Below are 114,862 nucleotides of genomic sequence, written 5' to 3' on the forward strand. Positions count from 1 at the left end.
TCTTCCGACGCGCCGAAGCGCGCCGAGCCGTCGGGCATGACGAGCAGCGATTTGCACGAAAGCTCGAGCGCGTGCTCCGGGTAGTGCGTGCTGAAGAGCGCGCTCATTCCGCGTTCGCGGCATAGCGATGCGACGGTGCCGAGCAGCCGCGCCTGGTTGCGGAAGTCGAGGTTGGACTCCGGCTCGTCGAGGATGAGCAGCTCGGGCTCGGATGCGAGAGCGCGCGCGAGGACGACGAGCTGATATTCGCCGCCGCTGATGCGGCTGCAAAGCCTGCCCGCAAGCTGCGGAATCCCCGCTAGCTCGAGCGCCGCGCGCGCCTTACGCTCGTCCTCCGCGGAGGGCGAGGCGAAGGCTCCCATGCAGGGCAGCCGCCCGAGCAGAACCATTTCCATAACCGTGTAGACGAAGGCCGAGGGCCGCGCCTGCGGCACGTAGCCTACGCGGCGGCGGAACTCGCGCGGCGGCAGGCTGCGAACGTCCGCGCCGTCGAGGCAGGTCGCCCCCTCGCTCCACGCGCGCAGCCCCGCGGCGCAGCGGATGAGCGTCGTCTTCCCCGCGCCGTTCGCGCCGAGTATCGAGAGCCGCTCGCCGCTTTCGAGGCTGAAATTCACGCCGCGCAGCACATAACCGCCCGCGCCGTAGCGGAAAGCGCCGCCGCGCGTCTCGAACCTCATTCCCTTATGCCTCCGCTGCGCCGCAGCAGGAAGATGAAGAAGGGCGCGCCTATTATCGAGGTCAGTATAGAGGCGGGAATCTCCGAGGCCGCCGCGCTGCGCGCCGCGGTGTCTATCGCGAGCATGAAGAGCGCGCCGAGTACGAGGCTCGCTGGGACGACGCGTCTGTTGTCCGCGCCGAAGAGCATCCGCGAGCCGTGCGGCACGAGCAGGCCGACCCAGCCGATGAGGCCGCACATCGAGACGACGGCCCCCGTTATCAGCGCCGCGCCCGCTATCACCGCGAGGCGCAGGCGGCGCAGGTTCACGCCGAGCGAGACGGCCTCGTCGTCGGAGAGCGAAGCGGCGTTGAGCTGCCAGCGCGCGAGCCAGATTATCAGAACGCCCGCGATTATCGCGGGCGAGCCGAGCGCGAGGCTCTCGCGCGTCGCGCCCGACAAGCTGCCCATGAGCCAGAAGGTTATCGCGGGAAGCACGTCCTGCGGGTCGGCGGCGAATTTTACGAGCGAGACGAGCGCCGAGAAGAGCGCGCTCACGACCATTCCGGCGAGTATCATCATAATGACGGGCGACGAGCCGCGCACGCGGCTGACTGCGAGGACGAGCGCGACGGCGGCGAGCCCCGCGGCGAAGGCCGAGAGCTGGACGAAGACGGGGGAAAATCCCGCGAGTATGCCCAGCGCCGCGCCGAACGACGCGCCCGTCGCCACGCCTAATGTGTCGGGCGTAGCGAGCGGATTGGAGAAAAGCGACTGGAACGCCGCGCCGGAGACCGCGAGCCCCGCGCCGGAGAGCATGGCGAGCGCGACGCGCGGCAGCCGTATGTTGAGCAGAACGCCGCGCGTCAGCTCCGCGTTCTCAATTTCTCCGAAAAAGGCGGGAAAGAGCGCGGAAAGCGCCTCGCCAGCCGAAATCGGGAAACGGCCGAAGCAGAGCGCTGCGAAGGGCGCGAGCGCAAGCGCCGCTGCGCAGAGCAGAATCAGCGCGGCGCGCCTGCTCAACGGCCCGCGCCTCCGCTTTGCGGCGCGGCGAAGATTTCACGCGCGCGCTCCGCGCTCACGTCGAGGCCGAAAATTTCCTTATAATACTTCGCGGCCTGCTTCGGCAGGTCTATGTCGCCGAAGCTCTCGGGATATACGGCGCGCGCGAGCCAGAGCAGCGTCAGCGGCGCGTCGGGCCCCGGCGTGTAGGTTCGGTAGAGCGCGAGCGGCATCTTGAAGACCGCGCCGCGCCGCACGGCCTCGACGGGCTTCCACTCGGGCGCGGAGAGCAGATCGCGCGGCGCGAGCTTCGTGAAGTTCGTAATGAATATAACGTCGGGGTTCCATTTATAAATCTGCTCCATCGTGACGACGGCGTTCGAGCGCTCCGCCGTTATCTCAGCCGCAGCGTTCTCCGCGCCTATCGACTCGCACCAGTACTGCCCGAAGAAATTCCTGCCCGAGGTGACGATGCGCCCGTTTTCGTCGCGCACGATGAAAAGAACCTTCTTGCGCTCGTCTTGCGGGATGAGCGCCGCACGCGCCTTCGTCAGCTCGAGCGCGCGCCGCCCGTAAGCGACGGCCTTCTCCCCCGCCTCGGCGCGCTCGGGGAAAATCGCGGCGAGCGTCTTAATCCACTCCTCGTAGGTGCGCAGAACGTCGTAGCCGTATTTCGACGGCGAGACGGGAACGCCCGCGAGCCCCGCGTTTTCGAGCGCGCGGCCCGTGACCTTGTCGGCTTCGAGATAAAAGACGACGTCGGGGCGCAGCGTGAGCAGCTCCTCGATATTCGCGCCCGTCCCCGAGGCGAACGAGGTCTCGGCCTTCAATATCTCGGGGAACAATTCCCCGAGCAGCCCTTCGCGCGCCGCGCTCATCGACGCGGGCGGGATCGCGATTATTTTTTCGGCGGAGCCGAGATAGAGGCAGAGGACGGAAGGAAAGGGCAGAACGCCCGCGACGGCGGCGCGCTCGATTTTTTCGGGAAGAGCGCGCGCGGAGCACGGGGCAGGGACGCACGAAAGAGCGGCGAAGGCCGCCGCGAGCAGAAAAATAAAAAATCTCATTTCCACGCCTCCCGCGCAAAAATTTCGGCGATTCTCCGCGCATATTAGCACAAGGCGCGGAACGCGGCAACACGGCCCGCCGCGGCGCGAGATTCATTATTTTATTTTTCGCCCTTATAGGCTATCATTTATTGTACGGAAAAAGGCGCGCGGAATCTCAGCGGCGCGCCGCCGAATTACGCGACGAGGGGGAAAGCGGATGGCGGAAGAAAAAAATATTAAGACGAACGGCGAAGACGAAAAAACGAAAAAAACCAACGAACTCGGACGAAAACTCAAAGAGCTTCGCGAAGCGCAGGGCATAACGCTCGAGCACGCCTCCGACGCCACGAAGATACAGAAAAAATATATTTCCGCAATAGAGGAAGGGCGGCTGGACGAGCTGCCGAAGGGGCCGTACTGCCGCAGCTTCCTGCGCCAGTACTGCGCGTTCCTCACCGCGCCGGACATGTGGGCGAAGTACGACCCGCTCACGCGCGGCGGCAACGTCACGCTCGAGGACTTCAAGGCTTCGAACGAAGAGCCGGACATGGCGGTGACGCCCGGCGTATTCCGCCGCTCGCCGCGCTTCTGGATATACCTGCTCGTCGTCGTGTCGCTCGCGGCGGCCTTCTGGGTGACGCTGCGCTACCGCGGCGAGATATCTACCTCCGCGACGACGCCGCTCGAGGGCGGCACCGCGCCGATAGTCCGCGAGCAGCAGGAAAAGCGCGCCGCCTCGGCGGACGTTTCGCCCGACGCCGCGCAGCCGCTCTCGGCCGACGCAGCCGCGCCCGCATCCGTGGATTTAAGCTGGATGGACGGAAAGCAGCCCGCGCCTAAACCCGCGCAGCCCGCGGCGGCTAGCGCGCCCGCGCAGCAGAAGCCCGCGGCTCCGGCGCAGGCGAAGCCCGCCGCCAAAGCTCCGCTGCTCACGCTCACGGCGCGCGCCGACAGCTGGCTGCGCATCAGCGAGGGCGGCAAGGTGCTCTACCAGGGGATAATGAAGCCCGGCGAGAAAAAGGAATTCCGCGTGAACGCCTCCGCCCCGCTGCGCGTCAGGTGCGGCAACCCGGCGGCGACCGACGCGGCGTGGTTCGGCGCGGCGGCGAAAGCCCTCGGCGGCGGCAAAAACCCCGTGACGAAATACTACTGGAGCGACGGCGCGGTAACGGATACGGACAAGCGGTAAACGAGCGGAAAAGCGCGAAACCTCGGCGCGCGGCGCGAATTTGCCGCTGCGCACTTGTCTGTACGCGCGGTTATAAAGTAATATAATAGTTTGAACGGCGCGGCCTCCGTGCGCGCGCCGCGGCTTTTTGGGAAAATATTCCGGCGGGAGAGATTTCCCGCCCTTTCAAAATTACAGGGAGGCGGTTGTGATGGAAGCAGTAAAGGCTCCGCGCGGCACGAGGGACATACTCGGCGACGAATCGTGGAAATGGGCCTACGTGACTCAGATGTGCCGCGACGTCGCGGACGATTACGGATATAAGGAAGTTTATCTCCCCATCTTCGAGCATACGGAGCTCTTCTGCCGCGGGGTCGGCGAGACGACCGATGTCGTCGAAAAGGAAATGTACACCTTCACGGACAAGGGCGGCCGCAGCATCACGCTCCGTCCGGAGCTCACCGCCTCGATGGTCCGCTCCTACCTCGAGAACGAGATGAACAAGGGCGCGCAGCCCGCGAAGCTCTGGAGCATCGGCCCGATGTTCCGCTACGAGCGCCCGCAGAAGGGACGCTACCGCCAGTTCGTGCAGCTCGACATCGAGGCGCTCGGCGCGCAGGACGCCTTCGTAGACCTCGAGGTCATAGACTTCTCTATGGAGCTCTACCGCAGGCTCGGACTTTCCAACCTTCAGGTAATCCTCAACTCGGTCGGCTGCCCCAAGTGCCGCCCCGTCTACCGCAAGGCGCTCCAGGACTACCTGCACTCGCGCTACGACGAGCTCTGCGACACCTGCAAGAGCCGCTTCGACAGAAACCCGCTGCGCATCCTCGACTGCAAGAGCCCGATATGCAAGGAAATCACCGAGGGCGCGCCAGCGGTCATGGAATACCTCTGCGACGAATGCAAGGATCACTTCGCGCAGCTCCGCCGCGGCCTCGACAAGATAGGCGCGTCGGTCGTCCTCGACAAGCGCCTCGTGCGCGGCCTCGACTACTACACGAAGACCGCCTATGAAATCCAGTCGGGCGACCTCGGCTCGCAGAACGCAGTCTGCGGCGGCGGACGCTACGACAACCTCGCGGAGTCCATCGGCGGCCCGCACGTCCCGGGCGTCGGCTTCGCCTCGGGCATCGAGCGCGTAATCATCACGATGGAGGCCCAGGGCTGCACCTTCGGCAGAAAGCCGGAGACGAAGGCCTACGTAGTCGCCGCGGACGCGGAGGCGCGCCTCGAAGCCGCGGCGCTCGCGCGCGAGCTGCGCACGCACCGCATATCGGCCGACCTCGACTACATGGGGCGCGGCATGAAGGGACAGATGAAGAGCGCGGGCAACACGGCGCGCTTCGCCTGCATCCTCGGCGCGAGCGAGCTCGAAAAGGGCGTCGTCACGCTCAAGGACATGGGCGCGGGAACGCAGGAAGAGCTGACCCGCGAGCAGCTTATAAATAAACTTAAGGCATAGCGTATATAGCCGTTCAGCTTCCAAGAGAAACGGCGGTTCGTCATGCCGGGCTTGACCCGGCATCCAGTGTCGTTAAATACCGTAAAGCATCGGAGTTTGAAGCCGCTGGATTCCGCGTCAAGCGCGGAATGATGTCGAAGGCGTTTCCCCCGTATAGGTTGGACTGGCATAAAATTTATAATCGGAGAGGATTTTCTAAATGGAAAGATATTTTGACGCATCGTGGCGCAGGACGATGTACTGCGGAACGCCGCGCGCCGAAGACGCGGGCAAGAAGGCCGTCCTCAACGGCTGGCTCAGATGCCGCCGCGACCTCGGAGGGATAATCTTCATAGAGCTCTGGGACAAGACCGGAGTGACGCAGATAGTCTTCAACCCAGAGCTCAACGCCGACGCGCACGACCGCGCGGGCGCGCTGCGCAGCGAGTACGTGCTCGCGGTCAAGGGCACGCTCCGCAAGCGCCCCGAGGGGACGGAGAACCCCGAGCTCGCGACCGGCGAAGTGGAGCTTCTCGTCGAGGACTTCATCGTCCTCGCGCCGTCGAAGCTGCCGCCCTTCGAGCTTGACAACGCCGACGAGGTCAACGAAGACCTGCGCATGAAATACCGCTACCTCGACATCCGCCGCGATTCGATGCAGCGCAACCTGCGCATCCGCCACGACATCACGCGCTACACGCGCAACTACTTCGCCGACAACGGCTTCATCGACATCGAAACGCCGATGCTCACGAAGTCCACGCCCGAGGGCGCGCGCGACTACCTCGTGCCGAGCCGCGTCAACCCCGGCTGCTTCTACGCGCTGCCGCAGTCGCCGCAGCTCTTCAAGCAGCTCCTCATGGTCGCCGGCTGCGACCGCTACATGCAGATAGTCAAGTGCTTCCGCGACGAAGACCTCCGCGCCGACCGCCAGCCCGAGTTCACCCAGCTCGACCTCGAGATGAGCTTCATCACCGAAGAGGACATAATGACGCTCGTAGAGAACTACCTCGCGGGACTCTTCAAGGAAGTCAACGGCGTAGATGTCAAGACGCCGTTCCTCCGCATGACCTGGGACGAAGCGATGAACAAATACGGCATCGACAAGCCCGACATGCGCATCCCGATGGAGATGGTCAGCCTCGAAGAAGTCTTCCGTGACGGCGAGAACCCCTTCGCGCAGCTCGTAGCGAACGGCGGCACGATAAAGGGGCTCCGTCTGCCCGGCGGCGCGACGCTCTCGCGCAAGGAGCTCTCCGAGCTCGAAGGCCGCGCGAAGTCGCTCGGCGCGAAGGGCATGGCGAACTTCCTCGCGAAAGACGGCGAGCTCAAAGGCCCGCTCGTCAAATTCCTCAGCGAAGATCAGCTCGCGAAGCTGCGCGAGCTCTCCGCGATAGAGAACGGCGACGCGCTCTTCATCATGGCCGACGAAAGCTGGCGCAAGGCCTGCGAGATACTCGGGCAGATACGCCTCGAGCTCGGCCGCGCGCGCGGCATGGTCGAGGAAGGCTTCCGCTTCCTCTGGGTCACGGAGTTCCCGCTCTTTGAATGGGACGATGAAAGCGGACGCTACACCGCCGTCCACCATCCCTTCACCGCGCCGATGGACGAGGACGTGCAGTACATGCTCACCGAGCCCGGCAAGGTCCGCTCCCGCGCCTACGACGTCGTGCTCAACGGCACGGAGCTCGGCGGCGGCTCGATAAGAATCCACAACCCCGAAATGCAGCAGCTCGCCTTCCGCGCGCTCAACTTCACGCCCGAGGCGGCGAAGGAGCGCTTCGGCTTCCTGCTCGAGGGGCTCAGCTACGGCACGCCACCGCACGGCGGACTCGCCATCGGCCTCGACCGCCTCGTCATGCTCATGACCGGCAGCAAGTCGATACGCGACGTCATGGCCTTCCCGAAGAACCAGAAGGCCCAGTGCCCGATGACCGAAGCACCCGCCGAGGTCGAGCCGAAACAGCTCGAAGAACTTTCGATAAAGGTAGTCGAGCCGCTCGCCTAAGCGCGAAACGCGGGACAAACGGCAGCGCCCTATGTCGCCCCGTGAATTTTCTGCACGGGGCCTCCTTCATAAAACCATTACCCTATGCAACGAAAGACGGCAGGCTCTTACGCCCGCCGTCTTTTTTCATGCCCGCGCCGCCGCGGCGCGGAGCGGCAAAGCGCGCCGCCTCACGGCAAAGCGAAACCGCCGCGGCAGAACCGCAGCGGGCGCGCGCTTGTTCGCGCGGCGCGGTATAATTTATAATAGCTTTGAGGAAAGCACGAAACAAATACAAGGGTATGGAGGTAAAATCAAAATGCCGAAACTTCGTTATCTTGGACACAGCGCCTTCTACGTCGAGGGGACGGGGCTCAAAGCCCTCATCGACCCGTTCCTTACGGGCAACCCGCTCGCAGCCGCCAAAGCCGCGGACTTCACCGACGTCAACGCGATATTCCTCACCCACTGCCACGGCGACCACATCGGCGACACAGTCGAAATAGCCAAACGCACCGGCGCTACCGTCTTCACCTGCAACGAGACGGCGGGCTGGCTCGCCTCGCAGGGCATCAAAGTCGAGGGCATGCACATCGGCGGACGCGCGCGCTTCGGCTTCGGCCGCGTCAAGCTCACGCCGGCGTGGCACGGCGACCCGATAATCACCGAAGGAAACGTCCGATACGGCGGCGTAGCCTGCGGCTTCGTCATCGAAGTCGACGGACGCAAAGTATACCACGCGGGAGACACCGGCCTAACGATGGAAATGAAGCTCCTCGAAGCCGAAAAAATAGACGTCGCGTGCCTGCCCATCGGCGGATACTTCACGATGGACTACGAAGACGCCGCGCGCGCCGCGGGATTCATCCGCCCGCTCAAAGTCGTGCCGATGCACTACAACACCTTCCCCGCAATCAAAGCCGACCCCGCGGTCTTCGAACTCCACGTCAAAGAGACCGCGCAGGGCACCGACGTAGTAATCATGCAGCCCGGCGAAACGCTGGACTTCTAAAGGGAGACGACAGAAATGGAAAACTTCCGCGAGCTTGCGCTGCGCCGGCAGAGCTGCCGCAACTTTAAAGAAGAGCCCGTAGCGCCCGAGCTCCTCCGCCGCTGCGTCGAGACCGCCGCGCTCGCGCCCTCCGGCTGCAACAGCCAGCCGTGGCGCTTCACGATAGTCACCGAAGCCGAAAAGCGCGCCGCGCTCTCGAAAATAGCGCAGGAGATAGGCCTCAACGCGTGGAGCGAAAAAGTCCCCGCCTTCATCGTCGTATCGGAAATCGAAGAGCCGAAGCTCATGGCGAAGGTCATGGACCACTACCACGACGCGAAGCGCTTCGCCGAAGGCGACGTCGGCATGGCGACCGCCTACCTCGTCCTTGAAGCCGCGGAGCTCGGCCTCGCGACCTGCATCATCGGCTGCTTCACCAACGAAGAGGTAATCAAACTCCTCGGCCTTCCCGAGGGCGACACCGTCCGCGCGCTGATAGCCGTAGGCTACGCCGCCGACGAAACCATCCGCCCCAAACAGCGCAAGCCGCTCGACGAAATCCTCAAAACACTCTAACGCAAAGGGAGAGGCCCCGGCCTCTCCCGATTTTTTTGCCGCGCGGACGAACCTGCACAAACGGCATGAAGAGCCGGACGCGCTCTCCCTATGTCGCTCCGGCGATTCTCATGGCGGAGCCTCCGGCCCAAACGATAGAGACCGCACTGAAATACAGAGCCTATATATACCGAAGCGCCCGTTAATCGTCATTCCGCGCTCCGACGGAACGGCATATCCGCGCAGCGGACATTAAAAATTTCCTTAGGCCGTTCCTAGTATCGGCAACGTTTGGCCGATGGACGCGGAATCTAGTGTCGTTAAATTCCGAGAGGTATGGGAATCTAAAGACGCTCGTATAATACAGTAACGCAAACAAAAATGAGGTGATTGTAGAAAAAGTAAGCTGTCATCACTGGTTCATTCGGGCGTCAGCCCTTATGATACAGGTGTCGGAAAGACCGGAAAGACGCTGAGTACATAGATACTGTGGTCCAGATTGGTCAACCGCCCTGCTTTACAACGAACAGGTATCCTAAGTCCGTCATATGTTGACGCGAACTTGAATATGCGAGTATGTTGAAACCAGGCGCTCTCCGACGCAGTGCATTGTGGAATCTTTTACTTTTATCTTTTCGGAGGTGACGAAATGCCGTATAACTTCTATCTTGGAATCGACGTCTCTAAGGCTTCTCTTTCCGTCGTGCTTATGAGCTCCGACAGCAAGGTGCTGTGGTCAAGCAAAAAAATAGCGAACCAACCATCGGGTTTCAAACAGATGGTTGAACACGCATCAAAGATTGCTTCAAAACATGCAGACGGGGATGACTATTCTATAGCCGCAGGAATGGAGTCCACAGGAGTATACGGGGAACAGCTCTCTTATTACCTCGCAGACAATAATATGTCCGGCAGAATATCCCTGTATGTGCTGAACCCATTTGCAGTGAAATCTTACAGAAAGGCGACGATGCATCTCAACAAGAACGACGCCGCTGACGCAAGACTCATAGCCTCGTACCTAATCTCAATGATTACGACAGGACAGATCACGCCGTGGCAGGCCCCTAGCCTGGCGGAACGTCTGCTGAGAGAACTTACACGGAGACGTGCTGAGCTTGTAACGCTGAGGGAAGCTGAATATAACAGGCTTGAAAAATTCAGAGCCGGCGGCAGCCATCCGCATCCGGTCATAGAGAGCGTACAAGAACTCATAGCCCATCTTGAACAGCAGATACGCGAGATAGACGAAGCGATAGAGAAACACATAGACGATGCCGGAATCAGAACTACCGGCTAAGCCGGTAGTTTGTGCCAGCCCTATAAGGGCATATTACCTGCAGCTCTAAACGAGCTTGAAAGTCCGCCAACCGCACCACTTTCCCGGGCGGCTCCTAAAGGAGCTTACCGGGAATCTTTTTTGCCTGAGTTGACCGGCTTACCCGTAAACGGGTCTACCGGCTCAAACAAACTCAGCTGGTCTGCTTGATAGTCCTCTTTCAGCTGGTTCCTGATATACTCCGCTATTTTCTTCTGGTTGCGCCCTACTGTGTCTACGTAATATCCTCTGCACCAGAAATGTCTGTTGCCATATTTGTATTTCATATGTGCAAAGCGGTCGAATATCATAAGCGAGCTTTTGCCCTTCATGTATCCCATAATCTGCGACACACTGTATTTGGGCGGTATGGCAATCAGCATATGAATATGGTCTGCACAGAGATTGGCTTCAAGAATTTCAATTTCTTTCCTCTCGCATAGGGTTCTTAAAATTTTTCCAATCTCAGTTTTCAACCTGCCGTAGATAATCTGTCTTCTGAATCTCGGAGCAAACACTATATGATATTTGCAATTCCATTTTGTATGTGCTAGGGTTTCTGTGTCCATGTTGGACCTCCTCTGTACGTTGTTAAGACGGTTGACGGACTTTCTTATACTACGTCAGAGGAGCTTCTGCTCATAGCTATAAGCTGAATGAACTCCCGGCATAGCCGGGAGATTTCTTTATACATTAAGAGATACGGCGGAGCTGCTCCGCAGCATAGACGGCATAGGCAAAGTAAGCTCCGCGTCGTTTATCGGCGAAGCCGGAGACATAAGCCGATATAGGAGCGTAAAACAGCTGGTCTCACGTCTTGGGATAGCACCCTGCGAAAACCAGTCGGGTACATCGATACACAAAAAGCCTGTGATGAGCCGCATGGGAAGCGCAGTGCTGAGACACGCCATGTACATGGCGGCGCTTGTAGCTACGCGAAAAAACAAGGTGATAAGCGCTTTCTACAACAGACTGCTGGCGCGAGGGAAATGCAAAAAGCTAGCTGTAATAGCAAGCATGCGTAAACTGCTTCACATAATCTGGGGAGTGCTTACACACAGGGTAAAATTCGATCCGGAGTACGCACCGGCATAAACCTAGGCTGTGGACGGCAGGCGAAAAACAGTACAAGGCACAACAAAAAGCGGCACGTACACATACAAGAGACAATACATGCCGCAGAGTTATGATGATGCTGTCGAAAGACAGCGAGATGCCTTACATTTATGTTTGACTTTCAAGACGGTATCTGGGCCCCGCGTCAAGCGCGGGGTGACGTGAGGGCCGTCTCTCGTATAAACATATAAATGCGAGTAAGTACAGCAGCTCCGCCACCGCTGACGTTTGCCGACGCCGCGCTCTCCGCGCTTCCGCGAGTTTTCGTTTTTGTAAAATCTTCGCCGCTTCCCCACCATTGGAGGCAATTTCATCCAAATGAGTGGACTGTCATGTCCTTTACGGAAAATCCGCGGAGCGCGCTCTGCTCCGCGGGCGTGTGCTGCGGGACGTGCGGCGTGGAGGCGGAGCTTGAAGCATACGCGCCGCTCGTGCGTTCGGTCGCGTGGCGACACGCGGGGCGCTCCCCAAGCCATCCACCGCCGCCGTCCCCCGACGGCGCGCAAAAACATAAGCCGGAGCGGTGATGTGCCGCCCCGGCTTTATGTTTTCCGTTTCTTCGCCGTTTTTGTCCTTTCGCCTTAGACCTGCGGCGCTTTGCGTGGTTTTGCTTGCTTTTCTTTATTCTTGAGAACATTGTAATTTTTGCGGAAACCGCTATTATCTGAAGAGTGTTTTTTATCTTCCGACGAAGGGAGGACGGCGCGGTGAATATGGGCCTGTGAGAACCCGATACAGTGCATGGGATGCATTCGTATAGAGCGAAATGCCTGACGCCGCCGCCGCTCTCGTCCAGATAAATTTTCCCATTTTATGAAAATTTGCCGTGGACGCGGCGTTGCGGCGCGCGCGGCGCGTTTCGGCGTGTCCCGCTCTCACGGGCGCGGCGCGGGCTTTTGCCGCGCCGTGTGGTTGTTTCTGCTTTGCAAAAAATCTAAAACAGGAGTGGTAGTTATGATGAAAAGCTGCATAGCGGCATTTTTCGGCCTCGCGCTCTTCTGCGGCGCGGCGTTCGCCGCGGAGGACAAAATTACGGTCTGGTTCGACGCGGGCGGCAGCCCCGGCGAGTCTTACGCGACGGTGCTCCAGAACGGAGCGCAGCAGGCCGCGGACGACCTCGGCATTGAGATTAAGTTCGTCTATTCGGACTGGAACGCGGAGAAGATGATTACGAACTTCCGCCAGGGCATGGCGACGAACCCGGACGGCATGGTGGTCATCGGAGCGCCGGGCGACGACGCCTATATGCCGCTGATCGGCGAGGCTATCGGCAAGGGCATCCAGGTTATGTGTGTCGATACGCCTCTGCCCAAGACCTTCGAGAGATATCAGTCGAAGGGCTACAGCTATATCGGCGTGGACAACTACGGCCAGGGCAAGATGCTCGCCGAGCGCAGCCTTGCGCATTTCGGCCTCAAGAAGGGCGACAAGGTGCTCGTCTGGGGGCTTAAGAGCGTTCCCGGACGCGGCCTCCGCGCGCAGGCTCTCGTAGACGTTTACACGAACGCGGGGCTCGACGTCGATTATCTCGAAATTTCGCCCGAGGCGAACAAGGAAGCTACGCTCGGCGCACCGATTCTCACGGGATATATCGCGGCGCACAAGGACTGCAAGCTTATCGTCATCGACCACGGCGCGCTGACGGCGCAGGCCGGCACGGCGCTGCGCTCCGCGGGCATCAAGCCCGGCACGGTCGGGATAGCGGGCTTCAGCCTCTCGCCGGCGACCGCCGAGGCTATCAAGAGCGGCTATGTCGGCCTCGTCTCCGAGGGGCAGCCGTATATGATGGCCTATCTCGCGGTCAATCAGATAGTGCTCAACAAGCGCGGCAGCTTCGGCGGAATTTATGTCGACACGGCGGGCGGCTTCGTGACGAAGGACAATATCGACCAGATCGCGCCGCTCGCGGAGAAGGCCATACGTTAGCGAATATGACTAAAATCCTGGAGATGCGGGATATCCGCAAATCTTTCGGGAGCGTCCACGCCCTTCGGGGCGTGGACTTTTCCCTTGAGCGCGGGGAGATTACGGCGCTGCTCGGCGACAACGGCGCTGGCAAGTCTACGCTGATTAAGATAATCTCGGGCCTCTACGCGCCGACCTCGGGCACTGTCGAGATCAACGGCGCGCGCGTGACGAGGTTCAGCGTCGCGCACGCGCGCAGCCTCGGCGTCGAGGCGGTCTATCAGGACAGGGCGCTCGGCGTCTCGCAGCCGCTCTGGCGCAATCTCTTCGCTGGGCGGCATATCAAGACGCGCTTCGGCCTCATCGACGCGAAGCGCGAACGCGAGGCGGCGGCGGAGATTATTTCGCGTCTCGGCCTCTCGGGCGCGGGGATATCGCCAGACACTCCGGCGGCGTCCCTCTCGGGCGGCGAGCGTCAGGGGCTCGCGATCGGGCGCGCGATGTATTTCAAGGCGAGCGCGGTCATCCTAGACGAGCCGACGACGGCGCTTGCGGTCAGCGAGGCTGAGAAGGTGCTCGACTTCATGCGGCTGCTGAAGTCCGAGGGGCGCTCCGTCGTCGTCATCACGCACACGATAGAGCACGCGCACCGCGTCGCAGACAGGTTCGTAATCCTCTCACACGGCAAGGTTTTCGGCGAATGGCGCAAGGACGAGCTTTCGGAGCACGATCTCTTCGCGCGGCTGATGGAGGCGGAGAGATGAATTTATCGAATTTCGCAAGGAACAGCAAGAACCAGCTGATAATCACCGCGGTGCTTTTCGCGCTGTGGGCCTTCTTCGCGCTGCGCGCGCCGGGGGCCTTCCTCTCGGGCAGCATCTACATGACCTTCCTTTCAACAATTCCGTTCATCATGATAGTCGCGACGGCGATGACGCTGGTCGTCGTAACGGGCGAGATGGATTTGTCCTTCGCCTCGAACATGGCGATGTCGGGCTTCGTCTTCGCGCTCGTGTCGAAGTCTACCGGCTCCGTGCTCGCCGGCGCGGCGGCGGGCGTGGCGACCGGGCTCGCGATAGGATTAGTAAACGGCTTTATGATTACGCGCACGGGCGTGCCCGCCATCGTCGCGACGATAGGCTTCGACTTTTTCTGGCGCGGCTGCGTCATGCTGCTCTCGGGCGGCACGGCGATACCGCTCGGCATCGAGCTCAAGCTGGACAACCCGGAGATAGCCGTGCTCGTCGGCAGGCTCGGCGGTTTTCTGCCGATGCAGTCGGTATGGGCGCTGCTCTTCGCCGCCGCGACGGCGCTCATCTACCACCGCACCTCGTGGGGCGACGACCTGCGCTTCATCGGCGACGACATAAACGTCGCGAAGATGCTCGGAATGCCGGTCGGCGCGGCGCGCACGGGCGTGTTCGCCTACCTCGGCTTCGCGGCGGGGCTCGCGGGCGTCCTCGCGACCGCGGAGATGGGCAACTGGTGGCCGACGCAGGGCGAGGGCTATCTGCTGCTCGTATTCGCCTCGGTCTTCATCGGCGGCACGTCGGTCTACGGCGGCAGCGGCACGGTCTGGGGCACGGTCATCGGCTCGATAATGATGGGCACGATAGAGGCCGGGATAGTGAGCTCCGGCTGGTCCGGCTTCTGGACGCGCTTCGTCGACGGCCTCGTGCTCCTGCTCTCTGTCTCGTTCTACGCGCTCGTGTCGAAGAGGAAGAGGGAAAGCGGCGCGAACGGGTAGGGACGCTGGGGATTTTTATAGAGATGAGCCGAGCGCGCCGCATTCACCGCGGCGCGCTTGTTTTAATGTGTTGTTTTGCTTTTTATTTTACCTTCCGCACCGACATTTTTATCAGCGCGAGGCGCGCGTAGTGGGCGAGCCATGCCCAGAGCGCCATTATTGCGGCGTAGTCGAGGAAGAAGAGAGAGAGCGGGCGCTCTGTGTCGAAGAAGACGAACTGATTTCGCAGGAACATGTAGTCGAGCAGGCTGTGGCGCATGAGCGCATGCGCGCCGAGCAGGGCGGCGGCGGCTCCCGCGGTCCGAAGAAGCGGCGTAATCCATCTGGGCGCGTTCTGCGGCGCGGCGGCGTTCTTCATCATGCCGAGCATCATGCTCCAGTGCAGGCCGAGGTGCAGCGAGATGAAGCAGTAGCCCCAGTAGGCGGCGAGCATGTGGACGGTGCGCGCGAGCGACGCGCCGCCGCTGAGGAACGGTATGTCGTAGAGATAGCGCGACATCGCGGCTCCGCTGACCGCGGCTGCGGCCATCGAGACGAGGCAGAGCAGGTTGACGGCGGTCTGGAAGGCGCGCAGCGGCGTGTATCGCCCCGTGAGGAGCGCGGCGTACCATTTGCGGTTCAGCGCGTTGTGCAGGATGAAGAGCAGCGCGAGGCCGCTTCCTATCCATTCGTGCGCCTCTTCGCCGACGAGCATGTAGGCCATGCAGGCGTAGAGCGCGGCTGTCATCATGATGTCCACGCAGATTTTGAATTTCACGGAGGCTTTCACTGGGCGGCGCTCCTTTCACGAGATTGGCGGAGGTTTCGCGCGCCTCCGAAGTTTCCGGCGCGCTTCCGCGGCGCGGCGTCCGTCACGTACATTTTACTATCCGCCGCGCTTTGCGCGTCTTTTCGGATTTTCCGGGAACCAGCCGCGCGCGACGCGGCGTTCTTGCTCTTTAAGCTCGATTATGCACCAGAGGCACGTGCAGCCGAGCGAGCCGAGCGCGACGGAGAGCAGCGGCGATTCGGCGAAGAGCGACGCGGCGCAGCAGAGCGCGCCCGCGGCGAGGAATGCGGGCCAGCAGCGCGACGAGAAGTAATATTCGGCCTTTATCACGACGGGATGAAATATCCCGATGCAGACGAACGATATGACTGCGGCCTCGATTCCGAGCAGGTTCACTCGCTCCGCTCTCCTTTCGCCGCGCGATGGCGCGCGGATGTTTTCACGGATTCTATTCTACTATCGCGGAGGCGGCGCGCGCCAATGCTTTCGGTGCACCGCCGTGCCATGCCCGGCGCGTATGGGCGCGCGGGTATGAAAAAGGCCGCGGGACGAAGCCGCGGCCTTTTCGCATATTTTACACCGGCGCCGTTATTCGAGCGACGCGCGCATTTTTCTTATCACTTCGGCGGGGTTCGGCTGGCCGAATACCGCGTTGCCCGCGACGGCTGCGTCGCAGCCCGCCTCGCAGACTGCGGCGGCGTTCAGCAGGTTCACGCCCCCGTCTATCTCGATGAGGTATCCGAGGCCGAGTTCGGCGCGGCGCATCCGCAGCTCGCGGACCTTGTCGAGCGTCTCGGCGATGAAGGACTGCCCGCCGTAGCCGGGGTTGACGGACATGACGAGCACGAGGTCCGCCATGTGGAGCACCGGCTCGGCCATCACGACCGGCGTTCCCGGGTTTATCGAGACTCCGGCGAGAACGCCCGCGTCCTTTATCTTTTGCAGCACGCGGTGGATGTGCTTCGCCGCCTCGGCGTGTACCGTGAGCAGCGACGGGCCCGCCGCGAGGAACATGTCCACGAAGTCCTCGGCGGGCTCGGCCATCACGTGGACGTCGAGGAATGCCTCGGGCCAGCGTTTTCGCAGCGCCTTGACGAGCGCGGGGCCATAGGAGAGGTTCGGGACGAAGTGGCCGTCCATTATGTCGACGTGGAGCCAGTCGGCCTCGCCCTCAAGCCGTTCGATGTGTCCTCCGATGTCGAGCGCGTCGGCGGAGAGCAGCGACGGCGCTATGAGCATACGGCGTCCCTTTTTGAGTTCGGTTAGTTGTAGCGGTCCTGCCATACGAATTCGCCTCCGAGATAGATCGTCACTCTCGCCTCGCCCGAGTAGGGGACGTTGAGCGAGATGTATTCGCCGCTCTTCGCCGTGCCGTCCTTCAGCACGCGCGTGCCGTAGTCGTCCATGAGCTCAATCTTGAGTGAGAGCGGCTTGGACAGCGGCGGCACCTGGTAGCGCACCTTCGCGGTCTTCTGCGGGCCCGTCGGGCGCGCGGCCTGCTGCGGCTGCTCCTGCGGCTGGATCTGCGCGGGCTGCGCAGCGGCCTCAGGCTGCGTCTCGGTCTGAGCGGGCTGCACCGGAGCTTCGACTACCTGCGTTTCGTCGCGCGCCGGCAGCTTCGTCGGTATCGTCACTGGCTTGGTCTCTTTTATCACGACCTTGCGCACGGCCTCGGCCCGCGCGGGGTCCTGGTCGTTCGCGGGCGGCGCTTCGACGGGCGGCGCGTCCGTCGGCAGAGGCGCGCGCGCAAAGGTCAGGCTGACGAGCGAGCCCGCGGGGACGCGGCTGCCGGCCTTGGGACGCGACGAGAGCACGCTGCCCTCGGGCACGGCGTCGGAGGGCGACTCGGATGTCTGTCCGAGGCGCAGGCCGAGCTGCTCTATCATGTCTATCGCGGCCTGCTGGCCGTAGCCGCGCAGGTCGGGGACGGCGACGAAGGAATTCTCGCCTTTCGCGCCGCTGCTGACGAGCAGCGTCACCATGCAGTTAGACGAGACGCGCTGCGGCGCGGCGGGGTTCTGCGCGATTACTGTGCCGGAGGGAGTGAGCTTGTCCGTGACGCGCACGACGCGGTCGACCTTGAAGCCGGCGTCGCCGAGCATCTTGACGCCCTCCTCGAACTTGAGGCCGCGCACGTCGGGTATCGCCTGCGCTGCTCCGCCCTTGCTGACACGGAGCAGGACGACCTTGCCCTTCGAGACCTTCTCTCCGGCGCTGAGGTTCTGCGCCACGACGGTGTCCTCGGGCGCGGACGAGTCTACCTTGTCCACCTTCGCGAGCAGCCCGCGCGTCTGGAGCGCGTTGAGCGCGTCTACGAGCTGCATTCCCGTGACGCCGGGCACGGCGACGTCCTTGTCCTCGACGAAGACCATCTTAACGCCGAGATAGGCGCAGCCTATGATGACGAGGAAGGCTACGAGCATGCCCCAGCGGTGTATTCTGCCCATCTATTCCACCTCCGCGGAGCCGTGGCGGCGCTTCGCGAGCATCGCCATGTAAAATCCGTCGACCCACGGCAGCGCGGGCATTATGACGGTCCCATAGGGTTTGCCGCGGCGCATGAACTCCGCCCTGCGTTCGACCGGGAGCTCGACGAGCTCCGGATGGCGGCTCATCACGTCGGCGACTATTTTTTCGTTTTCGGTGCGGAAGAGGCTGCATGTACTGTACATCAGCACGCCGCCGGGCGCGAGCAGCGTCGCGGCGCGTTCGAGCAGTTTGCGCTGGAGCTTGCCGTTTTCCTCGACCTGCTCCGGCGAGCAGCGCCATTTCGCTTCGGGATGCCTGCCCCACGTCCCGCTGCCCGAGCAGGGCGCGTCGAGCAGTATAGTGTCGGGAGCTTCGTCGGGCTCGAGCGTCAGAGAATCGCCGCATTTGAATTTCACGCGCTCTTCGGCGCGCATGCGCATCATCTCAAACTGCGCTGACTTGAGCTTCGGCTCAGAAACGTCCCACGCCTCGATGCGCGCGCCGCGCATTATGTCCGCGAGCTGGCCCGTCTTGACGCCGCGCCCGCAGCACATGTCGAGCACGTATTTCCCCTCGGCGCGCTTCGCGAGCGTCTCGGCGGCTAGCATCGACGACTCGCTCTGCGGCATTATCTTGCCCTCGCCGAAGCCCGGAAGCTCTAGCGGGAATGGATTCGCCGCGGTGCGCACGGAGCGTTCGAAGAGCGGCGACGGCCACGCATGGCGGCCCGAACCGTTGTACTCCGCTATATACTCGTCGCGGTCCACGCCCTGCGAGAGGCGCAGTGAGAGATACGTCTTCATCCCGCTCGCCCTGACGAGCTTTTTGGCCTCCTGTATGGAGAGCTCCTTCGACCACTGCGCGGCGGCCCAACCGGGAACGCCCCAGTAGAGCGCCTGGTCGCGCAGCGCGCCGCTTTTTTTCAGGCTTTCGAGAAATCTCGGATATTCGTCGGATACGGTGTGGAGCACGGCGTTGACGAGGGCGACGTCTTTTTGCCCGCCGCCCGCCTTGACCGCCTGCACGAGGCCGTTTATCAGCACCGGCAGAGCGAAGTGGCGCAGCTCGACGATGCCGGCTATCCCTATCATCAGCGCGTTCCATGTAAGCGGCGGCAGCTCGCGCGGGCCGCGCTTGCAGTATTTTATAAGCATCGTCTTCCAAAGGCTCTGCCTGCGCAGCGTGCAGTAGAGCAGCGTAGCGGCGAGCTTCCTGTCGCCCGGCGCGATCTCCTGGTACACCTTGCGCAGCGCCTCGGAGGCGAAAGCGCCGCCGCGCACCTCGCCGTAGACGGCGAGAGCGGCTTCAAGTCCTCTCATGATCTCAACCCCTTGCCGCGCGACGCGCGCACGGTTTTTTCATCTGTTTATTGTATATCATACAGGCGTAAAATCGCCGGTCTTCGGCGACCGGCGACGAAAAAACGATATTTTTCTGCGTTTCGGGAGTCCGCGCTATTCGTCGCGGCTCATTCCGCGCAGCGCTATCAGCCTCACGAGCTGGAGCACCGTCATGACGAGCGCCGCTACGTAGGTCAGGGCCGCGGCGTCGAGCACGGCCTTCGCCCCGCCTATCTCCTGCTGCGACAGGATGTTCGTCTCGCGCAGCATGCGCAGCGCGCGCGCGCTCGCGTCGAACTCGAGCGGCAGCGTCACGAGGTGGAATACGAGGACGCTGCAGAAGAGCAGGATGCCGAGGTTCAGAAGGTTCAGCGAGCCGATGACGAGCCCTATGAGGAAGAGCGGAATCGACGCCGTCGAGCAGAGCTGCACCGCGGGCGCTATCGCGTTGCGGAACTTCAGGAAGCCGTAGTTCTCCTTGTCCTGCACCGCGTGGCCGACCTCGTGCGCCGCGACGCCTATCGCGGCTATGCTGCGGCTCGCGTTGACGCTGTCGGAGAGGCGCAGCACCTTGTCCCTCGGGTCGTAATGGTCCGAAAGCTCGCCGGGCACGCGCTCGACGCGCACGCCGGAAAGGCCGTTCCTGTCGAGCAGCCTGCGCGAGACCTCCTCGGCGGAAAGGCCGCTCATGGCCCGGACCTCGCTGTATTTCGCAAAAGCGCCCTTCACCTTGAACTGCGCCCAGAGCGAGAGCAGTATGGCGGGAATGAGCACGATTACTGTCGGGTCAAAAAACGGATATATCATCCGCACACCTCCACGTTATCTAAAATTACTCCTATTATACGATATTTACCGCCGTTTATGCGTGCTTCGCGTAAAAACCGGCAATTTCGCTCACTATGCGTTCCTGCTCCTCGGGCAGCAGCTCGGGGAACATCGGCAACGCGAGCACGTCGTCCGCGAGAGCCTCGGCGACGGGGAAATCGCCCTTCTTGTAGCCGAGGTTCGCGAAGCAGCGCTGCAGGTGCAGCGGCAGCGGGTAGTAGACGCGCGTCGTAATCCCGCGCTCCGCGAGATACTTCATAAGCTCGTCGCGGTGCTTAGCGCGCACGACGTACTGGTGGTAGACGTGGCGCCCGCCCGGGAGCTCAGCGGGCGGCGTGATGAAGTCGAGCAGCCCCTTCTCGCCGAAGAGCATCATATAGCGGCCCGCGACGATGCGGCGCTCCTCGTTCCAGCCCTCAAGGTGGCGCAGGCGCACGCGCAGAATCGCGGCCTGCAGCGCGTCGAGGCGGCTGTTGATGCCGACCTCGTCGTGGAAGTAGGTCGTCCCCGCGCCGTGGACGCGCAGGCGGCGGATCCTCGCGGCGAGCTCCTCGTCGTCCGCTATCGCGACCATGCCGCCGTCGCCGTAGCAGCCGAGGTTCTTCGTCGGGAAGAAGGAGAAGCAGCCCATCTTTCCGACCGAGCCGCTGCGCGCGACGCGGCCGCCTATCATGCGATGCGCGCCTATCGCCTGCGCGCAGTCCTCGACGAGCGCGATATTGCGCGAGGCGAGCTCGTCCTTAATCTCCTCGAGCGGGCACATCTGCCCGAAGAGGTGGACCGGCAGCACGGCCTTCGTGCGCGGCGTGATCTTCGCGAGAATATCTTCGGATTTGATGTTGTAGGTGACGGGGTCGACGTCGGCGAAGACCGGCGTGCCGCCGCAGCGCGTGATGCAGCTCACCGTGGCGAAGAAGGTGAAGGGCGTCGTAATGACCTCGTCGCCCGGCTTCAGGTCGAGCGCCATCATCGCGAGCACGAGCGCATCCGTGCCGGAGGCGCAGCCGACTGCGTTCTTCACCTCGAGGTATGCGGCTATCTCGCGCTCGAGCGCCTCAACCTCGGGGCCGAGGATGAAATGCTGCGTCTCGAGCACGCGAAGCACCGCGACGTTGATTTCCTCCTTGACGCGGGCGTAGTTCCTTGTAAGGTCGAACGACGGTATATTTGTCATATTGGGCATGATTTCTGCGGTCCCCCTCTACTCCTTTTCTTTTTCCTTCGCCTTCGCGGCGGCCTCCGAGAACATCGCGTGCACGCGCTCCAGGTGCTGCTTCATGAGCTCCTGCGCGCCTATCCTGTCGCGCTGCGCTATCGCGCGCAGAATCGCGCGGTGCTCGCCCGACGACTTGTTCTCGGACTCGACGAATTTGCTGTAGAAATAAATATAGACGTTGGTGCGCTGGATTATATTGTCCACGTACTCGCTGAGCACGTAGTTCTTCCCCGCCTCGGCGATAATGCGGTGGAAGTCGTTGTTCGCGGCGAGGAAGGCGTCCACGTCGCCCGCGTCGTAGGCGGCGTCGCCGTCGCGCACGAGGCCGTCGAGCCTTTCGAGCGTGCGCTTGTCCATGCCGGTGCGGCAGGCGAGCTCGACGCTCATATTCTCAAGATACTCGCGGACGGAATAGGAATTGTCCATCTCGTGCGAGGACGGCGAAGCGACGCGCGCCCCGCTGTTCGGGACGATCTTCACAAGCCCTTCGTTCGCGAGCCTGCGCAGCGCCTCGCGCACAGGCGTGCGGCTGACTCCCATTTCGTTCGCTATTTTAACCTCGAGGAGCCTCTGCGCGGGCTTCAGCTCGCGGCTCAGGATTTTTCCGCGCAGCTCCATGTACACGGAATCCGACGAGGTGTTATACATCCGATGCAGCATTATTAAAACATCCCCCTAAAAACTGACGCGCGCGCTTCCCGCGCACACGGTGTAGAACAAACACAACTAACAATCTTAGCATAAAAACGCGCGCGCGCAACAAAATAGAACATAAATCCGCGCCGCCGGAAAATTTTTGACAGCCCAGCCCGCGGGCCGTAAAATAATCGCCATGAACAAAAGGCTTATCGTGCTCATCCTTTCAATATCGACCATCGTCGCCTACGGCTACGCGCTCGGCGGCCTCGGCAGCTACGCTATGGGCGTGCCGAAGCCCGTGCCCATCGCGGCGGGGCTTTCGTGCGGCACGGTCTTCGCCGTCGCGGCGCTGAGGCTCTGGAAGAGCTACCTCGAAGAGCTCGAACGCGAGAGAAAAGCCCTTGAGGCGGAAGAAGAGCAAAGCGAAGAAAAACCCGGCGAGCCTGAGGCGGAGGAGTAAACGCGCCGGCAGCTCCGCCGGTTCGCGCCGCGCGCCTAAAACCGACGCCGCAGGCGTCGAACGCAGACGCGCGCCGTGAATTTACGAAAACTACCAAACGCATAGGAAAGAGCCGCGGCTTGAGGCCGGCGGCTTTTTTCGTTTTTCGTCGAGCCGCGGAACTTTCGCAGACTCGCCGCCGCGGCGCAAAATTGATGAAAAGTCCGCCGCGCCGCGCCGCATTACGCTAATCAACCTTACTTAAGCCCTCGCCTCACACATTGAACACGGAGGCCCCTGACAGAAGCATTCAGGGGCGACATCGGTTTTATAAATCCAGCGCCGCGCGCATGAAAAAGCCGCCGCATCCTCGACGGAGCGGCGGCTTCGTGTGTGTTCGTTTCTTTTACGCGGCGCTTACGGCTTCACCAGCGGAAGGTCGGGGTTGCCGGCCCAGGCCTGGAAGCCCGCGTCGTAGCTCTGGCTCTTCGTGAAGCCCGCGTAGCGCAGGAGCATCGTGACGAAGGCCGAGCGGACGCCCGCCGTATCGTAGACGACTATCTCGGTGTCGGTCGTGATTCCGTAGGGGGCGAGCAGCGCGGCGACTTCCTCGGCGCTCTTGAAGTGTCCCTGCTCCGTCACGAAGTTCTCGCGCGAGATGTTGACCGCGCCGGGGAGGTGTCCCGCGCGCTTCTCCTGGAACGGGCGGATTTTTCCGTTGAATTCGGGCTGCGTGCGCACGTCGATGATCGCGAGGCCCGGCTTGCCGAGGTTGTCGTTTATCCACTGCGTCGTCGCGGTGTAGTTCGGCGCGTACTTGCTTATCGTGAAGGCGACGGTCTTGGCCTTGACCTTGTTCTTCGCGAGCTGTCCGCCTGCGGCCTTCCACGCGCCTATGCCGCCCTCGAGTATCTTCGCGTTCTTTATTCCGGCCTGACGGAGTATCCAGAGCGTCCAGCCGCTCTGTCCCCAGCCGCCCGCGTCGCAGTAGGCGACTACGGTCTTTTTGCCGTTGATGCCGAGCGCGCCTATGCGCTTCGCCATCGTAGCCTCGGGCCATATAGTCCCCCACTTGTCGGTGCCCTGCTTCGCGTTCATGTTCGCGAAGTAGGTCCACGGCGCGTTGACCGCCCCGGGGATGTGGCCGCCGAGGTAGAGGCTCTCGGGGCGCGCGTCCACGAGCACGACGTTCTTGATGTTGGCCTTGAGCCAGTCGGCGCTGACGAGGATGCTCTCTCTCGTCTCGGGCGTTCCGGCCTGCATCGGCGACGGGTTCAGCGGGCGTCCAGCGGGAACCTCGGCAGAGGCGGGAGCGGCAGGGGCGGCGGTCGCCGCGGGCTGCGCCGGTATCTCTACGGCCGCGGGCTTCGCGGGCGTTTCAGGAGCGGGCTGCGCTTCGGGCGCGGAGGGCTGAGGCTCGGGCGCGGACTCCTCCGCCGGCTCCGCGGCGTCCTGCGCCGGGACCGCGACTACTCCGCGGTTGTTGCCGGCGTCTCCGGCTTCCTGCGCGGCCTGCTGCGCCGCTTCGCGCACTATCTGGTCGACCGCGGCGGCGGCGGGGTTGGGCGTCTCTGGCGTCTCGGCCTGCTGCGCGGGCTGCGCCTGCGCGGGCGCTTCGCTCTCTTCGGCGGCGGCGGGGGCCTGAGCTTCGGCCTTGTCCTCGGCGGCTTCTCCGCCGGTCTTCTCCTGGTTCGTCGCCTTGAAGGAGTTGATCTGCGCCATTATCGAGCTTGCGCCGTCGTCTTCCGCCGCGAGCGCGAACTGCGCGGCTCCCGCCATCATCGCGGCGGCGAGCGCCAGCGTTAGGAGTTTCTTCATATTACCAGTCCTTTCTTGATTCCCGGCATTCGCCGGTTTTGTCGTTTTCCGCGAGCTTGCGCGGATTATAGCACAGCTTTTTGTGAGTTTTATGAGAGCTTCCAGTTGTCGTAAATCCAGCGCGCGGCGCGGCGCGCTTCGTTGAAGTCCTCGGCTTCGTCCGCCCCGCCTTCCGCGCCCTCGCGGCGCAGCCGCAGCCAGTCGCCGTACTCGACGAGGACGCCTCCGTGCGCGAAGTGGTCGAATACGAGGTCGAACTTCGGTATGCCCCAGAGCAGGTTCGGCTGTATCGCGCCCGCGTTTACGAGCGCCGCCGTGAGCCGCTGGAGCAGGCTCTTGACGCCTTTTTTGTGGCCGACGCGCAGAAACACTGCGCGGTGTCCGCCCGTTATCGTCTCGGAGACCATGTTGACGGAATCTTCCGTGCAGAATACTTCCGTGGAGAATCCGAGCATCGCGGGTATCGGGTTGAAAGCGTCCTCCGCGGCGATGAGCAGATATTTTACGCAGGGCGAGTGCGAGGCGAGCGTCTTTACCATTTTCGACGCGGCGTCGCTCGTGCGGCGCGAGGTCGTGATGAAGACGTCCGCGCCCGCGTGCTGCGCGAGGTTGAGTATCTGCCCGATTTGCTTCTTAACCCAATCGGCGCTTATCTCGTAGTTCGCGTCGTCGCCGCCTATGAGTATCGACCATTTTTCGGCGGCATCGGATGGATGGGCCGCGAGCAGGGCTTCGGCCTCTTTCTCTAAATTTTCTTTTACGACGTAGTTCGGCGAGCCGAGCGTGACGAAGACGTTCGGCTTGCGCTCGGGGTAGTCGTGCTCGGGCACTATCGCGTAGTCGAAGGGCTCCGTGCCGAGGACGCTCGGCGTCATTATCGTCGCGCAGGCGCAGCGCCAGATGTAGCCGAGCGCTATGTTATAGGGCGCTGGCGTGCTTCCGGCGGAGAGTATCAGCGCCGCGCCCGAGCCCTCCTGCACTCCGCGCTCCGCGAACCACTGGCCTACGCGGCGGATGAGCTGCTCGCCGCCGTTCGCGGCGAGCCAGTCGCGCGCGTCGCGCCTCGTGCCTCCGAGCAGGGCCTTGGACGACGATTTGGCGCGCGCCTTAGCCGCGCCCGTAAGCTGCGGCACCTCGGCCTCGAGCACCTCCGCGCCCGTGAGCCGCGAGAGCCAGTAGGCTACGCCGCGGCTCTGGTTGACGTGGCCGCGGATTCCCTCGCTCAGTATGACGATCACCTTGAGCGCGTCGCCGGGCGTCATTTTTCTTCGTTCTTCCTCTGCGCGAATATCCTGCGCACCTCTTCAAGGTCTTCGATCGTGTTGACGTTCGGACCTTCGGAGGGGTATTTCGTCGGGATGACCGCCATCGAGTAGCCGTGCTCGAGTATGCGGAGCTGTTCGAGGCTCTCGGTCTGCATCAGCGGCGTCGGCGGAAGCGAGACGAGCTTCAGCAGGAATTCCTTCGTGAAGGCGTATATGCCGAGGTGCTCCCATACGGGGCAGCCCGCGGAATTTCTCGGGTAGGGTATCGGCGAGCGGCTGAAGTAGAGCGCGCGGCCGTTCTGCGCGCGGACGACCTTGACAATGTTCGGGTTATGGAAGTCCTCGTCGCGCGTTATCGGCACGCAGACGGTCGCGGAGTCGGCCTCCGGGTCAGCGATAAGGCCGTGCGCGAGCTCGCCGAGCATTCTCGGGTCGAGCATAGGCTCGTCGCCCTGTATGTTGATTACGTAGTCGGTGTCGATTTTCGCCGCTATCTCGGCGGCGCGGCTCGAGCCGTCCGGATGGTCGGCGCGCGTCATCGCGACGTCGCCGCCGAATTTCTCCGCCGCGTCGTATATCCTGTGGTCGTCGGTCGCGATTATGACGCGGAAGAAGACGCCCGAGGCGCAGGCGCGGCGGTAGACGTGTTCGAGCATCGTCTTGCCGCCTATCTCGAGCAGCGGCTTTCCGGGGAGCCTCGACGAAGCGTAGCGCGCGGGGATGACCCCGAGTATCTTAGGCTGCGTCATCTTAGCGCGCGGCTTTCCACTCGCGGAACTTCCGCAGCATCTTTTCGCGGTCGAGCGGCTTCACGTTCTTCACTATCCACTCGCGCATCGCCTTGCCGTCCTCCGTCTCCTGCTTGTAGCTCATGAACTCGAGCTCTATGCCGAGCGCGTCCGCTATGCGCAGAGCGAAGACGGGCCATATCATGCCGATGTCGCCAATGACGGGCAAACTTCCCTCGTGGCGCGCGAAGGCCGACATTTCCATGCGGAACGGGATTTTTGAAATTTTCGTCTTAGGCAGCCCCTTGTCGATCGCCTCCTGTATCATCGCGCTGGACTTCTGGAGGTCCTGCGCGCGGCGGAGGTTCTCGTCGAGGTCGAAGCGCACGAGCGTCTTATCCTTGAGGCTGTAGACGCGCTGCCCCTGCCACCACGACCAGATGCCGTGGCCCGTGTAGGTCTCGAAGGGGCCGTCGTGTATCTCCTGCGTGAGCGCGACGGCGGATTCGATTATCACGTCGGCGGAGCCGAGCATGTCCGCGATGCGGCGCGAGCGCTCCGCTACTGGAATGCTGTCGCCGACCGAGAGGCCGACGTGTCCGCCGCCGACCATCTGCGGTATCGTGACGAGGACGGGGACGCCGCGCTCCGCGCCCGCGCCGAGCATCGTGCGCGCGTCGCAGCCCCAGCCCGCTACGGTCTCGAAGGGCAGGCCGCACTGACGGCAGAGCGAGAGTATCTCCTCCGCAAGCTTCTCGGTGCGCAGCCCCATCGGATAGGCCATGTTCGCCGCGGCCTTGATGACCATGTGGCCTTCGGCGGCGTGGCGCTTCGCGAGCAGCTCGCGGTCGAGCAGCATTTCTTTTCCGAGCTCGTCGAGCTCTTCGTCTGTCATGTCGGTGAACTCGAAGACGTTGCCGCGCGGCATCTTCTCCTCGTCCATGCCGAGCTGCGCCGCTCCGCACATCTTGACGCGGTCGAGCGCGCCGCCCATCTCGTGGTTGACGACTGCGGAGCTCGTCGTGACGCCGTCGACGACGCCCTTCGTTATGAGCTCCGCGATGAGCGTCGTGACGCCCTCGTGGAGGTTCGGGCCGCTGCCGGTGACGACGGCGACCTTGCCGCCCCTCTTCTTGGCTTCGACGACTTTGTTTACCGCCGCGTCGAGAGCTTCGCGCGAGCGTTCGTCGAGGCCGTTGTAAAATTCCTCTATTAGTCCGCGGTTAATTGCCATTTTCTCTTTCCTCCGCTTCCGTTCAGAGATATTTTTTTATGATTTTCCACGTGCGCGCGGATGCGCCGCGTGATTTGTCGAAGTATTCGCGGCTCAGCGCGAGCCATTTTTCGCGTCCGCCCTCGCCCTCGTCCGCCACTGCGAGCCACGCGCGGGCGAGGCCCTCTTCGTCCGCGACCTGCGAGGCCGCGCCCATCGCGAGGAAGGCGCGCGACGCGTGAGCGAAGTCCTCCATGTGCGGGCCGTACTGGACGGGGACGCCCCACGAGAAGGGCTCGAGGATGTTTTGCCCGCCCTTGTCGGCGAAGCTGCCCCCGACGAACGCGGAGCGCGACGCGCCGTATAGGTCGAAGAGCACGCCTATGCGGTCTATTATCAGCACATCCCAACCGGCGGTCAAGCCGGAGAACATAGCGGTCCTGTACTCCGCGGGCACGAGCGACGCGACCGCCGCCGCGCGCTCGGGGTGGCGCGGAGCTATGACGAGCCGCGCCTCGGGGCGACGGCCGCGCAGAATCGCGAAGGCGGCGAGAACTTTTTCGTCCTCGCCCGTGTGCGTGCTGCCGGCGATGAATATCGGACGCTCCGGCTCGCCGAGCTCCGCCGCCAGTTTGTCGCGCGCGGCTTCGTTCCTGCGCGCGAGCAGCGCGTCGATCTTGCCGTCGCCCATCACGAAAAGTTTTTTTTCTTCGACGCCGAGACGCGCCAGCCGTTCCCTGTCCTCCTCGTCGCGCAGGAAGAGCGAGGCGAAGAGCGAGTACGCGCCGCACGCGAGCGGACGGCGCAGGCCGCCCTGCACGCGCGCCCACGTCCTGTCCGATATGCGGCCGTTGATAAGAAAGGCGGGGATTCCGCGGTCTCGGCACTCTGAGAGCATATTGGGCCAGAGCTCCGTCTCCGCCGCCGCAAAGGCGACTGGGTTCAGCGCATCGAGAGCGCGGCGGACGAAGAGATTTTTGTCCCACGGGTAGTATATATGGAAGTCGTATAAATCTTTGCCGAGGCGTTCCGCCATGGCCCTGCCGGTCTGCGTCGTCGTCGAGATGACGAACGGGCCCTCCCATCCGTCCTCGCGCGCCGCCTTGATGAAGGGCACGGCCGCCTGCACCTCGCCGACGGAGACGGCGTGGACCCACACGGGCCGCCGTCCGCGCAGCGCGGCGAGCTTTTCGGGCGCGATCAGCCCCTGGCGCTCGTCGTTGCCCTCGGTGTATTTCGCCTTGAGCTTTTTATGCGAGAGCGCGAAGAATATATCTATCGCGCCCCCGTAGAGGCCGCGCAGCAGAGACAGCTACGCCACCCCCGCTTTGAGTATCTCGTGGATGTGGACCATGCCGACGGGCCTGTTCTCGTCGTCGACTACGATGAGCGCCGAGACCTCCCACTGTTCGACGATGCGCACGGCTTCGACCGCGAGGCGGTCGGGGCCGATGACGCGCGGATGCGTCGTCATCGCCTGCGAGACCGGGAGCTCGAGCCCTTCGACGCCGTTCTTCTCGATGAAGCGGCGCAGGTCTCCGTCGGTGAAGACGCCCGCGAGCCTGCCGTCGTCGCCGACGATGGCCGTCGCGCCGTAGCCCTTGCTCGTGATGTCGAATATCGCGTCGCGCACGCGCGCGTTGACGTTCGTCACAGGCAGCTTGTCGCCGCTGCCCATGAGGTCGCGCACGCGGAGCAGCAGACGCTTGCCGAGAGAGCCGCCCGGATGGAAGAGCGCGAAGTCTTCCTTCTGCAACCCGAGCAGCAGCGTCGCCATGCCCGCGACGGCGTCGCCTATCGCCATCTGGAGCGTCGTGCTGCTCGTCGGAGCGAGGCCGAGCGGGTCGGCCTCGGCGTCGACGTGGCTGTTGAGCACGACGTCGGCCTCGCGCGCGAGCGACGACTGCGGGTTGCCGGTCACCGCGATTATCGGCGCGCCGATTCTTTTGAAGTATGGAATGATGTCTATAAGTTCGTGAGTTTCTCCGCTGTTGCTGAGGAAGTAGCCGACGTCCTCGCGGCATACCATGCCGAGGTCGCCGTGCGCGCCCTCCGTCGCGTGCAGGAAGAAGGCCGGAACGCCGAGCGAGGCGAAGGTCGCCGCGCTTTTGCGTCCCACGTGGCCGGACTTGCCGAGGCCGGAGACGACGACGCGTCCGCGGCAGCGGCTCACAAGATGCGCCGCGCGCGCGATTTCGTCGCCTAAACGGCCCGCAGCCGCTTCGAGCGACGCAGCCTCCTTGAGCAGGATTTCGCGCCCCGTCGTTATAAGCTCGTCGTTGGAAATTTTCTTTTCTTCACGTTCGTATGGAAGGCTCATCGTCTACTCCTCCGCCCAGTCAAGCCGCGAGAAGCCGAGCTTCCCGCGAACAACGCCGTCTATCTCATGCACCTGCCGCAAAACCTCGCGCACCTTCGCGAGAGGTATCGAGTTCGGCCCGTCGCACTTCGCGCGCTCTGGCTCGGGGTGGACCTCCATGAAGAGCGCGTCCATGCCTATCGCTGCCGCCGCGCGTATGAGCGGCAGGACGAACGAGCGGTCGCCGCCGCTGCATGTGCCCTTGCCTCCCGGTTTCTGCACGCTGTGCGTCGCGTCGAACATGACGGGCACGCCGAGCGAGCGCATGACCGGCAGCGAGCGGAAGTCTACCGAGAGCTCATGGTAGCCGAACTCCGTGCCGCGCTCGCAGAGGATTACGTCCTCGCAGCCGCTCTCGCGGCACTTGCCGAGCACCGAGGCCATGTCCTCAGGGGCCATGAACTGCGCCTTCTTCACGTTAAGCGGCTTGCCGGTGCGGCTCGCCGCCGCGAGCAGGTCCGTCTGGCGGCAGAGAAAAGCCGGTATCTGAAGCAGGTCTACGTGCTTCGCCGCAGCCTCGGCCTGCCACGGCTCGTGAATGTCCGTGACGACGGGGACGCCTGCCTCGCGCCCGATCTCCGAGAGCCATTCGAGCCCTTTCTCGACTCCGGGGCCGCGGTAGCTCTTTATCGAAGTCCTGTTCGCTTTGTCGAAGGAAGCCTTGAATATATAGCCGAAGCCGAATTCGGCGCAGTATTCCTTCATCGTCTTCGCAATCGCCAGCGCCTCCTCGAAGGTGTCGAGCACGCACGGGCCGGCGGCCACGGCGAGCGTTCCCCCTCCGACGGAGACGTTCCCGACCTTCACCACTCTTACGTCATTTGAGGCGGACATCTTCATCAGCTCCTTCGCCTTTCGTTTTTCTATTCGCCGAGCGAATCGAGGTATTTCTTATATTTTTCATAGACGCGGCAGCGGGCCTCCCAGCCCAGCTCCGCCGCGCAGTAATCGACGACGTTGTCAAGCGCGCCCATGCGTCCGAGGTTCTTTATGCCGGCCTCCTGCATCGAGCGGCGCAGCTCAGGGTTCGTCAGTATGCGCTCCGCGGCGGCCGCGAGCTCCGCGGGCTCCGCGGGTACGAGCACCTCGGCCTCGCGCAACAGCTTCTTCTGGCGCAGCTTGCCGCGCTCTATTATCGAGACGACGGGGACGCCGAGCCCGGCGCAAAGCTGGTTCGCCGTCCCGCCGAGGCCGACGAGCAGCTCCGCGCCGTAGGCCGCCGCGGCGACCGGCGCGCGGCATATCGTCACTTCGGCGGCGGCGGAGCGCAGCGTCCCGCCGTCCTCCGAGAGCGTCCAGCCGTCGAGGTTCTCTGTCATTTTTTTCAAATCTATCGTCGGCGCGGGCACCATGACGAAGCAACATTCCATCTTCGACGCGAGCAGCGTCACGGTGTCGAGCACGAGCTTTATGTCGTCGTATGCGCGCGGACGGCTGCCGGGCAGCAGCAGGATTTTGAAGCCCTTGCCGTTCCACGCGAAGGCGGGCTCGTTCGTCTCGTCGAGCAGGTCCATGATGGGGTTGCCCTGGAAGACCGCCGGCACGCCGCGGTCGACGAGCTCGCGCGCGGTCTCCTCGTCGCGCGTCCAGACGAGAATGCAGCGGCGGCGCATCAGCCATTTTTCTATGCGCATGTGTCCCGTGAGGTGGACGGACTTCGCCGTTGCGACGAAGAGCGGCTTCATGCCCTGTCCCCAGAGCACGGAGAGCAGCAGGTAGACGTCGCCGACGCAGACGGGCGTGCGGTACTTCCCGCAAAGCTCGCGCATCTTCTTCATCTGGCTCTTTATCGCGCCGCCAAGGCCGTGGCGCATGTCGCCGACGAGGTCGCGCAGGTGGTACTTCACGACGCCGCCGCTCGGCATGTCCGCGGGCGGCGAGACGACGTTGATTCCGTTCATCTTATAGGGCTTGCCGGAGCCGACGAGCGCAAAGGCGTCGACGTTGGCGCAGGGGAAGCGCGCCTTGAGCTTCTTCGCGAGCACGACGCCTATCGCGTCCTCGCCGTTGCCGTTCGAGGCGACGAGGAACGACGGCCGCAGCTTTTCGAGGATTTTCCGGCGGAAGCCGAGCGGGTCGCGCAGCGCGACCTTGATGCAGGGAACGTAGAGCGGGAGGTTGAGGCTCAGCTTCCGCGGCATATTCGCCAAGTCCTTCTCCGTGCAGACGAAGCCGTCGGCCCCTATCTCCGCGGCGAGCTTTTCAAGCTCCGCTATTTCGTTTTCGGTGAGTATATGATGGTCGCGGTAGGTCCGCCGCTCGGCGACAGCGACGCCCAGCTCGTCTAGGAACTGATAAAATCCGCCGGGGTTGCCGATTGCGGAGAGCGCGATGTATTTTCCCTCCGGCACGAAGCCTTCGTCCTCGACCGTGCGTTCGCCGCCGCCGGCCTCGCGCGCTATCCAAGACTCGAGCTTTATGTCCGCGACGAAGATTCTGTCCTCCGTCACGTAGGGCGAGATTTTTCCCTTGATTTCCTCAATCGCGCCGGCCTTCGCCTGGTTCGCCTTCGTCAGCACGATGATGTCGGCGCGGCGGAAGGCCGACATCGGCTCGCGCATCGAGCCCGCCGGTATGACCTGCCCGTTGCCGAAGGGACAGGTCGAGTCGACGAGGACGATGTCCACGTCGCGCCCCATCTTCCTGTGCTGGAAGGTGTCGTCGGTGACGGCGACCTCCGCGCCGAGAGAGGCGAGCAGCTTGACGCCCTCTATCCTCTTGCGCGAGACGACGACCTTCGTGTCGGGCAGGCGGCGCGAGAGCATGAGCGGCTCGTCGCCAGCGAAGTCGCGGCGCGTGCTTTTTTTATCCTGCCCTATCCAAAGCGGCGGGTGCTCCTTCGTCCTGTAGCCGCGGCTCACGAGGCCCGCCTTTATCCCGGCCTCGGCGAACTGGCGCACGACGTACTCGGCCATCGGCGTCTTGTTCGTCCCGCCGAAGCAGTTGTTCCCGATGCTCACGACGGGGAGCACCGGGTCGGCGACGGAGAATATCCCGCGCTTGTAGAATCCTATCCGCAGCCGCATCCATGCGCGCGTCACGAACTGGCAGGGCCAGAGGAAGCCCCATACCGGAGAGCCTCCCTCGCCGCGCGCGTATTTAAGATAGCTGCGAAGTATCCACGACATTTTTCTATTCCGTCTCTATATGCTCGCCGGCCGTGAAGAGCCTGTAGTAGTGGCCGTGAAGCGCGAGCAGCTCGTCGTGCGTGCCCGACTCGGTTATCACTCCGTCGCGCAGCACGAATATCCTGTCGGCGTCGCGTATCGTCGAAAGGCGGTGCGCGATGATGATCGCGGTGCGCCCTTCCATAGCGTTGCGCATCGCCTCCTGCACCTGCTGTTCGACGAGCGCGTCGAGCGACGAGGTCGCCTCGTCCATTATCAGTATGCGCGGGTCGCGCACGACGGCGCGCGCAATCGCGACGCGCTGGCGCTGTCCGCCCGAGAGCGTCACGCCGCGCTCGCCGACCTCGGTGTCGAAACCTTTCGGCAGCGTCGCGATGAAATCGTAAATGCCCGCAATCTTCGCCGCGCGCACAAGGTCGTCGCGCGTCGCGCCCTTGAAGCCGTAGCTGATGTTGTAGGCGAGCGTCCCCTTCATGAGCACGGGGTCCTGCGGCACGACGCCTATCTGGCGGCGATAGGACTTCAGCTCGAGGTCGCGCAGGTCGATGCCGTCGATTTTTATCGCGCCCCACTGCGGGTCGTAGAAGCGCATGACGAGGTCCGCTATCGTGGACTTACCCGCGCCGGTCGGGCCGACGATGGCGATCTTCTCGCCGGGCTTTATCTCGAAGTTGATGTCCTTGAGCACAGGCTTCGACTCGTCGTAGCTGAAGCGCACGTCCTCGAATACGACGCGCCCCTCCATTTTCGGATGCGTTATCGGATTTTCGGCGAGCGGCACTTCGTTAGCCTCGTCGAGAATTTCAAAGACGCGGTCCGCCGAGGCGACGCCCTGCTGTATCGTGCTGACGACGCGGCTCAATACGCGCACCGGCTGCACGAGCAGGCCGACGTAGGTGCAGAAGGCTATGAGGCCGCCCGCGGTGAGCGAGCCCGCTATGACGCTGCGCCCGCCTATCCAGAGTATGAGCGCGAGCGCCGCGATGAGGATGACCTCGACGAAGCCCTCGAGGATGCCGCGCACCTGCGTGCCCTTCATGAGCGCCTTGAAGTGGAGATTGCTCTCTTCTTCGAATCTCTTATATTCCTCTTCCTCCGTCGCGAAGGAGCGCACTATCTTGATGGACGAGAGAGCCTCCTGCGCAATCGCCGCGACCATAGCGAGCCGCTCCTGTATCACGGAGCCGACACGCCGCAGCTTCGAGGCCGCCTTGTCGATGACGAGCACGGCGACGGGGATTATCGTGAAGGTCGCGAGCGTCAGCTTCCAGTTGAGGAAGAGCAGCAGCCCGATTATTCCGAAGAAGGTGACGCCCTGCACGACGAGGTCGACTATGACGTTCCCCAAAATGTTCTGGAGCGTCGCGACGTCGTTCGTGATGCGCGAGAGGAATTCGCCCGAGCGCTTCTTGTAGAGCGTGAGCAGCGAGAGCCGCTGCGTGTGATCGTAGAGCTCGAGCCTTATGTCGATGACAACCTTCTGCCCGACCCACGTCATCAGGTAGAGATTCGCGTAGGCGAAGACGGCCTTGAGTATATAGAGCACGACGACGCCGACGCAGAGGATGTTGAGCATGTAGAGCTTTTTCTGAATCAGCACGTCGTCGACTACGTTCTTGATGAGCCACGGCGGGATGATGCCGAATATCGCGGAGAGCACCATGCAGCCAATCGCGTAGGCGAGCCGCTTCTTATACGGCAGGCAGTACTTGAGCAGGCGCACGTAGGACTGCCATTCCTCTTTCTTCGCTAAGTTGAGCATTACGCCGCCTCCCCCGCTATGCGCGAGCACCAGAAGTCGTAGACGCCCTCTTCGCCGAGCGTCGCGCGCGCGCGTTCCATGACCTCGCCGGTGCGCCCGCGCAGGCCGCCGCGGTCTTCAAGCCACGCGAGCGCCGCGTCGGTCAGGTTCGCGGCGGTCGCCTTCTCCTGCAGCAGCTCCGGGAACATCTCGCAGCCCGCGAGGATGTTCGCCATCGCGTAGTATTTAGTCTTTATGACGCAGCGCGCCACGAGCGCCGAGATGGGGTTGAGCCTGTAGGTGACGACCATGTAGCGGCGGCGCAGCAGCGCTTCGACCGTTATCGTGCCGCTCGCGCCGACGGCGCAGTCCGCGGTCTCCATGAGCGCGCCGCCCGGGCCGTCGTAGTGGCGGATGCCCTTTTCGGAGAAGCGGCGTATCATTTCGGCGCGCACCGTCGGGTTGAGGCCCGGCGCTACGGAGAAGACCGGCTGCCAGCCCATCGAGCCGAGCGCCGAGGCCGCCTCCTCCATGATCGGGAGCAGGGACTTTATCTCGCTTCCGCGGCTTCCGGGAAGGAAGGCAACGAGCTTCCCCGGCTCGTAGTCGACGCCGAGGTCCGGCGTCTCCGCGCGGTGGTTGTATTCCTCGAGAAGCGGATGCCCGCGCCACGCGCTCGCGCAGCCGCGCGAAAGCAGGTAATCGTGTTCAAATTTGAATAAAGGCAGACATTCGTCGACGTCGCGGCGAAGGTCGTTCGCGCGTCCGCTGCGCCACGCCCAGACCGTCGGCGGCGAGAGATAGAAAATTTTTCCGCGGTAGCCGCGCGCGCGCAGCTTCGCAATCAGCCGCATGTGGTAGTCCGGGCTGTCGCAGACGACGACGGCCTCGGGCGCGCGCTCGATTATGCGCTCCACCATCTCGCGGCGCAGCGCGAGTATCGAGGGTATCGCGGAGAACACTTCGGTGAGGCCGAGCAGTTGCAGCCGCTCGCCGTTCCATTCGGCGCGGACGCCAGCGTTTCTCGACTCGACGCCGCCCATGCCCCAGATGTCGCCGGAGTAGCCGCGCTCGCGCAGCTTCATGGCTAGGCGCGCCGTATAGTGGTCGCCCGACGCTTCGCCGGAGCTTATAAAGATCGACAAACTTCCACTCCTATGACGGCTATGCGCTCGCGTTCGGCGACGCGCGCAAATTCCTCGGGGTTCAGTATGAGCGTCCAGCCCGCGTGCAGCGCGAGGCAGGTGAGCTTCGCCTCCGCCATGTGCATCAGTGTGTCGGGGCCGACCGTCGGGATGTCGTAGCGTTCGTCCTGGTCGAGGCGCATCATCTTCGCGACGGTGCCGCCCTTGCAGAGCGAGCCGGCGCGAAGCAGCGTCGCGTCGGTCCCCTCCATCGCCTCGACGGCGATGACGGAGCGCTTGTGTACTATGACGGTCTGGCCGAACGAAAGCGGCACGACCTTTTTGCATATATCGAAGCCGTATTCCGCGTCGTCGAGCTCCTCGCGCGACGGCGCGCGGCCCGCGATGCGTCCCTTCCTCGCGAGGAGGTCGGGAATTATATCGCGGTAGCTCAGCACGCGGAAGCCCTGCTTTTCAAGGAAGTCCACTATCGCGCCGAGGATGGAGTGGTCGTCGCGGAAAACGAGGCTCGCGAGGAAGCGCTGCGTCGTGAGGTCGAAGAGCGACGGCTTGAAGACGAGCGTCTTCGACACCGTGCCGGCCATGATGATGTCTCTCACGCCGCGCTTCTTCATGTCGTTTATCGTAAAGCCGAAGTCCGGCTTCGTTATGTTCACGACGTCGAGCGCGTACTTCGACAGCTCGCCTATCTGCTCTCTTATCGAATAGACGACAGGCGGGGTTCCCTGGTCCGTCAGCCGGCTCGCGATGGCGACGGGAAGAAGTCCTTCACCGGCGACTAGGGCTATCTGGTTTTCCACAATCATACCTCCCGGGCGGTTCTGCGAAGGAGCGTTGCTCCTTTTAATATTTTCACGCCGAAACGGCGGCTGTGGCATCCGAAGACGAAAATGCCAATCCTACAACGCCTAAGTATAGCATAAAGCGCGCCTCCGCCGCTCGCGGAAGTTTGCCTAACCGAGCGCGACGTCGAGTGCCATCATGACGGCGAAGCCGACGAGGAAGCCCGTCGTCGCGAGATCGCCGTTGCCCGATGCCTGCGACTCCGGCACCGTCTCCTCGACGACGACGAAAATCATCGCGCCCGCCGCGAACGCGAGCGCGAAGGGCAGAACGGGCCGCGCGGCCCAGACGAGCAGAGCGCCGATGAACGCAAACACCGGCTCGACGATCGCGGAGAGCTGCCCGTAGAAGAAGGCGCGGGCGCGCGACAGCCCCTCGCGGCGCAGCGGCATCGAGACGGCGAGCCCTTCGGGGAAGTTCTGCAGCCCCATGCCGAGCGCGAGAGCGGCGGCTCCCGCGAACGTAGCCTCGGGCATCGCGCCCATCGCGCCGAAGGCGACGCCGACCGCGAGCCCTTCGGGAATGTTGTGCAGAGTGATGGCGAGCACGAGCAGCGTCGTGCGCCGCAGCGACGAGGGCGGGCCGTCGGGCGTCGTCTCCGCCATCGCGGGGTGCAGGTGCGGCATCGCCATGTCGAGCAGCCGCAGCGCCGCGCCTCCCGCGAGGAAGCCCGCGACGGGCGGAAGCCAGCCCGGATAGCCGAGCTCCTCTGAAATTTCTATCGCGGGCGCGAGCAGCGACCAGAAGCTCGCGGCGACCATGACGCCGCCAGCGAAGCCGAGCATCACGTCGAGCGTCTTCTGCCCCGGCCGCTTGGCGAGAAATACGCCGGACGCGCCGAGCGCCGTGAAGCCCCACGTGAAGAGCCCGGCTATGAGCGCGCGCAGCGGCGGCGAGAGTTCCATGAAAAATTCCATCCGATACCTCCGTTCGTCGAAAACGATTTTAATTATTATACCGCGCAGCGCGCGCCGCGCGAAGCGTGCGGAAAGAGCGCGGAACCGAGCCACGCGCCGCGGAGCGCCGAGACCGCCGCGGGGATGTCGTCCGACGGTATTCCCGCGAAGAAGAGCGCGACGCCGCCCTCCCAGCGCTCGACGGCCGCGCCAGCCTCCGCCGCGAGACGCGCCGCCGCCTCGGGCTCGGCGCATGGGATTACGGCGGCGGTGTAGCTTTCGAGAATCGTGAAATCCATATCGCCGAAGGCCGCGCGCAGCTCAGCGGCGAGCAGTCGGCTCTTGCGCAGGTAGATTTTGCGACAGCGGCGCAGATGGCGTTCGAGGCCGCCGCTTACGATATATTCCGCGAGCGCGAGCTGCTCCGCCTTGCCCGCCGTCGGGTCGTAGAGGCGCGCCGCGGCGGCGCAGCGCTCGGCGATGCGCGCGGGCAGCGCCATGTAGGCAATGCGCACGGAGGGCAGCAGCATCTGCGAAAAGCTGCCGATGTAGACGGCGTTGTCGGGCGCGAGCGCCTGCGCCGCGGGTATCGGACGCGCGCGCCAGCGCAGCTCGCCGTTGTAGTCGTCCTCGACGAGCAGGCGGCCCTCGCGCGCCCACGAGGCGAGCGCCTTGCGCCTCGCGTCCGCGCGCGCGAAGGACTCTGCCGGGCGCTTCGACGAAATTTCAAGAAACAGCTCCGCGCCTCCGCGCTCCGCGGCCTCGGGGCTCTCCGCGCGCGTCACGCTCCAGCCGCAGTCGCGCAGTATCCGCTCGCCCTGCTCGAAGCCCGGCGAAGCGACCGCGGCGCGCCCGGGCGTTCCGAGGGCGCGGCACAGGAGAAACAGAAGCTGCTGCGTGCCCGAGGCGACGACGACGTTCTCCGCCTCGCTCCTCACGCCGCGCGCGCGGTAGGCGTAGGCGGCGAGCGCGCGCCGCAGCTCCGGCTCGCCGCGAGGGTCGCCGCGCGTGATTATCTCGCCCCGACGCTTGAGCGCGGCGCGCACGCAGCGGCCCCACGCCTCGGCGTCCGCGGCCTCCGCGTCTATCGAGCCGCTGCGGAAGTCGAAACGCGGCGGCGCTTCCTCCACCTCGCGGCGAGCGCGAAGATTTCCCGCCGCAGGCTCGCCGCGCGCGACGAAGCAGCCGCTCTTCGGCACGCTCTCGATTTTCCCCTCGACCGTGAGACGCGCATAGGCGTTCTCGACCGGCGAACGGCTCACGGAGAGCGCGGCGGCCAGCTCGCGCACAGACGGCAGCCTCGCGCCCGCGGCGAGCGCCCCGCTCTCCGCCGCCTCCGCGAGCGCGCGGTAGATCTGCTCCCACACGGGAGTTTTTGAATTTTTGTCGAGCTCTATAAAATCTGTGACCATCGCTCCGCTCCAATCTGTCATTCTAAAATTCTCAATATCTGGCCATTGAAGCAATGACAACTATATTCTATAACAATGGCGCACGGCCGTGGAACCTCCACGAAAGGAACATGAACGATGACGGAACAGGAAAACAGAGTGAAGCTCAACAGGGACCTCGCGCGTATGCTGCGCGGCGGCGTGATTATGGACGTGACTACGCCGGAGCAGGCGCGCATAGCCGAGAAGGCGGGAGCCTGCGCGGTCATGGCGCTCGAGCGCGTGCCGGCCGACATACGCGCCGCGGGCGGCGTCGCGCGCATGAGCGACCCGCGGATGATTAAGGAAATCCAGCGCGCCGTTAGCATCCCCGTCATGGCGAAGTGCCGCATCGGCCACATCACGGAGGCGCGCATACTCGAGGCGCTCGACATAGACTACATAGACGAGAGCGAAGTGCTCTCCCCCGCCGACGACGTTTACCACATAGACAAACGGCAGTTCCGCGTCCCGTTCGTCTGCGGCGCGCGCAATTTGTCCGAGGCGCTGCGCCGCGTCGAGGAGGGCGCCGCGATGATACGCACGAAGGGCGAGCCGGGGACGGGCGACGTGGTGCAGGCAGTGCGCCACATGCGCGCCGTGCGCGCGGAGATTGCGCGCGTGCTCTCGCTGCGCGACGACGAGGTTTTCGAGGCGGCGAAGGAGATGCAGGTCCCCGCGGCGCGGCTCTTCGAACTGCGCGAGCTCGGCGGCCTTCCCGTCGTGAACTTCGCGGCGGGCGGCGTCGCGACTCCCGCGGACGCGGCGCTGATGATGACGCTCGGAGCGGAGGGCGTCTTCGTCGGCAGCGGCATCTTCAAATCGGGCGACCCCGCGAAGCGCGCCGCCGCAATCGTCAAGGCCGTGACGAATTACCAAAATCCGGAAATCCTCGCTGAGGTCTCCGAGGACCTCGGCGAAGCGATGGTCGGGACGAACGCGGACGAAATAGCCCTGCTTATGGCGGAGCGCGGAAAATGAGCGGCGCGCTCACAGTCGGCGTGCTCGCCGTGCAGGGGGCCTTCGCGGAGCACCGCGATGCGCTTCTGCGCGCGGGCGCGAATCCGCGCGAAATCCGCGGGCCGCGCGAGCTCGACGACATCGACGCGCTGATACTGCCCGGCGGCGAGAGCACGGCGCAGGGGCGGCTCATGCGCGAGCTCGGATTATTCGAGCCGGTCGCCGCGATGATAGGCGGCGGCCTGCCGGTATTTGGAACATGCGCGGGGATGATACTGCTCGCGAAAAATATCGAGAACGACGCGCGCCGCCATTTCGCCGCGATGGATATAACGGTGCGGCGCAACGGCTACGGGCGGCAGCTCGCGAGCTTCGTGACGCGCGGGCGCTTCGCGCAGTACGAGGACATCGAGATGGTCTTCATCCGCGCGCCCTACATCACGGCGGCGGGGCCGGACGTCGAGGTTCTCGCCGAAATCGACGGGCGCGCCGTCGCAGCACGCGAGGGACGCATGCTCGCCGCGGCCTTCCACCCCGAGATGACGCCGGACCTGCGCGTGCTCGAATATTTCCTCGCTATGGCGCGCGCCTGAAACCTCCGCGCCGCGCTATAATTTAAGCGCACGGCATCAAATCAAAGGAGGAATATCCCGCATGGACGAAGTCTACAAATTTCTGAAAGAGAACCCGATTTTCTACGTCGCGACGATGGACGGAGACCAGCCGCGCGTGAGGCCCTTCGGCGTCGTCGCGCTCTTCGAGGGCAGGCTCTACCTCCAGACCGGCAACGTGAAGCCCGTCTTCAAGCAGATGACGGCGAACCCGAAGATAGAGCTCTGCACGATGGGCAAGGACGGGACCTCGTGGCTGCGCGTCGCCGCAGAAGTGGTGCTCGACCCGCGCGTCGAAGCGCGCCGCCATATGCTCGAAGAGAACCCGACGCTGCGCCGCCTCTACTCCGAGGACGACGGTGTCGGCGAGGTGCTCTGGCTCAAGAACGCGACGGCGACCTTCTATTCGTTCGAGGGCGAGCCGCGCGTCGTGAAGTTCTAGCGAAATTTTCCAGACGGCACGAAAAGAGGGCGGAAGCGCGAAGCTCCCGCCCTCTTTTTATAATTTTGCGCCGCGCGCCTAGCCCAGGATTTTTTTCAAATCTTCTTCGGGCGTCGAGACGGGCGCGATGTTGTAATGCTCGACGAGGAAGTTCAGCACGTTCGGCGATACGAAGGCCGGGAGCGTCGGGCCGAGCAGTATGTTCTTTATGCCGAGGTGCAGCAGCGTGAGCAGGATGCAGACGGCCTTCTGCTCGTACCACGAAAGCACCAGCGACAGCGGCAGCTCGTTGACCGTGCAGCCGAAGGCCTCCGCGAGCGCCGTCGCGACCTTTATCGCGCTGTAGGCGTCGTTGCACTGCCCCATGTCCATTATGCGCGGGAAGCCGCCCGCCTCGCCGAGGTCGATGTCGTTGAAGCGGTACTTGCCGCAGGCGAGCGTCAGCACAATCGTGTCCGCGGGCGTCAGCCTCACGAAGTCGGTGTAGTAGTTGCGTCCCGTCTTCGCGCCGTCGCAGCCGCCGACGAGGAAGAAATGGCGTATCGCGCCGCTCTTGACCGCCTCGACTATGCGTCCGGCCTCCGCGAGCACAGCGCCGTGGCCGAAACCTGTCGTCGCCGCCATGCCGCCGTTGATTCCTGTAAACCTGCGTCTCTCCGGCCAGCCGCCGAGTTCGAGCGCCTTTTCGATGACCGGCGTGAAATCCTTGTCCTCGCCGACGTGCGCCGCGCCGGGGAACGACACTACCTCCGTCGTGAAGACGCGGTCCGCGTACGAAGGCTTGGGCGGCATCAGGCAGTTCGTAGTGAAGAGTACCGGCGCTGGGATTGCGTCGAACTCCTTCTGCTGGTTCTGCCACGCAGTGCCGAAGTTGCCCTTGAGGTGCGGATATTTTTTCAGCTCCGGGTAGGCGTGCGCGGGGAGCATCTCGCCGTGCGTGTAGACGTTGACGCCGCGGCCCGCAGTCTGTTCGAGCAGCAGCCTGAGGTCGCGCAGGTCGTGGCCCGTCACGACGATGAAGGGCCCCGGCTCTACTGTGAAGCTGACGCGCGTGGGCTGCGGCGTGCCGAAGCTCTCGGTGTTCGCGCGGTCGAGCAGCTCCATGCAGCGCAGGTTGACTTCGCCGGTCTTGAGGACGAGCGGCAGAAGTTCGTCCATCGTGTCGGACTTCGCAAGCGCCGCGAGAGCTTCGAAGAAGAAGCCGTCCACCTCCGCGTCGCGGTAGCCGAGCACCGCGGCGTGATACGCGTAGGCCGCCATGCCGCGCAGGCCGAAGAGTATCAGCGACTTGAGCGAGCGTATGTCCTCGTCCGCCTCCCAGATTTTCCTGACGTCGTAGGCCGGCGCTTCGTCTCCGAGCTTTTTACGCGCCTCACGCACACGCGCCGCGAGCTCCGCGACGGTCGCGCTGTTGAAGTTCACGTTCGTCACCGTCGTGAAGAGCCCTTCGAGCATCAGCCGCGCGCCGCACTCCGGCGCTTTGCCGCCCGCCGCGCAGGCGAACGAAATCAGCTCGCCCGTCAGACCGTCCTGAAGCTCCGCGGTATCCGCGGGCTTCCCGCATACTCCCATATTGCCCATGCAGCCGCGGCATCCCGCCGTCTGCTCGCACTGAAAACAAAACATTTTTCTTTCCATGATATAACCCCTCCGTTGTTCCGCGCTCTCGCGCCTAGTCCAGAATTTCCCCGTCGACCGCCACGGTGACCACCTGCCACGGCAGGAACTTGCCGCTCGCCATCAACGCGCGCTTCACCGCGTCCTCTATGCCGCCGCAGCACGGGACCTCCATGCGCACGACGGTCACGTCCTTTATGTCGTTGTTCCTGATTATCTCCGTCAGCTTCTCCGCGTAGTCCACGCCGTCGAGCTTCGGGCAGCCGACGAGCGTCACGCGCCCCTTGATGAAGCGCTCGTGGAAATCGGCGCGCGCGAAAGCCGTGCAGTCCGCCGCGACGAGCAGCTTCGCCCCGTCGAAGTACGGCGCGCGCACCGGCGCGAGCTTTATCTGCACGGGCCACTGCGACAGGCGCGACGCAGCGGCGCTCCCGCGCGGCGCGGAAACCTCCGCGGCTTCGCGCTTCAGCTCGCGCGAGTATGTGCCGGGGCATCCGCACGGCAGCTTCCCCTCCGCGGCGCGCTTCGCCGCGACGTTCGCCTCCGCCGCGGCCTTGTTGTATGGCGCGGCCTCGCGCTCGACGAAGCTTATCGCTCCCGTCGGGCAGGCCGGCAGACAGTCGCCCAAGCCGTCGCAGTAGTCGTCGCGCATAAGCCGCGCCTTGCCGTCCACCATTGCGATGGCTCCCTCGTGGCAGGCGTTCGCGCACGCGCCGCAGCCGTTGCATTTTTCTTCGTCTATCTGAATTATCCTTCTTTTCAAAGCTTATTCCTCCTCCGCGGCGCTCCGCGCCGCTTTCGTCGTTTTCATCGCTCTTCCTTGATTCAACGGGTTAAGCATAATACAATGGACTGGGAAAGTATGTCGCAAATACAACGGACGGCGGATAATGATGAGAAAATATCTCGACGTGATAAAAAGCTCGCGGCTCTTCCGCGACATAGACGACGGCGAAATAGAGGCGATGCTAGCCTGCCTCTCCGTCTCCTCGCGCGAGTACGCGAAGAACGAATTCATCCTGCGCGCCGGAGAACGCTCGAGCTCCATCGGTCTCGTGCTCGCCGGCGCAGTCCACATAATCAAGGAAGATTTTCTCGGCAACCGCAACATCATCGCGGAGGCGCAGCCCGGAGAAATATTCGCTGAAAGCTACGCCTGCGTCCCCGGCGCGCCGCTCGGCGTCAGCGCCGCGGCGGCGGAGCGCAGCGAGGTGATGTTCATGGACGTGAGCCGCGTGCTCACAGTCTGCGGCTCGGCCTGCGCCTTCCACGCGCGGCTCATGCGCAACCTGCTCGCCGTGCTCGCGGAGAAAAACCTACAATTCAGCGAAAAGCTCACCTACATGACGCAGCGCTCCACGCGGCAGAAGCTTCTCGCATATTTATCGGCCGAGTCGCTGCGCCGCGGCGCGCGCGAATTCGAGATACCGTTCAACCGCCAGCAGCTAGCGGACTACCTCTCGGTGGATCGCAGCGCGCTCTCGGGCGAACTCTCGAAGCTGCGCGGCGAAGGGCTGCTCGACTACCGCAAGAACAAATTTACGCTCGCGCCGGGAACGGGCGGCGGCGAGTAAACGTCCGCACCGTTGTATAATTTCAGCGGACGGAGGTAAGGCTATGTATTCGACCGAAAAGACGGAACAATGGTTCGCGCGCTACGTCGACTCCTTCCGCGTCGGCGGCGCGCTTGAAAATATGCAGGAGCTGAAGCGGAAGCACAGCCGGCGCGTCTGCGCCATCGCCTGCGCGATAGCGGAGTCGCTTGAATGGAACGAAGAGCACGACGCGTGGCTCGCCCACGCAATAGGGCTGCTGCACGACACGGCGCGCTTCGAACAGTACCGCGACTACAAGACCTTCGCCGACGCCGCGAGCTTCGACCACGGCGACAGAGGCGCGGAAATCCTGGCGCGCGGGTTCGAATGGGAGGGCATAGAGGACGGCGACAAGGAGAAGCTGCTCGCCGCGGTGAAACACCACAACAAGATAGAGATACCGCCCTCGACGCCGCTCGCGCAGTACCGCTGGTGCGCGCTCGCGCGCGACGCCGACAAGATAGACGTATTCCGCATGGTGCAGAGCCGCATCGACAACGGCACGATATACGACATGCTGCCGCGCCACAAGAGAGTCACGGGCCTCACGCCGGCGCTCGTCGAAGAGGTGCGCGCGACGGGCCGCGGCTCGTACCTCAACGCGCGCTCGCTCCAGGACTACCGCCTCATCCAGCTCACGTGGGGGCTCGACCTAAACTTCCCCGTCTCCGCCGCGACCCTGCGCGCCGAGGGCATCTTCGACAGAATCGCCGAAGATTTGAAGGAATACGGCATCGGCGACGTGGTCGGCGCGCTCATGGAGAAGATAGAAAAAATCTGAACGGCGCGGAGCAGCGGCAGGTTATATAATTTTGTAAAAAGGAGATGAGCGCGGCGATGGCTGAAAAATTGTCGATAGAGCAGATACGCGGACGTCTGACGCCGGTCTTTGAGAAGTACGGCGTGCGCCGCGCCGTGCTCTTCGGCTCTTACGCGAAGGGGACGGCCACAGCGAAGAGCGACGTCGACCTCTTCGTCGACAGCGGCCTGCGCGGGCTGAAATTCACCGGCTTCCTCTACGACATAGAGCGCGCCGCCGGAGTGAGGACCGACGTCCTAGACGCCGCGGACGTGACGCCGCGTTCTGCGGTAGAGCGCGAGATAAGGGACACGGGCATCGTCATCTATGCGAAATAAGACAATCACGGAGAAAATAATCCGTCGCGCCGATAAGATACTTGCATACTGTCACGGTATGAGCTATGAAAAATTTGCAGCCGATTCTATGCTGACCGAGGCGTGCGTCTTCAACCTCAGCCAGATAGGCGAGCTCGCGAATCAGCTTGACGATGATTTTACGCTCACCCACGCGGAAATACCGTGGCGCAGCCTCTACGGACTGCGCAACCGCATCGTCCATGACTACGACGGCGTCAACATGAACTTGATATGGACGATAATTACAGAAGACCTTGAACCGCTGCGCCGCGAGCTTCAAAAAATTTTAGAAGAACTCTAACGCACAAAAAATCCCGCCCTTGCGGGCGGGACGTTTTTTTGTTTTCTCTCGCTTACTGCGCTTCGAACATTTCCTTGCCGACTCCGCAGACGGGGCAGACCCATCCGTCGGGGATGTCTTCAAAGGCAGTGCCGGCGGCGATGCCGGAATCGGGATCGCCTATTTCGGGGTCGTAGACGTAACCGCAGACTGTGCAGACATACTTCTTCATGCGACTTTCTCTCCTTTTCTTGGCTTCTTAGGTAATGCCAAATCCCTTGCGTCCATTATAGCACGCTGAAATTATTTTGAAACGACAAAGAGCTCCTGCGCGAGGCCGGCGGTGAGCCGCTCGGCTCCGTCCGCAGTGACAAGGTAGTCGTCCTCGAGCCTCATGCCGCGCGAGCCCTCGAAGTAAAGGCCGGGCTCTACCGTCACGACGTCGCCCGCGGCGAGAATGTCGTCGCGGCGCAGCGAAAGCACGGGGCATTCGTGGACTTCGAGGCCGAAGCTGTGGCCGAGGCTGTGCGTGAAGAACTCTTCTACACCCTCGGCGGCGAAGACGGCCGCCGCGGCTTCGTGCATCGCGCAGCCCGAGGCTCCGGCTTTCAGCCCCGCGGCCCCGGCTTCGTGCGCGCGTTTGACGAGCGCGTGAAGCGCGAGCGCTTCGTCGCCCGGCGCGCCTATCGAAAAGTTGCGCGTGATGTCGCACATATATCCGTTCCAGCGCGCGCCGAAGTCGACCGTGACGCACTCGCCGCGCTCCATCGGCTTGGCGGTCGCGCGCCCGTGGGGCATCGCGCCGCGCGCGCCCGAGGCGACGATCATATCGAAGCCCGCGCCGCCGCCCGCCGCGCTTATGCGGTAGTTGAGCAGCGACTCAAATTCCTTCTCCGTCATGCCGGGGCGGACCGCGTCGAGCGTTTCGAGGAAGGCGCGCGCGCCTATCTCCGCGGCCTTCTTTATGCAGGAGATTTCTTCCGCGTCTTTTTTGCGGCGCAGCTTCTCCATCACAGCGCCGCCGTCGCGCCAGCGTCCGAGGCCGTCCGCGAGGCGAAGCCAGTTTTCGTGCGAGGTCTTGCGCGCCTCGCACAGAATTTCCTCCGCGCCGTGAGCGCGCAGGCTTGCGCGAACGTCTTCGGCGAGGCTTTCTTCCTGCTCCGTGACTTTGTAGGGAGACTGGGCGCGCCCCGCCTCGGCGTAGCGCCCGTCGAGGATGAGCTCCGGCTCCGCGTTGTCGTATATGATTATCGCTCCCGCCGTGCCGCGGAAGCCGCTGAGGTAGAATAGGCTCTCCCAGTTGGAGTCCTCGTCGTTGAGCGCGACGTATGCCTGCGCGCCGCATTTGCGCATCTCCTCGCGCAGCCGCGCCGCGCGGCTCAAAATATATTCCGCGCTCATTCTTTGCCCATCTTCAGCAGACGCCAGAGCTCTTCCGCAGGCTCGGGAAGTTTTTCCGTGAGCGGGCCGCCCATGCGCCCCGCGACGACTGAGTCGAAGCCTGCGGCTCGGAGCGAAGCCTGCGCCTCCTCGGCCTTGTCCGCGGGAACGACGGCGAGCAGGCTGCCCGAGGCTATGAGCTTGAGCGGGTCGAAGCCGAGATGCTCCGCCGCGCGTTTCGTGAGCGGATGCACGGGCAGGGAGTCGCGCCGGAGTTCCGCGCGCCGCCCGCAGAGCTGGGAGATTTCGTCAAGTCCGCCGAGGAATCCGCCCTCGGTCGGGTCGTGCATGAATTTCGCGTAGCGGCGCACGGCGCGCGACTCGGCGAGCACTGAGGTCATGTCGGCCCACGATACGATTTCCGCGATTTCTTCCTCGCTCATAAACGGCTCAAGAAGCTCAGGCCTGTCGAGAGCCAGTATCGACATCCCCTCGATGCCGATGTGCTTCGTAACGATAAGCAGGTCGCCCTCCGAGATGTCCGTCGCGCGCATGACTTTGTCGGCCGTGCCGATGAGCGCGCCCATGATGACGGGACGGTCGTAGCGGTCGTTGAACTCCGTATGTCCGCCGGCGACTGCGATGCCCTGGGCTTTGCATTCTTCGTCTATTTCGCTCATTATGCGGCGGGCGCCCTCTTCTCCGAACCTCGGCGGCAGTATGAGCGTGACCGCGAGGTACGCGGGATCGCCGCCTTTCGACGCGATGTCGTTTGAATTTATTCTGACGAGGAGTTTTCCCGCGCCGCTGTCCGCGCCGACTATCGGGTCTGACGAGAAGACGAGATATTTTCCGTCGGGCCAGCGTATGACCGAAGCGTCCTCGCCGACACCGGGGCCGATGAGGACTTCCGGGCGGCGCGCGCCTACGTACGAGAGCACGCTACGCTTGAGCGCCTCCGGCGGCAGCTTGCCGGCGGGGAGCTTATGTTCTTCCGCCATTTTTATTTCACCTCTGTGACGGGCGCATTTCTCATTGAGAATATGCAGCCGCAGTAATTCTGTCTGTATAGTCCGAGCCGTCTGCTCTCGGCGACCGAGCGCTTGAAGCCGTCGCGCTTGCGCCAGACGCGCTCCACCCACTCGACGCCGCGGCGCGCCGCGGCCTCCGCGCCTATCGCGTTGATGAGCGCGGCGTCCTTGTGCGGGCTTATCGTGAGCGTCGTGCAGAGATGCGTGAAGCCGTTCGCCGCTGCATACTCCGCCGCGGCCTCGAGCTGCACGCGGAAGCAGACGGCGCAGCGCGCGCCGCGTTCCGGCTCGTCCTCAAGGCCGCGCGTCGCGGCGAACCATTCGTCCGTCTCGTATGCGGGGACGACGAGCTCGCCGCGCGTCTCGGACGCGAGGATACGCACCGCTTCGAGCCTGCGCTCGTACTCCTCCGCCGGGTGGATGTTCCCGCCGTAGAAGTACCCCGCCGTCTCGTATTCCTCCGAGATGAGCTCGGGCCACGGAATCGTCGCGTCGGGCGCGCAGCAGATGTGAAGCAGCAGCCGCTTCTTAGTCAACGGACTCCGGCTCTTCTTTATGTTCCGTTTCGCCGTTCTCAGGCGCTTCCGCGCTTTCCGGCTCCGCCGCGCACTCTTCGCCCGCGGGCGCGGCTTCTGGCTGCGGCTCGGCGTTTTCCTCCGGCTCTTCGAGCTCGGGGAGCGGCAGGGTTTTCACGCCGAAGATGAGGTAGCCCGTGTGGCCTATCATCATGTCCTCGGGGCGTATGCGGTTCGGCTCGGTCTTGAAGTAGCGCAGCATTATCTCGACGACCTGAACGTCGGCGAAGTTGAATTCCTGCAGCGCGCGCAGCGTCTCGGATATCTGGTTCGTCGTCGGCACGAGGATGCCGAGATGGCAGCCGGGCGCGAGCGCCTCGTACGCCTTGTCGATATACTCCCACGGCGCGGGCACGTCGAGGAAGACGGCGTCGGCGTCGCGCTCCTTGAAGCCCTCGTCGAGCGAGCGCACGTTGAATTCTATGCGGTGCGCGACGCCCCACTTCTCGGCGTTCTTTTTGGCGAGCGCGGAGAATTCCTCGCGGCGGTCGTATGTGCATACCTTGCCCGTGTCGCCGACGAAGTGCGCGAAGGTGCAGCAGAGGCTGCCCGAGCCCGTGCCGCATTCGACGACGGTGCAGCCCGGGAAGATGTTCAGGTGCTCGATGATGAAGCCCGCTTCCTTCGGGAATACTATCTGCGTCTGGCGTTTTATGCGGCGCGTGAACTCGCCGAGCGTCGGGCGCAGGAGATAGTAGACCTGCCCCTTCGGCGTGCGGATGCCCTCGCCGTAATTATGCTCCATAATTTCGGAATGCTTTATCTGTCCGAAGTGCGTCCCCTGCGACTGTCCCGGCTGGACCTTGATGAGGAAGCTGTCGCCCTTTTTCGGATTCCAGATAAAAACTAAGTCGCCCTCTTTAATCATTGAGAAGTTCCTTCGCCGCAGCCGCGATGCCCTCGGCGCAGAGGCCCATGTCGGCGAGCACTTCCTTGTTCGGGCCGGAGAAGCCGTAGCGCGTCACGCCGAGGTTCTTAATCTTGACGGCCTTGCCTGCGCGCGCGAAGGCGAGCGCTGCTATCGCGCCGATGCCGGTGTCCGCGTGATGGTCCTCGGCGGTGAGCAGCGGTGTCGAGCCGACGAGCTCGAATAATTTTTCGGCGTCCATCGTAAGCGGCGTCGCGCAGTGCAGCACCTTCGCGCTTATGCCTTCCTTCGCGAGAGCCTCGGCGGCTTCGACCGCGCGGCCAGCGAGGTGGCCCATCGTGAGTATCGTCACGTCCTTGCCGTCGCGCAGCACGTCGATCGCGCCGTCGCGAAATTCGTAATCTCCGCCGAAGAAGGGCGCGCCGTCCTCCTTGAGCACGACGGGCAGCACGCTGCGGCCCATCGCGAGGCAGACGTTGCCGGGCTGCGTCAGCATCCAGCGCGTCGCCCTGTCGGTCTGGTTCGGGTCGGCTGGCACGACGACGCGCCAGCCGAAGGTGTTGCGGAAGAGGCCGACGTAGTCGATGCACTGGTGAGTCATGCCGTCCTCGCCGACGTCGAGGCCGCTGTGCGTGAGCACCGTCTTGATTCCGGCGCGGTTGACGTCGTTGAGCCTCTGCTGGTTGTAGACCTCGTCGCTTGCGAATACGCCGAAGTCCGCCCATACGGCGACGACGCCGGCCGACGAGGCCGCGCCCGCAGCCGTGGCGGTCGTGTGCTCCTGTATGCCCGCCTCTATGAATTCGTCGGGGCAGACCTTCGCGAAGCCGTCCACCTTGACGGAGCCCGCGAGGTCGCAGTCGAAGACGATGATGGGCGTCGCGCCGGCCTTGCCGTGGTTGAGCTCGCCGACCTCCGCGAGCGCCTTGCCGAAGGCTCCGCGGTTGTCTTTCTTATCTTCCTTCGTGTAGGTGTGCGGCGTGCCGGGGTCGAGCTGCGCGGCCTCGTGCTTTACGCTGCGGCCCTTCGGCAGCAGACCTTTGCGAGCTTCGAGCACCGACTCGAAGAGCGCCATGTCGCCGCCGAGCTCTTTGAGCGCCTCTTCGAGCTTGTCGCCCGACGCGGGCTTTCCGTGGTAGTCGGGGATGTTCTCCATGAAGGAGACGCCCTTGCCCATCGTCGTATGGCAGAGGACGACCGCCGGCGTGTCGGAGGCCGCGGCTTCCTTCAGCGCCTTGTAGAGCTCCGCGTAGTCGTGGCCGCAGCACTCGATCACCTTCCAGCCGTCGGCGGCCCAGAGCGCGGGGATGTCTACCGGCATGACCTCTTCGAGCCGTCCGCTGATCTGTATGTCGTTCCAGTCGACTATCGCCGTGAGGCTCGCGAGCTTTTCCTTGACGGCTATGCGGCGCGCCTCGGCGACCTGTCCCTTGACCTGCTCGCCGTCGCCCATGACGACCCACGTGCGCGCCTTTGAGCCGCGAGCGCGCGCCGCGAGCGCAAAGCCGACGCCCGCCGAGAGCCCCTGCCCGAGGTTGCCCGTCCCCCAGTCCACGCCGGGGACGTCGCGCTCTACGTGGCCCTGGTACGGGCTGCCGGTGCGGCGGAAGTTCGCCGCCATCTCCTTCGCGTCGAAGAAGCCGTACTCCGCGAGCGCCGCGTAGAAGCCCGCGGAGGTGTGTCCGTGGCTCACGACGATGCGGTCGCGCTCCGGCGAGTCCGCAAGCTCTGGCGAAACGTTTGCGGCGCCGAGCAGCGTCATATATATATCCATCGAAGACAGCGCGCCGGCCGGATGGCCGCTCTTAGCCGCCGACGTCGCGACGACGGCCCACATGCGCGCGCGCCGCGCCGCCTCCGCAAGCTTCGCGGCTCCCTCCGCGCTTATGCCCTCGGCCCGGAAATTGCGTATCTCTTCAGCGATGTTCATTTTATAAACTCCTCTCCCCGTCGCGGGAATTGTGTGAAGACACTTGACTTTTATTCTACTACCAAACGCGCGCGGTGTGGGAAAATTTTTCTTCGCGCCGCGCGCACGCGCGTGTTGACAAAGGCGCGCGCCGGTGCTCTAATAGGCTCAGGCAAGCGGGGGAGCCCGGACGACGGGCTGAGAGGAAGCGCGAAGCTTCGACCCTTGAACCTGACGCGGGTAATGCCGCCGTAGGAAGATTTGGCTGAGACAGTCTTTTGGCGGGGAGCGTCCGTGCAGGCGCTCCCCGCTTATTTTTTGCGAAAGAGAGTGAACGCTATGGCTTACGCAACGCAGATGGAGGCGGCGAGAAATTCCGTAATCACGAAAGAGATGGAGGCCGCCGCGGCGAAGGAGGGAATCGCGCCCGCGGAGCTCATGCGCCAGATGGCGGAGGGGCGCGCGATAATCCCGTGCAACAAGCTGCACAAGAGCATATCGCCGAGCGCGGTCGGCGCGGCGCTCAAGACAAAGATAAACGTGAACCTCGGCACCTCGCGCGACATGACGGACATGGAGATGGAGTTCGCGAAGGTCAAGAGCGCCGTCGACATGGGCGCGGAGGCGATAATGGACCTCAGCTCCTTCGGCGACACGCGCAAATTCCGCCGCTACCTCACGGAGAACTGTCCCGCGATGATCGGCACGGTGCCGATATATGACGCGGTCGTCTACTACCACAAGCCGCTTGCGCAGATAACGACGGACGAATGGATAGACATCGTGCGTATGCACGCGGAGGACGGCGTCGACTTCATGACGATACACTGCGGCCTCAACCGCGACAACGCGGCGAAGTTCAAGCGCAACAAGCGCCTCACGAACATCGTCTCGCGCGGCGGCTCGATAATGTTCGCGTGGATGGAGATGACGGGGAAGGAAAATCCCTTCTTCGAGCGCTTCGACGAAATTCTTGAAATCTGCCGCGAGTACGACGTGACGCTGAGCCTCGGCGACGCCTGCCGCCCCGGCTGCATCGCCGACGCGACCGACGCGCCGCAGATAGGCGAGCTCATCACGCTCGGCGAGCTGACGAAGCGCGCGTGGGCGCGCGACGTGCAGATTATGATAGAAGGCCCCGGCCACATGCCGCTCAACCAGATAGCGGCGAACATGGAAATTGAAAAGACGCTCTGCCACGGCGCGCCCTTCTACGTGCTCGGCCCCATCGTCACCGACGTCGCGCCCGGCTACGACCACATCACCTCGGCGATAGGCGGCGCGATAGCGGCGTCGCACGGCGCGGCCTTCCTCTGCTATGTGACGCCCGCGGAGCATCTGCGGCTGCCCGACGTCGACGACGTTAAGGAAGGAATAATCGCGGCGCGCATCGCGGCGCACGCGGCGGACATCGCGAAGGGCGTCCCCGGCGCGGCCGAATGGGACTATAAAATGAGCGAAGCGCGCAAGCGCCTCGACTGGAACAAAATGTTCGAACTCGCGATGGACCAGGAGAAGGCGCGCCGCTACCGCGCCGAGTCGAAGCCCGAGAAGGAAGACACCTGCAGCATGTGCGGCAACTTCTGCGCGGTGAAGAACACGAACCGCATCCTCGACGGCGACGCGCTATCTCAGAGTCGACGAATAACGGCGCGTGCACAAAACGCGCGAAGATGAAAAAAATTGCTCCCGCCTCGCGCGGGAGCTTTTTTGTGCGTTTATGCCGGCGGCGCAAGCTCGCCGCGCTTTCGTGAGTTTCACGCGCCGCGCATAACGCGCTGGGAGTTTCGCGCGCGCCGCGAAGTTTTTGTAAATTTGCGGCGCGGCGCTCGGCGCATGGACGCGCGAATTTTTTATTTCTTCTTCGCGTTCGCCAGATACCACGGGAACTTCTCCGCCATGCCCGGGCGGCGCGGGATTCCCTTCGGCGTCGGCGCGACCTTGTCCCATACGCGACGCAGCGCTCCATGTCCTCGAGCGCGTAGCTCACGAGCCGCGGCTCGGAGAGGGCCGAGCGACTTCCATTTTCCGGCCGCGGGCGCGAGCTCCTCGGCGGCCTTCGGCCCTTGAAGGCGAGCAGACGTCCGCCGCGCTTCACGAAGGGGCGTCAGATATTCCGCGAGCACGCCCGCGGAGCAGACGGCGCGCGCCGCCGCCGCGTCGAACTTCTCCGCCTGCTTTTTCGCGTAGTCCTCGGAGCGCGAGCAGACGACGGAGACGTTGGCGAGCCCCATCGCCGCGGCTATCTTGTCGACGAGCGCGCACTTGCGCGTGATGCTGTCGAGCAGCGTCACGCGCAGCCCGGGGCGGCAGACGGCCCAGACGATTCCCGGAAGGCCGCCGCCGGTGCCGACGTCTATGACCGCACCGCGCTCGGGCAGCAGCGGCACCGCGGAGGCGCAGTCGGCGACGTGCGCGCGCCAGAGCGTCTCTTCGTCGGACGGCCCCGTGAGCCGCGCGAGCTCGTTCGCCTTGACGAGCAGCGAGACGTAGCGCCGCAGCCGCTCCTCGTTCTCCTCAAGGATTTTTTTTATCTCCGCCGCGTTTATGCTTTCGCCCATGCGCGCGCCTCCTTCGTATTTTTCAAAACGCATATTCTCTAAGAACGACGCCATTGTATAATAATAGCACGACCGGCAGCGATGGGAGGCTGATTCATGGACACTTTTTGAAAAAGGCTCGAAGACTAAGAACGGCAAGCTGAGCGTGATAGAGCTCAGCGGCACGTGCGCGAGATGGGGCGCCAGTACGGCGCGCTGATGGCGGACGAGCTGCGCGACATTACGAGCGCGGCGTCAAGCGGCTGACCGGCGCGGCCGAGAACGCGGAGGAGCTCGCGCTGACCGCGGCGAAGTTCTTCGCGAACTATCCTTATAAATTCAAGTCGCTGATGCGCGGCATGAGCGAGACGTCGGGGCTTACGCTCGACGAGCTCAAGTCGGTTGAACGCGATAGAGGTCATCGCGGCGCAGTCGCTCGCGCCGCAGCAGTGTTCGGGCATCGCGGTCTGGGGAGACTACTCCGACGGCCGCTCGTCTATGGGCGCAACTACGACTATCTGCCGTGGTTCCGCGAGCTCGACGACGACCTCGTGCTCGCCTGCTTCCACCCGGCGACGGCTCTCTCTCAGTCGCTACGCTCGGCTACGCTGGCGAGATATACGCCGTGAACGGCATGAACGAGAAGGGAATCTTCCTCGAGCTCAACAACGGCATGCCCTCTGGCGGCGCGCTCTGGTACGACAGCCGCGTGCCCGCGGTCGTCGAGCTTTTCAGCTTCCTGCTCGAAGCCTCGACGCTCGACGAAATAGAGAGCTTCTTCAAGACGACGAAGGCGAACTTCGCCTATATCGTCGGCGTCGCTGACGGACAGACGGCGAGGTGCTTCGAGTGGCCCGTCTTCGAGGTCAAGCGCCGCGAGTCGCACTCGCGCCTCGGCCTCACGGTGCTGACGAACCACTTCACGGAGTTCTCGTGGGGGCTTCCGCGCCCCGACGACAAACGCTTCTGGATGACGCGCACGCGCCGCCAGAATCTGCTGACGCTCGCGAAGCACTTCAAGGGCTCGATAAACGATAAAGTAATGAAGGACATCATGGACACGCGCATCGAGGACCTCGGCGCGACGACGGACATGACGGTCTACCAGCTCGTCGTCGTGCCCGAGCGCTACGAGCTGTGGTTCAAGCTCCCAGGCGTGCAGGACTGGAGCCTGATCGACATGCGCGCGCTGCTGAAGCCGCGCGAGGAGTAAATCATGGGACAGTATTACGTCGTCTTCGACTGCGGCACTATGGGGACGAAGACGGCGATCTATTCGCTCGACGCGACGCGCGTCGCCGAGGCCTACCGCGAGAATAAAATTTCATATCCGAAGCCCGGCTGGGCCGAGATGGACGCGAACGGCTTCGTCGAGAACGTGCGCGAGGGCGTGCGCGAGTGCATCTCGAAGTCGGGCGTCAACCCCGCCGAGATACGCGCGATAACGGCGAGCGGAATAATCTGCGGCATCGTCGGCATCGACGAGGAGTGGCGGCCCGTCACCCCGTTCGTCTCCTACCTCGACAACCGCGCCGCGGGCGAGGCGGCCTACGTTCGCGCTCACGCGAAGCCCGTGTGGGTCAAGGAAAGCGCGAACGCAATCGTCGACGAGTTCATGCCGCCGCTCATCCTTCGCTGGTTCCTCAACCACTACGAGGGCTTCCGCGAGAAGGCCGTCAAGGTCGTCAACAACGGCCCGTTCGTCCTCGGCACGCTCGCTGGGCTGCGCGCGGACGAGGCGTTCCTCGACTGGGCGACTATGTCCGGCTGGCTCATCGGCTACGACGCGCGCGAGCGCCGGTGGTCGCGACGCCAGATGGACGAGCTCGGCATACCGATGGAGATTCTGCCCGAGATCGTGAAGCCGTGGCATATCGTCGGCTTCCTCTCGCCCGACGAGGCGGCGAAGATGGGGGCTGCGCGCGGGCATTCCGATAGCGGCCGGCGCGGGCGACACGATGCAGTCGGCGCTCGCTTCGGGGCTGCTCGAAGCGGGGCTCGCGACCGACGTCGCGGGGACGGCCTCTATATTCGCCGTCGCGGTGGACGGCCCGGACGAGCGCATAACGAACGCGCCGGGCATGATGTTCGCGACGGGAACTCTCGAAGATTCGTATTTCTACTGGAGCATGATACGCGCGGGCGGCCTTTCGCTGCGCTGGTTCCGCGACCGCGTCGCGGGCCGCGCGGGCGACCCGCTCTTCTACGCCGAGATGGACGAGCTCGCGTCGAACGTCCCCGCGGGGGCGAACGGCCTGCTCTTCTATCCGTACCTGCAGGGCGCGGGGCCGGACACGCCCGGGGCCTGCGGCGTATTCGCGGGGCTCTTCGGCTCGGCGGACCGCGCTTCGATGTGGCGCGCGATACTCGAGGCGATAGCCTTCGAATACGCGCAGATGATTAAAATCTACCGCGAATGCGGAATCCCGCTCGACGAGATAATCGGCACCGAGGGCGGAAGCAAGAGCCCGCTCTGGACGCAGATCAAGGCCGACATCCTGCGCGGCGCGTACAACATCCCCGCGCGCAGCGAGGGCGGCCTGATGGCCGACGCCGCGGTCGCGGCCTACTCCGTCGGCGACATCTCCGACATCCGCGAGACGATGCGCGAGTGGATCACCTTCCGCGGACGCTTCGAGCCGGACGCGAAGAACGCCGCGAGATACGAAAAAATATTCGCCGAGCGCCAGAAGCTGCTCGCGGGGCCGATGCGCGAGCTCTTCAAAGCGATGGGAAAGATACGCGAAATATGACGCGCGCGGAGACGCCGCGAAAAAATCCGAACAGGGCGCGCCGCTCCGTCAACGACGGGACGACGCGCGTTTATTAAAGACATGACTAAAATCCTCTCAGACAAAAAATTTTCAATCCAGATACAGGGCTGCCGCACGAACCAGTACGAGGGCGAGGCGATAGCCGCGGCGCTCGAGGCCTGCGGCGCGCGGCGCGGACGACGAATCGCCCGACATAGTCGTAATCGTCACCTGCGCTATAACCGCGGTCGCCGACCGCAAATGCCGCAAGATCATACGCCGCGCGAGGCGCGAGCACCCGAACGCTGTAATCGCCGCCTGCGGGTGCAGCTCGCAGAAGATGACGGCGCGCGACGCGGAGGAGCTGGGCCTCGACATAGCGATAGGCAACAGGCGCAAATATACGCTGCCGCGGCTCGTCGCGGAACGGTTAGCGGGCGCGCCGCGCTTCCATGAAATCAACGAAAAAATCATGACCGACGAAAGCTGGGACGCGCTCTCGCTCGACAGGCCGCGGCTGCACACGCGCGCCTTCCTCAAGGTTCAGGACGGCTGCGCGCACTACTGCGCCTACTGCATAGTCCCCTTCGTGCGCGGGAAACCCGTCTCACGTCCGATGGACGAGGCCGTCGAGGAGGCGCGGCGCATAACGGAGTCGGGCTGTCCGGAAATCGTGCTGACGGGCATACATCTCGGCCTTTACGAAAATCTTCCGGAGCTCGTGCGGCGCATAGGCGGGCTGCCGAAATTAAAGCGGCTGCGCTTCGGCTCGATAGAGCCCTTCGCGGTCGACGAAGCGCTGCTCGCGGCGCTCGCGGAGACGCCCGCCTTCTGCGAGCATCTGCACATGCCGCTCCAGTCGGGCGACGCGGGCGTGCTGGCCGACATGAGACGCGGCTACGCGCCCGAGGAGTTCGCAAAGGTCGCGGAGAGAGCGCGCGCGGCGCTCGGGGACGAGCTGCATATCAGCACCGACCTCATGATAGGCTTCCCGACCGAAAGCCGCGCCGCCTTCAGAAACAGCATGGACTTCATAAAATCCGTGGGGTTCGGCAAAATCCACGTCTTCCCCTACTCGCCGCGCGGCGGCACGAAGGCCGCGGCGATGCCGCCCGTTCCAGAAGCGGAGCTCAAAGAGCGGACCGCCGAGGCGCTCGAGGCGGCGGCGGAGCTTCACGAAAAATTCTGCGTCCGCCGGCTCGGGCGCGACATCACGATACTGACCGAAGAAATCAAAAACGGCGCGGCGCGCGGCCTCACGCGCAACTACATACGCGCCGAAGCTCCCGCCCGCGGCGCGCGCGTGAACGAGGAGCTGACGCTGACGCCCCGCGCGATACGCGGACGAGACGCTCTTCGCCGCGGAGACGCCGAGCGCGGGCTTCTCGGAAGAAATTTCCGTAATATAGGCGGAAGGGGGATTTTCAATGGAAGTGTCAAAAATTCTCGCCGAGTACGACGCGATGCTCGCCGCGGGACGGCGGCGCGAGGCCGGGGAATTTTTATCCGAGGCCGCGGACGCCGCGGCGCGCGAGGACGACGCCGTATCCGAAGCTTCGCTGCGCGGCGAGCTGACTGGATACTGGCGCGTATTCGGCGAGCCGGAGAAGAGCTTCGCCTCGGCGGAACGCGCGCTCGAACTGCTTGAGGGGCTCGGCCTTTCGCAGAGCGCGGAGTACGCAACGGTCCTTCTCAACTACGCGACGGCGAAGACGGCCTTCCGCCAAATCGACGAGGCGCTCGCGCTCTACGCGCGCGTCGAGGAAATTTACGAGCAGACGATAGCTCCGGACGACTACCGCTTCGCGAGCCTTTACAACAACATGGCGCAGGCCGTGATGCGCGCGGGGCGCGCGGCGGAGGCCTACGGATATTTCGAGCGCTCTCTCGCGCGGCTCTCGCCGCGGACGACGCGGCGGAATAGCAACCTGCCGCACAAACATGGCCTTCTGCCTGCTCGCGCAGAGAAAGCTTGACGAGGCGGGCGAATGCCTGAAGCTCGCCGAAGAGATATACGCTTCGCTGCCCGACGACCCCGCACGCCGCGAGCGCGCTCTCCTGCCGCGGACAGCTCGAATACATGCGCGGCGAATTTTTCGCGCGCCGCGGAATATTTCGCGAAAAAGCGCCGCGTCCGTCAAACGTTTCTTCGGGCGCACGGCGAACTACGCGGCCGCCTGCCACAGCTGCGCGAAGTCGCTCGAAGCCGCGGGCAAGCCGGACGAAGCGGCGAAGTACCGCGCGCTAGCGGACTCCGCGGGCGGCGCGGCGCGGGGCGCGCGATGAAGGGGCTCGAGCTCTGCCGCGCGTACTACCTCCGCTGCGCGCGCGACGAGCTGCGGCGGCGCTTCGGCTCGCGTGCGGAACGCATAGCCGCGGGGCTTGCGGGCGAGGGCTCGGAGGTGTTTGGGCTTTGACGACAAAATTTCGCGCGACCACGATTTCGGTCCCGGCTTCTGCCTCTGGCTCACGGACGAAGATTTTGCCGCGTTCGGCGAAGAGCTGCGCCGCTTCTACGCGGAGCTGCCCCGCCGAGTTCATGGGCTTCCGCCGCATAATGACGCCGCAGAGCGCGGGCCGCGTCGGCGTCGCGCGCATCGGGGACTTTTACGCGCGCTTCACGGGCTGCCGCGGAATCCCCGAAAGCGAGGCCGCGTGGCTGCGCATACCGGAGCACGCGCTAGCCGCCGCGACGAGCGGCGAAGTCTTCGACGACCCTCTAGGCGAGTTCACGCGCGTGCGCGAGGCGCTGCTCCCCTGCTACCCCGAGGACGTGCGGCTCAAGAAGCTCGCCGCGCGCCTCTTCGCGATGGCACAGGCGGGACAGTACAACTATCCGCGCACGGTCAAACGCGGCGACGCCGTCGCGGCTTCGCTCGCGCTCGCGGAATTTACGAAAGCCGCGCTCTCCGCGCTCCATCTGCTGAACCGCCGCTACGGCGCCCTACTACAAGTGGCTTTGGCGCAGCGCGGCGGAGCTGCCGAAGCTTTCCGAGGCGGCGCGCGAGACGGCGGCGCTCTTCGAACCGGACGCCGAGCGCGAAAATCTGATAGAATCGATATGCGCGCGCGTGCGCGCGGAGCTCGCGGCGCAGGGGCTGTCGTCGTCGGACGACCCGTTCCTCGTCGCGCAGGCCGTCGAGACGACGCGCCGCATAAAAGCGAATACATGCGAAAACTCAGCGTAACGGCGGGATGATTATGGAAGAACTGATAAACGAGATAATAGCGCTCGAATGGGCCTTCTTCGACAAAGTTCAGAACGAGGGCGGACGCGCGCCCTGCCAGGACGATTTCAGGACGTTCTGCGCGATGCGCGCGAGCCAGTACGAAGCGTGGGACGAAGCGACGCTTTCAAGCTGGCGCGGCGATCTGACGGCGGCGCGCGCCGCAGGGCGCAACCCGCTCGCCGAGAAGTACGGCTACATGATGTGCATAGACGCGCCGGAGGAAAACCGAGCGCTCGCCGCGCAGCTCCCGCCCGTAAACGGAAGAGAAACTCGCGCTCGCGCGCGCCGTCGTAAAAAAACTCGCGCCGCAGAACGAAGCCTTCGCCCGCGCGTTACCCGCTCGTCGCCTCGCACGCGCGTCCGCTGCGCAGCGGCGAGGGAGACGGGGGCGAAACGTCGATAGAGACCTACCAGCTCGGCGAGCTGCTCACATATTCGGAGAAGACGCTGCGGCTGCTTGCCGCGCGCATAGCGGAGCTCGAGGCCGCCGGCGGCGTGAGCTACGCGGAGCTGATTATAGAGAACGGACTCAAGCGCCGCGGCTTCCGCGGACTCGACGACGCGGAAAAATTTTTAGAAGCGCGCCGCTGAGCCGAATTGTCGCGCTTGTGATTATTGACAAAACCTTGCCGTACCCCCCATAATATGCAGATGTAATATTCGCAGAGATAGACATCGGGCGGATACGCTCAAACATTTCGCTTAGGTGTTGATCCCCAGCTGAACGAAAGGGGGGAATGTTGATGACCACCGTAACTAGACGCGACAATGAGTCGATAGAAGATGCCCTCAAGCGTTTTTTAAAAGAGAGATCCGGAAGGTGGGCGTGCTTCGCGAGGCAAAGAAGCATGAACATTACGAAAAAACCCAGCGAAATCAAGAAACGTAAGAAGGCCGAGATGGCACGAAACAGAGGCAGGAGGTCCGATTATTAATGTCCGACCTTGCGGTTAAAGTACAGAGCGACTTAGTCGCCGCTATGAAGAATAAAGACGAGCTGACCCTCTCCGTCCTCCGTATGCTCAAGTCCTCGATCCAGCTCATGCAGGTCGAGAAGGGCAAGGATAAGGAGCTGACGGACGACGACGTTCTCGTCCTCGTGCGCCGCCTCATCAAGCAGCGCGTCGAAGCCGCCGAGATGTACAAGGCCGGCGGAGCGAACGACCGCGCCGAGCGCGAGCTCGCCGAGGCGAAGGTCCTCGAGGCCTATCAGCCCGCGCAGATGTCCGACGAAGATATCGCGGCGCTCGTCGCGAAAATCGCCGGAGAGCTCGGGGCCAAGGGGCCGAAGGACATGGGTAAGGTGATGGGCAAGGTCATGGCCGCGGTAAAGGGCCAGGCCGACGGCAACAGAGTCAAGGCCGCCGTACAGCAGCACCTCGCCTCGCTCGCTCAGTAAAAAATTCATAGAAAGACCAACGAACCAACGAAGTGCCGGAGAGAGCAACACTCCGGCGCTTTTTCTATATCCGCGCCCCGGAAGCTGCGGGACGCCGAAGGAGTGAAAGCAATGAAAACCTACAAAAATACCGCTCGTCCCCGGGCCGACCTCTGTGCCCGCCGAGTACCGCGAAGCCTACATGACAGACTACGGCAGCACCGACCTTGAAGAAGAATTTTTCGAGCTTCTGTCGGAGAACCAGAATCTTCTCAAAAAAATGCTCCACACTCAGAACGACGTGATAATCGGCTCGGGCGAAGGAATGCTCGCGCTATGGGGCGCGATGAAGAGCGTCATAAAGCCCGGCGATAAAGTCCTCGCCGTCTCGAACGGCATATTCGGCCACGGCTTCGGCGAGATGGCCGAGGCGATAGGCGCGCGCGCCGAATACCTCGAAGCGCCCGACGGCGCGTTCGTGAGCGCGGAGGCGCTGCGCGCGAAGCTCGCGGAGCTCCGTCCCGACGTCGTCACCGCCGTCCACTGCGAGACGCCGAGCGGCCCTGCTGAACCCCATCGCCGAAATCGCGCCCGCCGTTGCGGAGAGCGGCGCGCTCTTCATCGTCGACTTCGTCGCGAGCGCCGGCGGCGCGGACGTGCGCGTAGACGACTGGCACATAGACCTCGGCTCATGGGAAGCCAGAAGTGTCTCTCTATACTGCCCGACCTCAGCATGATAACGGTCAGCGAGCGCGCGTGGAAGCGCGCCGCTGATGTCGCCTACCCCGGCTACGACGCGATAACGCCGTGGAAGACCGCCGTCGCCGACCGCTACATGCCTACACGCACAACTGGCACGCGAACGCGGCGCTCAACCTCGCGCTCAAACATTTCTTCGCCGAAGGGCCTGAGAACGCCTTCCGCCGCCACGCGGAGGCCGCGGCCTGCTGCCGCGCGCGCGCGAAGGAACTGGGGCTCAGGCTCTACGCCGCCGACGAAGCGCTCTGCTCGCCGACGGTCACGGCGCTCATGGTCCCCGACGGATGGACGTGGAAGGAGTTCGACGCGGCGCTGCGCGCCGAAGGGCTCGCCGTCGGCGGAAGCTACGGCCCGCTCGCGGGGCGCGTCTTCCGCGTCGGCCACATGGGCAGCCAGGCCGACATCGGCCTCGTCGGCAAAGGCATGGACGTTATAGCGAAAGTGCTGAAAAAATAGCGAATCGAAAACAAGACGCAGCGGCGGCGCGCCCCAACGTTCGGGACGCGCCGCCGTTTTTTGCGCGCAGGGCGCGCGTCATCGGCGAGGCATGGCGGCGGACGGCGCGCGCCTCGTTTACGCACGTTCGGCCGTTCAGGCAAAACGCATGATATTCGTCATTCCGCGCTTGACGCGGAATCCCGCGGCTCAGAACGCCGTAGCGTTTGGGAGTTTAGAGCCGCCGGGGCCTCGCGTCAAGCGCGGGGCGACAGGGCGGCGGCCCGTTTCGCCTTTCCGCACGCCGGGGCGCGCGGCTTTTGGCGGGGCGCGCGTCCCGTCTGCGCACGTTCGGTCGTTCAGGCAAACGCATGATATTCGTCATTCCGCGCTTGACGCGGAATCCCGCGGCTCAGAACGCCGTAGCGTTTGGGAGTTTAGAGCCGCCGGGCCCCGCGTCAAGCGCGGGGCGACAGGGCGGCGGCCCGTTTCGCCTTTCCGCACGCCGGGGCGCGCGGCTTTTGGCGGGGCGCGCGTCCCGTCTGCGCACGTTCGGTCGTTCAGGCAAACGCATGATATTCGTCATTCCGCGCTTGACGCGGAATCCCGCGGCTTAATACGCCGTAGCGTTTGGGAGTTTAGAGCCACTGGGCCCCGCGTCAAGCGCGGGCGACAGGGCGGCGGCCCGTTTTCGCCTTTCCGCACGCCGGGGCGCGCGTCCTTCGGCGAAGCGCGGCGGCGCGCGTCTCGTCTGCGCACGTTCGGTCGTTCAGGCAAACGCATGATATTCGTCATTCCGCGCTTGACGCGGAATCCCGCGGCTTAATACGCCGTAGCGTTTGGGAGTTTAGAGCCACTGGGCCCCGCGTCAAGCGCGGGGCGACAGGGCGGCGGCCCGTTTCGCCTTTCCGCACGCCGGGGCGCGCGTCCTTCGGCGAAGCGCGGCGGCGCGCGTCCCGTCTGCGCACGTTCGGTCGTTCAGGCAAACGCATGATATTCGTCATTCCGCGATTGACGCGGAATCCCGCGGCTTAATACGCCGTAGCGTTTGGGAGTTTAGAGCCGCCGGGCCCCGCGTCAAGCGCGGGGCGACGGGACGGCGGCCCGTTGCGCCTTTCCGCACGCCGGGGCGCGCGTCCTTCGGCGAAGCGCGGCGGCGCGCGTCTCGTCTGCGCACGTTCGGCAGTGCAGGCAAACGCATGATAACCGTCATTCCGCGCTTGACGCGGAATCTCGCGGCTTCAAGCTCCGCCGCGTTGCGTATTCGACGGCGCCGGGGGCGGGGCGGCGCTTCCGGCGCGGGGCGCGGAAAACGCGCTATCTCAGAGTTGTCCCGCTCCGGCCCGCCGTTTTGCCTGCTCCTGCTTCCGCCGTTTTCCGCGCGCAGGTTACTTCTTCTTGCCGAGAGCCTCTTTAAGCTCTTTTATCGTTTCTTCGTTCTTCTTTATGGTTTCCTTGTTCTTCGCGTTTTCTTCCTTGAGCTCTTCGAGCATGGCCTGCATGGCGATCATCTGCTGCTGCATCCCGACCATGTCGCGCGCGAGCTCCGGCTTCTTCCTGCCGCCCTTGCCCACCGCGAGGCTGATGCCCGCGCGTCCCATCACGTCGCCGTCGGAGCATATCGACGCGCCGAGGTTGAACAGCACGTTCGAGCGGACGTAGTGGAACACGCCGACCGCTACCGCGTACTCGTCGCGGTATGTGCCGACCGCGGCGGACAGCGTCGTCGGCTCGTACGGGTTGTACTGTATCGGGTGCAGGCCGGAGAGCGCCGCGGCGTGCGCTCCGACGATGTTGATGCTTTCGTTGAGGTCGTCCATGCGCTTATAGGCGTTCCACAGCTGTCCGCCCGTCACCGCGTCGGTGCTGCCGGGGGCTATGCTGCCGTCCGCGATGTTGGTGAGTTTCACTGCGTCTCCGCTTTTGTTCAGCGTGACGGAGGTCTTGCTGTCGTCGTCGTACTGCACGGCGTTGGCGGCGGCGGTTCCTCCGCCGGTATTGACAGCGTTAAGAGCTTCCTGCACGGAGGCGTAAGCAGTTCCGCCGACCTCGATGCCAGCCGTGATTTTGCCGTCCACGAACTTCGACGAACCGCCGAGCGCGTCAATGACGCTCTCGCCGAGGCCGTAGAGCTGTCCGCCCGTCACGGCGTCGGTGCTGCCGGCCGTTATCTCGCCTTCGGCGAGGCCCGTTATCTTTTTATCGCCCATGTTGATGCCGTCGGAGCCCACCGTTATGCCGCCTATGTCCGCGCGGCCCGCGTAGACGGCGCTGAAGGTCGGGCTTTCGCTCACGTCGATTACGTATTGGCCTTTCATCTCGGAGATTTTGATATTCTTGCCTCCGGCTATGGTGACCGCGCCATTGCCCGGGTCGATGACTATCTCGTCCCCGCCGACCGCACCGCCCGTGCTTCCGGCTGTTCCGTTATAAAGCTCGTTCAGCGCCCATTCTATCGTATAGTAGTCCTTCCCGCCGATGTTGAACAGAGCTCCGGTGAAGGACTTGCCGTCATAGGTGAGTCCCTGCCCTCCGACGATGCGGGCGACCTCGGAACCGAGGCTGGCAAGCTGGCCGACCGTCGCCGCGTCAGTATCCGCCGTGCCTTCGGCTACGTTCACGATGCGGCGGGTCGTGCCGTTGCCGCCGACGGAGACGGTGTATGCCTCGGACGCAACGGAATTAGCGCCGAGCGCGACGCTGTTGGTGGCGTAAGCATTGGCCTGGTAGCCGAACGCGGAACTGTACGTCCCTTCAGCATTGGCCTGGTAGCCGAACGTGGAACTCTGCAACCCCGCCAAGGCATTGCTTCCGACAGATGTGCACATGTGCCCGGCACTTGAATCCACTCCGATCGCAAGAGCGCCGTCTTCGTCCATTGTGCCCTCCGGGATCGTCGCCCAGGCCGCCTGCGGCGGCAGCGCCAGCGCCGCGATGAGCGCGTATGATAAAAACGTTTTCGCCAAGCGCGATAAAGGCTTTTTCTTTCTTCTGCGTCCTTCCATTTTTCTTCCCCCTTTTTCCGGCGCAGGCGGCGCGCCCCTCACGCGCCGCCGCGCGCGCTATTTCTTTGTGAAGTCTATGGTCACGGTGTTGAGCCGTTTCAGTATTTCGGCGCTGACGTCCGCGCTTTTGGCGAAGCCGAGCGCAACGTTGGCCGGGACTATGACGGTCACGCCTTTTTTGTTGGATTTTATCCACTGGTCCACGACTTTGCGCAGTTCCGCCATTACGAGCGCCGTCACGCGGTCGCGTTCGCGGAAGAATTCGGCGTTCAGCTCCGCCTGTTTTTGCGCGATTTTCCGCTCGCCGTCTTTTTCTTTTTCGTTCGCCTTGCGGAAGCGCTCGAACTCTTCGTTGAGCGCTTTCTGAAGGTTGTCTACGTACTGCTGTCCCGCCTTGCCCGGCGCGCTCGCGTCTATGACGCGCGCGACGTCCACGACTGCGGTCTCAGCTTCCGCGGCGCGCGGCGCGGCGGCGGCGAGGAATATCGCGAGCGGCAGGGCCAGTATAAGGGCGATGTATTTGTTTTTCATTGTCATACCTCCATGACGGCTGTTTTTTTGTATCTTGTCTGACGACGAATGTATTGGATTATGCCTGTTCGATTTCCGCGTTTTTATTTTGTCAAAAACAGGCGTGTCCGCGTTTCATGCCGCGCCGCCTACTTTCCTTCGATGAATTTCTATTCTCCCTCAAAATATTCGCATATCTTGCGCGCTATGCGCTCCGACGCGCCGCGGCGCAGGTCGAGCGCGGCGTAGCTCTCGGCTATCTCGCGTCGGCGCTCGGGCGACTCTATGAGCTCCGAGATGTAGCGGCAGGCGCTCTCGGGCGTCATCAGCTCGCGGCGCTCGGGCAGCAGCGCGCGGCCCGCGAGCATGTTCGGCAGCGAGACGTATTCCTTTTTGGCGTTGTACCAGTGGACGAGCTTTTTCTTTACCGCGACGGCGGCGGCTCCCTCGCGCGGCAGAGCGCCGGGGATGCCGTCGAGCGGGATGTTGTGCGCCTGGTTGAGCGGCGCGATCATCAGCAGCGGCACGCCTAGCGACGCTATCTGGAGGTTGTTCGTGCCGGGGAAGGCGACGGCGAGCGACGACGCGGCTATCGCGGCGTACTGCCCTTCGCGCACGAGCGGCACGCGGCTGCCGTCGCGCAGGATTATCTCTTCGACGCGCCCTTCGCCGCGCCACGATAGGCCGGTCTTTTCGAGGCCGGCGCGCAGAATTTCTTCCGAGACGGTCGGCGCGACGGGCAGCACGGCCTGCCAGCCCGCGTAACGCTCGCGCACGAGCGCCGCACATTCGCAGTAGAAGCCGAAGCCAAGCTCGTATTCGAACGGGCGGCTGCCCGGCATGAAGGCGATGATGTGCTCGCAGCCCGCGCCATAGCGTTCACGCGCGGCGGCGAGCGCCGCGCCGTCGGGACGTTCGACGCTGTCGAGTATGAGGTTGCCGACGACGGTGTAGCGTTCGGGCGCTACGCCCGCGCGCTCAAATCTCGCGCGCGCCGTGCCGTCGGGGATGAAGTAGTGCGCGACCTTGCCGCGCCAGCGCGGGCGCGCCGTGTATATCATCCACGGGACGCGCAGCTTCGCGGAGAGCGCCCAGCCGTACATCGGGTCGCCGCCGAGCTGGAGCACGAGCGAGCGTCCGGGCTCCTTCGCCTGGCGCATCGCCTCGCGGAAGTTCATCACGCGCTCGACGCCGGGCATCGTGCCCGCGTGCGCGCCCTCGCGCCCGCTCGCGTAGGGGCACGGCAGCGTCACCGCCGCGGCGCGCTGCCCGGGACGCAGCGCCGCAACGGCGCGCGTCACCGGCCCCATCCATCCCGAGACCTCGCCGGGCGAGTTGGAAAGTATATACAAAAGCCCCACTGCATCGCCGCCCTTCGTAAGTGAGCGCGGTTACACGACCGCTTGACTGCATGATATAATTATAGCTGATTGGGGGACTATGCGAATGTTCATTCCTCTGGAGGGCGAAAACGTCCTCTGCCTCGAAAACGCCGTCGCGATATACAGGGAAGACGGCGCGACGGTCATTCTCAAACGAAACGGCGGAAAAGAACGAACCTCATTCACACCGCGAATCCTCGCAAAACGCGGGGCGCAGCTCAGCGCGCGGTGGGCGGCGGACGCCGCGCTCATGAAAGAAGATTTGCGCAAAAGGAGCAATTCATAGATGGCAGACATGGAACTTCCGGTAAACCCGCAGAACGGCGATCTCGCCTCCGACTACAACGAAAAGGACATACACGTACTCGAAGGGCTCGAAGCGGTCCGCAAACGCCCCGGCATGTACATCGGCGACCAGGGGCAGCGCGGGCTGCACCACCTGGTCTACGAGGTCGTCGACAACTCTATAGACGAATCCCTCGCCGGCTTCTGCGACACCATCGGCGTCACGATACACAAGGACGGCAGCGTCAGCGTCGTCGACAACGGACGCGGCATCCCGACGGGCATGCACGAGTCGGGCCGTCCGGCCGCCGAGGTCGTCCTAACGGTGCTGCACGCGGGCGGCAAATTCGACAAGAGCGCCTACGCAATATCGGGCGGGCTTCACGGCGTCGGCGTCTCGGTCGTCAACGCGCTCTCCGTATGGCTTGAGCTCACGATATGGCGCGACGGCAAAGAGTACCGCCAGCGCTACGAGCGCGGCAACCCCGTCACGAAGCTCGAGGTCGTAGGCGAGACCACGCTGCGCGGCACGCGCGTGCAGTTCATGCCCGACGGCGAAATTTTCTCGACGACGGAATTCCAGGCCGACATCCTGAAGCAGCGGCTGCGCGAGCTCGCCTTCCTCAACTCGCATATAACGATAAACTTCGAGGACCAGCGTCCTGAGAAGCCGGAGAAAAAGACCTACCACTACCCCGGCGGCATCGGCTCGTTCGTCGAGTACCTCAACAAGGGCAAGGAGGTGCTCTTCAAGGAGCCGGTCGTAATCCGCGGCGAGAAGGACAAAACGCAGCTCGAGGTTGCGATACAGTACAACGACACATACATCGAGCGCCTCTTCGGCTTCGTCAACCTCATCAACACAATCGAGGGCGGCACGCACGTCGCGGGCTTCCGCACCGCCGTCACGCGCGCCGTCAACGACGAGGCGCGCAAGCAGAAGCTGCTCAAGGACAAGGACGCGAACCTCACCGGCGACGACTTGAAGGAAGGGCTCACCGCCGTCATCTCCGTCAAGGTGATGGAGCCGCAGTTCGAGGGTCAGACAAAGACCAAGCTCGGCAACAACGACGTCAAGGGCATCGTCGATTCGCTCGTCTACGAAGGCTTCAAAAACGCCCTCGACGAACGCCCCGAGATACTCAAGCCGATTGTCGAGAGCGCGCTGCGCGCGCGCCAGGCCCGCGAGGCCGCGAAGAAGGCGAAGGACCTCGTGCGCCGCAAGTCGGTCATGAGCAGCCTCTCGCTGCCCGGCAAGCTCGCCGACTGCTCAAACCGCAACCCCGCCGACTGCGAAATATACATAGTCGAGGGAGACTCCGCGGGCGGCAGCGCCAAGCAGGGGCGCAACCGCGAGTTCCAGGCCATCCTTCCGCTGCGCGGAAAGATACTCAACGTCGAAAAGGCGCGCCTCGAAAAAATCCTGAGCAGCGAGACGATACGCAACATCATCCTCGCGCTCGGCTGCGGCGTCGGCGACGAATTCAACGAAGACAAGCTGCGCTACCACAAAATATTCATCATGGCCGATGCCGACGTCGACGGCGCGCACATCAGGACGCTGCTGCTGACGCTCTTCTTCCGCTACATGCCGCAGATAATCGAGAAGGGCTACCTCTACGTCGCGCAGCCGCCGCTCTACCGCGTGCAGTGCGGCAAGGAGATAACCTACTGCTTCTCCGACAAAGAGATGAAAGAGGCGCAGGAAAAGGCGAACGGCAAAAAGGTCGACGTCCAACGCTACAAAGGGCTCGGCGAGATGAACCCCGAGCAGCTCTGGGAGACGACGATGAACCCCGAGCACCGCGTCATCAACCGCGTCGAGGTGCAGGACGCCGTCGAAGCCGACGAGCTCTTCGGCATCCTCATGGGCGACGTCGTCGAGCCGCGCCGCAAATTCATAGAAGAATTCGGCAAAGAGGTCAAAAACCTCGACATATAGCCCGAAACGTCAATAAATATCAGCCCCGGCGCATACCGCCGGGGCTTTTTCGTAATTTATATTCAGCTTGACACGGAAAGAACAAGTATAATATGATACGCTCAGTCTTGGATTACGCTCCAGAGGAGAGGTTAGATGTTCCTATTATATAAATTAGCAGGTTCGCTGGTCGTCCCCCCCGGGTGTTTCATAGTAGCGATACTCATCATCGCCGCGCTCGCGATGCGCAAGCCGCGCAAGCCCTTCCTCGCAGGCGCGCTCTGCGTGCTCGCCGCCGCGATGTACGTAATGAGCTCGCCCGTCTTCGCCTTCTACATCAACAAACCGCTCGGCACCGCCTACGAGAAGCCGCAGCTCCCGCCTAAGGACGCGAAGGCCGCGGTCATAGTCCTCGGCGGCGGCTCCTCGCTCGACGAAAACGGCAAACCGTTCCAGCCCTCCGCCGCAGCGATGGAAAGGCTCTACGCCGCGGTCAAAATATCCAAAGAGCAGCCGTGGTGCTCGCGCCTCATATTCTCCGGCGGAGATGTCTACGGACGCCACAAGGTCTCGGAGGCCGCCGTTATGAAATACGCCGCGCAGATAATGGGCTGCCGCAAAAAGATAATCCTTGAAGACCAGTCGCGCAACACCGACGAAAACCTCAAATACTGCGCCGAAATCGTCAAGAAGCACGGCTTCAAAGACGTCGTGGTCGTCACGAACAACTTCCACATCGAGCGCGCAATGGACTTCGCCCACCAGTACATGCCCTACAACGTCCGCCTCTACGCCTACCCGAGCGGCGGAGTCCGCCAGAAAGAGATTCACGTGACACCCGAAATGCTCATGCCGAGCGTAGGCTCACTCAGCGCCTCCTGCACCGGCATCAAGGAATGGATCGGCATGGCGGTCGCGAGCCTCGCCCCCGAACAGCAGAAAAAGAAAGTCCTGTCATAAAATCAAAGCAAACGCAAGAAAACCGCGCGCCCGTGTAAAGCACAGGGCGCGCGGTTTTATATATTGATACTAACAAAGCTTACGCCGCTCCGGCGATTTTCCCGCCAGAGATTCCGGGACAACGCATAGCCAGTTCCCGCCCCTAACGATTAACGGCAACAACTTCAATCCCCGGCGAGCCTGCTTCGGTTTATCGGGCGGGCATCTCGCCCCACGCTACCAGTCGTAGAAAATGGCGGGAAGCTCAATCGCAGACACCGGAGGCGACTGACGCAATCCCGCCTGCCGCCGTTCGCCGCAATCCGCTATAATACGAAACAACGCTGAAAATCGGGAGCCGCATCAAATGTTCGCACTCTACAAAATCGCAGGCGCCTTCGCCGCGCCGCCGGGACTTTTCGTAATCATACTGCTCGCCATAGCGGCCGTTCTTTTTCTCAAATCTCGCCGCGCGAGCCGCGCGTTTGGAACGGCGGCCTCGCTTGCGCTCTTCGTCTTCGCGGCGGCGCTCTGCGCCATGAGCACGCCCGCCGGCGCGCGCTTCATCACCGGCCCGCTCGAAGCAAAATACGCCGCGCAGCTTCCGCCCGACGGCGAAACGGCGGCCTTCCTCGTACTCGCTGGCGGCTCGTCATACGACGCAGCGGGTTCCTCCGTCCAGCCCTCCCCGCTCGCGCTCGAGCGCGTCTACACCGCCGTAACGCTAGCCTCCGGGCGCGCAGGAAAGTCCGTGCTCGTCATGTCCGGCGGCAACGTCTTCGGCGACAAGGACCGCTCCGAAGCCTCCGCCATGCGCGACGCCGCGCGTGCTATGGGCTGGCGCGGCGAGATAATTTTAGAAGAGCGGTCGCGCACCACCGCCGAAAACATGAAATACAGCGCCGCCCTGCTCCGCGCCCGCGGCCTGCAAACCGTCGCAGTCGTCACAAACGCCTTCCACCTTCCGCGAGCCATGCGCCTCGCCCGGCAATCCATGCCGGAGGCAAAACTCTACCCCGCCGCCCCGCCGCGCCGGACGGACCCGATAATCCGCGGCCTTCCGTCCTTCCTGCCCGACGCGGCAAGCCTGCACCTCTCGTGCATAGGCATGAGAGAGCGCATAGGCACAGCAACAGCGGCTATCTTAAATCGATAGCCGCTTGAATTGAAGCTTTTTCCCTATTAGTGTAGCTCGTTATTGGTTGACTTCGACGCCGAGGCCGAGTATCGTCTCGCGCAGCGCGACGCCGTACAGTTCGCCTGCTTCGGCTTCGCGCAGGATTTCTTGAACCTGCGGAAGGATGCAGACGGCCTCTGGCGTCAGCTTGGTCTTGAAGATTTTCGTGTGCGCCGTCGTGTCTACGTGGCTCGGGTCGTAGAAGAGCTCTTCGTAGAGCTTTTCGCCGGGGCGTATGCCGGTGTACTGGATGTCGATGTCTTTGTAGGGCTCGTAGCCGTGGAGGCGGATGAGCGTTTCGGCCATTTCGGATATTTTGACCGGCGCGCCCATATCGAGGACGAACAGCTCGCCGCCCGCGCCCATCGTCCCAGCCTGGAGGACGAGGCTGACCGCTTCGGGAATGAGCATGAAGTAGCGCTTCATGTCCGGGTGCGTGACGGTGACGGGGCCGCCGGCCGCTATCTGGCGTTCGAACTTCGGCACGACGCTGCCGCGGCTTCCGAGAACGTTGCCGAAGCGCACGGCCATGTACTTCGTCTCGGGGAATTCTTTCTGGACGGAGAGCAGCAGACGCTCGGCGGCGCGTTTTGTCGCGCCCATGACGCTGGTCGGATGTACGGCCTTATCTGTCGATATCATGACGAAGCGCTCGACGCCGTATTTCCCGGCTAGCGTCGCGATGTTCCACGTTCCGAAGGCGTTGACGCGCAGCGCCTCGCGCGGGTTGTCCTCCATGAGCGGCACGTGCTTGTGCGCGCCGGCGTGGAAGATGACCTGCGGGCGGTGTTTTTCAAAAATCATAGCCATCGTCTTCTCGTCTGCAACGTCGGCTATGACCGGGACGACCGGTATCGTGTTGCCAGCGTCGTTCAGCGATTCGAGCAACAGGTATATCGACTGCTCTCCGTGGCCGAGCGCTATCAGTTCCTTCGGCTCGCGCGAAAGCACCTGGCGGCATATCTCGGAACCTATCGAGCCGCCGGCCCCGGTAACCATGACAGTCTTGCCCTTTATGACAGCGGAGATGTTTTCATTGTCGAGCTTTATCGGGTCGCGGCGGAGCAGATCTTCGAGGTTGACCGAGCGCAGGCGGCTGACGCTTACGTGACCGTCGGCAAGGGCGAGGAAGCTCGGCAGCACGCGGACCGTGACTCTTTCTTTATTGAGTATGTCGACGTACTCGCGTATCTGAGCGCCGGTCGCAGAGGGTATCGCGAGCAGGACCGTATCGACGGCGTAGCGTTTTATGACTGCGGAGATGTCGTTCTTCGTGCCGAGGACTTTGAGCGACGCGACGGTCATGCTGCGCAGGTTCGGGTCGTCGTCGATGAAGCCGACCGCTTCGAGCGCGGACTGGTTGCGCAGCAGGTCGCGCGCGATGAGCGTTCCGGCCTCCCCCGCGCCGACTATCAGAGCGCGCTGGCTTACGGCGCCGTGCTTGTGGCGGCTTACGGCGGCGAGACGCCACGCGGCGCGCATCCCGGTCATGAACATAAGCGCAAGGAGTATGGATATAAGGAACGACGAGCGCGGCACGTTGACGATGCGCACGAAGTAGTTGAAGAGGACGAATACCGCGACGCCTATGCAGTACCACTGTGCGAAGCGCGTGTATTCTTCAATGCTCGCGCGCGTCCATACGACTGTGTAGGTTTTGCCTATGAAGAGCGCCGCGAGTACGGCGACGGAAAAAGCCGCCAGCGTCCACGTGAAATCTTCGCCGTCGTTGAGACTCAGGAAGAAGTACGAGAAGCGCATCGAATAGCCGATGAAGACCGCCATAGCGATGCAGCAGAAGTCCACCGCCATCACGCGGCGGTTGCGCATGCCGAGCCATATCAGCATTTGCAGCATTTTACGGTACATTGTCGCGCCTCTCTTTACGTTGTCTTTCCGTTAAGCTTTGGTCTTGAGGCCGAGAAGCTTTCTGAGGTAGTTCTTCTTTTCCGCAGTCTCAGGGTCGCCGGGGGCGGTCCAGAAGTGGCGCAGGAAGGCTGCGGTTACGGCGCAGAAGAAGCCGAGCAGCGTCGCCAGGACGACTATCTTGCCGCGGCCCTGCGGCTCTTTTTCGTCGGGCGTCGAGGCCGGGGAGACGAGCTGGAGCACCATCGGGCTCTTGTCCTTTATGCGCTGGTTTTCGTTGTACTGGGAAAGCACGGTGTAGAGCTCGAGTATCGAGGATATCTTCGAGTTGGGATCGCCTGCCGCGCCGGTTTTGTCTATTTCGTTGAGTTTTTCTCTGATTGTCTTTTCAAGGAATGTGTCGCGCGTCTCTATCGTCGAGGTGACGCCCATCGCGAGCAATGTTTCGTCTGTCCTTCTGTATATGAAGTCGGCCATCTTCATCGACTGTTCGGGTGACGGCGACTTGACGGATATCGTTACGAGGCCGTTCTTTCCGGTATTGACGCTGACGTTCTTCTCAAGAGTCCGCAACGCCGCGTCCTTTGAGATTTCTTTTCCGTCCACGTTGGTGAGGTTGAATTCCGAGATGACCGCGTCGCGCATCGCGTTGCTCGATACTACGGCGTCGATCATGTTGCCGGGGAGATAGACGGATAGCTCGCCGTCGCCTGTGATGCGCGAGTTGACCGTCATCATCTGTATTTCGCTTTTGTACTCGGGCTTGGTGAAGAGCAGCGCGTATGCGAGCCCCGCGAGCGCGAAGACCAGCGTGACCGCCGCGATAAGTTTTTTCTGCTCGGCGAGCACTATCACTATGTCAAGAAGAGATAATTCTTCGCATTCGTCCTGAAACATTTCCATGTTTGTGCGCTGTTCCATATCGTTCCCCCGCGATTCAATTTTTTCGGCGTTTGAAAAAGATATAATGCCGCTGATAAATTCAGCGACATTATATCAAAGCTCTTATGATAATGAAAGATTAGCGCGCCCGATATCGATACGGGAGCGCGGTAAAGGACTAGCCGAGATAGGCGAGCAGGATGCCGCCGGCGAGGACGGAGCCGATCTGGCCCGCGACGTTCGCGCCTACGGCGTGCATGAGAAGGTGGTTGCCGGGGTCGGCCTGCTGTCCGAGGCGCTGGATGACGCGCGCGGACATCGGGAAGGCGGAGATTCCGGCCGCGCCGACCATCGGGTTGACTTTCTTGTCCTTCGGCAGGAAGAGGTTGAGAATCTTCGCCGTGATGACGCCGCCCGCGGTGTCGAGGACGAAGGCTATGAGGCCCATGCCGATGATGGCGAGCGTGCCGAGGTTGACGAACTTATCGCCCGTCATAGCCGCGGAGATCGAGAAGCCGAGGAGTATCGTCACGATGTTGGCCATTTCGTTCTGCGCGGCCTGCGAGAGGCGCTCGGTGACGCCGCTGACGCGGAGCACGTTGCCGAACATGACGAAGCCGAGCAGCGCGACGGAGGCCGGCGCGATGAGGCCGCCGATTACCGTTATCGCTATCGGGAAGAGGAAGAGCTTGGTCTTGGAGACGGGACGCGGCGCGTAGGGCATGCGCATCTTGCGCTCTTTTTCAGTCGTGAGGGCCTTGATGACCGGCGGCTGGATGAGCGGGACGAGCGCCATGTATGTGTAGGCCGCTACAGAAATCGGCCCCAGCAGGTTAGGCGCGAAGCGCGTCGAAACGTATATCGAGGTCGGGCCGTCGGCGGCGCCGATGATGCCTATCGAGGCGGCCTCGTAGATGTTGTAGTCGAAGACGAAGTAGGCGATCCCCATCGTGAGGAAGATACCGGCCTGCGCCGTGAGGCCGAAGAGGAAGACCTTCGGGTTCGCAAGCAACGGCGTGAAGTCGCACATGGCTCCGACCGCGACGAGTATCAGCAACGGGAATATCTCCGTCGCTATGCCGAGGTCGAAGAACATCTGCAAAGCGCCGTGCACGACGCTGCCGCCTTCGATTACCTGGTCGAGCGCCGAGGAAAGCGGAAGGTTGACGAGTATCGTGCCGAAGCCCATCGGCAGCAGCAGGTTAGGCTCAAAGTTCTTCTTGACGGCCATGTACATAAGGAAGCCGCCCACACATATCATTACCAAGCTCTGATAGGTTATAGCTTGAAAGGTCGCCACAAATGATTCCAATCTAGCGTCACCGCTCCTTTTAGGAAATTTAATACGCAGGTTACTATACCATAAAACGATGCGGAAAGCGCCCGGTAATTTATCCATATGCGAAAAAATCATGTAAAATATTTTTTGTGGGGAAGGTGGAAAAAATCTTGATACGATACATCGCAGTCAGCACAAATATATCTTTCCGCCGCGGCGGGCCGAAGCCCGCCGCCAGATGGCGCGCGGCCTGAGATGCGTTTCCCGGAGGCGCTGCGCGCGCTGAACTCGCGCAACTACCGGCTTTTCTTCACGGCCCAGATGATTTCGATGACGGGGCTATGGATGTATCGCGTCGCGATAGGCTGGCTCGTCTTCCGCCTCACGGATTCTAACAGCGCGCTCGGGCTGATGGACTTCGTCGCCTCGCTGCCGGTTTTCTTCCTTTCGCCGTTCGCGGGCGCGGTCATCGAGCGGCTCGACCTGCGCAAGCTCGTCTTCCGCACGCAGACGGGCTGTATGTGCATCGCCTTCGCCTTCGCTTTTCTGACTTTCACCGATTTGATTACCTATAAGATAATTCTTGCGCTCGTCCTGACGCGCGGGCTGCTCGACGCCTTCGAGATGCCGGCGCGCTATTCGCTCGTATCGTACATGGTGGACAGGCGTGAAGACGTGGGCAACGCCGTCGCGCTTAACTCTACGCTCTTCAACACCGCGCGTATGATCGGGCCGACAGTCGGCGGATTCGTAATTCACGTCTTCGGCGAAGCTTTTTGCTTCTTTTCCAACAGCTTCTGCTATCTCAGCACGCTGTGGGCGCTCAAGAACATGCGCCTCGCCCGCCCGCCGATAGGCAAGACCGGCGGACGCAGCCGTCCGTTTCACGATATGATAGACGGGCTGCATATCGCCAGCGACTTCGCGCCATACAGATACTTCCTTCTGCTGATAACGACGACGGGATTTTTCGCCTTCCCGAGCATAACGCTGATGCCCGCGATGGCGAAGAGCGTGCTCAACGGAACTTCGCAGACGCTCGGCTTTCTGCTCATGGGCGTCGCCGTAGGAGCGCTCGCGGGATCGCTGCTGATGGCTTCGCGCAAAAACGTCGCTCGTCACTCTTGGTGGTGCACGCGCACCTGCGCCGCTTTCGGCGTCGCCGTCATACTCTTCTCGCTTTCGCGGAACATCTGGCTCAGCGTAGCGCTCGCCGCGCCGGTCGGCTTCTGCCTCGTAACCTGTACGATAGCCTGCAACACGCTGCTCCAGACCATGACGGCGCCGGAGAGCCGCAGCCGCATCATGGCGCTCTACACTCTCGCCAACATCGGGATTCCTCCCTTTGGCAGTATGCTCGCCGGAAGGTTCGGCGACTTCACGAACACCGGCTGGGCGCTCTTCGCCTGCGGAATCTGCTGCACAGCATCGGCGCTCTACTTCATGCGCAAAATCGACCGCATAGACGGCGAAGTCACCGGAGCTCTCAAACGCCAGGGCGCGCTGTGATGAAAGCGTTCCAGCGCATAAATCCGGTTCTGGCGGCTGATATGACGCTTGCGGCGGTCGCTCTGATATGGGGCGCCGGCATCCCGCTTTCGGCCGTGCTTGCGCGCGGGCTGACTCCGCTTTGGGCCGTCGCTCTGCGTATGCTGCTCGCCGCATTCTTTCTCATCATCATGTTCCGCCGCACCATAATGTCGTCGACTGTGCGCGACTGGAAAATTTCGTTCCTCCTCACGGCAGTGCTCACGGCCGTGTTCGTATCGATGACTTTCGGCCTCGTCTACAGCACGGCGAGCAAACAGGCATTCATCGGCGGCCTCAACGTTATACTCGTGCCTGTATTCGTTTGGATCATTTACAAAAAGCGGCCCTCTGCGTGGCTCTTTGCGGGCGCGGGGCTGACGACGGCGGGACTGCTCGTCATGGGCTTCACGCCGGGGATGGAATTCAACTTCGGCGACTTCCTGTCGTTCCTCATGGCGGTGTCCTACGCGCTCCAGATAATAGGCAGCGGCTACTGCTCGCGGCGCGTCGATCCGGCGCGGCTCACAGCGCTGCACATAATCATGCTCTCCGCCGTGCTGACCGTGCTCGCGCTTATATTCGAGCCGCTGCCTAAGCCGTCGGACTTCTCGCCCAAGATATGCGGCGCGCTGCTCTGCGTCTCGCTTTGCAACACTATCCTCTGCTTCAACTTGCAGTTCCGCGCGCAGAAGCACACTAGCGCGACGCACGCGGCGGTCATCTTCTCGCTCGAAGGTCTCTTCGGCTATGTGCTCGCCGTCGCGAGCGGGCAGGACCCGTTCCACCTCCAGGGCGCGGCGGGCGGCCTGCTGATAATCTGCGGAATGCTCGTGACGGAGCTCGAGGGCGCGATACGCGCGAAGCTCGCGCGCGGCGCATAAAAAAACGGCGCTCCGCACGGAACGCCGCAGTTTTCCTAAATTTTGCGCAAGCCTACCAGAAGAGCGCCGACCAGTAGGCGAAGGTGTCGGTAAGTATCGCTATGCCCGCGGCGGCGAGTATCGCGCCGGAGACTTTTTTTATCGCCTGCCCGTGGCGGCGCAGCCATTGGAAAATTCCCTTGATGCGCGTGAAGAAGAGCGCCGCGAGTATGTACGGCACGCCGAGGCCCATCGAGAAGACGAAGAGATAGAATACGCCCTCCGCTACGGTTTCGCGCGCGCCCGCGAGCATCAGCGCCGAGCCTAGGAACGGGCCGAGGCACGGCGTCCAGCCGAGCGAGAAGGCCGCGCCGAAGAGCAGCGCGCCGATGAAGCCGCGCCGCCTGACGCTCACCTCGAGCTTCTTTTCAACGTCGAGGAAGCCTATTCTGAAAACTCCGAGGAAGTGCAGCCCGAAGATCAGAATCACGAGGCCGCTCGCGCGCTGCAGCAGAAGCCTGTGCGCGTCGAGCGCCGCGCCTATCGCCGTCGCCGTCGCGCCGAGCGCCATGAAGAGCAGCGTGAAGCCCGCGACGAAGCCGATTGTGTTGACGACGCTCGCGCGCCGCCCCTGCTCCGTCTCCGCCGCAAGGTACATCAGATACACCGGCAGCATCGGCAGCATGCACGGCGATACGAAGGCGAGCAGCCCTTCGAGAAAAAGGAGCGGCAGCTCTCCCGCCACTATTTATTCTCCCCGCGCACGAGCTTCAGCACGGCGTCCTTCGTCGTCGCGCCCTGAATCTGTCCTACGAGCTTTCCGTCCTTGTCAAGGAAGAAGGTCGTCGGTATGTAGCGCACGCCGAAGAACGACGCCGCCTCCTGCTTCTCGTCGAGCAGCACGGTCATCGTGTAGCCCGTTTCCTTGAGGAACTTCGCGACGCGCTCCGGCGTCTCGCGCCGTCCGTCGGTCAGGTTCACGGCGAGCAGCACGGCCTCGCCGGTCTTTTTGAATTCTTTATCGAGCTCGTCGAACTCCGGCATCTCGCCGCGGCACGGCGGGCACCACGTCGCCCAGAAGTTCAGCACTACGGTCTTTCCCTTGAAGCTGTCGAGCGAGACCTGTTTGCCCGACATGTCCGTGAGCACGATGTCGCGCGCGAGCTCGCCGCTTCCGACCGCGAACGACGGAACCGCGAAGAGCGCCGCCGCGAGCAGCGTCATGACCAACGTAGCGAAAATTTTCCTGCGCACCGTAAAATCATCTCCTTGATGTTTTGTTTGCCCTGCGAGCGTATTATATCATGGCCGCGACGGTTTGAAGGACAATGCCGCGCTTCATCTGAAAAGAGAAAAATTTAACTTCCTTCCGCAGCGCAGCGGCGCGCGTCACAGATACGCGCCGTCGGGGTAATTCCGCGCGCGCTCCTCGCCGCGCAGGACGCGCAGCGCGCCCAGCGCGAGCGCCTCAAGCTCGTTCTCGCCCGGCAGCGTTATGACGCGGCCGAGAAATTTTATCTTTTTCGTCACGCGCGCGACGAGTTCGTCCGAGTGCGCCATGCCGCCCGTCAGTATGACGGCGTCGATATCTCCGTCGAGCGCCGCCGCGAGCTCGCCGATGCCCTTCGCGACCTGATAGACGAATGCGTCGAGGACGAGCGCCGCGCGTTCGCCGCGTTCCGCGAGCGCGAGTATCTCGCGCAGGTCGCGCGTGCCGAGGTACGATACGAAGCCCCAGCCCGAGAGCAGCTTGACGCGCAGCTCGGCCTCCGTCCAGCGCCCGCTGAAGCAGAGCTCGATGAGCGCGTCGGCGGGCAGCCCGCCCGCGCGCTCGGCGGAGAACGGGCCGTCGGCCTTCGCGCCGATCACGTCGACGATGCGCCCGCCTTCGTGCGCGCCTATCGTAACGCCCGTGCCGAGGTGCGCGACGACGAATCGGCACTCCTCGTAGCGTTTGCCGAGCGACGCCGCGGCGCGGCGCGCCATCGCGCGCTGGTTCAGCGCGTGGACGAGGCTGCCGCGCTCTATCTCCGGCGCGCCCGAGACGCGCGCGACGGCGGAGAGCTCGTCCACCGACACGGGGTCTACGATATAGGCGGGCGCGTGCGATTCGCCGGCGAAGCGCCGCGCGATGAACGGCCCGAGGTTCGAGGCGTGCTCGCCGCGCGGCGCGCGCGTGAGCCAATCTGTCATAGCGTCGTTGACGATGTACGTCCCGGACGGGACGGGCGCGAGCAGCCCGCCGCGGCCGACGGCTGCGTCGAATTTGCGCGCGCCGAAGCCCGCTTCGGAAAGCGCCGACGCTATCGCCGCGCAGCGCGCGGGGAGCTGCGCGAGTATCGTTTCATACTTCGCGCGCTCATCGTCGGGGAACGGCAGATTTTTCTCGAACGCCCGCCGCTCGTCCTCGTAGACGGCGATTTTCGTCGAGGTCGAGCCTGGGTCGGCGGCGAGTATCAGCAACGGTGCATTCCTCCAGCGACGAGGCAGGAGAGCGCTATGGCGTTGAACTTCGTCTCGTGGTCGTCGGTGCGCGAGACGAGGATTATCGGCGCCTTCGCGCCGAGGACGACGCCCGCGGACTTCGCGTGGCAGTAATGTATCAGCGTCTTGCAGTGGACGTTGCCGCACTCGATGCTCGGCACTATCGTGAGGTCCACCTTGCCCGCGATTACGCTGCGGATGCCCTTGCGCTCCGCCGCCTCCTTCGAGGCGACCACGTCTATCGCCATCGGCCCCTCTATCGTGCAGGTGCATGGCAGCCCGTCGAACTCGCCGTTCCGCCACGCCTCTACGAGCGCCGCCGCGTCCACCGTCGCCGGCATGTCGGGGTTGACGCGCTCGTTCGCCGCGAGTATCGCCACGTTGACGTGCTCGTAGCCGAGCGCATGAATCGCGCGCAGAGAGTTCGCGATTATATATTTTTTCTCCTTGAGCGTCGGCGCGATGATGAAGCCGCTGTCGGCGCAGAAAGAAAGATGATGCTCGCCCGGTATCTCGAGCACCGCGAGATGGCTCAGCATGCGCCCCGTGCGCAGCCCCTTCTCCTTGTCAAGCACTGCGCGCAGGAAGTCCTCCGTGTTGACGAGCCCCTTCATCAGCGTGTGGCCCGTGCCCTCGCGCACGATCGCGACGGCTTTGTCCACGGCCTCGAGCGGCGTCGCGGCGTGCACGAGCTGCGCGCGTCCGTCGACGCCGAACTCCTCCATCGCGGGACGCAGCACCGCCTCGTCGCCGACGAGCGTCGCGTGTCCGAGGCCGTGGCCGAAGGCGAGCTTTATCGCCTCGACGGTCTCCCTGTCTGCGGAGGCCGCCACCACGTTGCTGCCGCCGAGACAGCCGCAGCAGTTTATCATTTCGTCGAAAGTCTTATACATCGAACAGCCTCCTGTCGTTTCAGCGCGCGCGTCATGCGCGGCTGTATATTTGCTGAGATTATTATATAATGTCCCGAGGCTCCGCCGTTTTGCGGAGCTCGGAGGTAATGCGATGAGTTTTATTAAAAAGGCGAAGAGCGTACTGTTTCACAGAGGGCCGGTCGATTTGGGGGACGGACACGTGCTTTCGTCGCTCGCGCGCCTCTCCGTGCCTTCCATAGGAATGGTGCTCTTTCAGACGCTCTTCAACCTCGTCGACACAATCTTCATCTCGTGGCTCGGCGAGAGCCACATGGTCGCGATTTCGTACACCTTCCCCGTGCAGATAGGAGTCTTCGCGCTGCTCGAGGGCGTCGGCAACGGCGTGACGGCGCTCGTGGGCCGCCGCCTCGGCGAGAACGACGTCGAAGCTGCGCGGCGCACTGCGCGCTGCGGCCTCGCCTTCGCCTACCTGCTGAGCCTCGTGTGGCTGCCATTTTTGTTCCCCGGCCCGTCGAACGCTTTTTTCCGTATGCTCGGCGCGTCGGAGGCGGAGACTCTGCGGCAGGCGTGGCTCTACAATATGTGGATACCGCCGATGACTCTCATCATAGCCTTCACCTACATCGTAAACTCCATCTTCCGCTGCCAGGGCGACACGATGACGCCGCTGCGCTTCTTCGTCGTCGCGAACGGGCTGAACTTCGTGCTCGACCCGCTCTTCATCTTCGTCTTCGGCTGGGGCATGACGGGAGCGGCGGCGGCTACCTTCATCGGGCGCGCCGCGGGAGCCGTCTACCTTATAAGAAAGATGCGCCGCGACAGCGCGATACAGATTCCCCTGCTCGTCATGCCGCGCCGCGAGATGTTCCCGATATGGCGCGCCGTCGCCGCCATCGGCCTGCCCGTGACGCTCTCGACCGGAAGCGTCGCGCTCGGCATGGGCTCGGTCAACCGCGTGCTCACCGAGGCATACGGCAACGTCGCGATAGCGGGCTGGATGATTTCGCTGCGCGTCGAGGATATAGCCTTCGGCACGCTGATGGGCGTCAGCAACGCGCTCGTCCCCTTCATCGCCTTCAACTACGGGCGGCGCAGCTTCGTAAGGATAAAGGAAGGAATCCGCGCCGCGTTCGTAATCTGCTGCTGCGTCACGCTCTCGCTCTGCTTCCTGCTCGCGCTGTGGCCGTGGCCCGCGATCGGGCTCTTCCGCCCCGAGCCGGACGTGGCGCACGCGGCGGTGCGCTCGCTGCGCATCACGATGGCGGGATACCCCTTCGCGATGTACGGAATGATTTACAACGCGCTCTTCATCGCGGTCGGCAGCTCCGTCTACGGCTTCCTCGTGCAGATCAGCCGCTGCATCGCCTTCCGCCTGCCGATGGCGTGGTTCCTCGCCGCGACCGTCTCGATGAGCTGGGTCTGGCTCTTCCAGCCGCTTTCGTTCGTCTGCGCCGCGGCGTTGACGTGGCTCTTCGAGCTGCGGCTTATGAACAAACTTAAAAACGAACTCGACGGCGCTCCGCTGCCGCCGCGCGCGCAATAGGAGGCGCTTTTATGAAAAATCTTCCGAAAGAGGTCGACCTCGGAAAGGACCCCGTCGGCCCGCTGCTTCTCAGGCTCGCCGCTCCGGCGATAGCGTCGCAGCTCGTCAACGCGCTCTACAACGTCGTCGACCGCATGTACATCGGCCACATCCCCGAGACCGGGGCCGTCGCGCTGACGGGGCTCGGCGTCTGCTTCCCGCTCATCATGCTGATATCGGCCTTCGCGAACCTCGTCGGCATGGGCGGCGCGCCGCGCGCGAGCATAATGATGGGCCACGGCGACGAGAAGGCTGCGGAGCGCATCCTAGGCAACTGCTTCGCGGCGCTGCTCGCGCTCTCCGTCGCGCTGACCGCCTTCTCGTTCGCATTCATGCGCCCGATGCTGATGCTCTTCGGCGCGAGCGAGGCGACCATCGGCTACGCGACGGACTATATGGAAATTTACGCCGCGGGCACGATTTTCGTGCAGCTCACGCTCGGCATGAACGTCTTTATAACGGCGCAGGGCTTTTCCAAAATCAGCATGATGACGGTCGTCATAGGCGCGGTCACGAACATCGTGCTCGACCCGATTTTTATATTCATCTTCGGCATGGGCGTGCGCGGCGCGGCGTGGGCGACGGTCATATCGCAGGCGATAAGCGCCGTGTGGGCGCTGCGCTTCCTCTGCGGCGAGCGCGCGGTGCTCAAGCTGCGGCGCGCGAACGTCCGCCTCTCGCGCGCGGTGCTCGCGCCCTGCCTCGCGCTCGGCTTCGCCCCCTTCGTCATGCAGTCGACGGAGAGCCTGCTCGTGCTCTCATTCAACTCGTCGCTCCTGAAGTACGGCGGCGACATCGCGATCGGCGCGATGACGATCGCCTCTAGCGTCATGCAGTTCGCCATGCTTCCCGTGCAGGGGCTGACGCAGGGCTCTCAGCCCATCGTGAGCTACAACTACGGCGCGGGCAACCCCGAGCGCATGAAGCAGGCCTTCGTGCTGCTGCTCAAGTCCTGCCTCACATGCACCGCCGTCATTTGGACTTTCTCGATGCTCTGCCCCGGCATATTCGTCCGCATATTCACCGACGACCCGGCGCTCACTGAGGCGGCGCGGCGCGCGCTGCGCATCTACATGGCTGGCATGGGAATCTTCGGCGCGCAGGTCGCCTGCCAGCAGACCTTCATCGCGCTCGGCAACTCGCGCACTTCGTCGTTCCTCGCGATGCTACGCAAGATAATCCTGCTCATCCCGTTCATATACATCATGCCGCACTTCTTCGACGACAAGGTCTTCGCCGTATTCTTCGCCGAGCCCGTGGCCGACGTGCTCGCCGTCGCGACGACCGTCACGCTCTTCAGCCGCGAGTTCCGCCGCCTGCTCGCGCGCATGCGCGCTGCGAAGGCCGATGGGAACGCGCGCGCTTGACACTTCGCGCGCGAGCGGTTATAAATTACTCTGGAAGAGGGAGGGGAGCCTTCCTCGCATGAGGCGAGACAAGACGAGATAAGCTGCCAGATTAGACGAGTGTGTTGACTGCTTGGACATTCAAGGCTCCGTCGTGCGCGGCGGAGTCTTTTTTTATGACTTTATACATCTTCAACGCTTGGGGGAATTTTCATGGTTCGCAGGGTCTGTATGGGAAACGAGGCGATTGCGCTCGGCGCGCTCGCCGCGGGGCTCAGGCTCGCCGCCGGATATCCCGGCACTCCTTCGACTGAAATTATCGAGACTCTCGTGCGCGAGCGCCGCGCCGGCGTGGACGTGCAGTGGTCCGTCAACGAGAAGGCCGCGCTCGAGGTCGCGGCGGGCGGCGCATACGCGGGCGCGCGCACTATGTGCACGATGAAGCAGGTCGGCCTCAACGTCGCCTCGGACCCGCTGATGAGCCTCGCCTACATCGGCGTCAAGGGCGGCATGGTCGTCGCCGTCGCGGACGACCCGGGGCCGTGGTCGTCGCAGACGGAGCAGGACACGCGGAACTTTGCGAAGCACGCGAACCTCCCCGTCTTCGACCCGTCGTCGCCCGAGGAAGCCTACGAAATGATCCAGACGGCCATCGACTTCTCCGAAAAATTTGAACTTCCCGTATTTCTGCGCCCGACGACGCGCGTCTGCCACGCAAGCGCCGAGGTCGAACTGCGCGAGCCGTCGCCCGTCAGGGAGGCGGACGGCTTCGAGCGCCGCCCCGAGTGGTGCATCTTCCCCGCACTCTCATACCGCAAACACGGCGAGCTCGAGGTCAAACAGCGCGAGATGGCGCGCGCCTTCGACGAAATGCCCTACAACAGGATAGAAACCTACGGAGCGGGCAGCCGCCGCGCCGTCGCCGCCTCCGGCATATCGTACCTCTACGCGAAGGAGGCTCTGAACGAGCTCGGCGCGGACGCGACGCTTTACAAGGTCGGCACGCCCTACCCGATGCCGGAGAAGCTCACGAAAGACTTCCTCGCGGGCGCGGATTCCGTGCTCGTGCTCGAAGAGCTCGACCCCGTCGTCGAAGAGCAGCTTCTTATAGAAGCGGCGGGCCGAGTGCCGGTGCTCGGCAAGCGCAGCGGCGACATGCCGTGGAACGGCGAATATTCGTTCGAGCTGATAAAGGCGGCGCTTGCGAAATATCTCGGCCTCTCCGCAGAAGCCGAGGCCGCGCCGGAGCTTCCGCAGCTTCCCGTGCGCCCGCCGGTGCTCTGCGCGGGCTGCCCGCACCGCGCTTCGTTCTACGAGGCGAAGGTAGCGACGAAGGACTGCAAAAAAGCGATTTACTGCGGCGACATCGGCTGCTACACGCTCGGCAACGCCGCGCCGCTCAACATGGTCGACACCTGCCTCTGCATGGGCGCGGGCATAACGCTCGCCCAAGGGCTCGCGCTGACCGAGCCGGGTGCGAAGTGCCTCGCCTTCATCGGCGACTCGACCTTCTTCCACACCGGAATCCCCGGCGTAATCAACGCCGTCTACCAAGGGACGGACATCACGATAATAGTCCTCGACAACCGCACGACCGCGATGACGGGCCACCAGCCGCACCCCGGCACAGGAAAGCGCGCGCTCGGCGATGACAGCATAGCGCTCGACATAGAGACGCTGCTGCGCGCCTGCGGCGTGGAGCACGTCGCGCGCGTCAACCCGTTCGATTTTGAAAAATCCGTCGCCGCGATGAAGGAGGCCGTCGCATACGAAGGCCCCTCCGCGGTCATAGCCGAAGCGCCCTGCATAGCGAACGTGAAGAAAAAAGCCCCGGCGCACTTCGTAGACGATAAATGTATAAAATGCGGCAGATGCGTGCGCGAGATAGGCTGCCCCGCGATAACGCCCGACGCCGAAGGCCGCGCGGTCATAAACGCGTCGCTCTGCACCGGCTGCGGCCTCTGCGCCAACGTCTGCCCCGTCCACGCGATAAAGGAGGGCGAAGCCCATGCTTAGCAGCATAGTGATAGCCGGAGTCGGCGGACAGGGCACGCTGCTCGCCTCGCGCATACTCGCCGAGGCGGCGCAGGCGAAGGGGCTCTTCGTCCGCACCTCGGAGACGATAGGCATGGCGCAGCGCGGCGGCTCCGTCTCGAGCCACCTGCGCATAGACGCACGCGAGGTCTCGCCGATAATCCCCGCGCGCCACGGCGACGTGCTGCTCGCCTTCGAGCCGGCCGAGGCGGTGCGCATGATTCCGAAGCTCAAAAGCACGGCGCAGTGCGTCGTCAATACGGACGAGATAATCCCGACCAACGTCGCGCTCGGCAAGGGCGCGTACCTCGGAGAAGAATACCTCGCGACGACGAGGCGGCTCTATCCCGACGCGCTCTTCCTTAAAGGCGCGGCGCTCGCGCTCGAAGCGGGAGACATCCGCACGCTCAACGTCGTCATCCTCGGCGCGGCCTGCGGAGCCGGAAAGCTCCCCTTCACGACCGAAGAGGTGCGCGAAGCGATAGCGCGCTGCGTCAAGCCGAAGCTTCTGCCGATGAACGAAAAGGCGTTCATGCTCGGCATAGAAGCATCCTCCCGCCGATGGTGAGACACCCATAACGTGCTGACGGTGCGCCTTGCGCACCGTCTCCCTGAGAATCCTTTGCTCAGGGCCTCCGTCCCAACCACGCAGCAAATTCACGAGAACAGACAAGACTTAGCTAAGACCAGACAAGGAGAATAACGATGAACGAACTTACGATAATGAGCCAGTGTTTCGCGCAGGTGCGCCGCGTCGCCAAAGAGAGCCCGATGTACCGCGAGAAGTTCAAGGATATACCGGTCAACACGATGATGACGAAGGAGCAGTTCGAGACGCTGCCCTTCACGACGAAGCAGGACCTCCGCGACGCCTACCCGATGGGCATGCAGTGCGTGCCGAACGATAAAATAGTACGCGTCCACTCGTCGTCGGGGACAACCGGGACGCCCGTCATCATGCCCTACAGCGCGCAGGACATCGAGGACTGGGCCGTCATGTTCGAGCGCTGCTACCAGTTCGCGGGCGTCACGCCCGAGGACCGCGTGCAGATAACGCCGGGCTTCGGCCTCTGGACCGCGGGCCTCGGCTTCCAGGCCGGAGCGGAGCGCCTCGGCGCGATGGTCATACCGACCGGCGCGGGCAACACCGACCGCCAGCTCCAGCTCATGCGCGACCTCAACGCGACGGTGCTCTGCAGCACGTCGTCCTACGCGCTCGTCATCGCCGAAGAGGTGGACAAGCGCGGCATGCGCGACCAGATTCACCTCAAGCGCGGAATCTTCGGCTCCGAGCGCTGGGGCGACAAGATACGCGAGCGCATCCACGAGACGCTCGGCATAGAGTTCTTCGACATCTACGGGCTGACGGAAATCTACGGCCCCGGCATCGCGATAGACTGCGCGGAGCACACGGGGATGCACTACTTCAGCGACTACATCTACTGCGAGATAATCGACCCCGTCACGGGCAAGGTGCTGCCCGACGGCGAGCAGGGAGAGATCGTCATCACGACCTTCCGCAAGGAGGCCGCGCCGCTCATCCGCTACCGCACGCGCGACATCTCGCGCATAATCCCCGGCGAATGCCCCTGCGGCTCGCCGTTCCCGCGCCTCGACAGAATCGTCGGACGCAGCGACGACATGATAAAGGTCAAGGGCACGAACATCTACCCCGCGCAGGTCGAGGAGATACTCAAGAACATCGACGGCTTCTCGAGCGAGTACCGCATCATCCTAGAGAACAAGGACCTCCGCGACCGCATGATAGTGCAGGCCGAGATGAAGGAGGGCGCAGACCCGGAGCGCCTCGCCGAAGAGCTCGTGCGCGAGTGCAAGTCCGGCCTCGGCATCCGCGTCGTCCCCGACGTGAAGAAGCTCGGCGAGCTTCCGCGCAGCGAGAAGAAGACGCAGCGCGTCATCGACAACAGATATTAAGAGAAGCTTCGCGAAACGCGCGGCGGCGGGAAATTTTCCCCCGCCGCTTTTTCATGCGCGCGCGGCGGCGCAGCGGACTTGCCGCGCGTTCCGCAAAAGCGCGCGCGTTTTTCGCGAGCGCCGTGCGTTCGCGCCGCTCGCCGCGCTTTTGCCTCCGCGCCGTCGATTTACCGCCGCGGCGCACAGAGCGCGCCGTTTCGCAAGTTTACCGTCCGCGCGGCGAATCCGCGCCGTTCCGTAAATCCGCCGCGCGCGCCACAAACCGCCGCCCGCGCGCAAAGCTCACGCCGCGGCGCAGTTCACGCGCCCGCGCCGCAAGCCTCGGCCCCCGGCGCGAAGCGCGCCCGCGTTTCCTCGATTGACGGAGCGCCGCGCCGCTGCGCATATTTTTCCAAACGCCTGCGTTCCGCCATAAAATCTCCACATTGAAGATGTATAATTGTTAAGTGTGGGAAAAGATATAGACGATACAGGGTGAGCTCGCTTCATGAAAATCACGGAAATTTCTCTGCGCAGGCCGGTAACGGTCCTCATCATCACGATCGCCACCGTAATCTTCGGCGCTTACTCGTACATGAACATGGGCGTCGAGAGGATGCCGAACGTCGAATTCCCGATAGTCGTCGTGCGCACGACGCTCGAGGGCGCGAGCCCCGCCATCGTCGACAACGACGTGACGGACGTGCTCGAATCACGCATCAACACAATCGAAGGAATCAAGAGCATGAGCTCGAGCAGCTACGAGGGGCGCTCCGTCATCGTCGTGGAGTTCGAGCTCGACCGCGACATAGACTTCGCGACCGCGGACGTGCGCAACAAGGTGAGCCGCGCGCTCGGCTCTCTGCCCGACGACTGCGACGAGCCGGAGATAGACAAGTTCGACCCGAGCGACCGCCCGATTATGCGCGTCGCGGTCAAGAACGACGGGCGCACGGACATGAAGACGCTCTCGCGCTACGTCGACCAGGTCGTGCAGGAACGCCTCCAGACGGTGCGCGGAGTCGGCGGCGTGCAGCTCCCAGGCTTCCGCGAGCGCGAGATGCGCGTCTGGCTCAACCCAGAGGCGCTCGAGGGCTACCGCATAACCACGAAGGAAATCAAGGACGCGATATACAACAAGCACGTCGAGCTGCCCGCGGGGCGCGTCGAGACGGGGACGAAGGAGTACGGCATACGCATCATCGGCGAGTACGCCTCCGCCGCGGAGCTCGAATACCTGCCCATCGCGGTGCGCGACGGCGCGGTGATACGGCTGCGCGACGTGGCGCGCGTCGAGGACGGCCTCGAGGACGCGCGCAGCTCGTCGATATACGAGGGCAAGCCCGCCATCATGGTCAGCATCCGCAAGCAGCGCGGCGCGAACGAAGTCGCGCTCTCGCGCCTCATGCACGAGCGCATCGCGGAGCTGAACAAGACCGCGCCGGTCGGCACGACGCTCGTCGTCGTCTCCGACAACGCGCGCTTCATCATGCGCTCGATGAACGGCGTCTTCGGCGACATCGTCGCTTCGATAATCCTGACGGCGCTCATCATGTTCGTCTTCCTGCGCACGATACGCGCGACGATAATCGCCTGCATAAGCATTCCCGTCTGCCTTCTCGGCAGCATGTCCGTCCTGTATTTAATGGGAATAACGATAAACAACATGTCGATGATGGGTATTTCGCTCGCCGTCGGCATGGTCGTCGACGCGACGACGGTCATAATGGAGAACATCTCGCGCCACAAGTCGATGGGCAAGAGCGCCTTCCGCGCCTCGGAGGACGGCACGAACGAAATCGCCTTCGCCGTCGTCGCGGGCGCGGCCACGACGCTCGCCGTCTTCGTCCCCGTCGCCTTCATGGGCGGAATGATGGGACGCTACTTCAACGCCTTCGGCGTGACCGTCTCGACGACGATAGCCATATCGCTCGTCATCGCCGTCACGCTGACGCCCTTCCTCTGCTCGCGCATCATGGGGCGTTCGCATAAGCCGACGCGCCTCGAAATCGCGCTCGAACGTCCGTTCCTGCGCCTCGAGGAGCAGTATGAGCGGGCGCTCGGCTTCGCGGTGCGCCACCGCGCGCTCGTGCTTTCGTCCGGCATAGCGCTCTTCATCCTCGGCATGGTCTTCGCATTCAACCTCGGCACGGAGTTCTTCCCCTCGGAGGACCAGGGCCGCCTGCGCGTCGAGCTCGAGCTTCCGGCGGACACCTCGCTCGAGGTGACGACCGACATAACGAAGGAAATGGTCGACCTCATCCAGCAGAACAAATACGTCGCCTACACCTACGGCGAAATAGGCAGCGGACGCGGCGAGGAGGTCTACAAATCCACGATAAACATCGAGCTCATCGACCGCGCGCTGCGCCCGCGCGCCGCAGTCATAATGCGCGGCCTGCGCGAGGAGCTCTCGCGCTACCGCGACGCGGACATCAAGATGGGCACGTGGGGCAGCTCCGACATATCGCTCGTCGTCATGGGGCCGACCAGCGAAGAGCTCGCGGCGCTCGGCGACCTGATAAAGAAGGACCTGACGGAGAACGCGCGCGGCCTCGTCGACATAACGACTGACCTCCAGATGAACAAGCCGCGCATCAACCTCACGCTGAACCGCGGCCTCGCCGACGACCTCAACATAAGCATACGCGACCTCTCCGACGAAATGCTGACGTGGTTCGGCGGCGACGACGCGGGAACCTTCAACGACCGCGGCTACCGCTACGACATCCGCCTGCGCTCCGAGCTCAGCGGGCGCGACGACCCGGAGAAGGTTCTCAAGACGCTGATAACGACGCAGGGCGGCGACACGATACCGGCCGAGGGCGTCATAACGAGCTCGATAGGCATGGCGCCGAACGTCATAACGCGCTACAACCGCCAGCACTCGATAGAAATCGAAGCCAACGTCGACGGCATCTCGCCCGGCGAAGGAATAGAGATAATGCAGCAGGTCTTCATGAAGTACGCGCCCAAGGACGGCATGTACAGCATGGTGCCGACAGGCGACTCCGAGGATATGCGCGAAAGCTTCCGCTACATGAGCGTCGCGCTGATATTCGCGATAATGCTCGTCTACATGGTGATGGCGATACAGTTCGAGTCGTTCATCCACCCGCTGACGGTCATGTTCTCGCTGCCGCTGATGACGGCGGGCTCCTTCGGGCTGCTCGCGCTCGGCGGGCTGCGCCTCTCCGTCATGAGCTTCATGGGGATAATCCTGCTCGTCGGCGTCGTCGTCAACAACGCGATACTGCTCGTCGACGTCATAAACCAGCTGCGCGCCGCGGGCGACGACAAAATCACCGCCGTGCTCAAGGCCGGGCCGCTGCGCCTGCGCGCGATACTGATGACCACCATTTCGACGCTCATAGGCTCGCTGCCCGTCGCGCTCGCGCTCTCCGAGGGCGGCGAGACGCGCCAGCCGATGTCCGTCGCGGTCATCGGCGGCCTAGCGACCTCGACGATGCTGACGCTGCTCGTCATTCCCGTCGTCTATCTGATTTTCGACGACATCACCGACAGGGTTAAAGCTTCGATACGACGCTTCAACGCATACAGGCGTCTGAAAAGTCATGGGAGGGGCGCGTGATGAATAAAACAACAACGGCTTCTATGCCGTCCCGCAGATTTTCGGTGCGGGACCTCCGTTCCGAAGTCAAGCCGCGCGGCTGCGCCGCCGCCTCATTGGAGCGCCGCGCAGCGACGTTTCTGCTCGCGGCATGCATAGCGGTATTCGCGGCTTCGCAGTGCTTCGCCGGTACGGCCCCGCTGAAAATAGCCGAAGCCGTCTCGATAACGCTGAAAAACAACTCTGAGCTGCGCTCGCTGCGGCAGGAGCTTATAAAGGCCGAGGCCTTCAAGCTCGCGGCGGACGGCACGCTGCTGCCCTCCGTCTCCGCGAGCGGCACGGCGGGCTGGCAGCGAGAGCCGCAGACGAGCGACGGAAGCCGCGACGACGACCGCAGCGCCGAAGCGACGCTCGAGCAGGTCGTCTACTCCGGCGGTCGCAACAGCGCGATGCGCGCGCAGTCGCCGCAGGTGCGCACGATAGCCGAAATGGCGATAGCGGACGGCGAGAACGGCGCGGTCGGCGAGCTCTTCGCGCGCTTCTACAACGTGCTGCTCCAGAAGAAATACATCGAGGCCGAGCAGGACGCCGTAAAAACCTCCGAACTTCACCTCCGCGAGGTCTCGCGCATGTGCGACGTCGGCCTCGCCAACCGTCTCGAAGTGATACGCGCGCAGCAGCAGCTCGCAGAAAACCGTGCCGCGCTCGCAACGGCGCGCGGCGCTTTTGAAGCGGCGAATATTTCATTGATGAACTACATGGGCATCGAGCCCGGCGCTCGCCGCACCGTCGAAGGCGAGCTCTACGAGCCCGCGATAAAGGGCGGGCGCGCCGAGTCGCTCGCGCTCGCCGCACAGTTCCGCGCCGACCGCCGGCAGCTCGAAGAGCAGATAAAATACCAGACGAACCAGATAAAAATAGAGCGCAGCGAAATGCTGCCGCAGGTGACCGCGGGCCTGTCCGCGGGATGGCTCAGCCCATACCGCCAGCGCGACGAGAGCTCCGACACATGGCGCGCCGAGGTCCGCCTCTCTATACCGATATTCGACCGCAACGTCACGCGCCGCGCCGTAATGGAGGCGAAGGCCGTGCGCGAGCAGGACAAGATAGCGCTCGAACAGAAGGAGCTCGATATCAAGTCCGAAGTCGAGACAGCGTGGACGGAAATCGAGACGAACCGCGAAAACCTCGCCGCCTCCGCGGAGGCGCTGCGCCTCGCGCGCGAATCGCTGCGCCTCGCAGAGGTAGGCTACCGCGAGGGCGTCACGCCGCAGCTCGACCTGCTCACGGCGCAGTCCGACCTCACGGCCGCGCAGCTCGAATACAACCGCGCGCAGTACAACTGCATAATAGCCGCCGTCGCGCTCAAGATGACGGAGGGAACGATAACGACATGGAACGGGGAGAGCATATAAGATGAAGATACAGAAACGCCCGCGCTTCGGCAAGGCCTTAATCATAGTCGCGCTCGTCGCCGTCACGGCGGCGACATGGGTCTACGCGCGAAGGGAGACGCTCTTCGACAAGCCCACAGACCCGTCGCTGCTCACGCCGATAGTCAGGACCGAGACGCTCAAGGCCGACCGCACGCTGTCGAGCCGCATCGTCCAGAACATGCAGGTCGACGCAGTCGAGCGCGTCGAGCTGCTACCGCGCGTCACGGGCCGCCTCCTCGCGCTCCACGTCAAACAGGGCGACCGCGTCAAAAAGGGACAGGTCGTCGCGACGCTCGAGCACGAGCAGCAGGACGCTCTGATACTCTCGACGATAGCGCAGGCCGCCTCAGCGCGCGCCGACACGGAAAAAGCGCGCGCCGAAATGCTCAACGCGAAGACCGACCTCGACCGCTACAGCCGCCTCGTCAAAGAAGGCTTCAGCACGCAGCAGCAGTACGACGCGATACAGACCGAATACACCAGCGCCGAGGCCTCATACCGCGCCGCGCTCGCGAAGGAGCGGCAGTACGAAGCTGAGGAGAAGCGTGTGAAATCCGAAAAAAACGACTACATTATACGCGCGCCGATAGACGGAATCGTGCTAAACGACTACTCGCTGACCGCGGGCGCGATGATCTCCCCCTCGTCGCCGATACTCGACATCGCCGACCCGCGCATGCTCAAGGCGACGCTGCGCGTCCCCGAGCTTAAAATATTCAGCGTCGCCGTCGGTATGCCAGTGACGCTGCGCTTCGACGCGCTGCCCGGCGAGAGCTTCGGCGGCAGCGTCACGCGCATCGACCAGTACGTAGACCCCGCGACGCGCACCAGCAGCGTCGAAATAGTGCTCGACAACGAAAAGCAGGCCGGAGGACGGCTGCGCCCCGGCATGTTCGGACAGGCCGCGATAGTTGAAAAATCCTTCGCCGGCACGCTGACCGTGCCCGAAGGCGCGCTCCACGCGAGCGAGACGGGCCTCTACGTCTACGTCGTAGCCGAAGGCAAAGCCGCGCAGCGCGAAGTCGCGACCGGCATACAGGACGGCGGGCGCGTGCAGATACTCGGCGGCCTCGCCGAGGGCGACGAAGTCATAATCTTCGGCGGCAACAACCTGCGCGACGGAGAGGCCGTGACCGTAAGGAACTGACGCCGCGTCATGGCGGATTGGAAGCGTCAGACCTCCGAGACTTACCGCGTCGGAATACTGCTCGCCGCGGCGGGCGGCTTCCTCGACGCGTACACATTCCTCTGCCGCGGCCACGTCTTCGCGAACGCGCAGACCGGCAACATCGTCCTCTTCGGCGTCAGCCTCGCGTGCGGCGACCTCGGCGGCGCGGGCTACTACCTCATGCCGATAGCCGCCTTCTTCTGCGGCATCATGCTCGCCGAGCTCGTCAAGGAATCCATGCGCGAAAGCCGCTTCATCCACTGGCGTCAGGTAATCATCGCCGCCGAGATAGCCGCGCTCGCCGCCGTCGCCTTTGTCCCGAACGGCGACGTTCCCGACATGTGCGCCAACGTCGTCGTCTCCTTCATCTGCTCGCTCCAGGTCGAAGCCTTCCGCAAAGTCCACGGCCGCGCCTACGCGACGACGATGTGCACCGGCAACCTGCGCAGCGCGACCGAGAACCTCTACAAGTACCGCAGCACCGGCGAGCGCGAGCTGCTCCGCTCGAGCCTCGAATACTTCGGAATAATCCTCTTCTTCATAATAGGAGCCGCCGCCGGAGCGCTCGTCACCTCCGCACTCTCGATAAAAGCCGCGCTGATCCCCGCCGCCCTCCTCGCCGCGGTCTTCGTCCTAATGTTCCGCGAAAAAGTCTAAAGCCCCGCCCCTGCGGAAAAGTGTATCCCAACACACACTTTTTTTGCGGAAAAGTGTATCGCGCGGCACACTTTTCCGCACCTCGCAAATGTAGTAATATATCTTCAAAAAGATAAGGAGGCGGCGGTCATGGGCATAACGACAGTAACAAGCAGAGAATTCAACCAATACGCAGGCGAGGCGAAGAAAGCGGCGAACAGCGGCCCCGTCTTCATAACGGACAGGGGGCGGCCGTCGCACGTGCTGCTCAGCTTCGAGGAATACCAGCGGCTCACGCGCAGCCGCCGCAGCATAGCGGACGCGCTCTCGCTGCCGGGCGTCGAGGATGTCGAGTTCGAGCCGCCGAAGGCGGAAATCAAAGCCGCAGAGGCGGATTTGTCGTGATGTACCTGCTCGATACGAATGTAGTATCGGAGCTGCGCAAGGCGGCCTCGGGCAAAGCCGACGCGAACGTCGCGGCGTGGGCGTCGCGCGTGGACGCCTCGGAGCTTTTCATATCGGCGATAACCGTCATGGAAATCGAAATGGGCGTCATGCGTATAGAGCGGCGCGACGCCGCGCAGGGCGCGCTCCTGCGCCTCTGGCTCGAAACGCGCGTGCTGCCGGAGTTCGCGGCGAGGACGCTGCCCGTGGACACTGCCGTCGCGCGGCGCTGCGCGCGGCTCCACGTGCCTGACATGCGCTCGGAGCGCGACGCGCTCATCGCCGCGACCGCGCTGACGCATTGCATGACAGTCGTCACACGCAACACAGCGGACTTCGAGCCGACCGGCGTCTCGCTCATAAACCCGTGGGAGCCGCGGCAATAAACGCCTAAACGCACATATAAAACAATCGGGCCGGAAGCCCCCGCTTCGGCCCGATGCTGCGGCTTTTGCCGCGATTCTGTTGGGAGAGTGTATATGCGAACGCTTTGTTCAAGCGGTTATTTTTTCACGGTCTCCTTGTCGAAGTAGCAGCTTTTCAGCAGCTCCGCCATCTGCGCGGGGGTGATTCTGCGCGGGTTCGAGCCGGTGCATGCGTCGCCCACTGCGAGCTCCGCCACTCGCGGCAGCTTCTCCATAAACTCCTTCTCGTCGATTATGCCGCCCTCGTAGTCCTTTATGCGCGACGGTATGTCCAGCTCCGCGTTCATCTCGTTGACGCGATTGACGAGAGCTTCCACCAGCTCCGCCGTCGTTTCGCCCTTCAGATGAATGAAGCGCGCTATCTGCGCGTAGCGCTCCGCGGCCTCCGGCTCTCCGGCGTTGAAGCGGATGACCTTCGGCAGATACATCGCGTTCGCTGCACCGTGGACTATGTGGCCGCCGCTGAAAGCCGCGCCCGTCTTGTGCGCCATAGAGTGCGTGATGCCGAGCAGCGCGTTCGAGAAGGCCATGCCCGCAAGGCACTGCGCGTCGTGCATCTTGTCGCGCGCAGCCATGTCTCCGTTGTACGACGCTGCGAGGTTCGCGCTGATCAGCTCTATCGCGTGCAGCGCGAGCGGGTCGGTGTACTCGCAGTGCATGGTCGAGACGTAGGCCTCAATCGCGTGCGTCAGAGCGTCCATGCCGGTGTGCGCCGTCAGCTTTTTCGGCATCGTCTCAGCCAGCTCGGGGTCGACGATCGCCACGTCCGGCGTGATGTTGAAGTCAGCGAGCGGATATTTGACGCCCTTCGCGTCGTCAGTGATGACGGAGAATGCCGTCACCTCCGTCGCGGTCCCGGAGGTCGAGGGTATCGCGCAGAAGCGCGCCTTCGTGCGTAGCGTCGGGAAGTGGAACGGCACGCAGAGCTCATCGAAGCTCGTCTCCGGATATTCGTAGAAGACCCACATAGCCTTCGCCGCATCTATCGGCGAGCCGCCGCCAATCGAAACAATCCAGTCGGGCTGGAACTCGCGCATCGCGGCCGCGCCGCGCATGACCGTCTCTACCGACGGGTCGGGCTCTACGCCTTCGAAGAGGCGCACCTCCATGCCAGCTTCTTTCAAATACTGCTCAACTTTATCGAGGAAGCCGAAGCGCTTCATGCTTCCGCCTCCGACCACCACGAACGCCTTACTGCCGCGAAGCGTGCGAAGCTCCGCAAGCGAGCCCTTCCCGTGGTAAATATCGCGCGGTAATGTGAATCTTGCCATAATTTATCTCCTCCTGCCTCGCGCCGTCCGTTGTGCGGCGCGTTCGTTATCTCGTTCACATTCATTATTTTATCCGCGCGTTCATAATTTAGTAGACACAGAAAATTTATATCGCTATGCCGTTATCGATATATCCCCGCGCGCCGCGCAGCCTTGACAAGCCGCGCGCGCCGTCGCACAATCTAAGCGGCATAGGTCACGACAATTCATCCGACACGGAGGTGCCGCAATGCACAAGCTTGTACTGATAAGACACGGGGAAAGCTCGTGGAACAAAGAAAACCGCTTCACCGGGTGGCAGGACGTGCCGCTCTCGGACAAGGGGCTCGCCGAAGCCAAAGCCGCGGGCGAGCTTCTGAAGAAAGAGGGCTACGTCTTCGACAAGGCGTACACCTCGGTGCTGCGCCGCGCGATAAAGACGCTCTGGTGCGTGCTCGAGGAAACCGACCTGATGTGGATACCGGTCGAGAAATCATGGAAGCTCAACGAGCGCCACTACGGAGCGCTCCAGGGGCTCAACAAGGCCGAGACCGCGGCGAAGTACGGCGACGCGCAGGTCAAAATCTGGCGCCGCAGCTACGCGACGCGCCCGCCGCTCCTTGAGCAGAGCGACGAACGCTGGCCCGGACACGAAACGCGCTACGCGAACATAGCGGCGGACGAGCTCCCGCTCGGCGAGTGCCTCGAAGACACCGTCGCGCGCGTCGTCCCCTACTGGGAGAACGTCATAGCGCCCGACATCCGCGGCGGCAAGCGCATAATAATCGCCGCGCACGGCAACAGCCTCCGCGCGCTCGTCAAATACCTCGACGGCGTATCCGAGCAGGACATCGTCGAGCTCAACATCCCGACCGGCGTGCCTCTCGTCTACGAGCTCGACGACGAGCTCAAGCCCATCAAGCACTACTACCTCGGCGACGCCGAAGCGATAGCCGCCGCGCAGGCCGCCGTCGCCAACCAGGGCAAAGCGAAGCAGTAACGCAAGCACAACGCCCAAACGCATGACGCGCCCCTCCCGCAAAGGAAGGGCGCGTTTTTTCATGCTCCATGCTCAGGCTTCGACGCCGCGCAAAGCGCGGCCACTCCGGCTGCGCAACACCACTTAAGCGAATATTTTTGCATATCCATATCGCCGTCACGCGCTCGCGCGCTTCGCGCCGTTTTCATTGATTCTGCGCCGCAGCGTGCGCGTCATGATTCTTTCCTTAATTGTACGAAATCCCGCGCGCGTTGTGCCGCGCGCATCGCGCCGGCGCTTGCGACGGTGCGTTTCGCCGCGCGCGATAAACCGGCGCGGAATTCTGCGTTTGAGGCCGACGGCGTGCGTTTACCGACGGCGCGATGAACGTTACAAAACGCTAAAATCCAAAACTCCGCAAACCGTTGTACACGCCGCCGCGCATGCGCGGGAGGCTGCGCGAGGCCTTTTCGCTTAAGCGCGCGCGACATTGGACGAAATTCACGAAATCTGCTAAACTTTTTCCGTTCCTGTGTTAATTTTAAATAGACGATGATATAGGATATCTTTTACACAACGTAAGCAAAATTACGTGCATACTGTGCCGCGGCGGAGCGCAGCAGCTCCGCCGCAAAAGCAACGACTGAGCAGCAAACGGCGCAAGCCGTGTAAATAAATAACTTCCTGATAGGAGTGTGTTAAGTGAAGCAGCATCATCTGGTCATCGTCACCCTAGTCTGCCTGCTCGCGCTCGCGGCGCCCCCGGCCTTCGCGGCCTCCCGCTGCCCACCTTCGACGAGGAAGCCGTGCGCACCTATCCGCCGTACATGCGCACCGGCAAATCCGACATCGAAATCGAGCAGAAAGAAATCAAGCCCCACGAGGACTACCGCGAGGGCAACACCGGCACCGAGGAAGACCCGGCCTTCTTCATCAAATCCGTCAAACTCACCGGCTACGAAGTCCTCGACGACAAGGGCGAGCTGCGCGCCATCCTCGAAAAATACAGCGGGCGCAGCGTCAAAGTCCGCGAGCTCCCCTCGCTCACCAACGAAATAACGGCCTACTGCCGCGAGCGCGGCTACACAATCCCGCTCGCCGTCATACCGCAGCAGGAAATCAAAGACGGCGTCCTCGAAGTCAAAATCTACGTCGCCTCCTACGACGACGTCGAGATAACAGTCAACTCCTCCGACATCTACGACAAGACCCTCGACCGCTACATCAGCTACCTCAAGCACGGCGACGTAATCACCGACCGCCGCCTTGAGACCGCGATGAACAACCTGAACGACCTTCCCGGCGTCCAGGCGCGCGCCATACTCCGCCCCGGCTCCGAGCCCGGCACCACGAAAATAGACATCGAGGTTCAGAAGCGCAAAGTCTGGAACAACTACATCTACGCCGACAACGGCGGCGGCTACTAATCGGGCCGTTACCGCTTCGGCTTCAACACCGAAATCAACAACCCCACGCGCACCGGCGATAAAATCATCGTCAGCGGAATGCTCACCGACGAAGACACGGACAACTACAGCGTCCGCTACGAGCTGCCCATAGGCGCGCGCGGCACCCGCCTCGGCTTCGCTTACAGCAAAACCAGCTACGAATTCACACCGAACTCGCTCTTCGACTCCCTCGGCGAATCCGAAGGCCTCAGCGTCTACGGCCTCACGCCGCTCTACCGCAGCAAAGCCGACCGCCTCACCTTAATATACGGCTACGACCACAGAGACATCACCGACGAATACCGCTTCCGCGAAGAGGCCAACCGCCGCTACAACTTCGGCAGCGACAAAGATGCGAACGTCTGGCACATAGGCCTCAGCGGCAGCCGTTACGGAGTAAACCAGTTCCTCCAGTACAGCTTCATCTACTGGTACGGCGACATATCGACCGACGGCGGGGCGTACTACGACGGCGGCTACCACAAGTTCACCGCCGACCTGCTGAAAATATGGTACTGGGGTAAATTCAACGCGCGCGTCAGAGCCAGAGGACAGCTCGCGAGCCGCGCCTCGACGGCAGCGAACAGTTCTTCCTCGGCGGCATCAACGGCGTCCGCGCCTACGCCAACGGCGACGGCTACGGCGACTCCGCCTACACCGCCACCGGCGAACTGCGCTACGCGCTCGGCATACCGGGCCTCGAGCTCGCCGCCTTCATAGACGTCGGCGCGGCGAAAAACCTCCTTACCGACGAAATAGACCACCTCGCCGGCTGGGGCGTCGGCCTCCGCTACTCCAAGCCGAACGACTGGTACGCGCAGTTCGACTTCGCGAGAAAAATAAACGGCCGCCCCGACCGCTCCGAACCCGGCGACGACGACTGCCGCCTCTGGTTCCAGGTCTACAAAATGTTCTAACGAATCGGAAGAAAGGAGCAATCCATAACCAATGATACACCAACGCAAAATCCTAAAGGCGATAGCATACGCGATACTGCTGTGCTTCACCTCGCTGACAGGCGCGCAGCCGCTGTACGCCGTGCCGCTAAACCATCAGACGCCGACCGGCTTCGAGTCCGTCACCGGCAACTCGGTCTATGACGGACACGAAAACATATCACAGACAGGCATGACCGCGGTCAACTCGTGGGGAGACTTCTCCATAGGCGCGGACGCCACCGTAAATTTCACCGGGCCGAACGGCTTCAACTCCTTCAACTACGTCCGCGGAGGCGGGAAAATATCCGAAATCTACGGACAGCTCAACGCGGTAGGCGGCAACATCTTCATAGCCAACCCCGCGGGCGTCCAGATAGGAAACTCCGCGCAGATCAACGTCGGAAGCCTCTACGTGACGAATAAAGACCTCGAAAGCGAAGTCGGCGCGATAGCCAAGGCCAACGACGCCCAGAGAATAAGAGACATCATCGCCGCGCAGGAAGCCGGAACGGCCCAGCTCATGAGCCTCGGCAGCATAACGAGCGCGACTAACGTCACCTTCGACGGCGGAAGAATAGTCCTCGATACCGACAGGCTCTTCAAGCCGGGCGCGGACGGCGGCATCGGCAAAGAAAATATGACCGATGCCGACATCGCGAACAGCCTCTCCATAAAGACGACGGACAAGAACAACGTCGTCCTCGGCTATACCGCAATAGACCCAGACACGACGGAAAACATCAGCTATGCCGGAAAAGACAAGACGTTTAAACTCTCCGACGGAAGCAGTTACATCGGCTACATGTGGGTCGACGACGTAGAACAGCTTCAGGCTATGAACACCAACCTCAAAGGATACTACGCCCTCCGCAACGCGATAGACGCAAACTACACGGCAGAAATGAATGGCGGTAAAGGCTTCGACCCAATCGGCAATTACGATGCGGCATTCACCGGGCGCTTCGACGGCCTCGGCTACGATATATTTGGGCTGTATATAAACCGGAATAACGCATCAGAAACAGGCCTTCAATATAATAATATTGGTCTTTTTGGATATGTCGGACAGAATGGGAGCACAGTACCAGCCTATATCAGAAACTTCACCATCAATTCAGGTGAAATAAAAGGGAACAACAATGTCGGAGCAGCTGTAGGCACAGCGGTTGCAGGAACTGTTATTGAAAATATAACGAACACTGCGAATGTAAGCGGTAGAGATACCGTTGGCGGAATTGTCGGCAATGTAATGACACCGCAAGGCAATGATCTCACACATTTGAGCAATCTAAAAAACCTTGGGACGATAAGAGGAAATAGCTTTGTTGGTGGAATCGTCGGTATGATGGATAAGAGTATACTTGACGGCAACACATATAATTTAGGCAGCGTTACCGGCGTTGACGACACTGACGGAAGTTTCAGCTACAATATTGGAGGATTGGTAGGCTATGCCAATCGTTCCACCATCGGCAGCAGCGCATTCCAGATATACAACCAGCTCAACGTCACCGGCGGCTATAACGTCGGCGGCATCGTCGGCTCTTTGCGCGGCAGCAGCACAGTCCAGAACGCGGCAAATTACGGCGACGTTACTGCAAAGGGTTATGTGGAGCAGAATTATGAATATCATAAAGTGGATGGCAACATTGACAATAAAACTGTCAACGTCGCCAACGCCGGAGGCATCGTCGGGCGCGCGGACGGGACAACTATTGAAAACGTCTACAATGACGGCAACGTAACGACAACACAAGGAAATGAAAAGGACAACAACATCGCTTACGACTACTACATCGCTGGCAACGTCGGCGGAATAGTCGGGCGCGCGGAGAACACGACCATCACCAACGCCGAGAACTCCGAGAACCTCGTCGCGGGCGCGCATAACGTCGGCGGCGTCGTCGGCTATCTGACGGGGAACAGCGTCGTCGATTCGTCACAGAACGACGGCGGCGACATCACGGCGACCGGCGCAAGATACGCGAACGACTTCGTCAAAGAAGCCTTCAACCCCGGCTCCGCCAGTACTGAAAGTGTAATAATAGGCAACATCGGCGGAATTGTCGGATATCTCTACGGAGACAAAGCGCAGATAAAGAACTCCGCGAACCGCGGCAGCGTTCACACAGCAGACGTAACCGGCAGCACCATTCCCCTGACGTCCCAAGCCGCGAACGCCGGCGGAGTTGTCGGAAAGGTAGACTCGTCGACATACCTAATCGTAAGCGACAAGGACAAAAAGGATGCGCTCAGCTTACTGCGCGGCGACGGGGCGAACGCCTACGGCACATACGCGACGATAAGCAACTCCTACAACACAGGCAGCGTCAGCGGCTTCATGGGCGTCGGCGGAATCGCCGGACACATGTACAAAGGCTCGGTGGCCGGTTCGTACAACCTCGGCGCTCTGCGCTCGACCCGAATAGCCAACCCCGCGAGCGTCGACCCTGTCAACATGGGCGGCATCGTCGGCGACACGGGAGCCTTGAAAGACGGCGACGGGACGGTCATATACGACGTTTACAACGCCGGTACGATAGGCGACGACGAATTCACCTTCCTCGGACGCCACGTCGGCGGAGTCGTCGGACGCTTCTCCGGGACACTCGACAAAGCGTACAACACCGGCAACATCTACAACGGTTACAGCGTCACGGGCGGCGTCGTCGGTTACTGGCTCTCCGGCGACATCAGCAACGTATTCAACACCGGCAACATAACGGTAGTCAACAAAGACCTCAACGCGAGAAACAGCCTCGTCGGCGGCATCGTCGGCGCGGCGAACGCGAAGGACGGCACGGGCAAGACGCTGAGCTACGCTTACAACCTCGGGACGCTGAGAAGCTTCATACCGAAAGGATATGAAGAAATCGTGCTGTCGTCGGAAAAGACTGACGACATTGTGGCAGAAGTTGATGTAAACGAATATGGCGCAGAAGCCGCCAAGGAATACCAGTGGATAGTTGACAACGTAATATTCGACGACGGTGACCCTAAAACACCTGGAGAATACAACAGTCAAAATGCGTATCAGCTCCAAAACATCAACACCGTCGGCGGCATAATCGGCGGCGTCACTGAGTTTGTAGAGGGAAAAGACGGATACAACACAAAAACTATCACGGTCAAGGACGTATATTCGACCGGCAACATGTACGCCGCGAGATGGAGCGACAGCGCAAATGGCGGTAAAGGCGGTTATGAAGTGGACACTACTAATGACCGCGTGTCCGCAATCTGGGGCAACGCCTATACGAACGCGAACAGCAACAACGTAGAGCTGGAGAACGCCTATTTCATAGAGCCGGATAATAGGGAAAACGCCCCGGACTTCAGCGCCGTGAATCACAGGACAGACCTGAAAGATAACGGCTACACCGTCATTGGCTGGGACAACAGAAACGTCCAAATGAACGGCGGGACAAGCAGCAACTACGGCAAATTTGAGTTCAAAGACATCACAGACGGAACCAACGATTATACTTCCGGCTGGCGCTTCGTCGACGGCACCCTGCCGATACTCAACGCCTTCACGCCGAACACGGCGAAAGACCAGAGCTGGAACACCGGCAACTGGGGTGTGCAGTTCGGCACGGCGGCCAATCCGCTGCTCACGATAATAAACAGCGGCGGCGCTGATATTTCGCTCAGCTGGGAAAAACTCGGCCTCTCCGGCGCGGGCAGCCTCGCGCTTTACGGCGGCGGCAACCTGACGCTGACGGACTTCGGCAGCAAGCTCGGACGCTACTACAACGGCATACTCTTCAGCGAGGGCGACCTCAGTATAAACGTCTCCGACGCGGCAGACCTGCACAACCTCGGCAGCGGCTCGCGCCTCTACGGCGAAAACGTCACCTTCGACGCAGGGACGAACGACTCGACGCTCTACGGCACTATAACTTCTACCAACGGCGACATCACGATAAAGGGCGGAAACGTGAGCGTCATCGGCTCTCTGGTTTCTTCCAAAGAGGATGAATCCACGCTTGTACCCGGCATCGCGGAGGACGCCAATCACGCCGATAATAAACATACCACGATTAGCCAGACGGACCTGAACGACCCGACGAAGGCTATCGCGACGGTAGAAGAAGCCTATGCGTATGAAGCGCACAGGGACGACAAAGGCAGCGTACAGAGCGGCAGCATCACCGTCGACGCCAAAGGCTCCGCCGAAGTCCTCTACGGCAACATGGGCGCGGGACGCATAGAGACGGAAGGCAACTTCACCGTAAGCGGCAAGGACAGCGTCTACGTCGACAGCGACCTGCACATCGGCGGCGACCTGAACCTCAACAGCGACGGCGAGATAGTCCTCGACCTGTCGAACATGGGAAACATAGGAACGACGCCGGAGGAGAAGAAGAACCATCTGCATGAGAACTTCCTCGACCATTTCAAGAAAGACGGCACTGACGGTAAAGGCACAATCAAGGTCGGCGGCGTGGAAAACGCTGTGAACGCGGACAACTTTATGATAGCCATCGACATGTGGGACTATCAGAATAACAAGTTCGACCTTGATAAGTACGACCGCGGCGACGACGACACTCTGGCCGGAGACATTAATTCGCTGAAGATTACGATGGATGGGATAGAACTCGGCGCAGAAAAAACCGAGTACGCGGACGACAGCGCGAAGAACCACACCTTCATCTGGGTCGACAGCGCGGAGCAGCTTGCAGGCATACAGAAGTACAAGGACGCAGACGACGCCCAAAATCCAACCAAAGAGGATGCTACGCACATCCTTGAATACAACTTCGCGCTCAAAGACAACATCGACGCTTCGTCGATAAAAGACTACACAGGCATAGCGTCGAATACCAACACAGACGGTACAAAAGAGGCGTTCACCGGCACATTCGACGGACGCGGCTTCGCAATAATCGGGCTGGACGTGAATCGCGCAACCGATGAGAAGGGCAACGAGACGACAAAGGATGTCGCGAACGCCGGAATCTTCGGCAACATCGGCCACGGCGGAACAGTCAAAGACCTCAACGTCTATTCCTCGAAGTTCACCGGCGGCGACACCGCTGGCGCGATAGCGGGCCGCAGCGAAGGCACGATAACCGGCGTGGAAACGCTCGGCAACAGGGTCGAAGTCACCGGCGTAGGCGCGACGACGACTGTAATGAGAGGCAACGGTTCGGACGTCAAAGTGGGCGAGAATGTCACGATAGGAGCCGCAGGCGGCATCGTCGGAGTCAACAACGGCACGATAGAAAATTCGAGCGCTTCGGATACCGTCATAGCGGGCGAACGCGACGAGACAGATGACAACTTCATGACCGTAGCGGGCGGCGTCGCGGGCATAAACCAGAGCGGCGGCGGAATGATTATGTCCGTCACAAGCACGAGCGCAGTCCTGACCGACATGCCCTCGGATACGAACGACAAGAGCATTACGCACGGCCTCGGCGGCATCGTCGGAGTCAACGAAGGAATGATATGGGACGTCGCAGCGTTCGGCGCGACGAACGGCACATACGGCGCGCTTCTAATTCCGTCAAATGAATACGTCGGCGGCATCGCAGGCGTAAACTACGGATGGCTGTTGCGGGCCTACAACGAGGCCGCTGTCATCGGCGCTTCGAACGTCGGCGGCATCGCGGGCAAAAACGAAGACCGCGTAGGCCTCAAAGAGACGCCTCTTCTCGGCAACGTCGGATTTATCAACAATTCCGTCAACGCCGGCAGCGTAACGTCGGTCGTCCTCGGTGAGAATTCCGCCGTTAAATACACAGGGGGCATAGCCGGAAGCAACTTCGGAGAGATACAGTACGGCAGAAACACCGGCGCTGTGACCGGCGGGAGCTTCGTCGGAGGCATGGTCGGGCGTAACGACGCAAAGGGAACGATTACCGGAGTCTCCAACGCCATCAGCGCGTCCATCACGGGCCGGGAACACGTCGGCGGCATCGCGGGCACAAACGCGGGAGCGATATCAGGCTCCGACAGCCTCACCAACGAGGGAAGCATCAGCGGTAACCAGTACGTCGGCGGCATCGCGGGCGAGAACCAGGCCGGAGGCGTGATAGAGAACGTCAACACGTCGATAAACCTCGACGTAAGCGGCACGGGCGCGAAGTACTTCGGCGGCGTGACGGGAACGAACAGCGGCACGATAACCAATGCGCACAACACCGGCGACGTCTCCGCGTCAGAGGCCGAATACGTCGGCGGCATAACCGGCGTAAACGAGAAAGACGCCGTGCTTGAAAACGCGGGCAACAGCGGAAGCGTCTTCGGCTATTCACACGTCGGCGGCGTCGCCGCAGTCAACAATAGCTCGCATGACGGCGGCAAGATAACCAACAGCGGAATTGTGACGGCTGAAAACGGCGGCGCGGCGGGAATATTCTACGAGAACGAAGCCGGCCTCAATAACGTTGAGCTTGTCAACACAGGAAGCGTTTCCGGCAAAAGTGACGACCACGGCACCGGCGGCGTCATCGGCGTCAACAACGGAAATATAACAAACTCCAAGCTCACGAACAGCGGGAACGTGGACGGCGGCGACAACACCGGCGGGCTTATCGGCGTCAACAGCGGAACTATATCCGGCTCGACGCTGGCGAACACAGGTTATGTAAAAGCCGAGAGCGGAGAGAACGTCGGCGGTCTGATAGGAAATAACACAGGCTCCGTCATCGGCGGACGCAACGAAGCCGACACGATGTACGTCCACAAAATCTATAACAACGGGCGCATCAGCGGCGGCACGAATGTCGGCGGGCTTATAGGAAATAACGAAGGCAAGCTCACCGCTGGCTACAACACGGGCAACGTGAACGGGCAGCAGAACGTCGGCGGCATCGCGGGTACGAACAGCGGAAGCATCAGCGAGGTCTTCAACACCGTCATGACGGGCGACGCGGAAGCAACGGGAAGCATATCCGGCGTGGACAATGTCGGCGGCCTTGTCGGACATAACGAAAAGAAAGGCACGCTGACCGACGCCTACAACACGACGGCCGTGAACGGCGGCGGAGTCAAGGGCAACGCGGTCGGCACGAACGACGGCGCAGTGAAGAACGTCTACGCATGGAACACGAACGGCAAGCTCATCGGCGGCGGCAGCGGCACGAAGGAGAACACCTATTCGTTCGTGAGCGGCGACGGCTCGGCGAATTTCGTGATCCCCGCGCTCGGCCGGATGGAGAGCGAGAGCTACGAGGGCTTCGGCTTCGGCTCGACGTGGAAGAACTACGACGGCTGGTCGCTGCCGATGCTGAAGGTCTTCCTGACGAAGGGCGAGGTTTCGCAGAACGGCGTGACCGCGGCCGACGGCCTGGCGGCCTTCAACAACGCGAACTCGCTGATCGTCTTCGTCCCCGACCCCGAGACTGGCGGCATGTATATGACGGTATTCTCCGCGCAGATAGCGGGCAGCTTCGGCCCGGACGGCGTCTTCAACCCGAACAACCTCGGCTACGACCTCAAGGGCGTTTACGTGAGGGGCAATAACAACGGATTCCTCCACAGCGACGGCTGGGACCGCATCAAGAACTTCCGCGAGCGCAAGGCGGAGCTCTACTTCCACAACGGCGGCATGGAGTACGCCGAGGAGATGTAGCCCCACCCCCATCACGGAAACAAGTACAAAGCAAAGTACAGCCGCCCGCCCCGCGGGCGGCTTCTTTATGCGCAAACGACGGCGCAAAGGCAAAGCCCGCGGCGAAGCGCGCCGCGGCTTATAATCGCTTAACTTTTTCAGAAAGACGACTATCCCGTCATGCCGCGCTCCGACGCGGCATCCAGATACCGTCTTGAAAGTCAAATATAAATGTAAGGCATCTCACTGTCTTTCGACAGCATCACCATAACTCTGCGGCATGTATTGTCTCTTGTATGTGTACGTGCCGCTTTTTGTTGTGCCTTGTTATGTGAAGCAGTTTGCGCATGCTTGCTATTACAGCTAGCTTTTTACATTTCCCTCGCGCCAGCAGTCTGTTGTAGAAAGCGCTTATCACCTTGTTTTTTCGCGTAGCTACAAGCGCCGCCATGTACATGGCGTGTCTCAGCACTGCGCTTCCCATGCGGCTCATTACAGGCTTTTTGTGTATCGATGTACCCGACTGGTTTTCGCAGGGTGCTATCCCAAGACGTGAGACCAGCTGTTTTACGCTCCTATATCGGCTTATGTCTCCGGCTTCGCCGATAAACGACGCGGAGCTTACTTTGCCTATGCCGTCTATGCTGCGGAGCAGCTCCGCCGTATCTCTTAATCCGGCGTCGTCTATGTGTTTCTCTATCGCTTCGTCTATCTCGCGTATCTGCTGTTCAAGATGGGCTATGAGTTCTTGTACGCTCTCTATGACCGGATGAGGATGGCTGCCGCCGGCTCTGAATTTCTCAAGCCTGTTATATTCAGCTTCCCTCAGCGTTACAAGCTCGGCGCGTCTCCGTGTAAGTTCTCTCAGCAGACGTTCCGCCAGGCTAGGGGCCTGCCACGGCGTGATCTGTCCTGTCGTAATCATTGAGATTAAGTATGAGGCTATTAGTCTTGCGTCGGCGGCGTCGTTCTTGTTGAGATGCATCGTCGCCTTTCTGTAAGATTTCACTGCAAATGGGTTCAGCACATACAGAGATATTCTGCCGGACATATTATTGTCTGCGAGGTAATAAGAGAGCTGTTCCCCGTATACTCCTGTGGACTCCATTCCTGCGGCTATAGAATAGTCATCCCCGTCTGCATGTTTTGAAGCAATCTTTGATGCGTGTTCAACCATCTGTTTGAAACCCGATGGTTGGTTCGCTATTTTTTTGCTTGACCACAGCACCTTGCTGTTGGAGCTCATAAGCACAACGGAAAGAGAAGCCTTAGAGACGTCGATTCCGAGATAGAAGTTAGAAGGCATTTCGTCACCTCCGAAAAGATAAAAGTAAAAGATTCCACAATGCACTGCGTCGGAGAGCGCCTGGTTTCAACATACTCGCATATTCAAGTTCACGTCAACATATGACGGACTTAGGATACCTGTTCGTTGTAAAGCAGGGCGGTTGACCAATCTGGATGACAGTATCTATGTACTCAGCGTCGTTCCGGTCTTTCCGACACCTGTATCATAAGGGCTGACGCCCGAATGAACCAGTGATGACAGCTTACTTTTTCTACAATCACCTCATTTTTGTTTGCGTTACTGTATTATACGAGCGTCGTTAAACATCCTAACGCATCGGAATTTGAAGCCGCGGGATTCCGCGTCAAGCGCGGCATGACGATTAACAGGCGTTTTCTTAAAAAGCTGAATGAGTATAATTCCCATATGTTACGGTATTTGACGACGCCGGATGCCGCGTTCATCGGTCAAACGCCGCGATATCGGCAATGCGTTAAAGATATTTCGATTTGTTCGCTGGCGCGGACAGCGCATTGCGTCAAGCGCGGAATGACGATGCCCCGCCGTTTTCTTCAACAGCCGAATAGGTATAATATGCACATACTGTGCGAAGGGGGCGCGTGCGGTGAGGCGCGGGACGAAGCTTTATAATCTGATACTTCCGCTGTGGCTGCTGTGGATTTTTCCGCAGACGTGGCTCGTCGTGCTTCCGGCGAATTTTATCGTGGACCTGCTCGTTTCGGCGCTCGCGCTGCGTTTCGCGGGCGCGCGCGGAATCGCGGGAGTTTTGAAATTTTCGATTCTGCGCACGTGGCTCTGCGGCTTCGCGGCGGACGCGGCGGGGACGGCGCTGATGGCCGCGCCGCTGTTCGCCGAACCGCTTCTGCCCGAGGCCGCGCGGCCTCGGTGGTCCGATATGCTTTCCTATCCGCTCACGATGAACCCGTTTGAAAGCCCCGCCGCGCTGCTGTGGACGCTCGGCTGCGTCGCGCTCTCGGCTTTCGTCATTTACGGGCTGAATTATAATTTCTGCTTCCGCCGCGCGGAGCTGACGGACGCCCAGCGCCGCCGCGTCTCGCTTGCGCTCGCGCTTTTCACCGCGCCGTGGCTCTTCCTGCTGCCCGCGAAGTGGCTCTACTGATTCCCCGCCCGTTTGTCCGCACGCCGTTTTCAGGATAAAATAAAGTCGACTTTATTTTTGCATAAAAGCTATGATGTATGATGTCGTTATGTGTTATACTTTCGGTGAAGAAGTTGTTAATCGAGCCCGTGGTGATACGCCTAGGGAAAGAAGCCGCCCGTTGCGACCGGGCGGCTTCTTCGTTTTCCCCCGCCCTCTCCTTCCTGTGAAATTCATAACGATCAGCGGTTTTCTGCTAAAATATTGGAGGGTATTATTTTTCAGCAAGCGGAGGGAAACGGTTTGACAGAAGTTGTAATCTGCGTCGGAAGTTCCTGCCATATAAAGGGCGCGCGCCGCGTCGTCGAGGGGTTGACGAAGCTCGTCAAGGAGAGCGGCATGTCGGAGCTGGTGAGGCTTTCCGGCTCGTTCTGCATGGGACGGTGCGAGGAGGACGGCGTTTCCGTCAAGGTTGACGGCGAGATTCATTTCGTCGACCCGGACCATGTTGAGGAATTTTTCAGAGATGTGATCATGGGGAGTTGGAAATGAAGTATATCAATGTGGCGAAGGCCAACTGCAAGAACTGCCACAAGTGTCTTAAAGTCTGCCCGGTGAAGTCTATCAAGTTCAGCGACAGCAAGGTCGAGGTTATGGAGGACGAGTGCATCCTCTGCGGGCGCTGCATACGCAACTGTCCGCAGCACGCGAAGTCTCTCGTCCACGACATCACGGGCATCAAGCAGACGGTGCGGAACAGCGCGCGGAAGAAGATAGCCGCGCTCGCGCCGTCGTATCTCACCTCGTTCGGCATGGAGAACCGCTATAAGCTCGCGGGCGCTCTGCAAAAGCTCGGCTTCTACGCCGTGGAGGAGACGGCGGTCGGCGCGCACGCGGTGACGAAGGAGTACGCGCGTATCCTCGAAAGCGATACGATGGACAATATGATTACGACCTGCTGCCCGTCCATCGTTTTTCTCGTGCAGAAGCATTTTCCGAAGCTTATCGAGCATCTCGCGCCGGTGCTTTCGCCGATGGAGGCGCACGGCGCTTTCCTGCGGAGGAAGTACGGCGACGACGCTTTTATAGTTTTCTTCGCGCCGTGCATTTCGAAGATTGAGGAGGCGCGCCTTTCGGAGAAGCGCTATATCGACGGCGTCGTTACCTTCAAGCAGCTCGCGGCGTGGTTCGACGAGGACGGCGTGAAGCTCTCGGAGGCACAGGAGGGATACTTCGGCAACGACCCGAGCGCCTCGGCCATTTACCCGGTCTTCGAGGGCATCGTGAAGGACGTGAAGGCGAATCTGCCCGACGACTCGCACGTATTCCGCAAGTATTCGTTCATGAGCAAGCAGGGCGCGAAGGACGTCTTCGAGCTCTTCACGGAGATGAACGAGGGGCGCATACACAACTGCTTCATCGAGGCGAGCGCCTGCTACGGAAGCTGCATCAACGGCCCCGAGAAGCTCGACGAGGGCTATTACCCAGTCAGCCGCGGCATAGACATGATGCACTATCTGCGCGAGGAGAAGAATATCCGCGAGGCGGACCTTTCCGACGTGGACCTTCGCCGCGAGATACGCCCCGCGCCGCCGAAGCTCGCCATCCCGGACGAGGATACGATACGCGCGATCCTGGCGCAGATAGGCAAGACGAAGCCGGAGCACGAGCTGAACTGCGGGAGCTGCGGCTACCGCACATGCCGCGACAAGGCGATAGCGGTCTACCAGGGCAAGGCGGAGCTGCACATGTGCCTGCCGTACATGACGCAGATATCGGAGACGCTCGCGAACGTCACGCTCTCCGTCAGCCCCGACTATATCATCGCGGTGGACCGCGACCTGCACGTCAAGGAGTGCAACCTCGCGGCGCAGCATCTGCTGAAGGTGACGCGCAGCGAGATTACGGGGCGGCGCATCGAGGACTTCCTCGACCCCGTGGACTTCGCGCTCGCCGTCGCCGAGGAGCGCAACATACCGCTGCATAAGGTCAGCTACGAGGACCGCGGCATTATAGTCAACCAGACGGTCGTCTACATTCCAGAGCAGGGGCTCGCGATAGCCTTCCTCCACGACATAACGAAGCAGGAGGCGGAGGCCGAGTCGCTGAACAAGCTCAAGATGGAGACGATGGAGATGGCGCAGAACGTCATCGACAAGCAGATGACCGTCGCGCAGGAGATAGCGAGCCTCCTCGGCGAGACGACCGCCGAGACGAAGGTGACGCTGACGAAGCTCAAGGATTTGATCGTATATGACGGACATGACGACTGAGAGCCTCTGCATAGACGCCTGCTATAACAGCCTGATTAAAAAGAACGAGGAGCTCTGCGGCGACCGCGTCGAGGTGATAAACACGCCCGAGAGCACGCTGCTCGTCCTCTCCGACGGCCTCGGCAGCGGCGTCAAGGCGAACATCCTTTCGACGCTCACGTCGAAGATAATCTCGACGATGATAAGCCGCGGCGCTTCAATCGAGGACACCGTGGACACGATTGCCCACACCCTGCCCGTCTGCAAGCTGCGCGGCATAGCCTACTCGACCTTTATGATTCTGCACATCTGCAAGGACGGCAAGGGCTACATAGTCGAGTACGACAACCCGCCCTGCATGCTGATACGCGACGGGCGGCACATCCCGTTCGACTACGAGGAAAAGACCATCGAAGGCAAGCTCGTGCGCGAAAGCCGCTTCACGGCGAAGCCGGGCGACTACTTCGTGATAGTCAGCGACGGCGTGACGCAGGCCGGCATGGGAGAAACGCTCGCCTTCGGCTGGGGCTGCGACGAGGTCGCGGAATTCCTCTGCGGCCCGTGCGGCGAGAAGCTCTCCGCGCCGCGCGTAATCGAGCGCGTGCTCGGCGTCGCGAAGGACCTGTACCTCGGCAAGCCCGGCGACGACACAACCGTCTCGATAGCGCACATCATGACGCCGCAGACGGTCAGCCTCTTCTCCGGCCCGCCGAAGAACCCCGAGGACGACTCGCGCCTCGTGCGCGAATACATGGAGACGCCCGGGCTGCACGTCGTCAGCGGCGGCACCAGCTCCGAAATCCTCTCGCGCGAGCTCAAGCGCCCGCTGCGCGTCAACATCGACTACACCGACGCGGACATCCCGCCGACGGCTACGATAGACGGCATCGACCTCGTCACCGAAGGCGTGCTGACGCTGAAGCGCGTCATAGAACTCGTCGAGGAATACCGCACGCGCCCCGCCGTGCCCGAAATGACGGCGGAGCTCGACAGCGAGCACGGCGCGGCGAAGCTCGCGAAAATGCTCATCGAGCAATGCACAGACCTGAAGCTATTCATCGGCAAGGCCGTCAACACGGCGCACCAGAACGCGGACTTCCCCACCGAGCTGCGCGTCAAGTTCCGCCTACTCGACGACCTCGCCGAGTCGATGGAAAAGCTCGGACGCCGCGTCGAAAAGAGATATTATTAAACGCGACGTAAAACAAACGCAAACCGCCGCCGCTTCCGCAGCAAGCAGAAACGGCGGCGGTTTTTCATAAATGAACAAAACCACACAAAAAACGCGCCGCGCGGTAAAATCAAAGCGTCGCTCAAAAACCCGCGAGGTGGTCTCTTTGTCCGAACTATATAAATTCCTGTCGAAATACACAGCGCGCCGCGCGCCCGGGGCGATAACGGGCGGCGGCGGAAAAACCTCGCTGCTTTACGGCCTCGGCGCGGAGCTTGAAAAACAAGGCCGCGTCCTGCTCACGACAACGACGAAAATTTTCCGTCCGACGCCGGAGGAATGCCGAGACATCTTCATCGGCCCTGCGCGGCTCTGCGGCGAATTTCTGAACGCGATGCCGGAGCGCGCGAAGCTCGCGGCAACCTCCGGCGAAAGCGGCGGCAAGCTGACAGGCTACGCGCCGGCCGAAATCGACGCGCTCGCCGCGCACGGAGCCGCGGACTTCGTAATAGTGGAATGCGACGGTTCGCGCGGACGCTCGCTCAAATTCTACGAGGCATGGGAGCCGCCCGTGCCG

General features: G+C 62.4%; 103 protein-coding genes, 3 pseudogenes and 1 riboswitch (2 of these 107 only partly in view). Of the genes and pseudogenes, 57 read left to right on the forward strand and 49 right to left on the reverse strand.

Going from position 1 to position 114,862, the window contains the following annotated elements; translation table 11 throughout:
* The 3 genes in view from ABGT66_RS00280 to ABGT66_RS00290 are tightly spaced (each overlapping or abutting the next) and all read right to left on the reverse strand, a layout consistent with a single transcriptional unit that may run on beyond the window.
* Positions 1-677, reverse strand: the 5' portion of a protein-coding gene (locus tag ABGT66_RS00280; RefSeq protein ID WP_346688088.1) for an ABC transporter ATP-binding protein. Its footprint begins 130 nt before the window's first position; the window shows 677 of its 807 coding nt (coding positions 1-677); the start codon lies at positions 675-677; the stop codon falls past the left edge of the window.
* Positions 674-1,678, reverse strand: coding sequence for an iron ABC transporter permease (locus tag ABGT66_RS00285; RefSeq protein WP_346688089.1), 1,005 nt, complete (start codon positions 1,676-1,678; stop codon positions 674-676). Before ABGT66_RS00285 ends, ABGT66_RS00280 begins: the two co-directional genes overlap by 4 nt.
* Positions 1,675-2,724: an ABC transporter substrate-binding protein gene (locus ABGT66_RS00290; RefSeq protein WP_346688090.1), complete on the reverse strand. Its 1,050-nt coding sequence runs from the start codon at positions 2,722-2,724 to the stop codon at positions 1,675-1,677. The genes ABGT66_RS00285 and ABGT66_RS00290 overlap by 4 nt, the downstream gene beginning before the upstream one ends.
* Positions 2,725-2,923: 199 nt before the next feature.
* Here ABGT66_RS00290 and ABGT66_RS00295 point away from each other — a divergent pair, with 199 nt between their 5' ends.
* The 3 genes from ABGT66_RS00295 (at position 2,924) to aspS (ending at position 7,326) form a co-directional block, all read left to right on the forward strand.
* Entirely contained in the window at positions 2,924-3,895 is a 972-nt protein-coding gene (locus ABGT66_RS00295; protein ID WP_346688091.1) for a RodZ domain-containing protein, read from the forward strand.
* 190 nt (positions 3,896-4,085) lie between these two features.
* Complete coding sequence (gene hisS, locus ABGT66_RS00300) at positions 4,086-5,339, forward strand: histidine--tRNA ligase (RefSeq protein ID WP_346688092.1); 1,254 nt, start codon at positions 4,086-4,088, stop codon at positions 5,337-5,339.
* Between the two features lie 199 nt (positions 5,340-5,538).
* Positions 5,539-7,326: an aspartate--tRNA ligase gene (gene aspS / locus ABGT66_RS00305; RefSeq protein WP_346688093.1), complete on the forward strand. Its 1,788-nt coding sequence runs from the start codon at positions 5,539-5,541 to the stop codon at positions 7,324-7,326.
* A gap of 82 nt (positions 7,327-7,408) precedes the next feature.
* On the opposite strand, the gene ABGT66_RS00310 is transcribed toward aspS, so the two are convergent.
* Positions 7,409-7,651 carry a hypothetical protein gene (locus ABGT66_RS00310; RefSeq protein WP_346688094.1) on the reverse strand — a complete coding sequence of 81 codons (243 nt, stop codon included), beginning with the start codon at positions 7,649-7,651 and terminating at the stop codon, positions 7,409-7,411.
* Here ABGT66_RS00310 and ABGT66_RS00315 point away from each other — a divergent pair.
* The 3 genes from ABGT66_RS00315 (at position 7,625) to ABGT66_RS00325 (ending at position 10,151) form a co-directional block, all read left to right on the forward strand.
* Complete coding sequence (locus ABGT66_RS00315) at positions 7,625-8,317, forward strand: metal-dependent hydrolase (protein WP_294193551.1); 693 nt, start codon at positions 7,625-7,627, stop codon at positions 8,315-8,317. The two genes, ABGT66_RS00310 and ABGT66_RS00315, sit on opposite strands and share 27 nt — an antisense overlap.
* A 15-nt stretch (positions 8,318-8,332) precedes the next feature.
* Positions 8,333-8,872 carry a nitroreductase family protein gene (locus ABGT66_RS00320; protein WP_346688095.1) on the forward strand — a complete coding sequence of 180 codons (540 nt, stop codon included), beginning with the start codon at positions 8,333-8,335 and terminating at the stop codon, positions 8,870-8,872.
* A gap of 628 nt (positions 8,873-9,500) precedes the next feature.
* The gene (locus ABGT66_RS00325; protein ID WP_346688096.1) at positions 9,501-10,151 is read left to right on the forward strand and encodes a transposase; all 651 of its coding nucleotides are present in this window, start codon (positions 9,501-9,503) and stop codon (positions 10,149-10,151) included.
* Positions 10,152-10,255: 104 nt separating this feature from the next.
* On the opposite strand, the gene tnpA is transcribed toward ABGT66_RS00325, so the two are convergent.
* A complete protein-coding gene (tnpA, locus tag ABGT66_RS00330) occupies positions 10,256-10,738 on the reverse strand; it encodes an IS200/IS605 family transposase (protein WP_346688097.1) in 483 nt (160 codons plus the stop codon).
* 1,501 nt (positions 10,739-12,239) lie between these two features.
* On the opposite strand from tnpA, the gene ABGT66_RS00335 reads away from it, so the two are divergent.
* Genes ABGT66_RS00335 through ABGT66_RS00345 form a run of 3 tightly spaced genes read left to right on the forward strand, consistent with a single transcriptional unit; the run spans position 12,240 to position 14,937 of the window.
* Positions 12,240-13,211 (forward strand): substrate-binding domain-containing protein, encoded by a 972-nt coding sequence (locus ABGT66_RS00335; protein WP_300263210.1) that lies wholly within the window; start codon positions 12,240-12,242, stop codon positions 13,209-13,211.
* A 5-nt stretch (positions 13,212-13,216) separates the two neighbouring features.
* Positions 13,217-13,954, forward strand: a complete 738-nt coding sequence (locus tag ABGT66_RS00340) for an ATP-binding cassette domain-containing protein (RefSeq protein ID WP_346688098.1) — start codon at positions 13,217-13,219, stop codon at positions 13,952-13,954.
* On the forward strand, positions 13,951-14,937 hold the full coding sequence (locus ABGT66_RS00345) for an ABC transporter permease (protein WP_346688099.1): 987 nt from the start codon (positions 13,951-13,953) through the stop codon (positions 14,935-14,937). Before ABGT66_RS00340 ends, ABGT66_RS00345 begins: the two co-directional genes overlap by 4 nt.
* A gap of 82 nt (positions 14,938-15,019) precedes the next feature.
* Here the strand turns inward: ABGT66_RS00345 and ABGT66_RS00350 are convergent, their stop codons facing one another.
* The 8 genes from ABGT66_RS00350 to ABGT66_RS00385 form a co-directional block, all read right to left on the reverse strand.
* Positions 15,020-15,706 carry a DUF4405 domain-containing protein gene (locus ABGT66_RS00350; protein WP_346688100.1) on the reverse strand — a complete coding sequence of 229 codons (687 nt, stop codon included), beginning with the start codon at positions 15,704-15,706 and terminating at the stop codon, positions 15,020-15,022.
* A gap of 96 nt (positions 15,707-15,802) precedes the next feature.
* Positions 15,803-16,102: a DUF4491 family protein gene (locus ABGT66_RS00355; protein WP_346688101.1), complete on the reverse strand. Its 300-nt coding sequence runs from the start codon at positions 16,100-16,102 to the stop codon at positions 15,803-15,805.
* A gap of 192 nt (positions 16,103-16,294) precedes the next feature.
* A complete protein-coding gene (gene rpe / locus ABGT66_RS00360) occupies positions 16,295-16,990 on the reverse strand; it encodes a ribulose-phosphate 3-epimerase (RefSeq protein WP_346688102.1) in 696 nt (231 codons plus the stop codon).
* Complete coding sequence (locus ABGT66_RS00365) at positions 16,969-18,153, reverse strand: PASTA domain-containing protein (protein WP_346688103.1); 1,185 nt, start codon at positions 18,151-18,153, stop codon at positions 16,969-16,971. Before ABGT66_RS00365 ends, rpe begins: the two co-directional genes overlap by 22 nt.
* Positions 18,154-19,494 (reverse strand): RsmB/NOP family class I SAM-dependent RNA methyltransferase, encoded by a 1,341-nt coding sequence (locus ABGT66_RS00370; protein WP_346688104.1) that lies wholly within the window; start codon positions 19,492-19,494, stop codon positions 18,154-18,156. It abuts the gene before it with no gap.
* Positions 19,495-19,629: 135 nt separating this feature from the next.
* Positions 19,630-20,322 carry a zinc metallopeptidase gene (locus tag ABGT66_RS00375; protein WP_294193140.1) on the reverse strand — a complete coding sequence of 231 codons (693 nt, stop codon included), beginning with the start codon at positions 20,320-20,322 and terminating at the stop codon, positions 19,630-19,632.
* Positions 20,323-20,377: 55 nt separating this feature from the next.
* Positions 20,378-21,517 carry a DegT/DnrJ/EryC1/StrS family aminotransferase gene (locus ABGT66_RS00380; RefSeq protein WP_346688105.1) on the reverse strand — a complete coding sequence of 380 codons (1,140 nt, stop codon included), beginning with the start codon at positions 21,515-21,517 and terminating at the stop codon, positions 20,378-20,380.
* 27 nt (positions 21,518-21,544) lie between these two features.
* On the reverse strand, positions 21,545-22,219 hold the full coding sequence (locus ABGT66_RS00385; RefSeq protein ID WP_346688106.1) for a GntR family transcriptional regulator: 675 nt from the start codon (positions 22,217-22,219) through the stop codon (positions 21,545-21,547).
* Positions 22,220-22,355: 136 nt separating this feature from the next.
* On the opposite strand from ABGT66_RS00385, the gene ABGT66_RS00390 reads away from it, so the two are divergent.
* Positions 22,356-22,658 (forward strand): hypothetical protein, encoded by a 303-nt coding sequence (locus ABGT66_RS00390; protein WP_346688107.1) that lies wholly within the window; start codon positions 22,356-22,358, stop codon positions 22,656-22,658.
* A gap of 396 nt (positions 22,659-23,054) precedes the next feature.
* Here ABGT66_RS00390 and ABGT66_RS00395 read toward each other — a convergent pair whose 3' ends face one another.
* The 13 genes from ABGT66_RS00395 to ABGT66_RS00455 form a co-directional block, all read right to left on the reverse strand.
* The gene (locus ABGT66_RS00395; RefSeq protein ID WP_346688108.1) at positions 23,055-24,455 is read right to left on the reverse strand and encodes a rhodanese-like domain-containing protein; all 1,401 of its coding nucleotides are present in this window, start codon (positions 24,453-24,455) and stop codon (positions 23,055-23,057) included.
* A gap of 89 nt (positions 24,456-24,544) precedes the next feature.
* Positions 24,545-25,717 (reverse strand): ELM1/GtrOC1 family putative glycosyltransferase, encoded by a 1,173-nt coding sequence (locus ABGT66_RS00400; RefSeq protein WP_346688109.1) that lies wholly within the window; start codon positions 25,715-25,717, stop codon positions 24,545-24,547.
* Positions 25,714-26,469 (reverse strand): 3-deoxy-manno-octulosonate cytidylyltransferase, encoded by a 756-nt coding sequence (gene kdsB / locus ABGT66_RS00405; protein WP_294193130.1) that lies wholly within the window; start codon positions 26,467-26,469, stop codon positions 25,714-25,716. Before kdsB ends, ABGT66_RS00400 begins: the two co-directional genes overlap by 4 nt.
* A gap of 1 nt (position 26,470) precedes the next feature.
* A complete protein-coding gene (locus ABGT66_RS00410; protein ID WP_294193127.1) occupies positions 26,471-27,682 on the reverse strand; it encodes a hypothetical protein in 1,212 nt (403 codons plus the stop codon).
* A 22-nt stretch (positions 27,683-27,704) separates the two neighbouring features.
* Complete coding sequence (locus ABGT66_RS00415) at positions 27,705-28,973, reverse strand: glycosyltransferase N-terminal domain-containing protein (protein ID WP_346688651.1); 1,269 nt, start codon at positions 28,971-28,973, stop codon at positions 27,705-27,707.
* Positions 28,974-29,981 (reverse strand): KpsF/GutQ family sugar-phosphate isomerase, encoded by a 1,008-nt coding sequence (locus tag ABGT66_RS00420; protein ID WP_346688110.1) that lies wholly within the window; start codon positions 29,979-29,981, stop codon positions 28,974-28,976.
* 3 nt (positions 29,982-29,984) lie between these two features.
* On the reverse strand, positions 29,985-30,854 hold the full coding sequence (kdsA, locus tag ABGT66_RS00425) for a 3-deoxy-8-phosphooctulonate synthase (RefSeq protein WP_346688111.1): 870 nt from the start codon (positions 30,852-30,854) through the stop codon (positions 29,985-29,987).
* A gap of 29 nt (positions 30,855-30,883) precedes the next feature.
* On the reverse strand, positions 30,884-33,148 hold the full coding sequence (gene lpxK / locus ABGT66_RS00430; RefSeq protein WP_346688112.1) for a tetraacyldisaccharide 4'-kinase: 2,265 nt from the start codon (positions 33,146-33,148) through the stop codon (positions 30,884-30,886).
* 4 nt (positions 33,149-33,152) lie between these two features.
* Positions 33,153-34,910, reverse strand: a complete 1,758-nt coding sequence (locus ABGT66_RS00435) for an ABC transporter ATP-binding protein (protein ID WP_303147676.1) — start codon at positions 34,908-34,910, stop codon at positions 33,153-33,155.
* Complete coding sequence (locus ABGT66_RS00440) at positions 34,910-36,034, reverse strand: lipid-A-disaccharide synthase (RefSeq protein WP_346688113.1); 1,125 nt, start codon at positions 36,032-36,034, stop codon at positions 34,910-34,912. The genes ABGT66_RS00435 and ABGT66_RS00440 overlap by 1 nt, the downstream gene beginning before the upstream one ends.
* The gene (lpxI, locus tag ABGT66_RS00445; protein WP_300264725.1) at positions 36,019-36,840 is read right to left on the reverse strand and encodes a UDP-2,3-diacylglucosamine diphosphatase LpxI; all 822 of its coding nucleotides are present in this window, start codon (positions 36,838-36,840) and stop codon (positions 36,019-36,021) included. Before lpxI ends, ABGT66_RS00440 begins: the two co-directional genes overlap by 16 nt.
* Positions 36,841-36,987: 147 nt before the next feature.
* Positions 36,988-37,794, reverse strand: a complete 807-nt coding sequence (locus ABGT66_RS00450; protein ID WP_346688114.1) for a ZIP family metal transporter — start codon at positions 37,792-37,794, stop codon at positions 36,988-36,990.
* Between the two features lie 35 nt (positions 37,795-37,829).
* Positions 37,830-39,185 (reverse strand): PLP-dependent aminotransferase family protein, encoded by a 1,356-nt coding sequence (locus ABGT66_RS00455; RefSeq protein WP_346688115.1) that lies wholly within the window; start codon positions 39,183-39,185, stop codon positions 37,830-37,832.
* Positions 39,186-39,302: 117 nt separating this feature from the next.
* Between ABGT66_RS00455 and pdxS the strand changes: the two genes are divergently transcribed.
* From pdxS to ABGT66_RS00470, 3 genes are all read left to right on the forward strand, one after another.
* Positions 39,303-40,184, forward strand: coding sequence for a pyridoxal 5'-phosphate synthase lyase subunit PdxS (gene pdxS, locus ABGT66_RS00460; RefSeq protein WP_346688116.1), 882 nt, complete (start codon positions 39,303-39,305; stop codon positions 40,182-40,184).
* Positions 40,181-40,756, forward strand: a complete 576-nt coding sequence (gene pdxT / locus ABGT66_RS00465) for a pyridoxal 5'-phosphate synthase glutaminase subunit PdxT (protein WP_346688117.1) — start codon at positions 40,181-40,183, stop codon at positions 40,754-40,756. The genes pdxS and pdxT overlap by 4 nt, the downstream gene beginning before the upstream one ends.
* A gap of 61 nt (positions 40,757-40,817) precedes the next feature.
* Entirely contained in the window at positions 40,818-41,216 is a 399-nt protein-coding gene (locus ABGT66_RS00470; protein ID WP_346688118.1) for a pyridoxamine 5'-phosphate oxidase family protein, read from the forward strand.
* Between the two features lie 78 nt (positions 41,217-41,294).
* Here the strand turns inward: ABGT66_RS00470 and hcp are convergent, their stop codons facing one another.
* Together hcp and ABGT66_RS00480 are read right to left on the reverse strand one after the other, a co-directional pair.
* Positions 41,295-42,854, reverse strand: a complete 1,560-nt coding sequence (gene hcp / locus ABGT66_RS00475) for a hydroxylamine reductase (protein WP_346688119.1) — start codon at positions 42,852-42,854, stop codon at positions 41,295-41,297.
* A 34-nt stretch (positions 42,855-42,888) separates the two neighbouring features.
* Positions 42,889-43,596, reverse strand: a complete 708-nt coding sequence (locus ABGT66_RS00480) for a 4Fe-4S binding protein (protein WP_346688120.1) — start codon at positions 43,594-43,596, stop codon at positions 42,889-42,891.
* Between the two features lie 127 nt (positions 43,597-43,723).
* On the opposite strand from ABGT66_RS00480, the gene ABGT66_RS00485 reads away from it, so the two are divergent.
* From ABGT66_RS00485 to ABGT66_RS00500, 4 genes are read left to right on the forward strand one after another with little or no spacing between them, the layout of a single operon-like run.
* A complete protein-coding gene (locus tag ABGT66_RS00485) occupies positions 43,724-44,407 on the forward strand; it encodes a Crp/Fnr family transcriptional regulator (protein ID WP_346688121.1) in 684 nt (227 codons plus the stop codon).
* A 43-nt stretch (positions 44,408-44,450) separates the two neighbouring features.
* On the forward strand, positions 44,451-45,209 hold the full coding sequence (locus ABGT66_RS00490) for an HD domain-containing protein (RefSeq protein ID WP_346688122.1): 759 nt from the start codon (positions 44,451-44,453) through the stop codon (positions 45,207-45,209).
* Positions 45,210-45,265: 56 nt separating this feature from the next.
* The gene (locus ABGT66_RS00495; RefSeq protein ID WP_294193104.1) at positions 45,266-45,565 is read left to right on the forward strand and encodes a nucleotidyltransferase domain-containing protein; all 300 of its coding nucleotides are present in this window, start codon (positions 45,266-45,268) and stop codon (positions 45,563-45,565) included.
* Positions 45,555-45,887: a HepT-like ribonuclease domain-containing protein gene (locus tag ABGT66_RS00500; protein ID WP_346688123.1), complete on the forward strand. Its 333-nt coding sequence runs from the start codon at positions 45,555-45,557 to the stop codon at positions 45,885-45,887. The genes ABGT66_RS00495 and ABGT66_RS00500 overlap by 11 nt, the downstream gene beginning before the upstream one ends.
* A 52-nt stretch (positions 45,888-45,939) precedes the next feature.
* On the opposite strand, the gene rd is transcribed toward ABGT66_RS00500, so the two are convergent.
* The 6 genes from rd to ABGT66_RS00530 all read right to left on the reverse strand — a co-directional run bounded on the left by rd (position 45,940) and on the right by ABGT66_RS00530 (position 51,650).
* Positions 45,940-46,098, reverse strand: coding sequence for a rubredoxin (gene rd / locus ABGT66_RS00505; RefSeq protein WP_087364619.1), 159 nt, complete (start codon positions 46,096-46,098; stop codon positions 45,940-45,942).
* Positions 46,099-46,169: 71 nt separating this feature from the next.
* Positions 46,170-47,267, reverse strand: coding sequence for a Xaa-Pro peptidase family protein (locus ABGT66_RS00510; RefSeq protein ID WP_346688124.1), 1,098 nt, complete (start codon positions 47,265-47,267; stop codon positions 46,170-46,172).
* Positions 47,264-48,247: an AIR synthase family protein gene (locus tag ABGT66_RS00515; protein WP_346688125.1), complete on the reverse strand. Its 984-nt coding sequence runs from the start codon at positions 48,245-48,247 to the stop codon at positions 47,264-47,266. The genes ABGT66_RS00510 and ABGT66_RS00515 overlap by 4 nt, the downstream gene beginning before the upstream one ends.
* A 2-nt stretch (positions 48,248-48,249) precedes the next feature.
* Positions 48,250-48,813 carry an epoxyqueuosine reductase QueH gene (locus tag ABGT66_RS00520; RefSeq protein ID WP_346688126.1) on the reverse strand — a complete coding sequence of 188 codons (564 nt, stop codon included), beginning with the start codon at positions 48,811-48,813 and terminating at the stop codon, positions 48,250-48,252.
* Positions 48,806-49,720, reverse strand: a complete 915-nt coding sequence (locus tag ABGT66_RS00525; RefSeq protein WP_346688127.1) for a tRNA (adenine-N1)-methyltransferase — start codon at positions 49,718-49,720, stop codon at positions 48,806-48,808. Before ABGT66_RS00525 ends, ABGT66_RS00520 begins: the two co-directional genes overlap by 8 nt.
* The gene (locus ABGT66_RS00530) at positions 49,713-51,650 is read right to left on the reverse strand and encodes a transketolase (RefSeq protein ID WP_346688128.1); all 1,938 of its coding nucleotides are present in this window, start codon (positions 51,648-51,650) and stop codon (positions 49,713-49,715) included. Before ABGT66_RS00530 ends, ABGT66_RS00525 begins: the two co-directional genes overlap by 8 nt.
* Positions 51,651-51,797: 147 nt before the next feature.
* Positions 51,798-51,905: riboswitch (TPP riboswitch) on the forward strand.
* A gap of 63 nt (positions 51,906-51,968) precedes the next feature.
* Here ABGT66_RS00530 and thiC point away from each other — a divergent pair.
* The gene (gene thiC / locus ABGT66_RS00535) at positions 51,969-53,306 is read left to right on the forward strand and encodes a phosphomethylpyrimidine synthase ThiC (RefSeq protein WP_346688129.1); all 1,338 of its coding nucleotides are present in this window, start codon (positions 51,969-51,971) and stop codon (positions 53,304-53,306) included.
* Positions 53,307-53,482: 176 nt separating this feature from the next.
* On the opposite strand, the gene rsmG is transcribed toward thiC, so the two are convergent.
* Together rsmG and ABGT66_RS00545 are read right to left on the reverse strand one after the other, a co-directional pair.
* Entirely contained in the window at positions 53,483-54,190 is a 708-nt protein-coding gene (gene rsmG, locus ABGT66_RS00540; protein ID WP_346688130.1) for a 16S rRNA (guanine(527)-N(7))-methyltransferase RsmG, read from the reverse strand.
* 155 nt (positions 54,191-54,345) lie between these two features.
* On the reverse strand, positions 54,346-54,630 hold the full coding sequence (locus ABGT66_RS00545) for a hypothetical protein (protein ID WP_346688131.1): 285 nt from the start codon (positions 54,628-54,630) through the stop codon (positions 54,346-54,348).
* A 173-nt stretch (positions 54,631-54,803) separates the two neighbouring features.
* Here ABGT66_RS00545 and ABGT66_RS00550 point away from each other — a divergent pair, with 173 nt between their 5' ends.
* From ABGT66_RS00550 to ABGT66_RS00605, 12 genes and pseudogenes are all read left to right on the forward strand, one after another.
* Positions 54,804-55,382, forward strand: a complete 579-nt coding sequence (locus ABGT66_RS00550; RefSeq protein WP_346688132.1) for a hypothetical protein — start codon at positions 54,804-54,806, stop codon at positions 55,380-55,382.
* A 39-nt stretch (positions 55,383-55,421) separates the two neighbouring features.
* Positions 55,422-56,033 (forward strand): annotated as a pseudogene (locus ABGT66_RS00555) (FGGY family carbohydrate kinase); the annotation flags it as partial.
* A 94-nt stretch (positions 56,034-56,127) separates the two neighbouring features.
* Complete coding sequence (locus ABGT66_RS00560) at positions 56,128-56,922, forward strand: FGGY-family carbohydrate kinase (protein WP_346688133.1); 795 nt, start codon at positions 56,128-56,130, stop codon at positions 56,920-56,922.
* A gap of 205 nt (positions 56,923-57,127) precedes the next feature.
* Positions 57,128-58,186 (forward strand): annotated as a pseudogene (locus ABGT66_RS00565) (MiaB/RimO family radical SAM methylthiotransferase); the annotation flags it as partial.
* 163 nt (positions 58,187-58,349) lie between these two features.
* A complete protein-coding gene (locus ABGT66_RS00570) occupies positions 58,350-58,898 on the forward strand; it encodes a tetratricopeptide repeat protein (protein WP_346688134.1) in 549 nt (182 codons plus the stop codon).
* Positions 58,864-59,208: a hypothetical protein gene (locus ABGT66_RS00575; protein WP_346688135.1), complete on the forward strand. Its 345-nt coding sequence runs from the start codon at positions 58,864-58,866 to the stop codon at positions 59,206-59,208. Before ABGT66_RS00570 ends, ABGT66_RS00575 begins: the two co-directional genes overlap by 35 nt.
* Complete coding sequence (locus tag ABGT66_RS00580) at positions 59,205-59,339, forward strand: hypothetical protein (protein ID WP_346688136.1); 135 nt, start codon at positions 59,205-59,207, stop codon at positions 59,337-59,339. Before ABGT66_RS00575 ends, ABGT66_RS00580 begins: the two co-directional genes overlap by 4 nt.
* A complete protein-coding gene (locus ABGT66_RS00585; protein ID WP_346688137.1) occupies positions 59,336-60,121 on the forward strand; it encodes a DUF4037 domain-containing protein in 786 nt (261 codons plus the stop codon). Before ABGT66_RS00580 ends, ABGT66_RS00585 begins: the two co-directional genes overlap by 4 nt.
* 2 nt (positions 60,122-60,123) lie before the next feature.
* Positions 60,124-60,555, forward strand: a complete 432-nt coding sequence (locus tag ABGT66_RS00590; protein WP_346688138.1) for a DUF4125 family protein — start codon at positions 60,124-60,126, stop codon at positions 60,553-60,555.
* Positions 60,516-60,743, forward strand: coding sequence for a DUF4125 family protein (locus tag ABGT66_RS00595; RefSeq protein WP_346688652.1), 228 nt, complete (start codon positions 60,516-60,518; stop codon positions 60,741-60,743). Before ABGT66_RS00590 ends, ABGT66_RS00595 begins: the two co-directional genes overlap by 40 nt.
* A gap of 152 nt (positions 60,744-60,895) precedes the next feature.
* A pseudogene (gene rpsU / locus ABGT66_RS00600) lies at positions 60,896-61,087 on the forward strand (30S ribosomal protein S21).
* Positions 61,087-61,551: a GatB/YqeY domain-containing protein gene (locus ABGT66_RS00605; protein WP_294193065.1), complete on the forward strand. Its 465-nt coding sequence runs from the start codon at positions 61,087-61,089 to the stop codon at positions 61,549-61,551. The pseudogene rpsU and the gene ABGT66_RS00605 overlap by 1 nt, the downstream one beginning before the upstream one ends.
* A 313-nt stretch (positions 61,552-61,864) precedes the next feature.
* Here ABGT66_RS00605 and ABGT66_RS00610 read toward each other — a convergent pair whose 3' ends face one another.
* Positions 61,865-62,209 (reverse strand): hypothetical protein, encoded by a 345-nt coding sequence (locus ABGT66_RS00610; protein WP_346688139.1) that lies wholly within the window; start codon positions 62,207-62,209, stop codon positions 61,865-61,867.
* A 128-nt stretch (positions 62,210-62,337) separates the two neighbouring features.
* On the opposite strand from ABGT66_RS00610, the gene ABGT66_RS00615 reads away from it, so the two are divergent.
* The gene (locus ABGT66_RS00615) at positions 62,338-62,745 is read left to right on the forward strand and encodes a hypothetical protein (RefSeq protein WP_346688140.1); all 408 of its coding nucleotides are present in this window, start codon (positions 62,338-62,340) and stop codon (positions 62,743-62,745) included.
* A 1,367-nt stretch (positions 62,746-64,112) separates the two neighbouring features.
* Here ABGT66_RS00615 and ABGT66_RS00620 read toward each other — a convergent pair.
* From ABGT66_RS00620 to ABGT66_RS00630, 3 genes are all read right to left on the reverse strand, one after another.
* Positions 64,113-65,729 (reverse strand): YadA-like family protein, encoded by a 1,617-nt coding sequence (locus ABGT66_RS00620; protein WP_346688141.1) that lies wholly within the window; start codon positions 65,727-65,729, stop codon positions 64,113-64,115.
* A gap of 57 nt (positions 65,730-65,786) precedes the next feature.
* On the reverse strand, positions 65,787-66,260 hold the full coding sequence (locus tag ABGT66_RS00625) for a hypothetical protein (protein ID WP_346688142.1): 474 nt from the start codon (positions 66,258-66,260) through the stop codon (positions 65,787-65,789).
* A gap of 149 nt (positions 66,261-66,409) precedes the next feature.
* A complete protein-coding gene (locus ABGT66_RS00630; RefSeq protein ID WP_346688143.1) occupies positions 66,410-67,600 on the reverse strand; it encodes a hypothetical protein in 1,191 nt (396 codons plus the stop codon).
* A gap of 85 nt (positions 67,601-67,685) precedes the next feature.
* On the opposite strand from ABGT66_RS00630, the gene ABGT66_RS00635 reads away from it, so the two are divergent.
* The 4 genes from ABGT66_RS00635 (at position 67,686) to ABGT66_RS00650 (ending at position 71,922) form a co-directional block, all read left to right on the forward strand.
* Positions 67,686-67,907 carry a hypothetical protein gene (locus ABGT66_RS00635; protein ID WP_294193056.1) on the forward strand — a complete coding sequence of 74 codons (222 nt, stop codon included), beginning with the start codon at positions 67,686-67,688 and terminating at the stop codon, positions 67,905-67,907.
* A gap of 9 nt (positions 67,908-67,916) precedes the next feature.
* Positions 67,917-69,848: a DNA topoisomerase (ATP-hydrolyzing) subunit B gene (gene gyrB / locus ABGT66_RS00640; protein ID WP_346688654.1), complete on the forward strand. Its 1,932-nt coding sequence runs from the start codon at positions 67,917-67,919 to the stop codon at positions 69,846-69,848.
* Between the two features lie 135 nt (positions 69,849-69,983).
* A complete protein-coding gene (locus tag ABGT66_RS00645) occupies positions 69,984-70,787 on the forward strand; it encodes a YdcF family protein (protein WP_346688144.1) in 804 nt (267 codons plus the stop codon).
* A 346-nt stretch (positions 70,788-71,133) separates the two neighbouring features.
* Entirely contained in the window at positions 71,134-71,922 is a 789-nt protein-coding gene (locus ABGT66_RS00650) for a YdcF family protein (RefSeq protein WP_346688145.1), read from the forward strand.
* Positions 71,923-71,961: 39 nt separating this feature from the next.
* On the opposite strand, the gene ABGT66_RS00655 is transcribed toward ABGT66_RS00650, so the two are convergent.
* From ABGT66_RS00655 to ABGT66_RS00665, 3 genes are all read right to left on the reverse strand, one after another.
* A complete protein-coding gene (locus ABGT66_RS00655; RefSeq protein WP_346688146.1) occupies positions 71,962-73,812 on the reverse strand; it encodes a nucleoside-diphosphate sugar epimerase/dehydratase in 1,851 nt (616 codons plus the stop codon).
* Positions 73,813-73,842: 30 nt separating this feature from the next.
* Positions 73,843-74,730 (reverse strand): Wzz/FepE/Etk N-terminal domain-containing protein, encoded by an 888-nt coding sequence (locus ABGT66_RS00660; RefSeq protein WP_346688147.1) that lies wholly within the window; start codon positions 74,728-74,730, stop codon positions 73,843-73,845.
* 139 nt (positions 74,731-74,869) lie between these two features.
* Complete coding sequence (locus ABGT66_RS00665; RefSeq protein WP_346688655.1) at positions 74,870-75,952, reverse strand: sodium ion-translocating decarboxylase subunit beta; 1,083 nt, start codon at positions 75,950-75,952, stop codon at positions 74,870-74,872.
* A gap of 273 nt (positions 75,953-76,225) precedes the next feature.
* On the opposite strand from ABGT66_RS00665, the gene ABGT66_RS00670 reads away from it, so the two are divergent.
* Together ABGT66_RS00670 and ABGT66_RS00675 are read left to right on the forward strand one after the other, a co-directional pair.
* The gene (locus ABGT66_RS00670) at positions 76,226-77,479 is read left to right on the forward strand and encodes an MFS transporter (protein ID WP_346688148.1); all 1,254 of its coding nucleotides are present in this window, start codon (positions 76,226-76,228) and stop codon (positions 77,477-77,479) included.
* Positions 77,479-78,381 carry a DMT family transporter gene (locus ABGT66_RS00675; RefSeq protein WP_346688149.1) on the forward strand — a complete coding sequence of 301 codons (903 nt, stop codon included), beginning with the start codon at positions 77,479-77,481 and terminating at the stop codon, positions 78,379-78,381. Before ABGT66_RS00670 ends, ABGT66_RS00675 begins: the two co-directional genes overlap by 1 nt.
* A gap of 52 nt (positions 78,382-78,433) precedes the next feature.
* On the opposite strand, the gene ABGT66_RS00680 is transcribed toward ABGT66_RS00675, so the two are convergent.
* The 4 genes from ABGT66_RS00680 to ABGT66_RS00695 all read right to left on the reverse strand — a co-directional run bounded on the left by ABGT66_RS00680 (position 78,434) and on the right by ABGT66_RS00695 (position 81,737).
* Positions 78,434-79,105: a cytochrome c biogenesis CcdA family protein gene (locus tag ABGT66_RS00680; protein ID WP_346688150.1), complete on the reverse strand. Its 672-nt coding sequence runs from the start codon at positions 79,103-79,105 to the stop codon at positions 78,434-78,436.
* A complete protein-coding gene (locus tag ABGT66_RS00685; RefSeq protein WP_346688151.1) occupies positions 79,105-79,614 on the reverse strand; it encodes a TlpA disulfide reductase family protein in 510 nt (169 codons plus the stop codon). Before ABGT66_RS00685 ends, ABGT66_RS00680 begins: the two co-directional genes overlap by 1 nt.
* 135 nt (positions 79,615-79,749) lie before the next feature.
* Complete coding sequence (gene buk / locus ABGT66_RS00690) at positions 79,750-80,823, reverse strand: butyrate kinase (RefSeq protein WP_346688152.1); 1,074 nt, start codon at positions 80,821-80,823, stop codon at positions 79,750-79,752.
* Positions 80,817-81,737, reverse strand: coding sequence for a phosphate acyltransferase (locus tag ABGT66_RS00695; RefSeq protein WP_346688153.1), 921 nt, complete (start codon positions 81,735-81,737; stop codon positions 80,817-80,819). Before ABGT66_RS00695 ends, buk begins: the two co-directional genes overlap by 7 nt.
* A 112-nt stretch (positions 81,738-81,849) precedes the next feature.
* Here ABGT66_RS00695 and ABGT66_RS00700 point away from each other — a divergent pair, with 112 nt between their 5' ends.
* The 11 genes from ABGT66_RS00700 (at position 81,850) to ABGT66_RS00750 (ending at position 96,236) form a co-directional block, all read left to right on the forward strand.
* Positions 81,850-83,262: an MATE family efflux transporter gene (locus tag ABGT66_RS00700; protein WP_294193332.1), complete on the forward strand. Its 1,413-nt coding sequence runs from the start codon at positions 81,850-81,852 to the stop codon at positions 83,260-83,262.
* 11 nt (positions 83,263-83,273) lie between these two features.
* Positions 83,274-84,668 carry an MATE family efflux transporter gene (locus ABGT66_RS00705; protein ID WP_346688154.1) on the forward strand — a complete coding sequence of 465 codons (1,395 nt, stop codon included), beginning with the start codon at positions 83,274-83,276 and terminating at the stop codon, positions 84,666-84,668.
* 192 nt (positions 84,669-84,860) lie between these two features.
* Positions 84,861-86,663 (forward strand): indolepyruvate ferredoxin oxidoreductase subunit alpha, encoded by a 1,803-nt coding sequence (gene iorA / locus ABGT66_RS00710; protein WP_346688155.1) that lies wholly within the window; start codon positions 84,861-84,863, stop codon positions 86,661-86,663.
* A complete protein-coding gene (locus tag ABGT66_RS00715) occupies positions 86,656-87,249 on the forward strand; it encodes an indolepyruvate oxidoreductase subunit beta (protein WP_346688156.1) in 594 nt (197 codons plus the stop codon). The genes iorA and ABGT66_RS00715 overlap by 8 nt, the downstream gene beginning before the upstream one ends.
* 137 nt (positions 87,250-87,386) lie before the next feature.
* The gene (locus tag ABGT66_RS00720) at positions 87,387-88,616 is read left to right on the forward strand and encodes a phenylacetate--CoA ligase (RefSeq protein ID WP_346688157.1); all 1,230 of its coding nucleotides are present in this window, start codon (positions 87,387-87,389) and stop codon (positions 88,614-88,616) included.
* 487 nt (positions 88,617-89,103) lie between these two features.
* Positions 89,104-92,187, forward strand: coding sequence for an efflux RND transporter permease subunit (locus ABGT66_RS00725; protein ID WP_346688158.1), 3,084 nt, complete (start codon positions 89,104-89,106; stop codon positions 92,185-92,187).
* The gene (locus ABGT66_RS00730; protein ID WP_346688159.1) at positions 92,187-93,581 is read left to right on the forward strand and encodes a TolC family protein; all 1,395 of its coding nucleotides are present in this window, start codon (positions 92,187-92,189) and stop codon (positions 93,579-93,581) included. Before ABGT66_RS00725 ends, ABGT66_RS00730 begins: the two co-directional genes overlap by 1 nt.
* Position 93,582: 1 nt before the next feature.
* Positions 93,583-94,749 carry an efflux RND transporter periplasmic adaptor subunit gene (locus ABGT66_RS00735; RefSeq protein WP_346688160.1) on the forward strand — a complete coding sequence of 389 codons (1,167 nt, stop codon included), beginning with the start codon at positions 93,583-93,585 and terminating at the stop codon, positions 94,747-94,749.
* 9 nt (positions 94,750-94,758) lie between these two features.
* On the forward strand, positions 94,759-95,427 hold the full coding sequence (locus tag ABGT66_RS00740; RefSeq protein ID WP_346688161.1) for a YoaK family protein: 669 nt from the start codon (positions 94,759-94,761) through the stop codon (positions 95,425-95,427).
* Positions 95,428-95,556: 129 nt separating this feature from the next.
* Positions 95,557-95,811, forward strand: coding sequence for a type II toxin-antitoxin system Phd/YefM family antitoxin (locus tag ABGT66_RS00745; protein ID WP_346688162.1), 255 nt, complete (start codon positions 95,557-95,559; stop codon positions 95,809-95,811).
* Positions 95,811-96,236, forward strand: a complete 426-nt coding sequence (locus ABGT66_RS00750) for a type II toxin-antitoxin system VapC family toxin (RefSeq protein WP_346688163.1) — start codon at positions 95,811-95,813, stop codon at positions 96,234-96,236. The genes ABGT66_RS00745 and ABGT66_RS00750 overlap by 1 nt, the downstream gene beginning before the upstream one ends.
* A gap of 116 nt (positions 96,237-96,352) precedes the next feature.
* On the opposite strand, the gene ABGT66_RS00755 is transcribed toward ABGT66_RS00750, so the two are convergent.
* Complete coding sequence (locus ABGT66_RS00755; RefSeq protein WP_346688164.1) at positions 96,353-97,546, reverse strand: iron-containing alcohol dehydrogenase; 1,194 nt, start codon at positions 97,544-97,546, stop codon at positions 96,353-96,355.
* Positions 97,547-97,775: 229 nt separating this feature from the next.
* Between ABGT66_RS00755 and gpmA the strand changes: the two genes are divergently transcribed.
* From gpmA to ABGT66_RS00775, 4 genes are all read left to right on the forward strand, one after another.
* Positions 97,776-98,525, forward strand: coding sequence for a 2,3-diphosphoglycerate-dependent phosphoglycerate mutase (gpmA, locus tag ABGT66_RS00760; protein ID WP_346688165.1), 750 nt, complete (start codon positions 97,776-97,778; stop codon positions 98,523-98,525).
* A 674-nt stretch (positions 98,526-99,199) separates the two neighbouring features.
* On the forward strand, positions 99,200-99,931 hold the full coding sequence (locus ABGT66_RS00765) for a POTRA domain-containing protein (RefSeq protein WP_346688166.1): 732 nt from the start codon (positions 99,200-99,202) through the stop codon (positions 99,929-99,931).
* Between the two features lie 78 nt (positions 99,932-100,009).
* Positions 100,010-100,672 (forward strand): hypothetical protein, encoded by a 663-nt coding sequence (locus ABGT66_RS00770; protein WP_346688167.1) that lies wholly within the window; start codon positions 100,010-100,012, stop codon positions 100,670-100,672.
* A gap of 228 nt (positions 100,673-100,900) precedes the next feature.
* Complete coding sequence (locus tag ABGT66_RS00775; protein ID WP_346688168.1) at positions 100,901-108,475, forward strand: filamentous hemagglutinin N-terminal domain-containing protein; 7,575 nt, start codon at positions 100,901-100,903, stop codon at positions 108,473-108,475.
* Positions 108,476-108,716: 241 nt separating this feature from the next.
* Here the strand turns inward: ABGT66_RS00775 and ABGT66_RS00780 are convergent, their stop codons facing one another.
* Positions 108,717-109,760, reverse strand: coding sequence for an IS110 family transposase (locus ABGT66_RS00780; RefSeq protein ID WP_346688169.1), 1,044 nt, complete (start codon positions 109,758-109,760; stop codon positions 108,717-108,719).
* Between the two features lie 607 nt (positions 109,761-110,367).
* On the opposite strand from ABGT66_RS00780, the gene ABGT66_RS00785 reads away from it, so the two are divergent.
* The 5 genes from ABGT66_RS00785 to yqeC form a co-directional block, all read left to right on the forward strand.
* On the forward strand, positions 110,368-110,883 hold the full coding sequence (locus tag ABGT66_RS00785; protein WP_346688170.1) for a hypothetical protein: 516 nt from the start codon (positions 110,368-110,370) through the stop codon (positions 110,881-110,883).
* A gap of 282 nt (positions 110,884-111,165) precedes the next feature.
* Entirely contained in the window at positions 111,166-111,414 is a 249-nt protein-coding gene (locus ABGT66_RS00790; protein WP_294193972.1) for a (2Fe-2S) ferredoxin domain-containing protein, read from the forward strand.
* Positions 111,411-113,135, forward strand: coding sequence for a [Fe-Fe] hydrogenase large subunit C-terminal domain-containing protein (locus tag ABGT66_RS00795; RefSeq protein ID WP_346688171.1), 1,725 nt, complete (start codon positions 111,411-111,413; stop codon positions 113,133-113,135). The genes ABGT66_RS00790 and ABGT66_RS00795 overlap by 4 nt, the downstream gene beginning before the upstream one ends.
* Positions 113,116-114,306 carry a SpoIIE family protein phosphatase gene (locus ABGT66_RS00800; RefSeq protein WP_294193970.1) on the forward strand — a complete coding sequence of 397 codons (1,191 nt, stop codon included), beginning with the start codon at positions 113,116-113,118 and terminating at the stop codon, positions 114,304-114,306. The genes ABGT66_RS00795 and ABGT66_RS00800 overlap by 20 nt, the downstream gene beginning before the upstream one ends.
* A 145-nt stretch (positions 114,307-114,451) precedes the next feature.
* Positions 114,452-114,862, forward strand: the 5' portion of a protein-coding gene (yqeC, locus tag ABGT66_RS00805; RefSeq protein ID WP_346688172.1) for a selenium cofactor biosynthesis protein YqeC. The gene runs 351 nt beyond the window's last position; the window shows 411 of its 762 coding nt (coding positions 1-411); it begins with the start codon at positions 114,452-114,454; its stop codon lies off the right edge, out of view.

This window comes from uncultured Cloacibacillus sp. (assembly GCF_963926575.1).
Classification (GTDB): domain Bacteria; phylum Synergistota; class Synergistia; order Synergistales; family Synergistaceae; genus Caccocola; species Caccocola faecigallinarum.

Bases quoted from the DNA above. Each gene is read 5' to 3' on its own strand.
- ABGT66_RS00290 (WP_346688090.1), bottom strand. From the start codon at position 2,724: ATGAGATTTTTTATTTTTCTGCTCGCGGCGGCCTTCGCCGCTCTTTCG.
- ABGT66_RS00295 (WP_346688091.1), top strand. From the start codon at position 2,924: ATGGCGGAAGAAAAAAATATTAAGACGAACGGCGAAGACGAAAAAACG.
- hisS (WP_346688092.1), top strand. From the start codon at position 4,086: ATGGAAGCAGTAAAGGCTCCGCGCGGCACGAGGGACATACTCGGCGAC.
- aspS (WP_346688093.1), top strand. From the start codon at position 5,539: ATGGAAAGATATTTTGACGCATCGTGGCGCAGGACGATGTACTGCGGA.
- ABGT66_RS00315 (WP_294193551.1), top strand. From the start codon at position 7,625: ATGCCGAAACTTCGTTATCTTGGACACAGCGCCTTCTACGTCGAGGGG.
- ABGT66_RS00320 (WP_346688095.1), top strand. From the start codon at position 8,333: ATGGAAAACTTCCGCGAGCTTGCGCTGCGCCGGCAGAGCTGCCGCAAC.
- ABGT66_RS00325 (WP_346688096.1), top strand. From the start codon at position 9,501: ATGCCGTATAACTTCTATCTTGGAATCGACGTCTCTAAGGCTTCTCTT.
- tnpA (WP_346688097.1), bottom strand. From the start codon at position 10,738: ATGGACACAGAAACCCTAGCACATACAAAATGGAATTGCAAATATCAT.
- ABGT66_RS00335 (WP_300263210.1), top strand. From the start codon at position 12,240: ATGATGAAAAGCTGCATAGCGGCATTTTTCGGCCTCGCGCTCTTCTGC.
- ABGT66_RS00340 (WP_346688098.1), top strand. From the start codon at position 13,217: ATGACTAAAATCCTGGAGATGCGGGATATCCGCAAATCTTTCGGGAGC.
- ABGT66_RS00345 (WP_346688099.1), top strand. From the start codon at position 13,951: ATGAATTTATCGAATTTCGCAAGGAACAGCAAGAACCAGCTGATAATC.
- rpe (WP_346688102.1), bottom strand. From the start codon at position 16,990: ATGGCAGGACCGCTACAACTAACCGAACTCAAAAAGGGACGCCGTATG.
- ABGT66_RS00365 (WP_346688103.1), bottom strand. From the start codon at position 18,153: ATGGGCAGAATACACCGCTGGGGCATGCTCGTAGCCTTCCTCGTCATC.
- ABGT66_RS00370 (WP_346688104.1), bottom strand. From the start codon at position 19,494: ATGAGAGGACTTGAAGCCGCTCTCGCCGTCTACGGCGAGGTGCGCGGC.
- ABGT66_RS00375 (WP_294193140.1), bottom strand. From the start codon at position 20,322: ATGATATATCCGTTTTTTGACCCGACAGTAATCGTGCTCATTCCCGCC.
- ABGT66_RS00380 (WP_346688105.1), bottom strand. From the start codon at position 21,517: ATGACAAATATACCGTCGTTCGACCTTACAAGGAACTACGCCCGCGTC.
- ABGT66_RS00385 (WP_346688106.1), bottom strand. From the start codon at position 22,219: ATGCTGCATCGGATGTATAACACCTCGTCGGATTCCGTGTACATGGAG.
- ABGT66_RS00395 (WP_346688108.1), bottom strand. From the start codon at position 24,455: ATGAAGAAACTCCTAACGCTGGCGCTCGCCGCCGCGATGATGGCGGGA.
- ABGT66_RS00400 (WP_346688109.1), bottom strand. From the start codon at position 25,717: ATGACGCCCGGCGACGCGCTCAAGGTGATCGTCATACTGAGCGAGGGA.
- kdsB (WP_294193130.1), bottom strand. From the start codon at position 26,469: ATGACGCAGCCTAAGATACTCGGGGTCATCCCCGCGCGCTACGCTTCG.
- ABGT66_RS00410 (WP_294193127.1), bottom strand. From the start codon at position 27,682: ATGGCAATTAACCGCGGACTAATAGAGGAATTTTACAACGGCCTCGAC.
- ABGT66_RS00420 (WP_346688110.1), bottom strand. From the start codon at position 29,981: ATGAGCCTTCCATACGAACGTGAAGAAAAGAAAATTTCCAACGACGAG.
- kdsA (WP_346688111.1), bottom strand. From the start codon at position 30,854: ATGTCCGCCTCAAATGACGTAAGAGTGGTGAAGGTCGGGAACGTCTCC.
- lpxK (WP_346688112.1), bottom strand. From the start codon at position 33,148: ATGTCGTGGATACTTCGCAGCTATCTTAAATACGCGCGCGGCGAGGGA.
- ABGT66_RS00435 (WP_303147676.1), bottom strand. From the start codon at position 34,910: ATGCTCAACTTAGCGAAGAAAGAGGAATGGCAGTCCTACGTGCGCCTG.
- lpxI (WP_300264725.1), bottom strand. From the start codon at position 36,840: ATGATTGTGGAAAACCAGATAGCCCTAGTCGCCGGTGAAGGACTTCTT.
- ABGT66_RS00450 (WP_346688114.1), bottom strand. From the start codon at position 37,794: ATGGAATTTTTCATGGAACTCTCGCCGCCGCTGCGCGCGCTCATAGCC.
- ABGT66_RS00455 (WP_346688115.1), bottom strand. From the start codon at position 39,185: ATGGTCACAGATTTTATAGAGCTCGACAAAAATTCAAAAACTCCCGTG.
- pdxS (WP_346688116.1), top strand. From the start codon at position 39,303: ATGACGGAACAGGAAAACAGAGTGAAGCTCAACAGGGACCTCGCGCGT.
- pdxT (WP_346688117.1), top strand. From the start codon at position 40,181: ATGAGCGGCGCGCTCACAGTCGGCGTGCTCGCCGTGCAGGGGGCCTTC.
- ABGT66_RS00470 (WP_346688118.1), top strand. From the start codon at position 40,818: ATGGACGAAGTCTACAAATTTCTGAAAGAGAACCCGATTTTCTACGTC.
- hcp (WP_346688119.1), bottom strand. From the start codon at position 42,854: ATGGAAAGAAAAATGTTTTGTTTTCAGTGCGAGCAGACGGCGGGATGC.
- ABGT66_RS00485 (WP_346688121.1), top strand. From the start codon at position 43,724: ATGATGAGAAAATATCTCGACGTGATAAAAAGCTCGCGGCTCTTCCGC.
- ABGT66_RS00490 (WP_346688122.1), top strand. From the start codon at position 44,451: ATGTATTCGACCGAAAAGACGGAACAATGGTTCGCGCGCTACGTCGAC.
- ABGT66_RS00495 (WP_294193104.1), top strand. From the start codon at position 45,266: ATGGCTGAAAAATTGTCGATAGAGCAGATACGCGGACGTCTGACGCCG.
- ABGT66_RS00500 (WP_346688123.1), top strand. From the start codon at position 45,555: ATGCGAAATAAGACAATCACGGAGAAAATAATCCGTCGCGCCGATAAG.
- rd (WP_087364619.1), bottom strand. From the start codon at position 46,098: ATGAAGAAGTATGTCTGCACAGTCTGCGGTTACGTCTACGACCCCGAA.
- ABGT66_RS00510 (WP_346688124.1), bottom strand. From the start codon at position 47,267: ATGAGCGCGGAATATATTTTGAGCCGCGCGGCGCGGCTGCGCGAGGAG.
- ABGT66_RS00515 (WP_346688125.1), bottom strand. From the start codon at position 48,247: ATGGCGGAAGAACATAAGCTCCCCGCCGGCAAGCTGCCGCCGGAGGCG.
- ABGT66_RS00525 (WP_346688127.1), bottom strand. From the start codon at position 49,720: ATGATTAAAGAGGGCGACTTAGTTTTTATCTGGAATCCGAAAAAGGGC.
- ABGT66_RS00530 (WP_346688128.1), bottom strand. From the start codon at position 51,650: ATGAACATCGCTGAAGAGATACGCAATTTCCGGGCCGAGGGCATAAGC.
- thiC (WP_346688129.1), top strand. From the start codon at position 51,969: ATGGCTTACGCAACGCAGATGGAGGCGGCGAGAAATTCCGTAATCACG.
- rsmG (WP_346688130.1), bottom strand. From the start codon at position 54,190: ATGGGCGAAAGCATAAACGCGGCGGAGATAAAAAAAATCCTTGAGGAG.
- ABGT66_RS00545 (WP_346688131.1), bottom strand. From the start codon at position 54,630: ATGCCCGAACACTGCTGCGGCGCGAGCGACTGCGCCGCGATGACCTCT.
- ABGT66_RS00550 (WP_346688132.1), top strand. From the start codon at position 54,804: ATGAACGAGAAGGGAATCTTCCTCGAGCTCAACAACGGCATGCCCTCT.
- ABGT66_RS00560 (WP_346688133.1), top strand. From the start codon at position 56,128: ATGCAGTCGGCGCTCGCTTCGGGGCTGCTCGAAGCGGGGCTCGCGACC.
- ABGT66_RS00570 (WP_346688134.1), top strand. From the start codon at position 58,350: ATGGAAGTGTCAAAAATTCTCGCCGAGTACGACGCGATGCTCGCCGCG.
- ABGT66_RS00575 (WP_346688135.1), top strand. From the start codon at position 58,864: ATGGCCTTCTGCCTGCTCGCGCAGAGAAAGCTTGACGAGGCGGGCGAA.
- ABGT66_RS00580 (WP_346688136.1), top strand. From the start codon at position 59,205: ATGAAGGGGCTCGAGCTCTGCCGCGCGTACTACCTCCGCTGCGCGCGC.
- ABGT66_RS00590 (WP_346688138.1), top strand. From the start codon at position 60,124: ATGGAAGAACTGATAAACGAGATAATAGCGCTCGAATGGGCCTTCTTC.
- ABGT66_RS00605 (WP_294193065.1), top strand. From the start codon at position 61,087: ATGTCCGACCTTGCGGTTAAAGTACAGAGCGACTTAGTCGCCGCTATG.
- ABGT66_RS00610 (WP_346688139.1), bottom strand. From the start codon at position 62,209: ATGTGCCAGTCGTCTACGCGCACGTCCGCGCCGCCGGCGCTCGCGACG.
- ABGT66_RS00620 (WP_346688141.1), bottom strand. From the start codon at position 65,729: ATGGAAGGACGCAGAAGAAAGAAAAAGCCTTTATCGCGCTTGGCGAAA.
- ABGT66_RS00625 (WP_346688142.1), bottom strand. From the start codon at position 66,260: ATGAAAAACAAATACATCGCCCTTATACTGGCCCTGCCGCTCGCGATA.
- ABGT66_RS00635 (WP_294193056.1), top strand. From the start codon at position 67,686: ATGTTCATTCCTCTGGAGGGCGAAAACGTCCTCTGCCTCGAAAACGCC.
- gyrB (WP_346688654.1), top strand. From the start codon at position 67,917: ATGGAACTTCCGGTAAACCCGCAGAACGGCGATCTCGCCTCCGACTAC.
- ABGT66_RS00645 (WP_346688144.1), top strand. From the start codon at position 69,984: ATGTTCCTATTATATAAATTAGCAGGTTCGCTGGTCGTCCCCCCCGGG.
- ABGT66_RS00650 (WP_346688145.1), top strand. From the start codon at position 71,134: ATGTTCGCACTCTACAAAATCGCAGGCGCCTTCGCCGCGCCGCCGGGA.
- ABGT66_RS00655 (WP_346688146.1), bottom strand. From the start codon at position 73,812: ATGTACCGTAAAATGCTGCAAATGCTGATATGGCTCGGCATGCGCAAC.
- ABGT66_RS00660 (WP_346688147.1), bottom strand. From the start codon at position 74,730: ATGGAACAGCGCACAAACATGGAAATGTTTCAGGACGAATGCGAAGAA.
- ABGT66_RS00665 (WP_346688655.1), bottom strand. From the start codon at position 75,952: ATGATATGTGTGGGCGGCTTCCTTATGTACATGGCCGTCAAGAAGAAC.
- ABGT66_RS00670 (WP_346688148.1), top strand. From the start codon at position 76,226: ATGCGTTTCCCGGAGGCGCTGCGCGCGCTGAACTCGCGCAACTACCGG.
- ABGT66_RS00675 (WP_346688149.1), top strand. From the start codon at position 77,479: ATGAAAGCGTTCCAGCGCATAAATCCGGTTCTGGCGGCTGATATGACG.
- ABGT66_RS00695 (WP_346688153.1), bottom strand. From the start codon at position 81,737: ATGTATAAGACTTTCGACGAAATGATAAACTGCTGCGGCTGTCTCGGC.
- ABGT66_RS00700 (WP_294193332.1), top strand. From the start codon at position 81,850: ATGAGTTTTATTAAAAAGGCGAAGAGCGTACTGTTTCACAGAGGGCCG.
- ABGT66_RS00705 (WP_346688154.1), top strand. From the start codon at position 83,274: ATGAAAAATCTTCCGAAAGAGGTCGACCTCGGAAAGGACCCCGTCGGC.
- iorA (WP_346688155.1), top strand. From the start codon at position 84,861: ATGGTTCGCAGGGTCTGTATGGGAAACGAGGCGATTGCGCTCGGCGCG.
- ABGT66_RS00715 (WP_346688156.1), top strand. From the start codon at position 86,656: ATGCTTAGCAGCATAGTGATAGCCGGAGTCGGCGGACAGGGCACGCTG.
- ABGT66_RS00720 (WP_346688157.1), top strand. From the start codon at position 87,387: ATGAACGAACTTACGATAATGAGCCAGTGTTTCGCGCAGGTGCGCCGC.
- ABGT66_RS00725 (WP_346688158.1), top strand. From the start codon at position 89,104: ATGAAAATCACGGAAATTTCTCTGCGCAGGCCGGTAACGGTCCTCATC.
- ABGT66_RS00730 (WP_346688159.1), top strand. From the start codon at position 92,187: ATGAATAAAACAACAACGGCTTCTATGCCGTCCCGCAGATTTTCGGTG.
- ABGT66_RS00735 (WP_346688160.1), top strand. From the start codon at position 93,583: ATGAAGATACAGAAACGCCCGCGCTTCGGCAAGGCCTTAATCATAGTC.
- ABGT66_RS00740 (WP_346688161.1), top strand. From the start codon at position 94,759: ATGGCGGATTGGAAGCGTCAGACCTCCGAGACTTACCGCGTCGGAATA.
- ABGT66_RS00745 (WP_346688162.1), top strand. From the start codon at position 95,557: ATGGGCATAACGACAGTAACAAGCAGAGAATTCAACCAATACGCAGGC.
- ABGT66_RS00750 (WP_346688163.1), top strand. From the start codon at position 95,811: ATGTACCTGCTCGATACGAATGTAGTATCGGAGCTGCGCAAGGCGGCC.
- ABGT66_RS00755 (WP_346688164.1), bottom strand. From the start codon at position 97,546: ATGGCAAGATTCACATTACCGCGCGATATTTACCACGGGAAGGGCTCG.
- gpmA (WP_346688165.1), top strand. From the start codon at position 97,776: ATGCACAAGCTTGTACTGATAAGACACGGGGAAAGCTCGTGGAACAAA.
- ABGT66_RS00770 (WP_346688167.1), top strand. From the start codon at position 100,010: ATGCTCACCGACGAAGACACGGACAACTACAGCGTCCGCTACGAGCTG.
- ABGT66_RS00775 (WP_346688168.1), top strand. From the start codon at position 100,901: ATGATACACCAACGCAAAATCCTAAAGGCGATAGCATACGCGATACTG.
- ABGT66_RS00780 (WP_346688169.1), bottom strand. From the start codon at position 109,760: ATGCCTTCTAACTTCTATCTCGGAATCGACGTCTCTAAGGCTTCTCTT.
- ABGT66_RS00795 (WP_346688171.1), top strand. From the start codon at position 111,411: ATGAAGTATATCAATGTGGCGAAGGCCAACTGCAAGAACTGCCACAAG.
- ABGT66_RS00800 (WP_294193970.1), top strand. From the start codon at position 113,116: ATGACGGACATGACGACTGAGAGCCTCTGCATAGACGCCTGCTATAAC.